The organism is Streptomyces sp. NPDC003247 (assembly GCF_042888135.1).
Lineage (GTDB): Bacteria > Actinomycetota > Actinomycetes > Streptomycetales > Streptomycetaceae > Streptomyces.
In genome coordinates this window covers 57,672-171,620 of the sequence record NZ_JBIAPF010000015.1, presented here as the reverse complement: position 1 = coordinate 171,620, position 113,949 = coordinate 57,672, and the positions used below count along the sequence as shown (strand labels likewise).

Below are 113,949 nucleotides of genomic sequence, written 5' to 3'. Positions count from 1 at the left end.
TGGAGGCGGTGGCGCGCCCGCGGGTCCGGGCGCGCTTGACCGCGGCGCCGGGCCCGGAGGCGTCCCCGGCGCGCTCCCCGGCGCACTCCCCGGCGGTCCCGGTACCCGTCACCGGGGCTCTTTCAGCCATCTCCACGCGCAGCCCCCACCTCTCCGTCACCGCGGGTTCCACGGGTGCCCCGAGGACCCTTGACCGTGGTCATCGGGGCAGTGTAGACATGCCGCCATCAGATGTTTACGTAAACATAACAGCTCGCCACCCTGCCGCGGTGGCCGATGTTTACGTAAACATCATGGCGGTGCGGCCCGGTACGCCGGCCCCCGTCCGCCGGTTCCGGGACTGGACGAGCGAGGAACGACATGACGACGCTGCAATCGCCGGCGGCCGCCGAGCCGCGGCCGGCGCCCCCTCCGTCGAGGAGGGACCGCCGCTCCTGGACGGGGTGGGGTTTCATCGGCCCGTTCGTGGCCGTGTTCGCCCTGGTGTTCCTGGCGCCGATCGTGTATTCGATCTACCTCAGCCTCTTCCGTGACCAGCTCATCGGCGGCACCACCTTCGTCGGCCTCGACAACTACACCGAGGCGCTGAAGGACGACCGGTTCTGGGCCTCGCTCGCCCGGGTGTCGCTGTTCCTCGCCGTCCAGGTTCCGGTCATGCTGGGCCTCGCCCTGCTGATCGCCCTGGTCCTGGACAGCGGACGGCTCTACGGCAAGAGCTTCTTCCGCATCACGATCTTCCTGCCGTACGCCGTGCCCGCCGTGGTCGCCACCCTGATGTGGGGCTTCATGTACGGCACGAAGTACGGGCTGGTGGGCGACATCGACGAGGCGTTCGGCGTCTCCCTGCCCGACCCGCTCTCGCCCGACCTGGTGCTGGCGTCGATCGGCAACATCGTCACCTGGGAGTTCGTCGGCTACAACATGCTGATCTTCTACTCGGCGCTGCGGGTCGTCCCGCACTCGCTGTACGAGGCGGCCGAGATCGACGGCGCCGGACAGCTCCGCGTGATCACCGCCATCAAGCTGCCCGCGATCCGCGGCGCCCTCGTCATCGCGACGATCTTCTCCATCATCGGCAGCTTCCAGCTCTTCAACGAGCCGAACATCCTGCGGCCCCTGGCGCGCAACGCCCTCACGACCGACTACACCCCGAACTTCTACACGTACTCGCTGTCCTTCAACGGCCAGCAGCACAACTACTCCGCGACGGTGGCCATCATCATGGGCCTGATCACGATGGTGATCGCCTACGTCGTGCAGCTGCGCGGCATGCGCAAGGGAGCGTGACCCGATGAGCAGCCCTCTCACCACCGACTCCCCCGCCACGCCGGCCAAGGCTCCCGGCCCCGCCGGGACCGCGCCCCGGCTGCGCGGCCCGCGCCGGCACACCCCCGGCAAGCCCCGGCGCAGCGTGCTGCTGACCGTGCTGACCTCCCTGGTCGTCCTCTACACCGTGGTGCCGCTGATCTGGCTGGCCGTCAACGCCACCAAGACCCAGGCCGGGCTCGCCGATTCGAGCGGGCTGTGGTTCAGCGACGACTTCGCCCTCTGGGACAACCTCCGTGACACGTTCACCTACGACGACGGCGTGTTCACCCGCTGGCTGCTGAACACCCTGCTGTACGTGGTGCTCGGCGCCGGCGGCGCCACCCTCCTCGCGGTCCTGGGCGGGTACGCGCTGGCGAAGTTCGACTTCCCCGGCCGGCGCGGCGTCTTCGCCGTCGTCATCGGCGCCGTGGCCGTTCCCGGTACGGCCCTCGCGGTGCCCACCTTCCTGATGTTCAGCAAGATGGGCCTCACCGACACCCCGTGGGCGGTGATCATCCCCTCGCTGGTCTCGCCGTTCGGCCTCTACCTGATGTGGGTGTTCGCCACCGAGGCCATCCCCACCGAGCTCCTCGAGGCCGCCCGCATCGACGGGGCCGGCGAGGCGCGCACCTTCTTCCGGGTCGCGCTGCCCCTGCTCGCCCCCGGCCTCGTGACCGTGCTGCTGTTCACCACGGTCGCCACCTGGAACAACTACTTCCTGCCGCTGATCATGCTGAAGGATCCGGACTGGTACCCCCTGACGCTGGGCCTGAGCGCGTGGAACTCGCAGGCGGAGACGGTCGGTGGCGATGTCATCTTCAACCTGGTGATCACCGGTTCGCTGCTCACCATCCTGCCGCTGATCGCCGCGTTCCTGCTGCTCCAGAAGTACTGGCAGTCCGGTCTCGCCGCCGGAAGCGTCAAGGAGTGACCCCGCGGCCCTCCGGCCGCCCCCTCAGCCCCACACCGCGCACGACCACCCTCACCCCGTCCCGCCCACGAAGAAGTGGAAGCACCTCCATGCGCAGAAAGACCGGCCGCCTGCTGCGCGGCCTCGCCCTCCTCTCGGCCCTCGCCCTGGGCGCCACCGCCTGCGGCGGCTCCGACGACGACTCCGCCCAGAAGGCGGTCTCCGCCGCGGACATCCAGGCGGCCCTGAAGAAGGGCGGCACGGTCACGGTGTGGGCCTGGGAACCCACGCTGAAGACGGTCGCCGCCGACTTCGAGAAGAAGTACCCCAAGGTCAAGATCAACCTGGTCAGCGAGCGGTCCGGCGACAAGCACTACACCGCCCTGTCGAACGCGATATCGGCCGAGAAGGGCGTGCCCGACGTCGCCCAGGTCGAGTACTTCGCGGTGAGCCAGTACGCCCTGACCAAGGGCCTCACCGACCTGAAGTCCTTCGGCGCCGACAAGCTCGCCGACAAGTACACCGCGGGTCCGTGGAACGCGGTGAGCGAGGGTGACGCCGTCTACGGCCTGCCGATGGACTCCGGTCCGATGGCGCTGTTCTACAACAAGGCGGTCTTCGACAAGTACAAGATCGCCGTCCCCACCACCTGGGACGAGTACCTCGACGCGGCGCGCAAGCTGCACAAGGCCGACCCCAAGGTCTACATCGCCAACGACGCCGGTGACGCGGGCTTCACCACCAGCCTGCTGTGGCAGGCCGGTTCGCGTCCCTACACGGTCGACGGCACCAACGTGAAGATCGACTTCTCGGACGCGGGGGCCACGAAGTTCACCGAGACCTGGCAGAAGCTGATCGACGAGAAGCTCCTCGCGCCCATCAACGGCTGGACCGACGACTGGTACAAGGGCCTCGGCGACGGCAGCATCGCCACCCTGGCGATCGGCGCCTGGATGCCCGCCAACTTCGTCACGGGCGTGCCGAACGCCGCCGGTGACTGGCGCGCGGCCCCGCTGCCGGCCTGGACCGCGGGCGACAAGGCGAGCGCGGAGAACGGCGGCAGCTCCCTGACCCTGCCGGCCCTGGGCAAGAACAAGGAACTCGCCTACGCCTTCGTCGAGTACGCCAACGCCGGGGCCGGCGTGCAGTCCCGTGTCAAGGAGGGCGCCTTCCCCGCGACCACCGCGGAGCTTCAGTCCACCGAGTTCCAGAGCACCAAGTTCGACTACTTCGGCGGCCAGGAGGCGAACAAGATCTTCGCCGAGTCCGCCGCCAACGTCGCCGACGACTGGTCGTACCTGCCCTTCCAGCAGTACGCCAACTCGATCTTCAACGACACCGTCGGCAAGGCCTACGTCTCCGGCACGAAGCTCGCGGACGGTCTGAAGGCCTGGCAGGACGCCTCCGTGAAGTACGGCGAGGAGCAGGGCTTCACGGTCGAGAACTGATCACGCGACACACCCCGGGCGGCGCGGACGACTCCGCGCCGCCCTCGTGCACCACACCGGAAGGACCGCCATGATCTCCACCCTCCACTCCCGCCGCAGCGGGGCGGACGGTGACCCCGCCCCGCGCCTCGCCTACGGCGCCGACTACAACCCCGAGCAGTGGCCCCGGGACGTGTGGGAGGAGGACGTCCGGCTGATGCGGGAGGCCGGCGTCACCGTCGTCTCCGTGGGGATCTTCTCCTGGGCGCGGCTCCAGCCCGGCCCCGACACCTGGGACTTCGGCTGGCTCGACGAGGTCATGGACCTGCTGCACGCGGGCGGCATCGGCGTCGACCTGGCCACCGCGACCGCCTCCCCGCCGCCCTGGCTGACCACCGCCCACCCGGAGATCCTCCCGGTGACCGCGAACGGCGAGACCCTCTGGCCGGGGGCCCGGCAGCACTGGCGCCCCACCTCGCCCGTGTTCCGTGAGCACGCCCTGCGGCTGGTCCGGGAGATCGCCACCCGCTACCGGGACCACCCGGCGCTCGTCGCCTGGCACGTCAACAACGAGCTGGGCTGCCACAACGTGTACGACCACTCCGACGACGCGGCACGCGCCTTCCGCGGCTGGCTGCGCGCCCGCCACGGCTCGCTCGACGCGCTCAACCACGCCTGGGGAACGGCGTTCTGGTCGCAGCGCTACACCGACTGGGAGCAGATCCTGCCGCCGCGGCTCGCCGCCTCGCACCCCAACCCGACGCAGCAGCTGGACTTCAAGCGCTTCTCCTCGGACGCCCTGAAGGACCATCTGCGCGCGGAGCGGGAGATCCTGCGGGAGATCACCCCCGACGTGCCCGTCACCACGAACTTCATGGTGATGGGCGGCACCAGGGGCATGAACTACCCGGACTGGGCCGACGAGATCGACTTCGTCTCCAACGACCACTACGTCCACCCCGGCCCGCAGGACCGCGACGAGCTGTCCTTCTCCGCCAGCCTCACCAGCGGCATCGCGGGCGGGCGGCCCTGGTTCCTGATGGAGCACTCCACCAGCGCCGTCAACTGGCAGCCCGTCAACGTGGCCAAACGGCCCGGCGACCTGGCCCGCGACGCGCTGCTGCACGTCGCGCACGGCGCCGACGCGGTCTGCTTCTTCCAGTGGCGGCAGTCGGCGGCCGGCGCCGAGAAGTACCACTCGGCGATGGTGCCGCACGCGGGCGCCGACAGCGACCTCTTCCGCGCGGTGGCCGCCCTCGGCGCCACCCTGAAGACGCTCGCGCCGGTCGCCGGCAGCGAGCGGGAGCCCGCCCCGGTCGGCATCCTCTACGACTGGGAGTCGTGGTGGGCCAGTGAGCAGGACTCCCACCCCACCTCCCTGCTGGACTACCGGCAGGAGGCGCTCGACTGGTACTCCGCGCTGCTGGCCCTCGGCGTCCGGGCCGACCTCGTCACCTCCCGGGCCGACCTCTCCCGCCACCGGGTGCTGATCGCGCCGGTGCTGCACGTCGTCCCCGCCGAGCTCGCCAAGGAGCTGACCCGGTACGCCGAGCAGGGCGGCCACCTCGTCACCACCTACTTCTCCGGGATCGTCGACGAGAACGACCACGTCTGGCTCGGCGGCTACCCGGGCGCGCTGCGTGAGCTGCTCGGCATCCGCATCGAGGAGTTCGGGCCGCTCCTGCCCGGGGAGAGCGTGGAGCTGGACGACACGGCCACGGGCACCCTGTGGACCGACCGGATCACCCTCGCCGACCCCGACACCCAGGTCCTGGCCCACTACCGCACGGGCGTCCACGCCGGCCGTCCGGCGGTCACCCGGCGGCCCACGGGCGGCGGGTCGGCCTCCTACGTCTCCACGCGGCTCGGCGTCGACGGGCTCGCCGCGCTGCTGCCGCGGCTGCTGGAGCCGGCCGGGGTGCACGGCGAACTCCCCGCCGACGTGCGCGGCAAGGTCGAGCTGACCGTCCGGCGCGCCGCCGGCGCCCGCTTCCTGTTCCTGGTCAACCGGACCGACGACACGGTGGAGGTGTCCGGCCCGGCCGGAGACGTCCTGGTCGGCACCGGCACCGGCACCGGCACCGCGGCCGGCGGCGTCGTCCTCGGCCCGCGGGAGGTCGCCGTACTCCGGCAGCCGGCCGGCTGAGAGGAACACCCCCACGACTCCTCGGCACGGCACGGCACGCGCCCGTGCCGGGGGCCATCCCCTCCCGCCCGCGCGGCCGGAGGGGCCCACCACAGCGACCGCACCGCAGTTGGGAGCATCGATGGCACGCCGTACCCGCAGCAGACGAACCCTCACCGCCGCCGCGCTGACCGCTCTTGCCACCGGCGCCGCCCTGCTGGGCGTCCCCGTCCAGGCACACGCCGAGACCGCCGTCACCGTGACGCCGGACCCGTCGTACCAGCAGCAGGAGTTCGAGGGCTGGGGCACCAGTCTGGTCTGGTTCGCCAACGCCACCGGCGACTATCCGCCCGCGATCCGGGAGAAGCTCGCGCGGCTCCTCTTCGACGACGACGGACTGGCGCTGAACATCGCCCGGTACGACATCGGCGGTGGCAACGCCCCGGACGTCACGGACTACCTGCGGGCCGGCGGTGCGGTCGAAGGCTGGTGGAAGGCGCCCGAGGGCACCACCCGCACGGACACCGGCTGGTGGAGCGCCGACGACCCGGCCGACTGGAACGAGGACGCCGACGCCACCCAGCGGTGGTGGGTGGAGCGCATCAAGAACGACATCGACCACTGGGAGACGTTCAGCAACTCCCCGCCGTGGTTCATGACCGAGAGCGGATACGTCTCCGGCGGGTTCGACGCCACCACCGACCAGCTGAAGGCCGACTCGGTCGACGACTTCGCCGCCTACCTCGCGGGCGCGACCAAGCGCCTGGAGAAGGCCGAGGGGATCGAGGTCGACACGGTCGACCCGTTCAACGAGCCCAACACCGGCTACTGGAGCACCCGTCTGGGCAGCGACGGCGAGCCGGTCGGAGGCCGCCAGGAGGGCGCCCACATCGGGCCCGAGCTCCAGCAGAAGGTGCTCGCCGCGCTGGCGCCCGCGCTGAAGGAGGCGAAGGTCAAGGCGGAGATCTCCGCGATGGACGAGACCAACCCCGGCATCTTCGCCACCAACTGGAACTCCTACTCCCAGGCCTCCAAGGACCTCGTCGGCCAGATGAACGTCCACACCTACGGCACCGGGCAGCGCACCACCGTCCGCGACCTGGCCAAGGCCGCGGACAAGCCGCTGTGGATGAGCGAGGTCGAGGGCGACTGGGGCGACGGGCAGAGCTTCACCGACATGCGTCCCGGGCTCGGGCTGGCCCAGCAGATCGTCAACGACCTGCGCGAACTGGAGCCCACCGCCTGGGTGTTCTGGCAGCCGGTCGAGGACTACGACAACATGAAGCCCGGCGGCGAGTCCGCCAAGGGCGGCAACTGGGGCTCCATCCAGATACCGTTCGGCTGCACCTCCACGGACACGCTCCAGTCGTGCCCGATCCACACGAACACCAAGTTCGACACGGCACGCAACTTCACGCACTTCATCAAGCCCGGCGACAAGCTGATCACGGTGGACGACACCTCCAGCGCCGCCGCCGTGACCGAGGACGGCAAGGGCGCCTCGCTCGTCCACGTCAACAGCACCACCGCGGCCCGTACGGTCACCATCGACCTGACCAGGTTTCGCACGATCAAGGGCAACGCGACCGTCACCCCGACCGTGACCAGCGCCGACGGCAAGCTCCAGCAGCAGGCGCCCGTCGAGGTCGTCGACGGCCGGGCCACCTTCACCGTGCCGGCCCAGTCCGTGACGTCGTTCTCCGTCAAGGGTGTCTCCGGCGTCGCGAAGGACGCCGGCCTGTTCAGCAAGGGGCACTCGTACACGCTGACCGGCGTCCAGAGCGGCAAGGCCGTCACCGTCGCCGCCGACGGCACGCACCTGGTCATCGGCACGGGCGACGGCACCACCGCGCAGCAGTGGCGGCTGGACGCCCGGTACGGGAAGACCGGCGCCCGTCAGCGGTACGTGTTCGCCAACCCGGCGGAGGGGAAGCGGCTGGCCGTGCGGGACGACGTGCCCGTGGTCGAGCCGGACACCGGCGAACGGGACCCGGCCACCGAGTGGATCCTGTCGACCACCGGTGACGGCACCTGGACCCTGGTGAACGCCGCCACCGGCCGCCTCCTCGAGGTCGGCGGCCAGGCGACGAACGAGGGGGCCGCCGTCACGACGTGGCCGCCCAACTCCGGCTCCAACCAGCGCTGGAAGGTGACGGACGTGACCGCCGCGGCGGCCGTCCAGGACACCGCCTGACCCGTCCGGCAGTACCCGCACGCCGCCGCCCGCACCGGCTCGTCCCGGTGCGGGCGGCGGCACGCGTGCCGCCCGTCAGGAGCGCAGTGCCTTGCGCAGGCGGGGCCGGGAGGCCCGTCGCCAGAGATCCGGCAGCTCCCGTTCCCGATCGGTGGCGACGGCCTGTTCGCGGCCGTGCAGCAGGCCCCAGGTGAAGCCGGGTTCGCCGGCGGCGTGGGCGGCCACCGCCTGCCGGCGCAGGGTGTCGCGGGCGACGACGCTGTCGTGGTGGTCACCGAGCGCCTTCTGCACCGCCTTGGCGCGCTTGGCCATGCGCCGTGCGGGCTTGCCGAGGGCGGGACGGGCCGCCTCGGCCGCGTACCGGAGGCGTTTGGCGCCCTTGCGGGCGTCGTGGAGGGCGGCGTCGCGGTCCGGGCCCGGGGACGTCCGGCCGGCGCGTGCGACGCGTCGGGCGAGCCGGTCGTGCTCCTTCCCGATCGCCCCGGGCAGGACCTTCGCCGCCTTGCGGGAGCCCTGGGCGCGCAGGGGCGGGTGGGTGGCCAGCCGGTCCAGTGACTCCAGGAGGGCCAGGTGGCGGGCGGAGTCGAGCGCCGCGAGGGTGCGTGCGCGGGCCTCGGCCGACCGGTGGGCGTCCCAGGCCTGGAGGCGGGCGGAGACCGGGCCGAGGACCAGTTCGGGGGGCAGGTCGCCCACGTGTCCGCGCAACCGCTCCAGCAGTACCTCCTGGTCGCGTTCGGCACCGAGTTCGCCGCCGAGCCACTTCAGCTCCTCCCGGAGCGGATCGGTGACCCCGCGGTCGAACAGGGAGCGGTAGGAGCGCAGGCAGCTGCGCAGGCGCCGGCAGGCGACCCGCATCCGGTGCACCGAGTCCGGCAGTCCGCGCCGGACCGCCGGGTCGAGGTCCACGAGGGTGCGGACCTGGTCGTGGACGTAGGCGAGCACCTGTGCCCCGGCCGACCCCGGGGGCAGCTCGGCGGGCCGGTCGGGTGCGGGCTCGGCGTCCGCCGGCGTCCGCGTGTCCGCGCCGCCGCGCGGAGCGGTCTCCGCGAGGGCGCGGCTCAGCTTGGACGGGGTCTTCAGCAGGGTGAAGCCCTCCTTGCCGAGTGCCTTGTCGACGCGCTTGAGGACGGCCGGGTCGGTGGTCTCGGCGAGTTCGACCTCCAGCTCCGTCCACGCCGTGTGCCCGCCGCCGGGGCGCAGCGAGTCGGCCTCGACCCGGTCGAGGACGACCTCGGCGACGCGGGTGCCGTCGGCGTCCAGGAGGTCGCGCGCGGTCCGGTGGGAGCGGATGCGGACCACCGGGGCGAGGGGGGCGCCACGGGTCCGGGAGAGCGTCAGGTCCCGCAGCCGGCCGGGGACCTCCTCCTGGAGGGGCGCGCGGATCTCGTCGCGGGTGTCGTCCCCCAGCGGCAGCTTGAGGTGCCAGCCGGCGTCCGGTCCGCCCGTGCGGCGGCGCAGGGTGGCGGAGCCCCGGGTGAGCCGCAGGTCGGCGGTGTCGTAGTACACCGCGTCCAGGTCGTGGGTGCCCGCGTCGACCAGTGAGGTGCCGTTGCCCGCGCCGGTCAGCGCCGAGAGCCGGGGGAAGCCGCCCGACGCCGGCACGTCGTACTTGTGTTCCGTCTCCTGTGTCGACTGGGTCATGTCCTTCCGGTTGACAGGTTGCGCAAAATCAAACCTCCCCGGCGCCCGCCCGTGCGGGGAACGGCAGGTCGACGGGCCCGCCGCGGGGGCCGGCCGCGGGGACGCGCTCCAGGACGCCGCCCGCGAAGACGTCGTACAGGGGCAGCGTCTCGAGGTGGACGTAGCCGATGTGGCAGTCGCAGACAGCCTGGGGACAGGGGCGGGGGCGCAGGGCGGCGCGGTAGGAGCCGTCGTAGAGGTTGCCGAGGGCGGTGGGGACGAAGTGGCAGCGGCGTACGGTGCCGTCGCCGTCGACGGAGATCACGGACTCGCCGGTGCGGCAGGGCAGGCCGGCGCTGCGGTGCGGGTGGCGGCTGTAGGGGAACAGCGGGTCGAGGGCGGTCCACGCGGCGGCGTCGGCGTCCGGGTAGGTGTGGCCCTCGGCGGCGTTCACCCACAGGTAGACGTGGTCGGGGAGGTCGGCGCGCAGTCGGCGGGCGGCTTCCAGGTGCTCGGGGAGGCCGACGACGCCGACGCTGAAGCGGATGCCGCGTGCGGTGAGGTCGCGGCACTTGGTGAGGAACCGCTCGTAGGGGGTCTGGCCGGGGTGGTAGGTGCACCACAGGGCGACGGTGCCGGGGTCGGCGTCCGCGAGCCAGTCGGTGCGGCAGCTGAGGTTGGTCTGGATCGCCACCCGGCGGACGTGCGGCAGGTGGGACAGCTCGGTCAGGGCGCGCCGGTACCAGGAGCGGACCAGGCCCTCGCCCCAGGGGGTGAACAGGATCGACAGGCGGTCGTCGGTGCGGTCGGCGGCCCAGGCGGTGAACCGTTCGAGGGCGGCGCGGTCGGCGCGGAGCCGGGCACCGCTGTCGCGCCGCTTGGCGAACGGGCAGTAGGGGCAGTCGTAGTCGCAGGAGGCGAGGGGGCCGCGGTAGAGGAGGGTCAGGTCCATGCGGGCCGTCACTTCCTCTCGTAGGCGGCCATGGCGGCCCGGACGGCCGGGGAGAACAGCTCGGGGCCGACGGCGTCGGAGTGGGCGAGGCCTTCGGGGGTGAGCCGGAGGGTGCCGGGGTCGTCGTCCGTCAGCCAGCCCCGGTCGGCGAGCCGGGCGAGTTCGGGGGCGAAGTCGTCGGCGGGGGTACCGCCGAAGCGGGCGCGGTAGTCCGCCAGGGGCAGGCCGTCGGCCTGGAGGAGGGACTGGAGGAGGTGGCGGCGGCGGGCCTCGTCGGCGTCGATGCGGCGGCCGTACTCGGCGTGGGCGAAGTCGGCGGCCGGGCGGGAGACGTAGTCGTCGACGATCCCGCGGATCTCGTGCATGCCGACGGCGTAGTCGAAGGAGTAGTGCAGGGCGGCGGTGTAGGAGCGGGCGCCGCAGCCGAGGCCGATCATTCCGTCGGTCTGGCAGGCGTAGTCGTCCGCGCCCTGCGGCGGGGCGTCGGCGCGCCGGAACATGCGCATGGACTGCTGGGTGTAGCCGTGGGCGAGGAGGTGGTCCCGGCCGGTGCGGTACAGGCGCAGCCGCTGCTCGTCCCAGGCGGGGTCGGGGCCGGGGCGGCGGCGGTCGAGGCCGGTCAGGGGGCGGACGTAGAGGGGGTAGAGGTAGAGCTCCTCGGGGCGCCAGGCGAGGGCGGCGTCCAGCGAGCGCCGCCAGGTCTCCTCCGTCTGGCCGTCGATGCCGTAGATGAGGTCGATGTTGAGGACCGGGATGCGGGCGTCGCGGACGCGGGCGAGGGCCGCCTCCACGTCGGCGCGGCGCTGCGGGCGTACGGCGGCGCGGGCCTCCGAGTCGACGAAGCTCTGCACGCCGAGGCTGAGCCGGGTGGCGCCGCGGTCGGCGAGGACGGCGAGCCGGTCGGCGGTGGCGGTGGCCGGGGAGGCTTCGACCGACAGGGGGACGGCCCGCAGGTCGGCGCCCATGCGGTGTTCGGCGATGTCGCAGAGGCGCTCCAGCTCCGTGGCGGCGAGGAAGGTCGGGGTGCCGCCGCCGAAGGCGGCCGTGGCGAACCTGACCTCGTCGCCCTCCCCGAGGGCCTCGCGTACGGCGGCCGCCTGGCGTTCGAGGGCGTCCAGGTAGGCGCCGGTGAGGCCGTCGGGGGCGCCGATGCGGGTGAAGAGGTTGCAGAAGCCGCAGCGGACCTCGCAGAACGGTATGTGCAGGTAGAGGGAGAGGGCGTCCTTGGGTTCGGCGGCCCACAGGTCCGTCAGGGCGGGGCGGTCCGCCAGGCGGCGGTAGGCGGTCTTGTGGGGGTAGGCGTAGACGTAGCTCTGGTACGGGCTGGTGCGGGTGGGCCCGGGGGCGATGGTCATCGGGCGGCCTCGGCGGGGTCGAGGAGGAAGTGGGCGTAGGGCACGGTCCAGACGGACGCGTGGCCGAGGCGGTGGCCGGTGTAGCCGTCGTCGCCGTAGGCGGTGCCGTGGTCGGAGCAGACGACGGCGAAGCAGGGGCGGCGGCTGCTCGCGGCGGCGAAGAGGCGTCCGATGTGCCGGTCGACGTACTCCAGGGCGGCGGCGTGGGTCTCCCGGGTGTCGCCGGCCTCGCGGGTGGCGCCGGGCAGGTGGAACCAGTTCGGCTGGTGCAGGGCGGACACGTTGACGAAGAGGAACAGCCGCTGCTCGGCGGGGAGCCGGCGGACGACGCGTTCGGCGCAGGCCACCTGGTTCTCGAAGGAGTGCGGCGAGGTGACGCCGAACTCCGGTGCCCAGTGGGACTCCTGGAAGAGGCCGGGCAGCACCGAGCCGAGGGGGCCCTGCCGGTTGAAGAAGCCGACTCCCCCGACGCACACCGTGCGGTAGCCCGCCCGGGCGAGGCCGGAGACGAGGTCGGGGGTGTCGTAGACGAAGGTGCGGTCGGCGGTGGTCTCGCTGCCCGCGAAGCTCGCCGCGAACAGGCGCGGGTGGGGGCCGGGGGTGGCCGGCGTCGGCAGGAAGCCCGCGAAGATCGCCTGGTGGGAGGCGTAGGTGAAGCTGCCGGGAGCGTGTCGCTCCTCCCAGCGGCCGCCCGGCAGATGGCGGGCGAGGTGGGGGATGCGGCCCGCCTCGGCCAGTTCGGCGGCGACGTCGAAGCGCAGGGTGTCGAGGGTGACGAGGAGGATGTCGTGGCTGCCGACGATCTCGTTCATGTCCGGCCCGCCCCCCGGTGCCGTCACGGGGTCGGTGACGGCGGAGGGCGGGGTGTCGGGGACGGTGGCGGCGGGCGGCGGGGTGTCGGGGACGGTGACGGTGGAGGGCGGGCTGTCGGGGACGGTGGCGGCGGGCGGCGAGGTGTCGGGCACGGGGTCGGCACCTGGCCGGGAAGCGCCGGGTGTGCGGCCGGCGCGGGGCCGGGGGGAGCCGGGCGTGCGGCCGGCAGCGGGCAGCGGGGGCTCGGGCACGGCGCCGGGCGGCGGCGAGTCGGGCGTGTCGCGGGTGGCAGGGGGCGGTGGGGGCTCAGGTGTGGGGGAGGGCGAGGGCATGCGGGCTTCCTGTTCTGTGTCCGTGCCGGTGGTGCGCGGGGGCGTGGGCGCGCAGGGCGGCGGCGACCTGGGCGGCGTAGGTGTCGAGGCCCTCGGCGCCGCTGCCGGGCAGGCCGGTGAGCCGGGGCAGCAGGTCGCCGAAGGCGTTGACCTCGCCGACGGCGCCGCTGCGCCAGCCGACGGCCGGCAGCAGGTCGACGCCGACGCACAGGGTGCGGGGGAAGCAGGCCGCGGCCTGTTCGCACACCCCGAGCAGGTCGGCCCAGCGCGCGCCCGCCGCCTCGACGGCCTGCCGGGCCGTGTCGAGGTCGCCGCGGCGGCCGCCGAGGTGGAGGTTGGTCAGCGGGGTGCGGCTGGTGCGGACGACGGCGTGGGTGGCCCGGCCGGCCACGACGACGACCCTCAGGTCGGCGGCGCGGCCCTGCTGGGAGGCCTTGGGCACCCAGCGTTCCAGGTGCAGCCCGTCCGGGGCGAGCGCGTCGACGACGGCCGCGATGTCGCGTTCGTCCTCGTAGCGGCGCACCTTGAGGGAGTTGAACAGGCGGCCGTCCGGGGTGAGTTCGACGGAGGTGGTGGCCCGGATCCGCCCGGGCCCGCCCGCTTCCACGGCGAGCACGCCCGACCCGGACGAGCCGTGCGCGGGTTTGACGAACAGCCTCGGCATCCGGTGCTCCCGCATCACCGCCCGTACGTCGTCCCAGCCGCGCACCGGTGCGGCCCCCGGGCCCGAGGTGGGCGAGGCCGGGACCGGGACGCCGGCCGTGTCGAGGACGGCGTGGCAGCGCCGTTTGTCGAACAGCACGGCGATGTCGTCCGGGTCGGCGAGGCGGATGCCGCCGCGCAGGCCCCGCAGCGCGGCGGTGAATCCGGCGTACCAGCGGGCCGAGCCCTCGACCCGGGTGGGGTCGTGGACGCCGCGCAGCAGCCGGTCGACGTCCGCGTTCTCCCCGGGGGAGTCGACGCGGACGAGTTCGTCCGCGTCGAACCGGGCGCCGCCGGCGCGCAGTACGTCCGTCCAGGGGACGACGCGCGGGGCGGGCAGCCCGGCGGCGCGCACCGCGTCCGTGAAGAGGGCGACCCGGCGGTTCTCGGGGTTGCCCACGAGCGCGAAACGCGGCCCGGGGTCAGGGACCGGTCGGGGCATGGCGTCTCCTCGGCGGGCGGGCGCCGCGGGGGCGCGGGGGTGGGAACGGGTCTGCGCATGGGGGGCGTGGTGGGGTGGTCACTCCCCCACGGCCACGTACCGCCACACCGTGCCGTCCTCGTCCTCGTCCTCGTCGGCGTCGTCGCGGTCGAGGTCCACGTCCACGCCGGCGGGCTCCAGGGCCTGGCGGACGCGTTCCTCGAGGTCCTCGCTGAGGAAGTGGTGGTGGAGGTCGAGCTTCTTGAGGTGGGTCAGGGGCTGGCCGGCCAGGAGGGCGGCGGCGCCCTCGTCGGTCAGGACGCCCATGGACAGGTCCAGCACCTCCAGGCGGGCGACCACGGGGGCCGAGGCCATGGCGGTCGCGACGGCGTCCTGTATCTCGCTGTTGTGCAGGGCCAGGTGGCGCAGGCGCGGCAGACGGGCGCCGGACAGGATCGGCTCCAGGTCGGCGACCTCGGCGTCCCCGCCGTAGTCGGGGGTGCCGAGCCACAGGTCGAGGTGGAGCAGCGCGGGCAGGTCGCTCGCGGCGATGCCGCGGACGACCTCCGCGGGAAGGCCTCCGGTCTCCATCGTCAGCCGGCGCAGGCCGGTGTGGCGCAGGGCGGGGAAGCGCAGGCCGGATCCGCCGCGGACGCCGAACTCCGCCAGGTCGGGGAAGCCGGCCAGCAGGGGGGTGACGTCGGTCTGCCTGATCCAGGAGATCTCGCACTCCTCCATGACGATGTCGCCGAGGAACAGCGCCCGCAGGGCGGGGAAGCGGTCCCGGGCGGCCACCAGCGCCTCGATGACGGTGACGGGGGCGGATTCGTACGCCCCCTGCCAGGCGCCGACGATCAGGGCGCGCACGCGGGTGGTGTCGACGGCGGCGCAGAACCGGGCGAGGGCCCGCGGCCACGCCTCGTCGGCGTTGCGCACGTCGCTGGTGATCCGCCAGGCGACGGCGTCCGGATCGGGCAGGTCGTCCGTCTGCTCGTCGGGGCCGGGGAAGGTGTACGCGGGCAGCCGGTACAGCTCGTGGAGGTGGTCACCGATGGTCATGCGGCTGCTCCTGTGGAGAGATGCGGGTGCGTCGTGCGACGACGGCAGTTCTACCAACAGGCACTGACAACGCGGCGGGCCGGGGCCGCCGTTCGGGGCGTTGTCAGTGGCGGCCCCTACGGTCGTCGTCATGGGGTCGGCGCACGGTGTGCCGGCCGGAGGGGAGGACGTCGTGTACCGGCAGGGAGACGTGCTGATCGTGCCCGTGGCCGAGGAGGCGGTGCCGCCGCACGTGGGCACCGCTCCCCGGGAGCCGCGCGACGGGCGGGGGCGGCTGGTGCTGGCGCTGGGCGAGGTCACCGGCCATGCCCACGCGGTGGTCGGGCCGGGGGAACTGGTGCGGGAGCCGGGTCCGTTCGGGCCGCTGCTGCTGCACCTGCCGCAGGGCGGCCGGGTGGTCCACGAGGAGCACGCGGCGATCCCCCTTCCCCGGGGCTGGTACCGGGTGGTGCGGCAGCGGGAGTACGTGCCCGGTTCCGTGCGGATCGTGGCGGACTGAGGGGACGGGGCAGAGGGTGACGGAGGAACGGATGACCATGACGGACGTGCCGGCCGCCGGACCGGACGCGGGGACCGCCGGCGACGGTGTGGGGTTCTGGCGGGCGTGTGCCGCGGCGACGGGGCCCGCCGACCGGGCGCGGGCCGAGGCGGGTGTCCGCCGGGCCTACCGGCAGGCCGGTCTGACGGAGCCGGAGCGGGTGGTGTGGGCCGGATCGCCGCGGGAGGCGGTCACGCTGATACGGGGCCTGGCGGACCGGGGTCCCAGCGTGCGCGAGGCGGTGCGGACAGCCCCGTGGGCGCTGGAACGGCAGCGGCTGCACGACGCGTTGGGTGCCGTCGGCTGGTCGGCGCACTGGGCTGCGACCGGTGGCCGGCTGTGGGAGTCCACGCAGGCGCTCGTGGAGCGGATCCGCCGGGGTGTGCTGGAGGATCCGGCCGCCAGCCGCGCGGACGAGGCCGGGATCCGGCTGCTGCTGCTGGACGCCGTACTGGGGCAGCACGACGCGCCGTGGCTCGCCGCGTTCCCCACGCGGGACGGCCCGCTGTCCGGCCTGGCCGAGGTGTGCCGCAGCGCCGGCTGGTGGTGGCCCTTCGCCGGGGTGGCCGTGGTGTGCGAGCGGCCCGTGGCGCTGCACCGTGACGAGGCGGGCCGACTGGACCGCGGGGACGGCCCGGCGCTCGCCTACCCGGACGGTTTCGCCCTGCATGCCTGGCGCGGCATGCCGGTGCCGGCCGCCTTCCTCGCGGAGCTGCGCACGCTGACCCCGGAGCGGATCCGCGCCGAGGAGAACGCGGAGCTGCGCCGCGTGATGCTCGAGCACTACGGCTACGAGCGCTACCTCGCCGACTCCGGGGCGCGCCCGTTGCACCGGGACGGGACGGGCACGCTGTGGCGGATCGACCTCGACGGCGACGAACCGGTCGTGATGGTGGAGGTCCTCAACTCCACGCCGGAGCCGGACGGCAGCCGGCGCACGTACTGGCTGAGGGTCCCGCCGTCGACGCGGACGGCCCGGGAGGGGGTCGCCTGGACCTTCGGACTCGGGCCGGAGGTGTACACGCCGCTGCGGGAGACGTGATCCCGGGGGCCGTGCGGCCGCCGCTCACGGGCCCGGCGTGTCACGGGCCGGCCGTGCGGGCCGGCCGCGCGGCGCGGTCCGCGACACGCCGGACGGCGGGCGGGACGTCACAGGAACCGCCGGACGGGCGTCACCGCGGCCTCCCGTACCCGCTGGGCCAGCGGACGCCGGCGCCAGCGCACGGGGTCCACGGCCTCCCCGCGCGCCCAGTCCCGGTCGAAGTCGTCGTCCAGCTCCGCGGTGAAGTGCTCGTCCAGCACGGCGAGCATCACCTCCTCGTCGTGCTCCATCGACCGCCGGTTGAAGTTCGTCGAACCGATCAGCGAGGCAACGCCGTCCACCGTCATGATCTTGGTGTGCAGCATGGTCGGCTGGTACTCCCTGATCTCCACCCCCGCGTCCAGCAGCGTCTGGTAGTGGCGCTGTCCGGCGAGCCGGCAGGCCCGCTGGTCGGTGTGCGGGCCGGGGATCAGGATCTGCACCGCGACGCCGCGCCGCGCGGTCGCGGCGAGCAGGTCGACGAAGTAGGCGTCGGGAGCGAAGTAGGCCGTGGACAGCCGGAAGCGTTCCTCGACGGAGGTGAGCACGACGCGGACGAGCGTCTGCATGTCCTGCCAGCCGAAGCTCGCCGAGCCGCGGACCACCTGGACCGTGGCGCGGCCCGGCTGTTCGTGCTCGGTGAACAGGTCGCGCTCGTCGTAGAGCGTGTCGTGGCACTCGGCCCAGTTCTGGGCGAAGGCGGCGGCGATGCCGTCGACGGCCGGTCCGCGCACCCGCACGTGGGTGTCCCGCCACTCGGCGGGGGTGCGGGCGTCCCCGCACCACTCCTCGGCGATGCCGACACCGCCCGTGAAGGCGGTGTCCTCGTCCACGACGAGCGCCTTGCGGTGGCAGCGGTGGTTCTGCTTCAGCGGGGACAGCCGCGCCGGACGGCGGAACCAGGCGACCTGGACCCCGGCGTCCTGCATGGCGTCGAGGAGCCGCTGTTCGATCTCCTTGGCGCCGAAGCCGTCCAGCAGCAGGCGCACCCGCACGCCGGCGCGGGCGCGTTCGGCGAGCGCGTCCGCGAACTCGCGGGCTATGTCGCCGCGCCAGTACACGAAGGTCATCATGTCGACGGTGTGGCGCGCGGACCGGATGGCCGACAGCATCGCGGGGAAGATGGCGTCGCCGTTGCGCAGCGGGACGAGTTCGTTGCCCTCCGTCGCCGCGATGCCGAGGAGCCGCTCCAGGCGTCTTCGCAGCCGCTGCTTGCGGGCCTCGACGGCGTCCGTCCCGCCGCCGGTCACCCCGCCCTCGGTCACCCCGCCCTCGGTCACCTTGCCGTCCGCCACCGGTCCGTGCAGCACGTCCGCCTCCTCGTCACGCGTCCATGAGGGTCATGGCGGGTCCCCGACCCGCCGGCGGCGTACGTATACCCGGCGCGTCCCCGGCGACGCAGAGCCCTGGGGGGCGCGCGTCCCGCGAGGGAGCGGGCGTCCGGCGGCGAGGCGGCGGGAGCAAGCCGGCGAGGCGGAGGCGGTCGGTCGGCCAGGCGGAGGGGCTCAGTCGGCCAGGCAACGGCGGCCGGTCGGCCAGGCCGAGGGGGGCAGTCGGCCAGGCGGAGGGGCTCAGTCGGCCAGGCGGTCCAGGACTTCCTTGGCCTGGTCACGCACCGTCGCCCGGGCGGTGGGGTCCAGCGCGCCGAGGTCCGTGCCCTCCAGGGCGTCGAGGACCTCGTCGCCGCCGGCGTCGCAGGGGACGGTCGCGCTGAGCACCTCGTAGCCGTCACGGGCGGCCACCCGCAGGCGCCTGTGTCCGTCGGCGTCGGCGTGGACCGCGGCGGCCACTACGAAGGGCGGCTCCCCGCCCGGGTCGGCGGCCAGCTTGCGGTAACCGGTGACCAGGGGCTCGTCCCAGCTGATCGAGAGCAGCAGCTGACGCTTGGCCACGACTTCGGCGAGGTCGGTCTCGTGGACCCGGTCGGCCTCCAGGACCGTGGCGCGGGCTTCGAGGACGAGAGCGGGGGGCAGCAGACAGCGCAGGGTGCTGCCGACGATGTTGCCGCCGACCGTGGCCGCACGGCGTACGGCACCCGTGCCGATCGTGCCGGCCGCCCGCCGCAGCACCTCCGGCACGGTGTCGTCGACGCGGCTCAGCAGGACGGCCGAGCCCAGGGTCCCGCGGGCGACGACGGTGGCCTCGGGCAGATGGCGCAGGGACATGGCCAGTTCGGGGAAGCCGTCCCGTTGCCAGGTCGCCCAGACCAGAGTGGCACCGCCCACCGGGACGGCCCCTTCCGCGAGGCACTCCTGCGCTTCCGATATGGAGGTGGGAAGACGCACCAACACGACAACCGACCTGCCTTCCCGGGACGGTGACGGAACGGAACCGATTCCTCCGCCAAGTGATCACTGGCAGACCGGATTGTGCCCACAGTCGCGGGGGCGCGTACAGGGCACACGACGGCCAACTCTGCGCCCCTCATGTCGAGGGCGACTCCCCCGAGCGCCGGAGCCGCCCGGGAAATTCCGTCGCGGGCGGGCTCACCGCCCCGGAATCTGACGCCATGTCCTACGTCCTGCGTCCCGCCACGCTCGCCGACGCGCCCGCCGTCACCGACCTGCTCACTGCGGTAGACGTGATCGAAATCGGCCGGCCCGAGACGGACCTGCACACCGTCGAGGCCGACCTGAAACACCCGGAGACCGACCTGGCGCAGGACTCCTGGCTCGCCTTCGACGGGGACCGGCTGGTCGCCTACGGGCTGCTGTGGGACGAGTCGGGCGGCGAGCGCATCGACGTCGACCACTACGTCCTGCCCGACCACCAACGGGCCGGACGGCTCGTCCTGGAGTCGATGGAGGCTCGCGCGCTGCGCAAGGCGCGCGAGAACGGCGTCGCGCGGGCCGTGGTGCACCTGCACCTCAACACGAGGCCCACGCTCGACACCGGCCTGATCCTCGACCGGGGCTGGTCCGTCGTACGGCGCTACCACGTCCTGCGCCGGCCTCTCGACCCGGCGGCCGACGCGGCGCCGGCCCTCCCCCCGGGCGTCCGGGTGCGGCCCTGTACCACCGAGGCCGACCGGCTGCGCGTGCACGGGCTGTACCAGTCGAGCTTCGCCGAGCACTTCGACTTCCAGCCCCGCGCGTACGAGCAGTGGCTGCACGACATCGACGCCGGCGGGCTCGACTGGTCGCTGGTGTGGATCGCCGGCACCGACGACCTCGGTGACGCCAGGTTCCTGCTCGCGCGGGACGACCGCGAGGCCATGGGCTGGATCCGCGGCATCGGCGTCCTGCGCGAGGCCCGGGGGCGCGGCCTGGCCGGGCTGCTGCTGCGGCAGGCCTTCGCGGCGTTCGCCGCCCGCGGGCGGGACACGGTCGGGCTGGGCGTCGACACCTCCAACGCCACCGGGGCCCCCGAGTTGTACGCGCGGAGCGGGATGAGCGTCCACTACGCCGTCGACACCTGGGAGGCGGTGCTGCGCTGACGCGGGGACGCGGCGGATCGCCGGCGCCCCGCGGCAGCCGCCCGGCCGGTCCGCCGGTTCAGCCGTCTCAGCCGTCTCAGCCGTCCGAGGCCAGCCAGGGCTGCGGATCGGTGTAGTAGCCGTCGTAGATCACCTCGAAGTGCAGGTGCGGGCCGGTGGACAGGCCGGTGGAGCCCGCCCGGCCGAGGAGGGTCCCGGTCTGCACGCTCTGCCCGACGCTGACGTCGAGGGCGGAGAGGTGGCTGTACGTCGTCTCCAGGCGTTTGCCGTCGATGCTGCCGTGGTCGACGACGACGCGGTTGCCGTACGCCTTGGTCATGGCCGCGAAGACGACCTGGCCGTCGCGGGCGGCGAGGACCGCGGCCCCCTGGGCGGCGGCGAAGTCGATACCGGTGTGGAGTTTGGTGACGCCGGTGAGGGGGTGCTCGCGGGAGCCGTACGGAGAGGTGACGGTGAGGGCGGTGCCGAGGGGGGCGGCCAGGATGGCGTCCGCCGTGCCGCCGCCGGTCGAGGTCTCCTGGTCGAACGCCTCGTAGCGCGGCAGGAGTTCCTTCACCTCGGCGAGGTAGGTCTTCGCTCCGGCGGGCACGCCCGCGGCCTCGGTCACGGCGTCGGTGCCCACCGCGTACGCCGCGAGGGTCAGGTCGACGAGGTCGCCGGTGACGGTGCCCTCGGTGCGCAGGTCGGTGACCTCGCCCGCGAGGGAGCAGTCCTGTCGGCCCAGGGCCATGACGGCGTCGGCCGGATCGCGGGGCGAGGAGCGGCCGTTGCCGTCGTCGTCCTTCCCCCAGGTCCGCCACTCGGCGTCCGTGAAACCGGCGATGCCCTGCTCGCCGGAGGCGCCGCCGGTGTCGTTCTGCCAGCCGGAGAGCTGGTCGATCTGGGCGGCGAGCACGGACGGGGTGACGACCGTGCAGCTCGCGGCGGCCTTGCGCAGCCAGGGCAGATAGCTCTCGTTGACGCCGTTCACGGTGCTCGTCCCCGGCTCCTCCCCCTCGGTCCAGTCCGAGGGGAGGCCGCCCGTCAGGGCGAGGAAACCGGCGATCGCCGACAGGGTCAGGAGGCCCGGCAGCACCAGCAGGGTGAAGGGGCCCGGGCCCTTTCGGGCGGTGCGGGCCGCGGCCGGCTCCGGGTCGGCGGGGCCGGGCGCGGGGGCCGGGCCTGGAGTCGGATCTGCGAGGGCCGGATCTGCGGGGGCCGGGTCCGCGGGATGTAGACCTGCGGAATTCGGGTCCGCGGGCGTCGCGTCCGCGGGAGTCGGGTCTGCGGGGGTCGGGTCGACCGGGTCCGGCGCCGGGTCCGCCGCGTCGGACGGCGCCTCCACGGTGTCCACCTGGCGGAGTCGCGTCCCGTGGTGCGGTCGTGTCCCGACGGTGTCCTCGTCGTTCACGTCGTCGGCCGCCGCGGGGAGATGCTGTTGTTCACGGGCGGACGGTAGCGCGGAACGCACGGGCCGTCATCGGACGGACGGGCAGAGGGAGTTGTCCCCGGGGGCAGATCTGGCGTGTACGGAAGGCCGGGTGCCCGGGCGGGGGTGCGGGCGCGGCGCCGGACGCCGCTGTACGGGTGCGGGCCGGGCGGGTCGCGCCCGCTCCCCCGGCGCGAGGGCGGCGGCGGTGGCTGTCGGTGGCCCTTGGTAGAAAGGCCGCCCACGGGCCGACGCCGGGGCGTCCGGGGTCGGCCGCCGTACCGACCCGGAAGGCTCACGGCCTTGGACCACATAGGGGAACTGCACGGCCTGCCCGTATACGACTTCCCGCTGCTCGGCGAGGAGACGAGCGCCCTGCCGGCGGCCGAGACGGTCGCCTGGCGGCTGTCCATGGACGAGGACCGGGGCGGGGAGACCTTCGAGGACGGCCTGCGGCGCTTCCTGGACACCGTGGATCCGGCACGGGTGCGGGCGCTGGTGCTGGGGGTCGGCGCCTACGGCACCGAACTGGACGCCGCCCATCCGCAGAAGACGGCGGCCCTGCTCACCGCCGCCGCCGACCGCCTCACCGGGCTCAAGGCCCTGTACCTCGCCGACCTCACCCACGAGGAGTCCGAGCTCTCCTGGATCGTCCAGGACGACGTGGCCCCGTTCCTGACCGCCTACCCGCGGCTGGAGGAACTCGCGGTGCGCGGCTCCAACGGCGGGTTCGGCGGCCAACCGGGCCTCGCGTTCACGCCGCTGCGTCATGAGCACCTGCGCGTGCTGCGGCTGGAGAACGGCGGTCTGCCCGCCGGGGCGGTCCTCGGCATCGGCGCCTCGGAGCTGCCCCGGCTGGAGCATCTCGACCTGTGGCTGGGTGAGGAGGACTACGGCCGCGACACCACCGTCGCCGACCTCGCGCCCGTCCTCGACGGCGGCCGGCTGCCCGCGCTGCGTCACCTGGGGCTGCAGAACGCCGACATCCAGGACGAGGTCGCCGCCGCCGTCGCCGCCGCTCCCGTCGTCGCCCGGCTGGAGACCCTGCGCCTGTGCCGCGGCACCCTCTCGGACACCGGAGCCGAAGCCCTGCTGGGCGGGCAGCCCCTCACCCACCTCCAGGAGCTGGACCTGCACCACCACTACCTGTCGGAGGCGATGGCGCTGCGTCTGCGGGAGGCCCTGGAGCCGTTCGGCGTGCGGGTGAACCTCGACGGGCGGGAAGAGGAGGAGGACGAGGCCATGCGGTTCGTCGCCGCCGGGGAGTGAGCCCCGTCCTCCGCCGGCTCAGCCCACCTCGACGAGCAGGTCACCGCCCTCCACCTGCTGGATCCGGTTGATGGCCAGCCGGCTGACCCGGCCGGCCCGCGGGGCGGTGATGGTGGCCTCCATCTTCATGGCCTCGATGGTGGCGACCGTGGCGCCGGCCTCCACCCGGTCGCCCTCGGCGACCGCCAGCGTCACCACGCCCGCGAACGGGGCGGCCACGTGACCGGGGTCGGAGCGGTCGGCCTTCTCGGTCACCGGGACGTCCGAGGCGGCCGCCTTGTCACGGACCTGGATGGGCCGCAGCTGGCCGTTGAGCGACGACATCACGGTGCGCATGCCGCGCTCGTCGGCCTCGCCGATCGCCTGGAGCTCGATCAGCAGCCGCACACCGGGCTCGAGATCGACGGCGTACTCCTTCCCCGGGCGCAGTCCGTAGAAGAAGTCCTTGCTGTCCAGGACGCTGGTGTCGCCGAACGCCTGGCGGTGGGTGTCGAAGTCGCGGGTCGGGCCGGGGAACAGCAGCCGGTTGAGGGTGGCGCGGCGGGTCTTCTCCAGTCCCTCGCGGTCCTCCGTGGACAGCTCCGTCACGGGCTTGGGCCCGGCGCGGCCCTGGAGGGCCTTGGTGCGGAACGGCTCGGGCCAGCCGCCGGGCGGGGTGCCGAGTTCGCCGCGCAGGAAGCCGATGACGGAGTCCGGGATGTCGTAGCGGTCCGGTGCCGTCTCGAAGTCCTCGGGGCTCACCCCGGCGCCCACGAGGTGCAGGGCGAGGTCGCCGACCACCTTGGAGGACGGCGTGACCTTGACCAGGCGGCCGAGGATGCGGTCGGCGGCGGCGTACATCGCCTCGATGTCCTCGAAGCGGTCGCCGAGGCCGAGCGCGACGGCCTGGGTGCGCAGGTTGGAGAGCTGGCCGCCGGGGATCTCGTGGTGGTAGACGCGGCCGGTGGGCGAGGCGAGGCCCGCCTCGAACGGGGCGTAGATCCGCCGGACGCCCTCCCAGTACGGCTCCAGGTCGCCGACGGCCTGGAGGTCGAGGCCGGTGGGGCGCTCGGAGTGGTCGGTGGCGGCGACCAGCGCCGACAGCGACGGCTGCGAGGTCGTCCCGGCCATGGACGCCACGGCGCCGTCGACGGCGTCCACGCCGGCCTGGATCGCGGCGAGGTAGGTGGCGAGCTGGCCGCCCGCGGTGTCGTGGGTGTGCAGGTGCACCGGCAGGTCGAACTCGCGGCGCAGGGCGGAGACCAGCGTGGCGGCGGCGGGGGCGCGCAGCAGGCCGGCCATGTCCTTGACGGCCAGGACGTGGGCGCCCGCCTCGACGATCTGCTCGGCCAGGCGGAGGTAGTAGTCGAGGGTGTAGAGGCGTTCGTTCGGGTCGGACAGGTCGGAGGTGTAGCAGAGGGCGACCTCGGCGACCGCCGTGCCGGTCTCGCGTACGGCGTCGATGGCGGGCCGCATCCGGCCGACGTCGTTGAGCGCGTCGAAGATGCGGAAGATGTCGACGCCGGTGGCGGCGGCCTCCTCGACAAAGGCGTCGGTGACCTCGGTCGGGTACGGGGTGTAGCCGACGGTGTTGCGGCCGCGCAGCAGCATCTGGAGGCAGATGTTGGGGACGGCCTCGCGCAGGGCGGCCAGCCGCTCCCACGGGTCCTCGGCGAGGAAGCGCAGGGCGACGTCGTAGGTGGCGCCGCCCCAGCACTCCAGGGAGAGCAGTCCGGGCAGGGTGCGGGCGACGACGGGGGCGGCGGCCAGCAGGTCCTTGGTGCGCACCCGGGTGGCGAGCAGCGACTGGTGGGCGTCGCGGAAGGTGGTGTCGGTGACGCCGGTGGTGGGCGACTCGCGCAGCCACCGGGCGAAGCCCTCGGGACCGAGGCCGACCAGCCGCTGCCGGGAGCCCGCGGGCGGCTCGGTGCCGGGCAGCGGGGGCAGCTTGGTGACGGGGTCGACGAGCTCGGGCCGCTCGCCGTGCGGCTTGTTCACCGTGACGTCGGCGAGGTAGGTGAGCAGCTTGGTGCCGCGGTCGGCGGAGTGGCGGGCGGTGAGCAGGTGCGGGCGCTGTTCGATGAACGACGTGGTGACGCGCCCGGCCTGGAAGTCGGGGTCGTCCAGGACGGCCTGGAGGAACGGGATGTTCGTGGCGACGCCGCGGATGCGGAACTCGGCCACGGCACGCCGGGCCCGGCCGATCGCGGCCTGGAAGTCACGGCCCCGGCAGGTGAGTTTGACCAGCATCGAGTCGAAGTGCGCGCTGATCTCCGTACCCGCGTGGGTGGTGCCGCCGTCCAGGCGGATGCCGGAGCCGCCGGGGGAACGGTAGGCGCTGATGCGTCCGGTGTCGGGGCGGAAGCCGTTGGCGGGGTCCTCGGTGGTGATCCGGCACTGGAGGGCCGCGCCGCGCAGGGTGACGGTGTCCTGTGCCAGGCCGAGGTCGGCGAGGGTCTCGCCGGCGGCGATGCGCAGCTGGGCCTGGACCAGGTCGACGTCGGTGACCTCCTCGGTGACCGTGTGCTCGACCTGGATGCGCGGGTTCATCTCGATGAAGACGTGCCGGCCGTCGCGGTCGAGGAGGAACTCCACCGTGCCGGCGTTGCGGTAGCCGATCCGGCGGGCGAAGGCGACGGCGTCGGCGCAGATCCGGTCGCGCAGCTCCGGGTCGAGGCCGGGGGCGGGCGCCAGCTCGATGACCTTCTGGTGGCGGCGCTGGAGCGAGCAGTCCCGTTCGAACAGGTGGATGACCTCGCCCTGGCCGTCGGCGAGGATCTGCACCTCGATGTGGCGGGGGTCGACGACGGCCTTCTCCAGGAAGACGGTGGGGTCGCCGAACGCGGACGCCGCCTCCCGGGACGCCGCCTCGATCGCCTCGCGCAGGTGCGCCGGGTCCTCCACGCGCCGCATGCCGCGTCCGCCGCCGCCCGCGACGGCCTTGACGAACACGGGGAAGCCGATCCCGTCGGCCGCGCGGACCAGCTCGTCGACGTCGGTGGACGGCTCCGACGAGCCCAGCACGGGTACGCCCGCCTCACGGGCGGCGGCGACCGCGCGGGCCTTGTTCCCGGTCAGCTCAAGGGTGCGGGCGTCGGGGCCGACGAAGGTGATGCCCGCCTCCTCGCAGGCGCGGGCCAGTTCGGGGTTCTCGGAGAGGAACCCGTACCCCGGGTAGACGGCGTCCGCGCCGGCCCGGCGCGCCGCCCGCACGATCTCCTCGACCGAGAGGTACGCCCGCACGGGATGCCCCGGCTCGCCGATCTCGTAGGCTTCGTCGGCCTTCAGCCGGTGCAGCGAGTTGCGGTCCTCGTGCGGGAAGACGGCGACCGTGCGCGCGCCCAGCTCGTAGCCGGCGCGGAACGCCCGGATCGCGATCTCACCACGGTTGGCGACCAGCACCTTGCGGAACATCCTGGATCCCTTCAGCCTGCCCGGTGACGGGACCATCGTGTCCGTGCCGTCCCGGGAGTGCCATGTGAGTCGGGCCACTCCATGGTCGTTCCCCGCCCGGGCGGAGCCGCGCAGGACGCTCCCGGCGCGGGGGGGTGAGGGCGCCCCGGCCGGCCGGGTCGGGGTGTCGGTGCGAGCAACTATGCTCCGGCGCATGAGTGAGGCGGACAGCGACAGACGGGTCGTCGACGGACGGTTCGAGCTCCGGGCGCGGCTCGGTGGTGGCGGCATGGGGACGGTGTGGCGGGCCACGGATCTGGTGCTGCACCGGAGCGTGGCCGTCAAGGAGGTCAGGCCGCCCGATCCGGGGCTGGCCGAGTACGACCCCGAGGCGGCCCGGATGCTGCGGGAACGGGTGCTGCGGGAGGCCAGGGCGCTGGCCCGGATCGACCACCCCAACGTCGTGACGATCCATCACGTGGTCGACGGCGGCGAGGGGAGCTACCCGTGGATCGTGATGGAGCTGGTCGACGGCGGTTCGCTGGCCGACCGTCTCGCCCGTGGGCCGATGGACCCCGTCGAGGCGGCGCGCATCGGCCTGGACGTGCTCGCCGCGCTGCGCGCCGCGCACGACGCCGGGATCCAGCACCGCGACGTCAAACCCGCCAACGTGCTGCTGCGCCCCGACGGGCGGCCCGTCCTCACCGACTTCGGCATCGCGGCGATCCGCGAGGCGACCGCCCTGACGGCGACCGGTTCGGTCATCGGCACGCCGGACTACATGGCGCCGGAGCGGGTGTCCGGCCAGGACGGCGGGCCCGCCTCCGACCTGTGGTCGCTGGCGATGATGCTGTACGCGGCCGTGGAGGGCCGCCACCCCCTGCGCCGCGGCACGACACTGGCGACGCTCGCGGCCGTCCTCAGCGAGGACGTGCCGCCACCGGAGCGGGCCGGACCGCTGACGGACGCGCTGATGCGGGTCCTCGTCCGGGATCCCTCGGCCCGGCCGGACGCGGCCGCGTTCGAGCGGATGCTGGCGGACGTGGCGCGGGAGCGGGTGCCGGAGGGCGCCGAGGCGGAGGGACGGGGCCGGGCGGAGGCGCGGGGGCGGGCGCGACGGGAGCCGGGGCCGCAGACCCGGACCTCCTATCCTCTGGCCCCGCCGCAGGGGGTGCCGGGAGGGGAGCCGGTGACGGCGGCAGGCGCGTCCGGGCCTCCGCAAGCGACCCCGGCGGCGTGGAACGGGCCCGCCCCGTCCGGGGCGGCGGCTGCCTGGACCGGTCCGACGCCGCCCGTGGGCGTGCCCGTACGACGCTCCGGGCGGCGACCGCGCCTGCTGCTCCTCGGTCTGCCGGGGACGGGACTGCTGCTCGCCGGTGTCCTGGTGTGGGCGCTGTCCGGGCAGGACGCCGATTCCGGGAGCGGCAACGGGAGTGGGAGCGGCTCCGGGTCGGGGAGCCGGGCGACTGCGTCGGCCACGGCGACCACGGAGGCGGCCACCGGTGCCACGGCCGGGACCGGCACGGGCGGGACCGGCACGGGCGACCTGCTGACCCCCGACGGCATCCGTGCCGCGATCAAGGCCTTCGAGGAGGAGACCGGCCGCGACCGCTACGGCTCCTTCTCCGTGTATCCCGAGTACATCTCGGCGTATCTCATGGTCGAGGGCAGCGACACCAAGTACGACTCGTACACGTACCGTCCCGGCGAGGGCGTGCAGAAGGGGATCATCAAGGGCACGCTGCCCAGCAGCCAGCAGCCCGTCAGTCTGGACGGCTTCGCCTGGGACCGGGTGCCCGCGCTGCTCGCGGAGGCGGAGGAGAAGCTGAACGTGGCCGCCCCGGCGAGCCGCTACCTGCTGGTGACGCAGCCGAACACGATCTTCGACACCCCCGCGGGCATGGCCGTCTACCTCAGCGACGCCTACAACGACAGCGGTTATCTGGAGGCCGACACCAAGGGCCGGGTGACCAAGGTGATGCCGGCCGACGGCTGACGCCCGGCGACGGCCGTTCGGCCGACGGGCGAGGTCCGACACCGCTGCCCGACGACCGGTGTCCGACGGCCGGTGTCCGACGGCCGGTGTCCGATGTCGGACGGCCGATGTGCCACGACCGGACGCGGCCGTCGTCGGCCGACCGCTTTCAGCACGGCCGGCCGACGACGGCCACGTCCGGTCGGTGGTCGGTGGTCGGGGTCGGTGGTTGTGGTCTCTCCGTGGGTACTGGTCAGGCGGTGCTCGTCAGTCCCGCGCAGCGTCCATCAGTTGCTGCAACCGGACCATGCAGGGGGCGCAGTGGCGGTCGGTTTCCTGTGTGGCCGTCGCTCCTGCGGCCAGGAGAGCGGTTCCGCACAGGCTGCTGTCGTGGTGCCGGGACACCACGTGCCACACCAGCTCGCCGCCGCCCGACGCCAGACCCACCTTCATCTCGTACACGGCTTTTCCCTTCTGCCGGGCATGTCTCCAGCAGACCGCGTACGCCGCCCCGCGTCCCGTCGGGTTGGGCCGTTCGGGGGACTCCGCGGGCGATCCGCCACCGAACGGCCCAGTCCGTGTGGCGGGAACGCCCGCGCCGTGGCAGGCCCGGGTCCTTCGCCCGCTCAGGAGCGGGCCGGACGGCGCACGGTGAGGGCGGACACCTCGAAGGACATCTCCGTCACCTCCGGGTCGGGCGCCGGGTGGTAGCGGCCGGCGCACACGGACAGGTTCACGATCAGATAGGCGTGCCAGTCGCGCCCCACGCCCCGGTGGTCGGCGAAGACGCGTCTGCCGTTGAGGCTCCACACGACGGTGCGGGAGCCGAACTCCACCCTGAGGTCGATCCAGCCGCCGGGGCGCACGGCCTCGTCGCGGTGGTACCGGTGCGCGTCGCGCACATGGTTGGAGAGTTCCAGCAGGTCGGGGTTGTCCGGGTGGTACTCGAACACGTCGATCTCCTGGTCGCCGTCCCGCCAGGTCCAGATGGCGGGCCAGGCGCCGATCTCGACGGGCAGCCGGACCCGGGCGTCGAGGCGGTCTCCCGTGCGGACCATGAAGCCGTCGTCGCTGCCCTCCGTGGTGAGCAGCCCGGCGTCCCACAGTCCGTCGTCGCGGCGGGTGGCGCGGAAGGTGCCGCCCCGCGAGTACGCGGGGTCGGACACCAGGTGGTCGAGTTTGTTGTCGTTGCGGTTGGTCGGCCCGCCGTCGGGATAGGCCCATGAACGGCCCGCGACCCACTGACTGGACGAAGCGAAATCGGCTCTGAAGCAGACGTCGGTCACTGGCGTCCTCCTCGTCCTCGCACGCTGTGCGCTGTGCGCCATGCGCTGTCCGAGGCATCCCCGTCACCGCGGCCGACATGCGGCGGCGGGGACGGCGCGCCGTAAGACCACCCGGACGTGTGACGTGCCGTACGGGCGTACATCCCCCGTCGGCATGATCCGCCCCGGTCGGCCGTTGACGACCGCTCTCCGTCCGGCCGCTCTCCGTCCGGCCGCCCTCTGCCCGACCGCCCTCGGTGCGGCTCAGGCTCCTGCCAGCAGGGCCTCCAGGGCGGTCGCGGTGTGCGGGTGGTGGGTGAGGAGGGCGGTGCCCTGCGGGTCGGGGGCGGAGGTCTCCCAGGGCAAGTTGCGGTACGCGCTCTCGGCGTCCCGCAGGGACTGCTGGAGCACCACCGAGGAGACCTCGCCGAGCCAGGACCGCTCGGCTGTCCGCTTCGCCTCGGTGATCAGCTTCCGGGACAGCTGACCGGCCGTCGGGAACGGCTGCTCGGCCTTTCGGGCGCCTTCACGGGCGCGGACCGCGTCGTTGAACACGACACGGGCACACCCGAACGCCTTCGCCAACGCAGTCTGCTGACCGGTGTCCGGGTACAGACGGAAGCTGTACCTGAGCTGCATGACCGTCACCCTACATACCTGGGTTATGGGTGAGATGCAGGAGATCAGAACTGGTCGCCACCGTACTTTCGTGATGCATGTTCACTTGGTCTTCGTGACCAAGTTCCGGCACAAGCTGTTCACCGACGCCCCCTTGAGGCGGATGGAGGAGATCATGCGGTCGGTGTGTACGGACTTCGAGTGCGACCTGGTGGAATTCAACGGCGAGGGCAACCACGTCCACCTGCTGGTGAACTTCCCGCCCAAGGTCGCCGTGACCAAGCTGGTCAACTCCCTAAAGGGCGTCTCCTCCCGCCGCCTCCGTCAGGAGTTCCCCGACCTGGTGCGCCACTACTGGCGGGCCAACAAGCTCTGGTCCGGGTCTTACTTCGCCGGAACCGTCGGCGGCGCCCCGCTCTCCGTGGTCAGGCAGTACATCGAACAGCAGAACCGGCCCATGTGAACACCGCCCGGCTCCGCCGGGAGAGGCCCTCGCGACGAACCGCGCCGCAGGCGACGAACCGCGGTGTCCGGCACCGCCGGACCTGAGTCCGCGACGCTCCGCGTCACCACTGTCAGATTCGCTTCACCACCGGCCTGAAGACCGATGCACTGCGAATGAATTCCGGTAGCGGCGACCACTGACAACGCCCCTCGCCCACCGCCGCGGACGCCCCCGGCCCCCGTGCCTGTAGGCACCTGGGGACGTGGGGGCGTGCGGACGTGCGGACGTGGGCCGCAAGCCCGTCGCGGGCCGTCGGCCGGCCGACGGGGCGGGCGACCGGTTCGGTTCACCTAAGTTTGCAGGTCCCACGGCATCTCGGCGGCGGGTCGGCCGGTATACGGTCCGAAGCGCGAATTCCCTGATCAGAAATGGCTTACGTCAATGAAGATTCGAGCCGAGCGCGCCCTGTGCCCGATAGGCGCCCGCACGACGTCGTGAGGTGCCATGTCGACCACCCTTTCCGCAACCCCGTCCCCGTTCCCGTCCCCGACGTCCTCCCGTCATGTGCCGGCCACGATCGTGCTGGCCTGCCTCGGGGTGTTCGTCTCCTATCTGCCGGTCGTCGGCGTCTCGGTCGCGCTGCCGGTGATGCAGCAGGCGCTGGACGCCTCCACGGTCGGCCTGCAGTGGATCACCGACGCCTTCATCCTGCCGACCGCCGCCCTCCTGCTGACCTGCGGAATGATCGGTGACCTGTACGGGCGCAAGAAGACCTATGTGGCCGGCGTGTCCCTGGTCGCCCTCGGTTCCCTGGTCTGTCTCACCGCCGACGGCGTCGCCCAGGTCTGCGTCGGGCAGGCGCTGACCGGTGTGGGCACGGCCGCGCTGCTGCCGTCGACGCTCGCGCTGATCGGCCATGTCTGTCCCGACCCGCGCAGGCGGGCACGGGCGATCGCCCTGTGGACGGCGTCCCTGGGCCTCGGCCTCACGCTCGGTCCGCTGTTCAACGGGCTGATCGTGGAGCAGGCGAGCTGGCGCTGGATCTTCCTGCCGTCGCTGGTCGTCGGCGCGGCCACGGCCGTCGTCGGAACGCTCCTGCTCCAGGACTCGCGGGCGACCCGCGAGCGACACCTGGACATCCCCGGCCAGATCCTGGCGATCGTCGCGATCACGGGCCTGGTCTACGGCGTGATCGAGGGCGGCAGCGTCGGTTGGTCCTCGCCGGAGGCGGTGATCGCCTTCCTGGTGACGGCGGCCGCGCTCCCGGCGTTCGTCGTGGTGGAGCTGCGCTCACCGTGCCCGATGCTCGACATGCGGCTGTTCCGTTCCCCCGCGTTCTCCGGTACCGCGCTGGTCATGGCGGTCACCCTGTTCGCGCAGGTCGGTCTGGTGTTCGCGCTGAGCGAGTACTTCGGTCTGGTCCACCACGCGTCGACGTGGGACATCGCGGTGCGGCTCATCGCCCTCAACGGCTTCACCGTCGTCCTCGGGCCGCTGGTCGGCCGGCTGATGAACCGGTTCTCGCCCCGGCTGCTGCTGGTCACCGGTCTCGTGGTCGGCGGCATCGGGGCGCTGTGCGTGACGTCGTTCCAGGCGTCCACGGACACCGGCACGGCGGCCCTGGTCATCGCGGTCCTGGGGGTCGGCATCGCCCTGGCCATGGCCCCGATCACCACGATCGCCATGGACAGCCTGCCGCACCGGCTGGCGGGCACGGCGGGCGCGGCCAACAGCGCCCTGCGGCAGATCGGCAGCGCGCTGGGCCCGGCGATCTTCGGTGTGGTGCTCACCCACCGAACCCTGGACACGCTCCCCGCCCACCTGGCCGGCTCCGGTCTGAGCCCGGCCGATCAGGGCGAGGTCCTCGGCGTGGTGTCCCACGCCGGCATCCAGGCCGGCGCCTTCCTGCACCTGGACTCCGCGGAGACCACCTTGCGGGCGCACACCGCCTACGGTGCGGGCTTCACGGACGCGCTGCACACCTGCGCCCTCGTCGGAGGCGTCGGCATGCTGGTCGCGGCGGTCGTGGCGTTCGTCCTGACCGGCCGTCACGGGAAGGCGGCCGACGGCGCGGACTGAGCGTCCCCGGCACGGCGGCGCCGGTGAGCGCCCCCATGACACGACGGCCCGGTGGGGGGCGCACCCCCACCGGGCCGTCGCACGGAACGGCCAGGACGGCGACGAGAACACCCATGCCACCGTCCTGTCCTCCGTCGTCCGCCGTCAGGTCGCGAACTCCCCGCACCACGAGCGCGCGACGAGGTGCTTGGGCAGGTGGCGGGAGCTCGTGTCGACGGTGAACCCCGAGTCGTGGGCGAGGCAGGCCAGCGCCAGGGGGCCCAGGGCGACGTGGCCGCGCGGGTCGGTGAGGCCGTGGTAGTACGTGGTGTGGTAGCGGAGGGCGTCGGCGAGCTCCTCCGTGAAGTGGTCCGCCTGGTGCCTGAAGACACGGTGGAAGAGGGCGACGGGTTGGTAGTCGACGAGTTCGAGCCACTCCTTCTCGGTACGGGTCGCCACGTGCGGGGCGGAGGTGTCCATGGTGGTGATGAGCTTGGGCACGATGTCGTTCGCGGGAACGTTCCCGAAGTAGCTCTGAAGCGTGTCGATCCAGTGGAAGACGTAGTCGTCGGTCTGCGGACTCACGCGGCGCAGCTCCTCCACCGGGACCCGGCAGAGCATCCTCAGCCGCTCGGTCTCACGGCAGACGAGGACGAGCCAGAGGGCGTCGACCCAGGCGCGGGCGTCGGCGTGCGGGGCCGGACCGGTGGCGGGCAGGGTGTGCACCCGGTCGCCGATGCGGCAGTCGACCGTGCCCTCGTGGGCGAGGGCGGTGGCGAACAGGGCGCTGCCGATCTGCATCGCGGTGACCCAGGCCTCCCAGGTCTCCAGCTTCGCCGCGTCGGGGTCGTCGGCGCAGCGGACGTGCGCCAGGGTGAGCGCGGCCTCGAGAGCGGGCGTGAAGGCGGCCGGGTCCTGGGCGAGCCGCCCGGTCAGTTCGGCGACGGTCCGCGCGAGCCGGTCCGCGTCGGGCTCCTCCGGGGTCGGGGAGGCGGCGCCGCTCAGGTTCCTCAGCACGTCCAACAGCTCCGGCGGCGGCGCCACGGACAGGACCCGCGTGTCGTGGTCGAAGACCGTGAGGCAGGTCAGCCGCCCCTGGTGCCACCAGTACAGACGCGGGCTGAGCGCGCCGGGGCCGTCCTGGTGGGCGCCGAGGGCGTAGGCGCCCAGGTCGTTGACCGCGTCCACGGCGGTGCCGTCCTCGATCGGGTGGAAGGCCAGCAGGTGCCGGGTCGGTACGGCGACGAGGGCGCCGGCCGCCGGCAGGTCCCGTCCGGTGACGTCGCGGACCAGTTCCTCCAGGACCAGTGCCCTGCTCGCCACGGAGTGGGAGTCCCCGTAGACGGAGTGCAGCAGTGCCCCCGACGGGCACGGCACCTGCGTGTACTCCACCGGGTCGGCCAGCAGGTTGGCGCGTCCGGCGGCCCACAGGGCGTCGAGGCCGGCCCGCGCCACATCGGTGTCGTCGAGGATCCGCACGAAGTCGGGGGTGTCCAGGGCGAGGGCGGCGACGAGGCCCTCGGCCACCGGGCGCACGTGGCGGAAGCTCTGCGCGGCGTCGGCGGGCAGGGCGTCGGACGGCAGCAGGCGCAGGTGGATGCGGCGCAACAGCTCCTGCGGGTCCTCGTCGCCGCGGGAGACGGACCCCAGCCGCGTGAAGTGCTCCCGGACGAGACCGGGCCAGGCCTCCTCGGCGGTGTCCCGGCACCGCCGGGCGAGGTTGGCGAGCGGGTACCGGTGTCCCTCGTGCTCGGCGGTGTCCCCCGCGACGTCCGGGCGTATACCGTGCCGGGCGGCGAAGTGGTCGGCCACCAGGCCGCGCAGGCGGTCCGCCCGGGCGACGGTGAGAGCGGGCAAGTGGGCGTCGGTAGCGTCGTGTTGCGTCACGTGATCACTCTACGGAGTGGACGGCGCACCCCCCGCCGGGCCCCGCGCCCCCGCTCGCCCGGTCAGGTCCGCGACCAGTCCCGGTAGGCGATGCGGGCCCGTTCCCGGAGGTCGCCGACGGTGCTCCACTCGTCGCCGCCGAGCCGGGCCAGCGGCCGGAGCCTGCGGATGTCGGGGTGTCCGTCGACGACGACGTCCTCGTCGACGGCGGCGTGCACGACCTGCCCGAGGACGAGGGTGGAGTTGCCGATGCCCAGGGTGGAGTGGAGCCGGCACTCCAGGGCCACCGGTGAGGCGGCCACGCGGGGCGGTCCGACGCGCACCGAGGGCTCCCGTTCGATGCCGACGGCGTCGAACTCGTCCGTCTCGGCGGGGAAGTCGACGGCACTGGCGTTGATCTGCTCGAGGAGCGGTTCGGGGGCGAGGTTCACGACGAACTCGCCGGTGGCCTCGATGTTGCGCAGCGAGTCCTTGCGGCCGACGGAGGTGAACTGGACGATCGGCGGGTCGGTGCAGGCGACGGTGAAGAACGAGTGCGGGGCGAGGTTGGCGGTCCTGCCGTCGGCCGAGAGGGTCGACACCCAGGCGATCGGCCGGGGCACGACGACGGCGGTGAGCAGCCGGTAGAAGGCTCCCGCGCCCAGGGACTCGGGGGTGTGGTCGATGCGCATGGCAGCCATTTTCCACCGGAGGGGACGGGCCGGGCCCGGACACGGCGGGCGGGGTGTGGTGGGGTGAGGCGGGATGGTGGGCAGAGGGTTTCGAGCGTCGGATCCGGGCCACGGCCGCCGCACCCAGCCCCCACCGCCGTCGACCGCGGCGCGTATCGGCCAAGTCGGTTCTTCTCACGTCTCGTTGCCGCCGCACGAGATGAAGGTCACGAAAACGTATCGGACATTTGACACGGCAATCTTCACACCAGCCACACAAGTTGGCTAGGTTGACGCCCGGGCCGCACGACCGACTCCGGCGAACCCCGCCGGGCCGCGCGGCTCCCGCCGACGCAGGACTCCGGTGGCACATCCGGAGCCGGGACCGACCGGCCCGGGGCCGGGCGCCCGGCCGCCCGGCCGCGCAGCGGGCGCGGGCCTCCCGGCACCGGCCCGCCCACGCCCACCGCCCACCGCCCACCCCTCGGCCGGCGGAGCACGGAAGGAGTACGTCTTCCATGGCGACGGATCGCACCACGCTCCCCACGGGCCAGGGTTCCGCACGCTTCGAAGGCGCGGGGGAACCGAGCCGCGCGGAGATCCAGCAGCGGGTCAGCGCCCTCTACGACCGGGCCGAGAGCGACACCGGCACGTTCAACGCCACCCGCGCCATGCGGAACGGCAACCGGCGGACCGTCACCTCCGTCGCCGCCGGCGGGCGCCCCGGCGGTGATCCGTCGCTGGAGGCCATCGCCCGGCAGTGGTTCGACGTGGCACGCAACCGGCTCGGGCCGACCACGCCCGCCGCACTCCCGGCGGACCGCCTGCCCTCGCTCCCGCCGCCGCCCGCGCGCCCCCAGGCGCCGGCCGGCTCCGACGCCGTACGGGAACTGGAGGCGTCCGGTGTCCGGCTCGCACTGGAAGCGGGCGGGCGACAGGCGCCGGAACCGGCCGTTCCGGCCGTGACCGCGCTGCCGGCCCTGCCCGCGCCCCGCCGGGAGGACCCCCGGGCCCTTCCCCCGGCCCCCGCCTCCTCCGCCGCCCCGGCGGTGGCACCGGCTGGCCTCACGGCCACCGGAACCGGCCCCACGGCCACCGCGGACGGCTTCACCGCCACCGGAGACGGCGGCCTCCCCGTCGCCGCGTCCGGCTTCGCCGTACCGCAACCCGCCCTCCCGGCGCCCGTGTCCCGGTTCCCGGAACCCGAAACCGGCCTGCTCGCGGCGAGTTACGGCCTCGTGGGCACGGACGCCGGACCCAGGACGCCGGACGCCCCGCTCCCCGCACCCGAGTTCACCGCGCCGCCGGCCTCCGAACTCCCGTGGCCCGCAGCCGACACCGCCTCCCCGGCCCCCTCCCCCACCACATCGGCGCCCGCCCCCGCTTACGCACCGGCACCGGCCCCCGTCCCCGCTTACGCACCGGCGCCGGCACCGGTCTCCCCCGCCCCCGCCCCGGTCCCCACCGGCGTCACCGCCTACGCCTCCGGGCCGGCCTACCTCGGCAAGGGGGACAAGGCCCTCGCCTTCGCCCGGGCCCAGATCGGGCGGCCGTGCGTGTGGGGGGCGACGGGACCGGAGTCCTACGACTGCTCCAGCCTCACCCAGGCCGCGTGGAAGGCCGCCGGGGTGACGCTGCCGCGGGCGGCCGTCGACCAGGCGCGGGCGTTCACCCGGGTCGGCCTGGACGACCTGCGCCCCGGCGACCTCGTCTTCTTCTTCGACGATCTCAGCCACACCGGCCTGTGCACGGGCGAGGGCACGATGATCCACGCGCCGGGCCCCGGCTCGTACCTCCGCGAGGAGTCGGTGCACGGCCTCGGGGAGGGCGCCCTGCGCGGCGCGGTGCGGCCCGCCTGAGGGTGCGCCCCGGGGCAGGGTCCTCGCGAGGGACTCGAGCGTCGCGGGTCGGCCGCACCGCGTAGCTGAGCATGCGCGTACCCGAGCATGCGCGTACCCGAGCATGCGCGTACCTGAGCATGTACCCGACCCGCCCGCAGCCGGTTCCGCCACAGCACACGACGTCGACCGATTCCGCCGCAAACGTGGCTGTGGCCGGTAAAAGCGCGCCCCACGACCGGCCGCGCGGTCACACTGGCCTCCGGCCGGTGAAGGAGGGGGTGGTCCGATGGCGGACGCGCAGAAGACCGTGCGGAAGGCCGACCGGGGGCACGAGCGGCCCCGCTGCCCGGTGAGCCGTACGGCGGACGGGGCCTGGCAGGTGCACGGGTACGCGGCCGCCCGGGAGGTGCTGCGCGCTACGGACACCGTGCAGGCCGGTCTGGGCATCGAGACGGTGGAGAAGCTGCCGTCCCGGATCCGTCGCCCCGTGCTGTACCAGGACGGGGCCGAGCACCGCGAGCAACGGCGGCGGACCGCCCGCTTCTTCACACCGCGCCGCGTGGACGGGCACTACCGCGAGCTGATGGCGCGGGTCGCCGAGGAGCAGGTGGCGGCGGTGCGGGCGGCCGGTACGGCGCAGTTGTCCGATCTGAGCTTCACGATGGCGATCGAGGTGGTGCGCGACATCATCGGGCTGCGCCACAGCCGTCCGGGCCTGAAGGCCAGGCTGGAGCGCTTCTTCCCCGAGAAGTTCGGCAGCCCCGGGCTGACCAGTGCCCGGGGCCTGTACTGGCTGGTGCGGCAGAACGCGAACTGGCTGCGCATCCATCTCGCCGACGTGCGTCCCGCGATCCGCGCCCACCGCCGCGAGGAGCGGGACGACCTCATCTCCCACCTGCTGTCCGACGGGTGCTCGGACGCGGAGATCCTCGGCGAGTGCCTCACCTACGCGGCGGCCGGGATGGTCACCACCCGCGCGTTCATCTGCGTCGCCGCCTGGCACCTCTTCGACGATCCCGGGCTGCTCGCCCGGTACCGGGCGGCGGCGGAGGCGGAGCGGCTCGGACTGCTCCAGGAGATCCTGCGGCTCGAGCCCGTCGTGGCGCGGCTCTCCCGCCGGGCCACCGCGGCCCTGGAACTGCCCACGCCGGACGGCGGTGCACGGGTCCGCCCCGGCGAGCTGATCACCGTCTTCGTCGACGAGGCGAACACCGATCCGGAGGCCGTCGGTCAGGATCCGCACCTGCTGCGTCCCGGCCGGGTGCTGGGACAGGGCCCGGGTGCGGCCGGGCTCGCCTTCGGGGACGGCCCCCACCGCTGTCCGGGCGCCGCCGTCGCCGTACTGGAGGCGGACGTCCTGCTGAGCCGGCTCTTCGCGCTCGACGGACTGCGCATGACCGGCGCGCCGCGGGTGTCGTTCAAGGACGACATCGGCGGCTACGAGATCAGGGACCTGACCGTGACGGTGTCCGGGGGGCCGTGAGGCGGCCTGTGCCGCGGCGCCCGGTGCGGGCCCGTCCGAGGGGGACCGCACCGGGGCGGTGGGGTCCTCAGCGGGCCGCCGAGTTCGCGCGGATCTGCTCTCTCCGCGCGTTGTTGTAGGCGCGCAGGAGCAGTTTCGAGACCGCGCACGGCATCGTGTCGGCGTGACACTGGCGGCAGGTGCGGACGTGCTCCTCGTAGGTGGCACGGGTCTGGTGCAGGGCATCCTCGGGAGAGGTCATGGGGGGTCCTCCAAGACGACGGTCGCGGGGGCCGTACCTACTCGCCAGTACGCGCCACCCGACCAGAGTTGATCATGTTACTGACGGTAGCGGAAACTCTGATTCCGGCCGCTTCCGGGAACCGCCGCCGCACCCATGGCGTGAATTGATCCGTGCCGGACCAACTGACGTGCCAGGGAGGCACGATGCGCCGGAGAGCCAGGCGACGGGGGGACGGACCGATGGCCCCTGCGGTCCGTGAGGCGGTGGTCGACCGGTTGCGCTCCGTAGCGGCCGTCGCCGAGGCCAGCGGCCGGGCCGGCCGGTTCTCGGAGGTGGTGAGCCGGTACCGTGCCGTGCTCGCCGAGGCCACCGATCGGCGTGTGCGTCGACGCGCCGGGCAGCGGCGGGGCGGCCCTCCAGGCGTACGCCTTCGGGTCCGGTGCGCCGGCACGAGACGCCGGCCCACACCCGGCGGGAGGAGGAGCAGCCGTTGTGACCCGCCCTCAGGGGTGCGAGGATGCGCGGATCCGGCCGGCGTGACGGCCGGCCGGCACGAGGGGAGGCCCGGCTTGGGCGGCACGGACGACGGGCGGCGGGCGGCGGCGGTCTTCGATGCGCTGGGAGGGGTCTACGAGAAGGCGTTCGCGCACTCCGAGGCCCACCACCGGTCCCTGGAGTGGCTGCTCGGGCGGCTCGCCCCGGGCAGCAGGGTGCTGGACGTCGGCAGCGGCACGGGCCGGCCGACGGCCGCCGTCCTGGCGGGGGCGGGGCACGACGTGCTGGGGGTCGACGTCTCCCCCGTGATGGTGGACCTCGCCTCCCGGCAGGTGCCGGAGGCGGCGTTCCGGTGCGTGGACGTGCGGGACCTGCCGCTCGACGACGGCTCGTTCCACGCGGTGTGCGTGTACTTCTCCCTGCTCCAGCTGGACCGCGAGGACCAGTCCGCGCTGATCGGCCGGCTGGCCCGGGCGCTGGTGCCGGGCGGCAGTCTCGTGCTCGCCACCGTGCCGCTGGACGTCGAGGGCGTCGACGCCGTCTTCATGGGGCAGCCGGTGCGGGTCACCAGCTTCGCCGGCGCCGACCTGGTGGAGGTGGTGACCGGGGCGGGCCTGACGGTGCTGGCCGAGGAGAACACGCTGTTCACCCCCGACCATCCGGAGGCCGTACCCGAGCCCCACCTGTTCCTGCACTGCGTACGGCGGTAGCGGCTTCCTGCACTGCGTACGACGGTAGCGGCCGGGCCCCGCCCGCTCGCCCGCGCCCTCGGACGTCGTGACGGGGCGGGACCCGTCCCCGCGCCCCCGCGCCTCCCTCCTCAGCCCTCGTAGCGGGACACGGCCGCCAGGACCAGCGCCGCCGAGCCGGTGCCGAGGAGTGCGCCGGCCACCACGTCGCCCGGGTAGTGCACGCCGGTGTGGACCCGGGAGTAGCCCACCGCGCAGGCGAGCAGGCCCAGGGGGACCGCGGCGGCCGGGAGGGCCGGGCCGACGGCCGCCGCGAAGGCGACCGCCGACGCGGTGTGCCCGGACGGGAAGGACGCCGAGTCCGGCATCGGCACGTGCCGGCCCGGGAACGGCGAGTCCACGGCGCGGTGCGGGCGCGGGCGCCGGACGAGCTTCTTGCCGAGGATGTTGGCGCTCGCCGACGCCACGCCGATGGCGGCGACGCCCAGGGCGGCGGCGCGGCGCGACCGGCCGCCGCACAGGGCCAGGCCCGCGGCGACGGCGAACGAGAGCTTGGAGTGGTCGGCGGCCGCGGACAGCCGGCGCAGCGCGGTGTCCAGCGTGGGCGTCCTGGTGACGGCGACCGCTTCGTACAGCGCTTGGTCCAGGGTGGCGAGGTCGCCCACCAGGCGCAGGGCGGAGGGCTTCGGTCGGCGGTCAGACATCGTACGCATCCTTGATCGAGCGGGGGTCGGGGTGGCCGAGCGCGAGGCGGACGATACGCCGCCAGTCGACCGTCGGTGGCGCGTAGGCGGCGCCGGGGCGGTGCCGGGGCACCCGCACCCGGAGCACGCTGGGCCGTACGGTGCACACCACCGGCGTGGGCAGTTCGAGTGCCTCGCCGTCGACGGCCACCGGGATGCGGTCCCGGTCGGCCTCGACGACGACGCGCCGGGGGGTGAGGGAGGTGATGCCACTGGCCCGTTCACCGAGCAGGGCCAGTTCGGCGGCCTGGGCGGCGCCCTCCACCCGGATGCCGATCACGCCGAGCAGACCGGCGTCCAGGCGGGGGCGGCGGCCTCCGCCGAGCGGATCGGCGCGGGCGTAGGCGTTGTTGCTGACCAGCACGGCCTGCGGCGCGTGGAGGCGGGCGTCGTCCGCGCGGACGTCCAGGGTCGCGCCGCCGTCGCCGGCCAGCAGGTCGGGCAGGTGCTCGAGGAAGGTGGCGGCCTTGGCGTCGCGGTACTCCGGGCTCTGCACGACCTCCGCGTACGCCCCGAAGGACACGGTGTTGACGAAGGGCCGCCCGTCGACGTCGCCGAGGTCGACGCGGAGTTCGACACCGTGGGTGAGGGCGTCGAGGCTGCGCACGGGGTCGGTGCGGTCCAGGCCGAGGTCCATGGCGAAGTGGTTGCGGGTGCCCGCGGCGATCACCAGGAAGGGCAGTCCGTGCTCCGCCGCCACCCCCGCGACGAGCGCCTGGGTACCATCGCCGCCGGCGACGCCGAGCAGGTCCGCGCCGTCGGCCACGGCCTGCCGGGCCACCTCCACGGGGTCGGCCCAGGTGTCCGGGCCGAGCAGGATCACCCGGGCGCCCAGTTCCTGGGCGCGCTGGACGAGGCCGTACCGCTCGACCTTGCCGCCGCCCGACCGCACGTTCATGATCAGCACCGGTTGCCGGGGCGGCGGCGTCCGGCGGGTGTGCGGGCCGCGCGGCCGGCGCAGGCCGCGCAGCGCGGTCCGGGCGGAGGCGAGGGCGGCCGCCCACAGCGAGACCGCGCCGACGGCCACCACCCACAGCCCCGACGCCGCGTACAGCACCAGGACGCCGACGGGCGCGACCACGGCCAGCAGGCCGCCGAGGAGGCGGGCCCAGCCCCGGTGGGCGAGCATCCACCACACGCCGGCCCCGGCCAGCCCGAGCCCGGCGAGTCCGCCGAGCAGGACCAGCCAGCCGCCGGATCCGGCCCCCGCTCCCACGACGGCGGCGCAGCCCGCGACCAGCAGCAGGGCGAGCCGCGCCCAGCCCCGCGCGCGGCCGATCCCGCCGTACGGCCGGTCCCGGCCGCCGGGTCTCGTCGTGGTCGTCCCCGTCTCGTTCACCCTGCGCCCGCCCTCGTGCACTTCGTGCCCGCCATCGTGCGACATCCCCCTGTTCCGCGTGGACAGCGCCGTCGTGCCGACGCCTCCGGGGGCCCGTGCGGGCCCGCTGCGTCCATGGTCGTGACGGCGTGGCCGCTCGGCATCCCGGGCGGCCGGTAGGTCAATTGTCCATGCCGCAGCAGCCGGGTGCGCCGGGGGTCCCGGGGGTGGTGTCGGCGGTGGTGTCGAGGCGGCAGAAGCAGGACGCCGTGACGGGTACGTCCGCCAGCGCGGCCGCCAACTTCAGCTGCTGGGCGACGATCCGGGCCTCGCCGTCCTTCCCGAGCCGCAGGAGGCACTCGTGCAGTCCGTGCAGCGACCAGACGTTGCCGGGGTGCTGGGAGGGACGCGACAGGGTGTCGTCGAGGCCGAGGTCGGCGCGGTAGACCGCCTCGGCCTCCTCGACGCGGCCCTGCTCCAGCAGGAGGGCGCCGTAGGCGTGCCGGGTGGGCTGCATCCAGCCCCACGGTTCGTCGTAGGGCAGGCCGTCGTCCAGGGCGATGGACCGTTCCAGGGCGGCGAAGGCGGCGTCGTACCGGCCCGTGCGGTACTCCAGTTCGCCGTCGAGCATCGCGGAGGCGATGGCGAGGATGTCGGCGCAGGTGTTGTTGAACAGCATCCGGGTCTCGGGGACCCGGGCGACGGCCTCGTGGAACAGGCGGCGTTCGGCCTCGGCCTCGGGGATCCGGCCGGTCGCGGAGAGCGCGACGCCGCGGGCGTAGTGCCGCATGGCGGTCGTCATGCTGTACAGCTCGGGGTCGGCGGGCGCGGGCAGGTCCAGGATGTCGGCCCAGCGGCCGAAGCGGATCAGCACGTGCACCCGCATGGCGAGGAACGCCTCCAGCCAGTCCGCCATGGGCGGGCTCTCCACCCGCAGCAGTTCCTCCGGCAGCGACTCCTCCAGCCGGTCGGCGGCCTCCAGGGCCACCTGTGCCTGGCCGAGGAACATCGCGCCGTAGATCTTGAAGTGGTGGTTGTGGGACCGGTAGAGGGTGTAGAAGTTCATCGCCCCGGCCCGTGCCCGGTACTTCTCGTCGGCGGCGATCGCCCGCGTGTTGTCGGACACCACGGCCCGGTAGTCGCCGCACAGCACCTCCAGGTGGGAGGGCATGTGCTGGAGGTGCCCGGCGTCGGGCACCAGGTCGCGCAGCCGGTCGGCGACCGGCAGGGCCCGCTCGGGGGCCGGTGACATCTCCATCAGGTGGATGTAGAAGTGCAGGACGCCGGGGTGGCCGGCGCCGGCCGCGGTGGCGAGCGCGCGGTCGAGCACCGCCTCGGCCTCCCGGGTGCGGGCGCCCTCGGCGGGTTCGCCCGTGCGCAGGTCCCACAGCTGCCAGGGTGTCAGGTTCATCAGGGCGTCGGCGTACAGGGCGGCGACGTCGAGGTCGTCGGGGGCCAGTGCGTGGACGGCGCGCATGGCGTCGGCATAGGGGGCGTTCCACACCGAGCAGTCCGGCGCGGGCCGCTCCTGCGGGTAGCGGGCGCGCAGGGATCCGATCAGGGCCTGTTCGACGGGGGTGGCGCGGGCTGCCTTCTCGTGGGCGCGTTCGACCGCCTCGTGGGCGCGCGCCACGGTCCTGACCAGGTCCCGCTCGTCGAAGAACTCCCAGGGTTTGTTGTAGTTGGGTCCGAGGGCGTACGCGATGCCCCAGTACGCCATCGCACAGTCGGGGTCGGCGCGGACGGCGTTCTCGAAGCAGGCGACGGCCTCCTCGTGGTGGAAGCCGTACGACCACACCAGACCGCGGTCGAACCAGGTCTGCGCCTCGGGGGACGAGGTGGTGACGGGCCGGCCGTGGGTGCCGAGGTCGTAGCCGTACTCCGTGTGGTCCATGGCGCTCCCCTGGTCGCGTGGCGGCGGCCCGGCTCCCGGGGCCGGTGCCGCCCGGAGCGGCCCGGGCGGTCGCTCCGAGCGAGATATACCGCGCGGTCCGGTGGCGGTGCGGCGCATGACGCCCGGGAGCACCCGAACGTGCCCGCCGCCGCGCGAGGAGACCTTGGCGGGAGGGCGGTGCCGGGGAGGTGGTACCGGGGCCGGCCCCCAAGGGTCTCCCGGGGGTCGGCTCCGGCACGGTCAGTACGGACGCCTGGCGGTACGGCGCAGGAGGACGAAGCCGCCGATCACCAGCAGGCCTCCGGCGGCCGCGGGCCACAGGTCGGCGCCGGTGTCGGCTAGGCCGCCCTGGGCCTGGGGTGCGGGAACGACGGGGGTGTCGCCCGCGTCGGCCGGGGGCGTGGTCCGCGCCGGGGCCGTCACATCGGCACCCGCGTCACCCTGCGAGCCGGTGTCCGAGCCGTCGTCGGACCCGCTGTCAGACCCGCTGCCGGACCCGCTGTCCTGGGCGGGTGTGGTCGCCGCTCGGGTCGACTTGGTGGTCGGCGCGGTGTCTGCGCGGGGTTCCGTGGCGCGGGGGGTGGCGACGGAACCCGTGTCGCCGGCGGCGGGCTCGTCCTGGTCCTGGCCGCCCTGGTCCTGGCCCTGGTCTCCGTCCTGGTCCTGGCCCTGGCCCTCGTCGCCGCTGCCGTCGTTGCCGTTGCCGTTGTCACCCCCGGTGTCACCTTCGTCGCCGGTCCCGTCGTCGCCGTCGTCGCTGCCGCCGGAACCGGCGCCACAGGTGCGGCCCTCGTTGATGCAGTCGACCATCTGGCCCATCAGGTCCTCGTCGAAGACGTTGATGAAGTCGCCGTGGTCCGTGACCGGCTTGTGCAGCTGCTCGGGGAAGGAGTCCACCGCGAACAGCGGAGTGGTGCGACCGCCGTCCTGGAGGCTGGGCGCGTCGACGTCGTAGACGATGCGCTGCACGAGCTGCGGGATGGCCCGGAAGCCGGCCGGGCAGCCCCCGTCGGCGGCCGCGAAGGCCACATGGGTACGGTGGTTGGCGCTGTCGATGTTGGCGCCGTCCCAGCAGCTCTGGAAGCGGAAGCTGCGCACGACGTCGCTGCCTTCGGGGCAGAGCGGGTACTTGTCCTGGAGCTGCCGGTCCTCGAAGCCGGTGCAGCTCCAGGAGGCGTTGGCGTTGGCCGTGCCGTTGACGAACGCCTTGGCGTCGCCGGTGATGATCCGCAGCAGCCGCGGCATGGCGGTGACCTCGGCGCGCGGGTTCCCGACGAAGGTCATGGTGACCTCCTTGGGCGTGACGATCTCACCGGCGTTGCCCTCGATGCCGCCGCCGGGAGCGTCCGCGTCCTGCTCCTCGGTGCCGTTCTGCCGACGCAGGACGGGCCAGAAGTACGAGGACCTGTCGCCCTGGTCGACACAGCTGGTCTCGGCGTTCGCGAGGTCCTCGTCGGAGGCGAAGGCGTCGTTGGACTGGTTGCCGACGTAGTCGTGGAAGTGGTGGGCGCCGTTGGTGACGCCCGGGGCGACGATCACGTTGTCGGAGTTGAACAGTCCGTTGGAGTTGACTCCGCAGCTGGTGGTGAAGGTGCCGCGGGACGCGTCGGCGGTCGCCGGCGGAGTCCGACGCGCGGGCTGGACGGTGGTGATGTCCACGTAATCGGCGGCCACGGGTCCGTTTCCGGCCTGGCCACCGTTGCCCTCCTGACCGCCCTCGTCCTGCTCCGCCTGACCGCCCTCCTCATCCGTCTGACCGTCGTCCTGGCCGTCGTCCTGGCCGCCGTCCTGGCCGCCGTCCTGGCCCTGGCCGCTCTCGCCCGCCTGGTCGTCGGCGGTGCGAAGGCTGCACGCGGCGAGGTCCGCCAGTCCCTCCGGGCGGTCGCCGACGCGGTCGATGGCGACCGCGATGCGCTCGATCGTGGCGCCGCGCTTCTCCTCCAGCGGGTTCATCACCGCCTCGTCGGCGAAGCCGACGTCCTCGCGCACGGCCTGTGCCGACTCCTGGAGCCGTCGGTAGGCGGCGGCGATCTGCTCGTCCAGCGCGGCGAGTTCGCGGTCGGCCTCCGCCGCGGCCTCGTCCGGCACACCGGTCAGCCGGCTGCCGACGTCGGGGCAGTCGATGGTGACCGAGCCCGACGTCCAGGGCCCGTCGGCGCCGTCCTCGGTGGCGGAGGCGTAGACGTTCGCCGCCATCAGCCCTCCGCCGCCCAGCATCAACGCGACCGCGGCGAAGGTCGCGCGCCGGCCGCCCGTCGGGCGTCTGCGCCTGTTGTGTCCCACGGAGTGCTCCAAAACCTCTCGGCGGTCGGACCTGAGAATCCCCCGTCCCTGTACGCAGCCCGTCCGGGGAGTGTTCAACCGCACCGGAAACTCACAGAGAACTCTCAGGGCAACCGCCGCGAGGCCGGCCCCCGGACCGGTCGCCACCGGGGCACGGCGCCCCCCTGACGGCCCGTCACCACCCCGTCATACCGGTCGGATAATCTCACCACCGTGCAGCGCATCGAAGGACAGACCAAGACACCGGCCCCGTTACCGAGGCGGTCCTCGTGAGCGGACCGTCGCCCGTGGCGGCCGCGCCCGCCGCCGACCCCGTACCGGCCCTGCTGGCCGACGGCCTGCTCACCGAGCGGCTCGCGCTCTCCGTGCCGGAGCGCACCCGGGTCGTCGTGGCGCGGTACGAGATCCCGCCGGGCGGTGAGCTGCCGTGGCACTACCACGAGGGACGGGTCGTCGCCGTGGTGACCGCCGGGACGCTCACCCGGACCCTGGCGGACGGCTCCGAGTGCGTCACCCGCACGGGAGAGGCCGTCGTGGAGCCGGTGGGCCCGCGGGGCGTGCACAGGGCGGAGAACCGTGAGGCGGGGACACTGGCCCTCTGCGCCCTGTTCTTCCTGCCGGTCGGCAGTCCGCTGTCCACACGCGCCGAGGCGCCGGTGCGGGAGGGCTAGGGGTCCCGGCCGGATCGGACGATGGGGGAAGTCGGCGCCGGCCGGGAGCGGACGGGTTCTCGGGGGAGCCCGGCCGCTCCCCCACCGTAGGTCGGCAGCGGCCGGTCCGCCCGCTGGGCGTGGAGGACGGGTGACGGCATGCCGGTGGGCCCGGCCTTCGCGGGGGGGGGGGCCGGGCCCAGCGGGCCAACCGGGCCGGTCAGCCCTGGCGGGCCGGTCTGGCCGGTCTGGCCGGTCTGGCCGGTCAGCCCTGGCGGGCCTTGAAGCGGGGCTCCTTCTTGTTGATGACGAAGGTCACCCCCTTGCGGCGCACCACCTGGGCGCCGGGCCTGGACTTCAGTGAGCGCAGGGATCCGCGCACCTTCATGACTGCCTCCTGGGGTCGTACGCCGGGGTCATCGCTCCTCGCGGAAGTCGACGTGCCGCCCGGCCACTGCGTCGTACTTGCGCAGGACCATCCGGTCCGGGTCGTGGAGACGGTTCTTGCGCGTCACGTAGGTGACACCGGTGCCCGCCGTGGACCTGAGGGTGACGACGGGGCGCGCCGTGCTGCGTGCCATGGGGATCTCCTTCCACCGGCATCGCACCCTGCCTCGTCGAGTGGTTCCTCATTGAGTGGTGCATGCCAGACACGCCCTACAACCGCGGACGGTGCCGGGGCATTCCCGGTAGCGGGTCGTTCCCGGCACCGGGCGCGCAGGTGTGCGACGCCGGCCTCGGTTACAGTGCTCCGCCGGTACCGCGACGGGTGCCGGAGACGCGAGGAGGGACAGCGGTGCGCTTCGGGGTGGGGAACGTGGGGCGAGGTCTGGCGGCGGCGGCTCTGCTGACGGCTGTGGCGACGGGGTGCGGGGAGACGGGACGCGGCGCGGAGGCGTCGCCGGGGAAGGCCACGGCGGAGACGGCGGAAACGGCGAAGACGGCCGGCGTCGCGGCCCGCGGAGGCAGCATCGGCGCCGACGGGTCCGTGTGCGAGCTGCCGGTCACCTTCGACATCGCCGAGTCCTGGACGGCCGAGGCCGTCGACGCGGCCGCGCAGCAGAGCGACACCGGCGACGAACTGACCGACGAGCTGGCCGACGAACTCGCCGACGCGCTGCTGCGCCAGGGCCCCGTCACCATGGCCTGCGAGGTCGACGCCAAGCCCGCGGGGAACATCGGCTTCCTGCGCGTGTGGACCGGTGAGCCGGGCGACGCCGACGCGCGTGCCGTGCTGGAGCAGTTCGTCGCCGCGGAGAGCGGGGCGAGCGGCGCGGAGTACCGCTCCTTCGAGGCGGGCGGCCTCGACGGCGCGGAGGTGGAGTACGTCACCACGAGCGAGGTGCTGGAGGAGACGAAGAAGGAGCGCGCTCTCGCGGTGACCACGGCCGACGGCCCGGTCGTGCTGCACCTCGGCGGCATGGACACCGAGGAGCACGAGGAGATGCTGCCGGCGTTCGAGCTGGCCAAGAGCACCCTGAAGGCGACCGCCTGACACGCCGCCGCACCCCGGCCACCGGACCGCCGGACCGCCGGACCGCCGAGACGCCGACGCGGCACACCGCCGGGCCGCCGCACTGCCGGGCCGACACACCGCCAGGCCGCCGCCCCGCCGAGCCCCGGGCCCCTGGCCGCTTTCAGCAGTCGAGGAGGGCACGCATCCTCGTGGCGGCCCGGACGGCGGCGTCGGCGCAGCAGTTGTTGAACAGCACATGCACCCGTTCGGTCCGCCCGGCCAGCGCGCGCACCCGGGGCAGCCACTCGCGCAGTTCGCCGTCGGTGTACTCGTGGCGGAAGCGGTCCTCCTTGCTGCCGGTTCCCCAGGCCGGGCTGCGGCCGTGGAGGCGCACGACCGCCAGCCGTGGCGAGGTGACGGGCGTGACCGGGGGGACCGCGGACGGCAGCGACGGCTCCATGTCCACGGCGACGGCGGCGAATCCGTACGACCGCAGCGCCTCGGCGGTCGTACGCTCCTGCGGGCCGCGCCACCAGTCGGGGTGCCGGAACTCCACGCAGACCGGCCACCCGGCGGTGCGCTCGGCGCAGTCCGCGAGGACGGCGCGGGCCCGCGCCCCCGGTCGCAGCCACGGCGGGAACTGGAAGAGGACCGCGCCCAGCCGCCCCGCCTCGCGCAGCGGCCCGACGCCGTCCGTGAACCGGCGCCACACCTCGTCCAGCGCCTTCGGGGAGCGGACGTCCCCGGGCAGCCCGGGCGGCAGGGCGGCGGGCCGGGTGGGGTGGCCGGTGAGCAGGGAGAAGGCCTTCACGTCGAACACGAAGTCCTCGGGTGTGCGCTCGGCCCAGAGCCGGCTGGTGCGCTCGTCCGGCAGGCCGTAGTACGTCGAGTCCGCCTCGACGACGGGGAAGCGCTCGGCGTAGTGCCGCAACCGGCCCTCCGCGCCCCGCCGTCCCGGTGGGTACCAGCCGCTGCCGACGAGCGCCCGGTCCGTCCACGAGCAGGTGCCGATCAGTATCTCGCCCATGACGGGCGGTTACCCCGCCGCCGGGAAGGTCCTCCTCGGTCCCGGCGGGCCGGTCTGACCGCCCGTCACCTCAGGCCCACCGGTGCCCCTCGGTCCTCCCGGTGCGCCCTGAGCCCGCCTATGCACCTCAGGCCCGCCTATGCGCCTCAGGCCCACCGGTGCGCCTCAGGCCCGCCGGTGCACCCTGAGCCCGCCGGTGCGCCTCAGACCCGCCGCTGCACCTCAGGCCTCCCGGTGCACCACGTGACCACCGGTCACCGTCAGCCGGACCGGGGCCTCGGCCAGTTCGTCCGCGGGGGCCTCGACCGGGTCCAGGGCGAAGGCCGTGAGGTCGGCACGGTAACCGGGTGCGATCCGGCCCGCGACGTCCTCCTCGCCCGCCGCGCGGGCCGCGTGCGAGGTGCACCCCTCCAGCGCTTCGAGGCCGGTCAGGCCCGGCCGCCGGGAGGCCGCGCCCCGGGGGCTGCGGGCCGTCGCCAGGACCGCGCGGACGTCGTGGTGGGCGATGGGCCAGTCCGAGCCGAGGGCGAGGGTGGCGCCCGCGTCGCGCAGGTCGCGCAGGCGCCAGGCGTGCGCGGCCCGTGCGGCGCCGAGCCGGCGGGACCACTCGTCGCTGCCGTCGGGGCGGGTGTAGGCGGTGTGCGGGGGCTGCATCGAGGCGGCCACCCCGGCCTGCGCGAACCGGGGCAGCAGATCGTCCGGCGCCGTCTCGATGTGCTCGATGCGGTGCCGGCCCCGGGCGCCCGGTCCGAGGGCGGTCACGGTGTCCAGGACGTGGCGGACGGCCGCGTCCCCGATGGCGTGCGTGGCGGTCCGTACGCCGGCCGCGTCGAGCGTGCGCACGGCGGCGGCGTAGCCCTCCGGGTCCGGCCAGAAGGCGTCCGTGCCCTGGCCGTGGCAGTCGGCGTGCTCCAGCCAGGCGGTGCCGCCCTCGACGGTGCCGTCCATGAAGAACTTCACCCCGCCGACCCTCCAGTGCCGGCCGTTCAGGTCCTGGGCCGCGACGAGTTCGGCGAGGTCGTCGGCGTCCGCGCCCGGCATGCACCAGGGCGCGAACCGCAGCCGCAGCGGCAGGACCGTCTCCTCGGCCACGGAGGTCACCAGGTCGATGTCGCCGCCGTCCATCACATGGGCCCCGGTGAGCCCGGTCGCCGCCATCTCCGCCAGCAGGTCGAGCAGCCGGGCGCGGCGGGCCGCGTGCGACGGGCGGGGCGCGACGGCCGCGACCAGGTCCATCGCCGCGTGCTCGACGAGGTGCCCGGTGGGCCGTCCCCCGGCGTCGCACACCACCTCCGAGCGCTGGTCGAAGTGGCGCGGCCCGGTGACACCGGCGGCGGCGAGCGCCTTGCCGTCGACGAGGGCGGAGTGGCCGTCGTACAGGCGCAGGAAGGCGGGTGACCCGGCGAGCACGTCCTCCACGAGGGCACGGTCGACGGGCCGGCCCTCGAAGGCGTTGTGGTCCAGGCCGTACCCGAGCACCCAGCCGTCGACGCGCTCGGCCGACGCCAGCGCGGCGCGCAGTCCGGCCAGGTCCGTCACGGCCGACAGGTCGGTGCCGGTCGCCATCTCCAGGCCCCAGACGGGGTGGCTGTGGCCGTCCACCAGCCCGGGCACGAGGTGCGCGCCGTCGAGCCGTACGACCTCGGTGCCGGGTCCGCGCCAGTCGCGTACGTCGTCCTCCTCGCCCACGGCGGCGACGATCCCGTCGCGTACGGCGACGGCGGTGGCCGACGGGCGGGCGGGGTCGAGGGTGCGGACCCGGGCTCCGGTCACGATCAGGTCGGCGGTGGGCATGAGGGGGACTCCCTTGGTGGGGCGGTTACTGGGGCGGGTCGGGTGCGGTCACGCGGGGGGCGCGGCGGACGGGTCCGGTGCGGTGAGCGGGTCGGGTGCGGTGAGCGGGTCGGGTGCGGTGGGGTCGGGTGCGGTGGGCTCGGCCCGGTCCGAGCCGAAGCGGGCGTACACCTCCGGTCGTGCGCGGCGCAGCCACCGGGCGAGGAGGAGGCCGGCGGCGAAGACGACCGGCGCCATGGCGACCAGCACGGTGTTCACCGTCGAGGACGCGCCGGTGAACAGGTCGATGTGGCCGATGACCAGGGCAATCGCGGCGGCCAGCAGGAGGCTCGCGGTGATCGGCGCGACGAGGGTGCGCAGCGCGCCCTCCTGGTGGCGGACCCGGCGGAAGTAGCAGGGCACGGCGATCGCGGCGAGCAGCTGCAACAGCAGCAGGCCGATCATCCCGGGTGTGTTGACGTAGAGCAGGAGCTGCCCGTACGGGTCGGCTCCGGCCGCCCAGAAGGCGAGGACGACCACGGCGCCGAGGACGGTCTGGGCGAGACCGGCGACGTACGGGGAGCGGTGGCGGGGGTGGACGCGGCCCAGGCCACGGGGCAGCACGCCCTCCTCCGCGAGGGCGAGGCCGTAGCGGTTGATGGCGTTGTGGAAGGCGAGGAGGGAGGCGAGGACGCTGGTGACGATGAGGACGTGCATCAGGTCGGCCGCCCAGTCGCCGACGTAGGTGCTGATGGCGGTGAAGAACAGGCCGGCCGGGTCGTCGGCGGCGGCCGCGAGGACCTTGTCGTCGCCGAAGGCCTGGATGGCGATCCAGACGACGAACGCGTAGAACAGGCCGAGGAAGGCGACGGCGCAGTAGGTGGCGCGCGGCACGGTGCGCTGCGGGTCGCGGGCCTCGCGGCGGTAGATGACGGTCGACTCGAAGCCGGTGAACGCGGCGAACGCGAAGGCGAGGACGGCGGCGGTGCCGGGCACGAGGACGTGGTCGGGAGCCAGGGAGGTGACCGACAGCCCCTCTGCCCCGCCCTTGATCAGGACGCCCGCCGCGAGCAGCACGAGGATGCCGGTCTCGGCGACGAGCAGGACGCCGAGGACCTTGGCGCCGAAGTCGATGGAGCGGTAGCCGCCCCAGCCGATGAGCAGCAGGCCGGCCAGGGAGACGGGCAGCCAGGGCACGTCGGCGCCGAAGAGGGCGTGCACGGTGTCCTGGGTGGCGGTGCCGAGGAGACCGTAGACGCCGATCTCCATGCCGTTGTAGCCGATCAGGGCGAGGAGGGCGGCGCCGACGCCGGCGGGGCGGCCGAGGCCGCGGGTGATGTAGGCGTAGAAGGCGCCGCCGCTGGTGACGTGCCGGCTCATCGTGGTGAAGCCGACGGCGAAGACGGCGAGGGTGAGGCCCGCGAGGAGGTAGCCGACGGGTGCGCCGACACCGCCGAGGAGGATCGCGAGCGGGGCCACACCGGCCATGACGGTCAGCGGGGCGGCGGCGGAGACGACGAAGAAGGCGATGTCGGCGGTGCCGAGGGTGCCGGTGCGCAGGCCCGCCGGGGCGGAGTCGGCTCTCGCCTCGGCGGGGTCGGGGGTGGTCACGGACATGGGGAAGCCCTTCGAGCGGCGGACGGGAGGGGGTCCCGGGCGTGCGGGCGGCCAGGGTTCACGGTACGGGCGGGGCCCGGACCACGGCGTGCGGGATCGCGCCGGGGATCCCCGCGCACCGGGGGTGGCGTGCGCCGGGACCCGTAAACCTAAAGGCTTTCGGTTTCCGCAATGTAACCTTCCGTTGGGCATCCGGGAAGACCTGAGGGGGACCACCGACCATGGGACGGCCGCGCACACCGCTCCTCGATCGCGAACGCATCACCGCCACCGCGCTGCAACTGGTGGACGAGCAGGGCGACTTCAGCGTCCCGCAGATCGCGCGGCGGCTCGGGGCGCAGACCGGCTCGGTGTACCACCACGTCGACGGCCGGGACGGCATCGTGGAGCTGCTGCGGGAGCGGGTGGCGTCCGCGATCGACCCCGGGACGCTGGACCTGGCCCCGTGGGACGCCGCGCTGGAGGCCTGGGCGCGCTCCTACCGCGCCGCGTTCGCCGCGCACCCGCGGACCATCCCGCTGCTGATGACCTCGCCCGTCCGGGCACCCCGGGTGCTGGAGCAGTACGAGCGGGCGGTGACCCTGCTGCTGGACGCCGGATTCGGCACCGCCGAGGTGATGCCGCTGGTCATCGCCCTGGAGAACCTGGTCCTGGGCTCCGCGCTCGACCTCGCCGCCCCCGAGACGATGTGGGAGCTGACGGAACGCACCCCGACACCGCGGCTGGCCCGGGCGCTGGCCGCGGTGGGCGAGGGCCGCGCGGACCGGGCCTTCGAGGTGGGCCTGTCCGCGTTCTTCGCCCACGCGCGGGCGATGCGGGGGGCGGGGGCGGCGGACCCGGCGTAGGACGGCCCCCTGCCCGGGTCGGGCGTCGCCCTTCTGCGCCTGGCGTCGCCCTTCTTCGCCTGGCGGGGTCCTTCTTCGCCTGGCGGGGTCCCGGGGCGGCTCGGATCAGGCTCCGCCCCGCCCCGGCTCCGCCCCGCCCCGGCTCCGCCCCGGCTCCGCCCCGCCCCGCCCCGGCTCCGCCCCGCCCCGGCTCCGCTCGCACTCGTGCTCGTGCTCGCACTCGTGCTCGCTCAACCGCCGGGTGCGCCCGGCACGGCGGGCGCGACGAGCGCGACGGGCACGGCGGAGGCGACGGGCACGACGGAGGCGACGGGCACGGCGGGCACGACGGGGACATCAGGCGCCGTCCGCTCCATCAGGCACCGTCCCGCGACACCGCGCGGACACCGCGGACACCGCAGATGCGCAGGGCAGCCCGTGTGGCGCATTCTTGCTGTGTCGCCCGTCGGGCGGCGCACGGACGAGGTGGGGCCGATGACTGGGAGCGCCGAGGACGAGCGGGAGGTGGCCGGGACGCTGGCCGGGGCCACGGCGGACGCCGTGCGTGCCGTGGGTGGCCGTTCCGGGGGCGTGTACCTCCTCTCCCGTACGCCCGGGCTGTTGCGGCTCGCGGTGCTCGCGGGGCTGCCGGGGCTGCTGTTCCGGCCCTGGTGGGGGGTGCACGTGGACCGGCCGTTCCCGGTGGCCGACGCCCACCGTCTGGGCGTTCCGGTGGTGCTGGCGAACGCCGCCGAGACCATGCGCCGCTACCCCCAGTTCGCGGCCGGACTGCCCTTCCAGTTCAGCTCGTTCAGCGTGCCCGTCGTGGCCGACGGGCGGGCCTTCGGGGTGCTGACCGTGCTCGGGGCCGCGACCGCCGACGTCTGGGAGGTACTGGCGCCGCGCGAGCGGCTGACGCGGGTGGCGGGCGGCCTCGCGGCCGCGCTGCTGCGGCACGAGACGGCGGGCGGGAACGTCACCTGGGACGCCGACCCGCTGTGCGTCCGTCCCTCGCCCGCGGGGCCGCCGCCCGGGCGGTTCGGGCATCTGGCCTGGGACCCGGCGACCGGCGCCGTCACCGCCGACGACCGCGCCCGGGCCCTGCTCGGGCTCTCCCCCGGGGAACGACCGCGCACGCTGGAAGCGCTGGCCCGGGCCGTCGACGTCACGGACGCCCGCCGGCTCCCCGCCCTGCTGCGCGAGACCGCCCAGGGCAGGCCGCCGCCCCGACCGGTCCGGATCCGCACCGCGGACGGGGGACTGCGCCTGCTGGAGCTGTGGACGCCCGGTACGGCCGCGTCGGCCCCGGTCACCGGCGTCCTCCTCGACCAGGGGCCCGGTGCCCTCGCGGACGGAGCCGCCGACCTGCTGCCGCAGGGCGTGTTCTGCCTGGACCGGCTCGGGACGGTCGTCTACGTCAACCCCCGCGCGGCCCACCTGCTGGGCGTGGAGCGCTCGCGGCTGCTCGGCCGGCCGCTGTGGGAGTCGCTGCCCTGGCTGGACCGGCCCGAATACGAGGATCATCTGCGCGGCGCCCTGCTGTCACCCGAGCCCGTGCACTTCCACGTCCGCCGTCCCGGGCCCGGCGCCGGCGGCCCGGGATCCGTCCCGCGCTCCTACGAGGGCGACTGGCTGAGCCTGGCCGTCCACCCCGGCCCGGACCTCCTCACCTGCACCGCCATGCCCGCCCACCGCGTGCCCCACGCCCAGGGCCGACCCCGGCCCGGCGCGGAGGACGACCCGGCCCGCGACCCGGCGGACGTCCTGACGGCCGACCCTGCGGCCAACCCCGCGGCCGACCCCGCGGCCGACCCGGCGGACGTCGCGGCGGCCGACGCGCCGACCGGGCCCCCCGCCCCGGAGGACCCCGCCTCCACCGCCCCGCTGTACCGCCCGATCGTCCTGGCCATCGCGCTGACGGAGGCGGTGACCGCCCGACAGGTGTCGGCGGTGGTCGTGCAGGAGCTGCTGCCCGCGTTCGGCGGCCGCCTGCTGGCCATCTACCTGCTCCAGGACCGGCACCTGTACCTGGCCTGGGAGACCGGCTTCCCCGAGGGCTTCCTGGCACCGTTCGAGGGCGTCGGCCTGGACGAGCGGATGCCCGGCGTGGAGACGCTCACCACCGGCCGTCCGCTCTTCTTCGACTCGATGCAGCAGCTCGCGGCCGCCTACCCGGATCTCGCGCTCGACGCGGCCGAGGGCGCCCGCGCCTTCCTGCCCCTGATCGCCTCCGGCCGCCCGGTCGGCTCGTGCATCCTCGGCTTCGACCGCTCGCGCCGTTTCAGCTCCGAGGAGCGCACGGTGCTGACCGCGCTGGCCGGCCTGATCGCCCACGCGATGGACAAGGCCCAGCGCTACGACACCGAGGCCGCCCTCGCCCGCGGCCTCCAGCGGGCCCTCCTCCCCCGGCGGCTGTCGCGGCACGCGCGCGTGGAGACCGCCGGCCACTACCTGCCCGGCACCGAGGGCATGGAGGTGGGCGGCGACTGGTACGACGTCGTGGAGGCCGGGGACGGCCTGGCCCTGGTCATCGGAGACGTCCAGGGGCACGGTGTGCAGGCCGCGGCGACCATGGGGCAGCTGCGCAGCGCGGTACGGGCGTTCGCGCTCGGCGACCGGCCCCCCGGGGAGGTCATGGCCGGTACGAACCACCTGCTCATCGACCTCGACCCCGGTCTGTTCGCCAGCTGCTGCTACGTCCGTCTCGATCCGGCGACCGGCGTGGCGCGGGCGGTCGACGCCGGGCACCTGCCGCCACTGCTGCGTCACCCCGACGGACGTACCGAGGAGGTGGACCTGCCGGGAGGGGTCGTGCTCGGCGTCGACGCACGCGCCCGCTACCCGGTCGCGGAGCTGCGCCTGGAGCCGGGCTCGATCCTCGCCCTGTACACGGACGGGCTGGTCGAACGGCCCGGCCACGACATCGACGAGGGCATCACCGCACTGCGCACCGCCCTGGCCACGGCGGGCGCTCCGGCGGAGCGGCCCCTGGCGGACGTCGCCGGCCTGCTGACCTCGACGGCCCAACAGGCCGTGGACCGGCCCGACGACATCGCCCTGCTGCTCGCCCGCCCGCTCCCGAGGTGAACGGTCCGGCGGCGGCCGAGGCGGCGGCCCGAGCAGCCGCCGCACGATAGGCTCGACAGCTCATAAATCACGCTTATGAGCTCATAGACTGGACCCCCGTACCGAGTAAGGTTTGCCTTAGTTTAGGCTTCCCGTCGAGTCGATCTGTCGCCGCTCGAAGGGAACCCCCATCATGCCCCGCCCCCTGCGGGTAGCCATTGTCGGAGCCGGCCCCGCCGGGATCTACGCCGCCGACGCGCTGCTCAAGTCCGATGTGGCCACCGACCCCGGTGTGTCCATCGACCTCTTCGAGCGCATGCCGGCCCCGTTCGGCCTGATCCGTTACGGCGTGGCGCCCGACCACCCCCGGATCAAGGGCATCATCACCGCCCTGCACCAGGTCCTCGACAAGCCGCAGATCCGCCTGTTCGGCAACGTCGACTACCCGACCGACCTCAACCTGGACGACCTGCGCGCCTTCTACGACGCCGTCGTCTTCTCGACCGGCGCGATGGCCGACCGCGAGCTGTCGATCCCGGGCATCGAGCTGGACGGCTCCTACGGCGCCGCCGACTTCGTGTCCTGGTACGACGGCCACCCGGACGTGCCGCGCACCTGGCCGCTGGAGGCGGAGAAGGTCGCCGTCCTCGGCGTCGGCAACGTCGCCCTGGACGTGGCCCGCGTCCTCGCCAAGACCGCGGACGAGCTGCTCCCTACGGAGATCCCGCCGAACGTCTACGAGGGCCTGAAGGCCAACAAGGCACTGGAGATCCACGTCTTCGGCCGCCGTGGCCCGGCGCAGGCGAAGTTCTCCCCGATGGAGCTGCGGGAGCTGGACCACTCCCCCAACATCGAGGTCATCGTCGACCCCGAGGACATCGACTACGACGACGGCTCCATACAGACCCGGCGCGGCAACAAGCAGGCCGACATGGTCGCCAAGACGCTGGAGAACTGGGCGATCCGCGACGTCGGCGACCGCCCGCACAAACTGTTCCTGCACTTCTTCGAGTCGCCCTCGGAGATCCTCGGCGAGGACGGCAAGGTCGTCGGCCTGCGCACCGAGCGCACCGCCCTCGACGGCACCGGCAACGTCAAGGGCACCGGCGAGTTCAAGGACTGGGACGTCACCGCGATCTACCGCGCGGTCGGCTACCTGTCCGAGAAGCTGCCCAAGCTGCCCTGGGACATCGACTCGGGCACCGTCCCGGACGACGGCGGCCGCGTCATCGAGGAGAGCGGCGGCCACCTGCAGTCGACGTACGTCACGGGCTGGATCCGGCGCGGTCCGGTCGGCCTGATCGGCCACACCAAGGGCGACGCCAACGAGACGGTGTCGAACCTGCTGGACGACTACGCGAACGGCCGTCTGCACACGCCGACCTCGCCCGACCCGCAGGCCGTGGACGCGTTCCTCGCCGAGCGCGAGGTCCGCTTCACCACCTGGGAGGGCTGGTACAAGCTGGACGCCGCGGAGAAGGCGCTGGGCGAGCCGCAGGGCCGCGAGCGCGTGAAGATCGTCGAGCGTGAGGACATGCTCCGCGAGAGCGGCGCGTAAGCACGACGGCAGGAGGGCCCGGAGGCGGTGACACGCCTCCGGGCCCTCGGCCTTTCCGCGGGCGGGCCGGCAGTACGGCGGGGGAACCCCTGCGCCCCCGTGCCCTGCGGCCCCCCTGCGCCCCTGCGCCCCTGCGCCCCTGCGCGAGAGGGTGCGCGGCGCGCTCGGACCGGCTTCGGCAGTGCCGGGGGCCGACGTGCGGAGGGCGTGCGCGCCGGGAGTGTGCGGGCGCCGTTCACGCGCTGTTGTCCCCGGTGACGGCGGTCTGTCGGCCAGAGGGAGCACGGCGCGAATGGTCCGCGGGGCCACGGGCATGCTGTGAACGAGGTCACTTCCGGTGCGCGGTGCCGGAATCAGCCCGGAGTGCCCTTTCCACCCGTCCCGCCTCTCCCGAAGGACATGTGGTCTTGGCTCTCATGTACCCTGACGCCCCGTCATCCCGTCGTCCCGGGCGCTGCTGGACGATCCGCGTGGTCGGTCACCGGGACCGTACGGCATCGGTCACCTGCTCCTCGGCGTGCACGATGCCGCCGCGCTCGCGCGACCTCGCCGCCCTGCGCCGCTTCGCCGAGGCCCATGCCGCCGCTCACGCCAGGGCGGCCTCGGTACGGTCCGACGCCGCCTGCTGGTGCCGCCGCCAGCGGTGCGCGTCCCACGAGGGCATCCGGATCGCCTGCGCGGGCACGGTCGTCCTGGTGCTGCGCCACGACCCGGCCGTCGGCCAGGTGTGGACCCTCAGCGAAGTGTGCGCCGCCTGCGCCGCGTTGATGCCGCACACAAGGGTGCTGGGCCGCGCGGCGCCGCCCTCCAGGGCGGCGGACCCACCGCAGGCGCGGCAGGAGGAGGGCACCCGCCCGTCGCCCCCCGATCCCGCCACCACGCCCACCACCGCCACCACGCCCACCACCACCGCCGCCCCCGCCGTCGCACCACCGCGCCTCGTCCCCGGCGGCTTCAGCGCGCCGGGCGCGTCCGGCGCGGGCGGCGGCACCGGACCGGAACGGCCCGCCGGCCGCCGACGGGGACGCGTCGGACACGCGCAGCGGCGCGGTCGTACGGAGGCGGAGGGCGGCGGGAGATGAGAGCCCGCGCCCGCCGACGCCGACGACGTGACGCGTGTACGACGTCGTGTCAGACGTCGTCCCCCGAACCCCTGAGCGGGCGGAACTGACGGGGGATGCGCACCGGCAGGGCACCCAGGGGACGCCCCTGGGGCGAGGGCGGGGCCGGGGAGGACGGGCCGGGGCGGTGGGGCCGGGAGGCGTCGTCCGGGGCCGCCCGGTGCGCCGCCATCAGCTCGGCTATGCGGGCGCCGCTACGCCGTCCCTCCAGGTGCAGCCGGCCGACGTTGGCCCGGTCGTCGGCGAGGAGGGTGAGGACGGCGGCGGGACCGGCCGCATAGGTGGCGACGTATCCGCCCGCGCCGCGCACGAGCAGTTCGCAGAACTCCCCGCGGTCCGTGAGGTCCACCATGCGGTAGCCGACGCCGAGGGCGGCCGCGGTGAGCGCCGCGAGGCCCTCCGGCTGGACGCCGGGCATGTCCTGGGCGAGGACCAGTCCGTCGACACTGGCCGCGAGTGCCCCGGTGAGCCGGGGCATGCGCGCACGCAGCCGGTGCAGTTCGTTGAGGACCTCGGCCTCGACGGCCATGACCGGTCTCCTTTCGCCGTCATCGGGCGGGGAAGGGGACTTCAGCGCGCGCCGGACCGCTCGTCCCCGCACGGCCGCACCGGAAGCGTGATCCCGAGACTACGGAAGGTGCCGGGCCGAGGTGAGGGCTTTGGCATTTTCCTCTGGAACATTGCACGCACCGCCGGGACACCCCTGACGCCAGGCTCCCTGCCTACGTTCCTGCGGTTCAAGGGCCGTTTCCTCGCGCCGGATTTTCCAGGACTCACGCTACGGCGAACTGCGCATCTCACGACTTCCCCCTGCCTCGACTGTTGGTGCCGGTGATGCCGATGGCGACGCCGCGATACCGCACGATCCGGCTGGCAGCCGCCGAGGAACCACCTGTCCCCTCACAGAGCCGCCGTCGTGACTCCCGTGTCGGTTTCCTCGGCCCTGGTGGCCGAGCGGGCCCTGCGGCGGGCCTGCCACAGGGCCAGGGCGGTGAGCAGCAGAGCCACGGCCAGCAGGCCGAGTGGGCCACCCGTGCTGAGCAGCCACAGCAGCCGGGCGGTCGTGGTCGCGTCGTCGGTCTGGTGTCGCACCGATGCCTGGGCGCCCCGGACGTCGACATCGCTCACGGGGAAGAGCGTCACCGGCCCTTCCGCGCTCTGTGTCCGCGCGAGAACCGTCTGACGCAGCGTGCCGTCCAGTGACAGCCCGGTCTCCGCGTCGACCCAGCCTTGCCGCTTCGTGGCCGTCGTGTAGGTCAGCGGTACCGTTGCCGGAAGTGCGTCCAGTGTCTCCTGTGGCGGGCGTTGCGCCTCGGGCAGGGCGGAAGCCAGGCCCACCACCGCTTCCCGGGGCAGGGCCGGCGGTAAGGCCTTCAGTGTGGCGGGGTCGGCAAGGGGCCCGTCGGACGTGATGGCGTACACGTAGGCTTCGCGGCCGTTGACGGACCGCGCGCCCTCGTAGGTCGCCGGGAACACGCTGCGCGTGCCGGTGTCCCAGAACCGGTAGTCCCGCTTCTCGGGTTCCAGAGGCCAGGAAATGACGAGTCCCTCGTGCTTCTCGGCCCCGGAACCCGCGGGTGCGGCACGCTCGGTGAGGTCGCGCCTGTCCAGCGCCCACAGATGTGTGGAGGCGCTCAGCTCCGTGTCGTTCGGACCGCGCAGCACCGCGTCGTCGGAGACCAGGGCCGTCCGGCCGTGTGTGTCCTTCACCTCGATACTGCGGTCCAAGGTGACCGGCACGTCCTTCAGGAAGGCCTTGCTCGGATCACCCGCCTGAAGGGCTGTCGCGTTGAGCAGCGTGGCGGTGCCCTCGTACCGGAAGGTGCTCTTGGCGTCGGCCGGCACCTGGTGCAGTGCGGGATAGACCGTGAACCGTGTGACGGCCGAGGCCGCCACCAGCATCACGGCCGATCCCGTCAGTACCCAGTTGGTCCTGCGCATGAATTCTCCTCGAGGGAGCTGCAACAGACGGAAAATTACTTAGCGAGCGCTAAGAAGGTAGAGGGGGCCGAATGAGGCCGTCAACACTTCGGACCATGAGGTGCTTATTGGCTTTCATGCTGATCAGATTCAATAGAACCAGCCACTGATCGGTGGTGATCGGTGGGGACCTCATTCTCGACTTAGCGATCGATAAACAACTTCTGTTGGGTCCTGGTCGTCGCCCGCCGGCCGGCGGCTTCCCGTTCGCTCAGTCCGCCTGCGCGGCGGCGAGGGGCGGGAGCTCCAGGTGGTCGCGCAGGGTGGTGCCCCGGTATTCGGTGCGGTACACACCTCGGCTCTGGAGTTCCGGGACCAGCTTGTCGACGATGTCGGTGACCGACGACGGAAGCAGGTGCGGCACGATGTTGAAGCCGTCGACCGCGCGGGTGGTGACATAGCGGGTCCACTCGTCGGCGACGGCCGACGGCGTGCCGACGAACGACGGGTGGCCCGGCGCCACCTCCAGCACCAACTGCCGTATGGACAGTCCCCGTTCGGTCGCCAGCTCGCGCCACTTGCGGATCAGGGCCGCTTTGCCGGTGCGGTGCTCGATCGCGATCGTGCCGCGTGAGGGGTCGAGTTCCTCCTCGCTGGGCTCGATGTCCGGCAGAGGTCCGTCCGGGTCGTAGGCGGACAGGTCGGCGCCCCAGTACTGCTCCAGGAAGGCGATCGCCCGCGGGCCGTTGATCTGCTCGCCACGTACCCAGCGGGCCTTCTCCTCCGCCTCCGCCGGGGTGTCGCCGAGGACGACGCTCGTGCCCGGCAGGATGCGCAGCGAGTCGGGGGACCGGCCGTGCCGGGCCAGCCGGTCGCGCAGGTCGGCCGCGTAGGCGACGGCCTTGCCGTACTCGGTGTTGGCGGAGAAGACGACGTCGGCGTGGCGGGCGGCGAGTTCGCGGCCGCCGTCGGAGTCGCCCGCCTGGAAGAGCACCGGCCTGCCCTGCGGGCTGCCGGGCACGGTGGCGGTGGCCCGCAGCCGGACCAGGTCGGTGTCCCGCTCGACCGGACGGGCGGGGCCCCGGCCGTCCCAGGAGGACCACAGTTCCTTGGCCGCGTCGACGAACTGTTCCGCGCGGTCGTAACGGCGTTCGTGCTCCAGCCAGCCTCCGTGCCGGAAGTTGGCTCCGGTCCAGGCGTTGTCGGTGGTGACGATGTTCCATCCGGCGCGGCCCGAGGACAGCAGGTCGAGGCCGGCCAGGCGGCGCGCGAGATCGGCCGGGTGGTTGTAGGTGGTGTTCTGGGTGGCCACCAGGCCGATCCGGTCGGTGACGGCGGCCAGCGCGGACAGCTGGGTGATGGCGTCGGGGCGGCCGGCCACGTCGAGGTCGAAGATCCTTCCCCGGTTCTCCCGGACCCGCAGTCCCTCGCCGAGGAAGAAGGCGTCGAAGAGGCCCCGCTCCAACGTCCGCACGACATCGGTGAAGGTCTCGATCGCCGTGTGCGAGGGGGCGTCGGGGTCGGTCCAGATCAGCTGGGATCCCACGCCCGTGAAGAACAGGCCGAGGTGGAGTCGGGGACGGGAGGACGGTTCGGTCATGGCGGTCACCTCAGGCGTTCGTGGTCGCGGTGGCGAAGCGGCTGGCGGGGCGGGGCAGGCCGAGCGTGGTGCGCAGCGTGTCGCCGGGGCGGGGCGGGTGGTGGAGTCCGGCGGCGGCCAGGGCGGGCAGCACCCGGTCGGCCAGGACGGGCAGGTCGTCGGCGAGGACGGCGGGGTGCAGCCGCACGCCGTCGACGGACCGGGCGAGTTCGGTGAGGAGTTCGGTCAGCGCTTCGGGGGAGCCGGTGTGGCGCAGCCGTCCGGTCTCCGGCCACGCGGCTGTGCCGTTCAGCGCGGCCAGCCGGTCGGCGGCCGGGACGGCGGTGTCGAGTACCACCTCCACCTCGGCGAAGACCAGGGGGGCGCCGCTCTCCCGGGCGGCGGCCGAACGGGAGGCGATCTGGGCGGGTGTGGGGCGGGCCACCAGGACCACGTCGGCGCGCTCGTCGATCTCCAGCGTGTCCGGGGCGAGGACGACGATCTGCCCCTGCGGGGGACGGGGCGTGATCAGGGGGCCCTTGACGGTGAAGGAACCGCCCTCGAAGTCGATGTGGTGGACACGGTCCGGGTCCAGGAAGCGGCCGGTGGCGACGTCCTTGACGACCGCGTCGTCCTCCCAGGAGTCCCACAGGGCGCGGGCGGTGTCGACGACGTCCGTGATCTCCCGGTGCAGCGTGCCGGCCGGGAGCGGGGACCGTCCGACCGTGGCGAGTTCGTCCGCGCCGGCGGCCGCTCCCACCAGCCAGGCGGCCCGGCCGTGCGATGCGTGGTCCAGGGAGGCCAACTGGGTGGCGAGGTGGAAGGGCTCGGTGGTCGTGACGTGCAGCGTGGGAGCGAGCCCGATGCGGTCGGTGAGGCCCGAGACGTACGCCGCGCGGGTGCTGGCCTCGATACGGCCGACGGGCTCGGCGCCCGTGCCGGGCGGCAGCGGCGCGTCGGCGAAGGTGACGAGGGCGAAGCCGGCGTGCTCGGCGGAGACGGCCGCCTCCCGCACCGCCTGCGGGGTCGGGGTCGCCCGGGCGGCGGGGTGGGCGCCGGCTCCGTCGGCCTCGAGCACGAGGTGCAGTCCGGGCAGGCGGGTGTGGCGGTCAGTCATGGACAGTTCCTCCGGTGGACGGTTCGGATGCGGGTGTGCGGTCGGGGGAAGGGGGGCGGGCGGTCGTCACGGACCGGGAGATCGGCGGCGCGGCCGGGGCGGGCGCCGAAGGGGAGGTCCGCGCCGGCCACAGCGCCACCCCGGCCGCCACCAGGACGGCGGTCGCGGCGCCCGTGGCCAGCCCCCAGCGCACCCCGGCGTGCTGGGAGATCCAGCCGATGACGGGGGCGCCGACCGGGCTGCCGCCCATCGAGATCACCGTGTACACCGCCATCACCCGGCCCCGCATGGCATCGCTGACCTCCGACTGGACGAAGGCGCTCACGGCCGTGTTCAGCGTCATCAACGTGAAACCGGCGGGCAGCAACAGGGCGAGGAACGCCGGGTACGTCGGCATGACCGCCGCCAGCGCCTCGAAACCGCCGAACAGCAGCGCGCCGACCACGACCGTCCGGACCCGCGGCGAGACACCGCGCGTGGCGGCGATGGTCCCTGCGACGGTGCCGAGGGCCAGGGCCGTGTTCATGATGCCGAGCCCCCGGGAGCCGACGTCGAAGACCCGGTCGGCGAACAGGGTCAGCGTGGTCGGGAAGTTGACCGCGAAGGTGGCGACCAGGCCGAAGATCGTGAAGACGCCGACGAGTTCGGGCCGCGCGGCCACGTACCGCAGCCCCTCCACCCCCGCTCCCGTCCAGGGCGGCCGGGAGGCGGCGCGTGTCTGCCGCGACCGTGGACGGATCGACAGCAGCCCGACGAGGACGACGGTGAAGGAGACGGCGTTGAGGGCGAACACCCATCCGGTACCGATCGCCCCGATCAGTACACCGGCGATCGCGGGGCCGATCAGACGCGCGGCGTTCAGGGACAGGATGTTCAGGCCCGCCGCCTTCGGGATCAGGGCCCGTCCGACCAGTTCGGTGACGAACGACAGACGTGCGGGGTTCTCCACCGTGAACACGCAGCCCAGGGCGAAGGACAGGACGTACAGCAGCCACAGCGGGGCATGGCCGGAGAGCACCGTCACCGCCAGCAGCACGGCCTGCGCCGCGTACAGCGTGTGGGTCCACAGCAGCAGGGTCCGCCGGTCGTACCGGTCGGCTGTCACCCCGCCCCACAGGCCGAACAGCAGGACCGGGGCGAACTGAAGGCCCATGACCCAGCCGAGCGCGGTCCCGCTGTGCGTGAGCCTGAGAACGAACCAGTCCAGCGCGACGCCCTGCATGGCGCTGCCGACGTTGGACACCAGACCCGTGCTCCAGTAGATCCGGTAGTCACGGACCCGCAGCGCGGCGAACACCCCTGCCGGGGCGGTGCTGTTGACGTCCATACGTCTCTTTCCGGATGGGTCGGCCATGGTGGTGCGCGCGACGGACGCGTCACACCGGAAGCGCCCCGAGGAAGGCGGGAGGTGCATGGCCTGTTCGCCGCGCGGGGGCCTGCGACGCCGGTCCGCGTCCGCGCGAGGGCGCGGCGGTACGCGGGCCGGGAAGGGGCTGGAGGAGTTGAGGGGCGCGAGTGGTCAGCGACAGGTCTGGTCGAACTGATCGGCGCGGCGGCCCACCCAGAACGGGGCGAACAGCACGGTGCGTGCCTGACCTGCGGTCTCCATCGCCGGATCAAAGCACATGGCGGGAGGGGCGTCCACCACGCGTCCCGGGACTTGAGACGGCCCCGCCTCCTCCAACCGGGCGCCCGATTCCGGCATTGACGTACGACAAGACCGCTCCGTACCATCGCGACCGGCATTGAGTGTCAGCGTCAAGCCCTGGCTCGCTGACCGGCAACCCTCCCACGCGGTGGGGTGCTCCAGGTGAAAGCCCGGCGGGATCACCGACGATCCCCGCAAGCGCGTGGCCCCGGGACGGGGGCCGGAGATGGGGAGGACAGGCGTGCGACACGGCGTTGACCTGGCTGTCTCCTTCGCCGACGCCACGGCGTTCTCCCGGCTCTCGCGCCGACGCCACATCGATCTGAAGCGCTCGACCAGCTGCCTCTGTCGGCCCTGACGAGCTCGTCCGCCGCCGGCTGACGTCCGTCACCGGCCCGCGCCTGCTTCGCGCTTTCCCGGCACCGCTCCCGGTGTCGCCCCTGACCCCTGTCTGTACAGCGCTCCCCCGCCGCCGGTGTCGATCCGGCCGGGGCCGCACGCCCATGCACGGCCGTGCCCCCGACAGCACCCCGTGCCTGGTGACCCGAGTAGGAGAAGCCCTCCGTGACAGCACTCCCGGATTTCAGAACCTCCCGATGGGCGCCCCTGGCCGCCCTGCTGACCACCAGTGTCCTGCTGACCGCCTGCGGGTCGGGCGGCGACGGCTCCGGCAGTGGAAGCGGTCGGCCGACGTCCGGCGGCACCTTGACCTTCGCGGTGGGTTCCGACTCCGGCTGCGTGGATCCGCAGCAGGTCGGCAGCAACGAGAGCATCTACTCGGTGCGCCAGACCGTGGACTCCCTGACCGACCAGGACCCCGAGACCGGCAAGATCGTGCCGTGGCTGGCCGAGAGCTGGGACGTCGACTCCGAGGCGACGACGTTCACCTTCCACCTGCGGTCGGGTGTCACCTTCAGCGACGGGTCCGAGCTGACCGCGCAGGTGGTGAAGGACAATTTCGACGCGGTGCCGAAGCTAGGCGCCCTGGGGTCCCTCGCCCAGGGCTATCTGAGCGGCGTCAAGAGCACCACCGTGGTGGACCCGCTCACCGTCAGGGTGACCTTCAAGGAGCCCAACGCGCAGTTCCTCCAGGCGACGTCGACCCACTCGCTGGGCATCGAGTCGTCGGCGAGCGCGAAGAAGAGCCCGCAGCAGAAGTGCAGCGACGGCGTGATCGGGTCCGGACCGTTCGTGCTGAAGCAGTACGTGCAGAACCAGTCGATCACCCTGGCCAAGCGCACCGGGTACGACTGGGGCTCCTCGCTGTGGTCCAAGAAGGGCGAGGCCTACCTGGACAAGCTGGTGTTCAAGGTCGTGCCCGAGGCGGGTGTCCGGGCCGGCAGTCTCCAGTCCGGGCAGGTGGACGCGATCAGCGGCGTCGGCAAGGCCAACGAGGCGGCGCTCAAGGGCGGTCAGGTCACCCTCCAGCGCCGGGCCAACCCCGGTGTGGTGTTCGGGCTGGGGCTCAACAACGCGCTGCCCGTGCTGAAGGACACCAAGGTGCGCCAGGCGATCCTGGCCGCCGTCGACCGCGAGCAGATCGCCGACACCGTGTTCCCGACCGGCACCGAGCCGGCGACCAGTGTCCTGGCCCACACCACACCCGACTACACCGACCTCTCCTCGGACCTCGCGTTCGACGCGGCCAAGGCGAAGTCCCTGCTGGACGCGGCCGGTTGGAAGGCGGGCGGCGACGGTGTCCGCACCAAGGACGGCAAGAAGCTGAGCCTGACCATCACCTGGTTCCCCAACGCGACCACCAACCAGCCGGCACTGGAGCTGGTCCAGCAGCAGCTGAAGGCCGTCGGCGTCGACGTGGTGCTCAAGCAGCTCCAGGTCAGCCAGTTCGCCACCACGCTCCAGTCGGGTGACTTCGACGTGGTGTGGGGCAACGTGACCCGCTCCGACCCGGACATCCTGCGCAGCTCCTTCTCCACCCGGCTGGGCAACTTCTACCGGTTGCCCGCCAGTTCACTGGACACGGTGCTGTCCGGGCAGGCCGCGACCACGGACACCGCCCGGCGCGGGCAGCTGGTGGGCGAGGCGCAGAAGCTGCTCGTGCAGAACGCGTACAACGTGCCGGTGGTGGAGCTCCAGACCCAGCTGGGCGTGTCGAAGAAGGTGCACGACCTCGCCTTCGACTCGGGCAGCCGGATCCAGCTGCACGACACCTGGATCGGCTAGCGCATGCGCCGCTATGTGATCAAACGGCTGGCCCAGGCGGTCGGGGTGCTGTGGGCGGCCTACACGGTGTCGTTCCTGGTGCTGGACTACCTGCCCGGTGACCCGGTCACCGCGATGGCCGGTGCCGGGCTGGACTCGGGACAGGTCGATCCGGCTCAACTCGCCGCGCTGCGGCACGAGTACGGCTTCGACAAGCCGGTGCTCGTGCAGTATGCCGAGTATCTCGGACGGGCGGTGCGCGGGGACTTCGGCGACGCGGTCTCCACCGGCCGCCCGGTGACCTCCACGCTGGCCGACGCGCTGCCGCAGACACTCCAGCTGACCGGTGCCGCGCTGCTGCTCGCGGTGGTGCTCGGCGGCGGTCTCGCGGTGGTGGCGACGTACACCTCGCAGCGGTCGCTGCGGCAGCTGCTGCTGTCGCTGCCCCCGCTCGGGGTGTCGGTCCCGACGTTCTGGGTGGGCCTGCTGCTCGTCGAGGCGTTCTCCTTCCGGCTCCAGTGGTTCCCGGCGTTCGGCAACGACGGGCTGGGGGGCCTGGTGCTGCCGGCCCTGACGCTGGCGGTCCCGACCGGTGCGCAGATCGCGCAGGTGCTGGCCAAGAGCCTGCTCACCGCCCTGGACCAGGCCTATGTGGAGACCGCGCGCGCCAAGGGCGCCGGCCGGTGGCGGGTGCATCTGCGGCACGCGCTGCGCAACGCGTCACTTCCCGCGCTGACGGTCGTCGGCCTGCTGGTCGGGCAGCTGATCGCCGGCTCGGTGGTCGTCGAGACGGTCTTCTCCCGCGACGGCCTCGGGCGGGTGACCGCGGCGGCGGTCACCGCCCAGGACATCCCGCTGGTCCAGGGGGTGGTGGTGTTCGGGTCGCTGATCTTCGTGGCGACGAACCTGGTCGTCGACCTCGTCTATCCGCTGCTGGACCCGCGGATCGTGGTGGCCTCGGACAGGAGGGCGAGCTTCGCATGAGTCAGAGCCTTGTCGACGACCGAGCCGAGGCCGCCCTCGGCCCGGCCCGCCCGGTCGAGGCCGGTTCGCCCGCGGAACCGGGCCGTCGGGCCGATGTACGGCAGGTGCTGCGGTTCCTGCTGCGCCGCCCCGGTCTGCTGCTGTCGGCCGCCGTCCTCGTGCTGGTGGTGCTGGCCTCGTTCCGGCCGGACCTGTTCACCTCGCAGGACCCGCTGAAGGGGGTGCCGTCGCAGAACTTCCGCGGCCCGAGCGGCAGTCACTGGTTCGGCACCGACGAACTGGGACGCGACGTGTTCTCCCGTGTGGTGCACGGCGCCCAGCTGTCCCTCAAGGCCACGCTGATCGCGGTCCTGGTCGCGTTCGTGGTCGGCGGGCTGCTCGGCGTGGTCGCCGGGTTCGTGGGCCGCTGGGTGGACGACGTGCTGATGCGCTTCGTGGACGTCCTCCTCTCCATCCCCGCGCTGTTCCTGTCGCTGGCCCTCGTCACCGCGCTCGGGTACGGGACGGTGAAGGTGGCGGTCGCGGTCGGGGTCGCGAGCGTCGCCTCCTTCGCCCGGGTGGCGCGCGCCGAGGTCCTGCGGATACGGCAGGCGGTGTTCGTCGAGGCGTCCCGCTCCTGCGGGGCCCGCTGGTACTCGGTGCTGGGCCGGCACGTCCTGCCCAACGCCGCCGGCCCGGTGATCGTCCTGGCCACGCTGGACTTCGGCACCTCGATCCTGGCCGTGTCGGCGCTGAGCTTCCTCGGCTACGGCGCGCCGCCGCCGGCCCCGGAATGGGGGACGTTGATCTCCGACGGCCGCAACTACCTGGCCAACGCCTGGTGGCTGACCGCGCTGCCCGGTCTGGCGATCGCCGCGACCGTGCTGGCCACCAACCGCATCGCCAGGGCGCTGGACGGCGAATGGTCCCGGCAGCGATGAGCGACGAACACGAGAACGGTGAGGACGTGACCACACCACTGCTGGAGATCCGCGGACTGTCCGTGTCGTACCGCACCCGGGGCGGCACGGTACCGGCCGTGCGGGGCGTGGACCTCGACGTGTGGCCCGGGCAGGTGACCGCCGTGGTCGGTGAGTCCGGCTCCGGCAAGAGCACCACGGCACACGCCGTCACCCGGCTGCTGGCGGCGAACGGCCGGATCGACGCGGGCACGGTCCGCTTCGGCCGGCACGACCTCGCCACCCTGTCGGAGGCGGAGCTGCGCACCGTGCGGGGCGCGCGGATCGGGCTGGTCCCGCAGGATCCGACGGTCTCGCTCAACCCGGTCAAGCGGATCGGCGAGCAGGTCGCCGAGGTGCTGCGCATCCACGGTCTGGCGACCCGCCGTACGGCGGCCGTCGAGGCGGTCGCCGTGCTGGAACGGGCCGGGCTGCCCGACGCGGCCGTCCGCGCCCGGCAGTACCCGCACGAACTGTCCGGCGGCATGCGGCAACGGGTGCTGATCGCCGTGGCCATCGCCGCGAAGCCCCAGCTCATCGTCGCCGACGAGCCGACCAGCGCGCTCGACGTCACCGTGCAGCGCGTCATCCTCGACCACCTGCAGCACCTCACCGAGGAGTCGGGCACCGCGATCCTGCTCGTGACCCATGACCTCGGGGTGGCCGCCGACCGGGCCCAGCGCCTGGTGGTCATGGAGCGGGGCAGGGTGGTGGAGGCGGGTGACACCCGTGACGTCCTGGCCGACCCCCGGCACGAGTACACCCGGCGGCTGCTGGCCAGCGCCCCGAGCCTGACCACCGCCCGGCCCCGCACACCGGCCTCCGCGCCGAAGGCCGGTACGACGCCCTTGGTCGAAGTGCGCAACCTGGTCAAGGAGTTCAGGCTGCCGCGCGCCGGGGGCGAGGCCCGGACGCTGCGCGCGGTGGACGACGTCAGCCTCACCTTGCACCGCGGGCAAACGCTCGCCCTGGTCGGGGAATCGGGCTCGGGCAAGTCCACCACCGCCCGGCTGGTGCTCCGCCTCGCCGACGCGACCTCCGGGCAGATCCTGTTCGACGGCACCGACGTCACCGCCGCCAGGGGCAACCGGGTCAGGCTGCTGCGCCGCCGCGCCCAGCTCGTCTACCAGAACCCGTACGCCTCGCTCGACCCGCGCTTCTCCATCGGCGAGGTGATCACCGAGCCGTTGCGGGCCTTCAAGGTCGGCGACCGCGTCTCCCGGCTCGCCCGCGCCCGTGAACTGCTCGACCGGGTCGCGCTGCCCGCCTCGACGCTGGAGCGCCGCCCGGCGGAGCTGTCGGGCGGACAGCGCCAGCGTGTGGCCATCGCCCGCGCCCTCGCCCTCTCACCCGACCTGGTGGTGTGCGACGAGCCCGTCTCCGCGCTCGACGTGTCCGTCCAGGCCCAAGTCCTGGAACTGCTGGCCGAGTTGCAGGCGGACACCGGCGTGGCGTACCTGTTCATCTCCCACGACCTGGCCGTCGTGCGCCAGATCGCGCACCAGGTCGCCGTCCTGCGGGCCGGACGCGTCGTCGAGACCGGCCCGCCCGAGGACCTGTTCACGGAGCCCCGCCACGCGTACACCCGCGCACTGCTCGCGGCGATCCCCGGCGGCCGTCTCCCCTCCCCCGCCGCGGAAGCCACCACGAGTTGAGGACCGGCGTCGCATGAGCACCCCCACCATCACATCGCTGGCCTTCCTCACGCCCGGCAACTTCACCGACGACGACCCCCACGCGGGCCTGGAGGAGACGCTCCGGCTGTTCGAGTACGGCGAACGGCTCGGCTACGACGGCGCCTGGATCAGGCAGCGCCACCTCGAACACGGCGTCGGCTCGGCGGCCGTGTTCCTCGCCGCGGCCGGCCAGCGCACCGAGCGGATCGAACTCGGCACCGCGGTCATCCCCATCGGCTGCGAGAGCCCGTTCCGCCTGGCCGAGGACCTGGCGCTGGCCGACGTGCTGTCCCGGGACCGGCTCCAGATCGGTTTCAGCACCGGGATGCCGCACGCCGACCTGCTCGGCGACCTGGTGTACGACGGGGACTGGCGCGGCTTCGACCTGTCGTACGGCAGGATCACCCGGGTCGTCGAGAACCTGCGCGGCGACTACCTCGGCGGCCCGGACACGGTGATCCACTCGCCGGGCAACGTCCAGCGCCCCCGGCTGCAACCGCACAGCCCCGGCCTGGCCCGGCGGATCTGGTACGGCGGCGGGAGTCTGCGTTCGGTGCGCTGGGCCGCCGGGAACGGCCTCGGTCTGCTGTCCGGCAACATCGTCACCGGCGAGGACACCGACGACTTCACCACGGCCCAGATGAACCTGCTGTCCGCGTACCGGCGCACGCTGTCCGGGGACCGTCCGGCGCGCGTGGCGCTGGGCCGGGTGATCGTGCCGCTCGACAGTGCCGACGCGGCCACCCGGGCCCGCTACCGCACCTATGCGGCAAGCCGCCACGAACGCACCCTCGCGCCCCAGGGCCCGAAGCGCACCCTGTTCGCCCCGGACGTCGTGGGGACCGCCGAGCAGATCGTGGAGCGGCTGACCGCCGATCCGGTGCTCGCCGAGGTGTCCGAGCTGCGCCTGGAACTGCCCTACGAGTTCCACCGGGAGGAGTACGAGCAGATCCTGCACGACGTACGGCACCTGGTCGCACCCGAACTGGGCTGGCGTCCCGCCTCCCCGGCGGTGCGGGAGGGGGCCGGATGAGTCGTGTCGCTTCGGTGTGACGTGCACCACTCTCCGGCCGCGTCGGGCCGGCATGCGCGATCATGATGCGAATGGACGCTCGTTTTGTCGGCATCGCCGAGCTGGTCGAGGCCCCGTCCGTAGCGGTCGACGTGGACGTCATGCGGGCTTTCACCGTGGCTGCCTGGGCCTTCGCCCAGGGGGCGGAGAAGATCGTTCTCGCTGAGTCGCTGGACGACGCCCTGGCGCTCAAGGCTCGTCACCCTGACCGGGTGGCGCTCAAGGACGGGCCGCCCGCGCCCGGGTTCGAGATGGTCAACTCACCGGGCCTGCTGCGGTCCGTCGACCTTCGCGGACGGACCGTCGTGCAGAAGACCACGGCAGGGACGGTCGGCGCCCTCGCGGTCAAGGAGGCGTCGCTGGTGCTGTGCGCCGGCTTCGTGGTGGCGGAGGCGACGGCCAGGCTCCTGCGGACACGCAAGAGTGACCGTGTCACGTTCGTGGTCACCGGCGAGGACGGACGGGCCGAAGAAGACCTGGCGTGCGCTCAGTACATCGCTCGGCGAACCACCGCAGCCGGGGCCACCGAGGCCGGGGCGGATGCCGCCGGGTTCCTCCGCCGCGCCGCCGGGTCGCGCGCCGCGGCCGAGCTGGCGGAGGGGGTGCGTCAAGGAGCCCATCCCGATGACGTCGCACTCTGTCTCGAGCTCGACCGGTTCCCCTTCGCCATGGTGGCGGCCTTGGAGGACTCGCTCATGGTCCTGCGTCCGTGCGCCGTGCCCGACGTGTGACGCGCCTTCCTCCCGCAAGCACAGACGCTCCCGCGCTCCGCCCAGCGGGCAGCGGGCAGCGGGCAGCGGGCAGCGGCGCGTCCTACGCGACCGGGAGTGCCCGTCCCAGGCGGGCGAGCGGGGACGAGGCCATCAGCACGGGGGAGAGCATCATGCCTGCGGCCGTCACCAGGAGGCCGGTGCGCAATCCCCACTCCTCCGCGAGGAATCCGCCGAGCAGCGAGCCGAGTGGGGTCATCCCCATGCCGGCGAAAGTGATCGTCGCGGCCACGCGGCCCTGCATCCCGTCCGGGGTGACGCCCTGCCGGACAGCCATGACCGTGACGTTCACCAACTGGCCGCACGTACCGAACACGAAGTTGATCGCCAGCAGCGCGGGAACGGTCACCGCGGAGGAGCCGTGCACCGCGGGCACGCACAGGAACACGCCGTCGCCCAGTGCCGCCGCGGACACGAGCACCGCGCCGTGGCCGAACCGGTGCGGCAGGCGGGCGGCCAGCACCGAGCCCAGGAGCGCGCCCGGTCCCGTCGCCGCGAGCGCCAGCCCGACGGCGGTGCCCGACAGGTGCAGTTCCCGCGGCAGGAAGAGCAGGTAGACGGTCATCATGGCCGCGGAGGAGAACTGGAAGGCGGCCGAGGCGAGGCACACCGTCCGCAGCGAGGCATCGCTGACGACGAAACGCAGGCCCTCATGGATCCGCCGCCAGACCCGAGGGGGACGTTTCGAGCGCGTCGGGAGCGATTCGATCCGTCGGATCCGTCGGATCGACAGGAACGACAGTGCGAAGAACAGCGCGCCGGCAGCGGCGGCGATCGGCGCCGACAGCAGTGACACCAACGCACCACCGAGGGCAGGGCCGCCGATCTGCGCCACGGACCGGCTGCCCTCGAGCGCGCTGTTGCCCCACACCAACTGATCGCGTCTCACCAGCCGTACGAGGGACGCCTGGTACGCCACGTCGAAGAACACCGACAGGGTCCCGACGGCGAAGGCGACCACGAACAGCGCCGGCAGTCCGAGCCCACCGAGGAGGCCGGCCACGGCGGCGGCGCCCAGGGCCAGCGTCCGGCCGACGTCCGTCAGCACCATCACCGTGCGGGCCCGCCACCTGTCCACCCACGCGCCGGCGAAGAGCGAGAGCATCAGGATCGGCACCTGCCCCACCGCGCGCAGGAGGCCCAGCCGGCCGGCACCGGCGTCGAGCGTCAGGACGGCGAAGAGCGGCAGAACCACCAGACTTGTGTGTTCGCCGAGCTGGGAGGCCGTCTGCCCCACCCAGAGTCTGCGGAAGTCGCCGTCCCGCCACAGGCGTGACGGAACAGGACCACCGGCATCGGACACGGCGGAGGAAGAGGAAACGGACGGCACGAGGATCCCTTGGACTGCCGACGAGGAGGCCCGTCACGCGGCGCACGGAAGGCGCACCGACGGTTCGGGCGGGGGGGGAAGGCTCGCTGTGCCGCGGCATCAAGGGCAGCACGCGATGACGGGCCGCTCACGGCCCACGACGTCAACGCGCGCTCGGACGACCGATCATCTCTACGCTCCTCATGGGTCACTCACTGCACTCGAACACTAGCGCTCGGCGGTACGGCGCGAAAGGCGGCTGACGTCCGCGGCGGACAGCCAGGCCGCCCGCCACGGACCGCCGCCGCGCGAGGCGGCGGGCCTCCGTCGCCTCGCGCGCGGCCACTCACCCCGGGCCCGCACCCGCGCGGCCGCTCCCCGACAATCTCGTGCATGACTCCTCCTCACCCCCTCGTCACCCGCGCCCGCCGCCTGGCCGACGAACTGCTGGCGCCTCACGCCGAACGCGTCGACCAGGAGGGCGTGCCGGTGAGCCATCTCGCGGCGATCCGGGACTCGGGCCTGCTGGGTGTGAACGCGCCGGAGGAGTACGGCGGGTCGGCGGCCCCCGCCGCGGTCGTGCGCGAGACGGCGGAGATCCTGGCCGGGGCGTGCTGCTCGACGTGGTTCGTGCAGACGCAGCACCACACGCCGGTGCTGACCCTGGCCAGGAGCGAGGGGCCGGCGCGCGAGCGGCTGCTCGGCTCGCTGGCGCGCGGCGAGCTGCTGTCCGGGGTGGCCTACGCCCATCTGCGGGCCCATCCGCGCCTCCCCGTGCGGGTGACGCGGGAGCGGGGCGGCCGGCGCTTCGACGGGACGGTGCCCTGGTACACGGGCTGGGGGCTGAACGACGTGATGCTGCTCGCCGGAGTCACCGACTCCGGCGAGGCGCTCTTCGCGTTCACGGAGGCCCGCGAGCAGCCGGGCCTGCGCGCGTCGGAGCCGTTGCGCCTGGCGGCCCTCACCGCGGCGCGGACGGTCTCCCTGGAGCTGGACGGCCTGTGGCTGCCGGAGGAGGCGGTGGTCCTGCGGACGCCGTACGAGCGGTGGGCGGCGGCCGACCGCCCGAAGACGGTGGCCGCGAACCCGGCCGTCTTCGGGGTCACGGAGACGGCGCTCACCCTGCTGGACGAGGGCACGGCCGCTCCCCTGCGCCACCGTCTGGACGAGGTGCGCCGGCGGGCCTACGCCCTGGCCGACCATCCGGTGCCCCACGAGCACCTGGAGGAGAAGCTGGCCCTCAGGACGGCGGCGTACGAGGTGCTGCGGGCGGCCACCACGGCGGCCGTGGTGGCCGGCGGCGGCCGTTCGATGCTGCTGACGAACCGGGCGCAACGCCTGGCGCGGGAGGCCCTGTTTCTCATGGTCCAGGGCCAGACCTCGCCGTCACGGACGGCACATCTCGCCGCGCTCGCCGCCCTCGGAGGGTGACGCGGCGGGCGGCGGTGCCGCCGCCGCCCTGTGCGCTCCGGCGCGGGCCACGCCGACCCCGGCCGTCCCGGCCGTCCCGGCCCTCTCGGCCCTCTCGGCCCTCTCGGCCCTCTCGGCCCTCTCGGCCGTCTCGGCCGTCTCGGCGGCAGCCGCCATGGCCCGGCGTGGGCGCGGCTCGTGTCGCAGGCGGCCCGGAGTGGGTGCGGCCCGCATCACCGGTGACCCGGCACGGGCGCGGCCCGCGCCGCTTGCGGCCCGGAGTGGGTACGGCAGTGCCACCGGTGGCCCGGCGCGTGTGCGGCCCCCGCCACCGGCAGCCCGGCATGGGCGCGGCCCGTGCCCGTGGCGGCCGGCCGGTGGGTCATTCCTCGTCGCCGGTCGGCACGACGACGAGGAAGGCGTCCGACTTCAGGTCCATGACGACGGTGGCGGGCTCGCCCTCCGCCCGCCGTCGCGCCGCGTACTCCTCCGCCGGCCACGATCCGCGCGGAGCCCCCGCAGGAAAACGCTCCAACACCTTCGCGCCCATAGCGGCAGACACCTCCCGATCCGTAACGGACAACTCCCTCGTACTGCGCCTGCCCGCGATCGGCGTGAGCATGTTCACGCCCGCGTGACCGGCTCCTCACCGGACGTGGCGCCGCCGCGCGCCAGCCGTCCCGGCCACCAGGCGCGCCCCCCGATGTCCCGCACCAGCGCGGGCACCAGCAGCGAGCGCACGACGAGCGTGTCGAGCAGCACGCCGAAGGCGACGATGAACGCGATCTGTGCGAGGAAGGCCAGCGGGATCACACCGAGCGCGGCGAAGGTGGCGGCGAGCACCACGCCGGCGGAGGTGATGACACCGCCCGTGGTGACCAGGCCGCGCAGGACGCCCTCGCGCACGCCGTGCAGCAGGGACTCCTCGCGGACCCGGGACATGAGGAAGATGTTGTAGTCGACGCCCAGCGCCACGAGGAACACGAAGCCGTACAGCGGCACGGACGGGTCGGTGCCGGTGAAGCCGAGCACGTGCTGGAAGACCAGGCTCGACACGCCGAGGGTGGCGAGGAAGTTCAGCGCCACCGTCGCCACGAGCAGGGCGGGCATCAGGAGCGAGCGCAGCAGCGCGGTCAGGATGAGGAAGATGATCGCGAGGACGACGGGGACGATGAGGGTGCGGTCCCGTTCGGCCGTGTGCAGGGTGTCGTACTGCTGGGCGGTGTAGCCGCCGACGAGGGCGTCGGCGCCGGGCACCGCGTGGAGGGCGGTGCGCAGCCGCGCCACGGTGTCCTTGGCCGCGTCGCTGTCGGCCGCCGCGCTCAGGGTGACGTCGACACGGACCCGGCCGTCGACGACGAGCGGCTCGCCGCCGGACCGTCCCGAGGCACCGACCGGTGCGGCCGAGGCGACGCCGTCGGTGCGTTCGGCGGTGGCGACCACCCGTTCGACGCGGTCCGCGTCGGCGATCACGACCGTGGGGTTGCCCGAGCCGCCGGGGAAGTGCCGGGCGAGGGTCTGCTGCGCCGTCACGGAGGGCGCGTCGTTCACGAAGGTCTCGTCGAGCGGGACACCCCGGGAGGCGAGGGTCGGCGCGAACGCGGCGCAGGCGATCAGGCCGGCCAGCGACACCGCCCACACCTTGCGGGGCGCGCGGTCGACGAGGGCGGCGACCCGCTGCCAGAGGCCGGCACCGCCGGTGCGGCCGTCCGTCGGACGGGGCTTGGCGGGCCAGTAGGCGGCGCGGCCGAGGAGGACCAGGACGGCGGGCAGGAAGGTCAGGGTGCTGACGACGGCGGCGGCGATGCCGATGGCGCCGACCGGGCCCAGGGCACGATTGTTGGTGAGGTCGCTGATCAGCAGGGCGAGGAGCCCGAGGGCGACGGTGGCGGCGCTGGCCACGATGGCGCCCCAGGACTGCCGCAGCGCGGCCCACGCGGCCCCGAACCGGTCGGTGCGGGAGGCGAGTTCCTCGCGGTAGCGGGCGGTGAGCAGCAGGGCGTAGTCGGTGGCGGCGCCGATCACGAGGATGGAGAGGATGCCCTGGACCTGGCCGTCGACCCGCACCACGTCGTGGTCGGCGAGGGCGTAGACGACGGCGCAGGCGAGCCCGAGGGCGAAGACCGCGCCAAGGATGATCACCAGCGGGAGCAGCAGACTGCGGTAGACGAGCAGCAGGATGACGAGGACGGTGACCAGGGCGACGGCGAGCAGCAGGCCGTCGATGCCGGCGAAGGCGTCGGACAGGTCGGCCTGGGTCGCGGCCGGTCCGGCCAGCTGGACCGTGGTGTTGGGGACGCGTTCGGCGGCGGCGCGGATGCGGTCCAGGGCCGGGGCGAGGTCGTCGCCGAGGTCGGGGCGGAGCGGGATGACGGCCTCGATGGCCTCGCCGTCCTCCGAGAGCAGCGCGGGTGAGAGCTGTCCGGCGACGCCGGGGGCGTCGGTGAGGGTGGCGAGGGCGCTGTCGGCGGCCTGCTTGCGGTCCTCGATCCCGGTGCCGCCGCTCGCGGAGCCGGACCCGGAGCCGGACCCGGACCCGGACCCGGAGCCGGTCGAGGACGCGGTCCACACGACGATCGCCGGGAGCGTCTCGTCCTGCTTGAAGGCCCGTTGCGCGTCGATGACCTCGGTGGACTCGGCGCTGCGCGGCAGGAAGGCGGCCTGGTCGTTGGTGGCGACCTCGCCCAGGCGCCCGGCGTAGGGGCCGAGGGCGCCGCCCAGGCCGAGCCATACGGCGACGAGGAGGACGGGGACGAGCCAGCGGGCGCGTCGAGGGGTGGTGGACATCGTTCTCCCAGCGGGGATGGATCTTCTTGGCCTGGCCGAGGTGTCTCGGCACCGGCAACTATCTCAATGACAAACAATCTCAATCATTGAGTTAACTTGCCGCCGATGATCGTAGACGGTGTCCGTTCTTCTGCCCGCGCCCGGCCCCCGGATGCACCGGGGCGGAAGCGATCACGGGCCGGGGGCGATCAGCGGGCCCGAAGCGCTCAACGGCCGCGAACGGTCAAGGGCCGGGAGCGGTCGACGGCCGGGAGCGGACAACGGCCGGGAGCGGTCAACGGCCGTGCGGTGTGATCTGCGACAGCTCCTCGCCCATCGCGGTGAGGAAGCGCATCACCACCGCCAGCTCGTCCTCGGTGAAGCGGGCGCGGGCGGCCTCGGTCGCCTCGGCCAGCGGCCGGAAGTAGGTGCGGGCGGCCGAGCGGGCGTCGGCCGCGTAGTAGAGGTGGACCACCCTGCGGTCGGCGCTCTCCCGGACCCGCCGGATGTGTCCCGCGCGCTCCAGCCGGTCCACGCACGCGGTGACCGCCCCGGAGGTCAGACCGAGGTGTTCGCGCAGCCGCCCCGGGGTCATCGGCTCGTCGGCGTCGAGGATCGCGGCGAGCGCCTGGACATCCGTCGCGTGCAGTCCGTGGTCCCCGGCGAACCCGTGCACCAGCCGGTTGATCTCGCCGTTCATCCTCCGCAACCGGACGGCGAAGGCGGGCAGGTCGGTCGGTGTTCCGGGAGCGTCCGGCCGGTCTTCCCGCGCGCGGCGCTCACCGTCGTTCGCTGTGGCCACGCGGTCAGCGTAGCCGCTGCCCGCGATCACCCGGTCGTGTGCATGGTCGTGGACCGGCGCATCCGCGCACGGCCACCCGGTGGAAGCCATACCCGAGGGGCCCGTCGACACGGAGGACCGAGGACTCATGACCGCACACGGCGACGACTCCGGCGCGCCGCTCTCTCTGGTGACCGGAGCCACCGGGTACATCGGCGGCCGGCTCGTCCCGGAACTGCTGGCCGCGGGCCACCGGGTGCGCTGCCTGGCCCGCTCCCCCGGGCGGCTGCGCGACCACCCGTGGGCCGGGCGGGCGGAGGTGGTGCGCGGGGACGTCACGGACGCCGCGTCGGTCGCGGACGCCATGCGGGGTGTGGACGTCGCCTACTACCTGGTGCACGCGCTGGGCACGGGCGACGACTTCGAGGCGACCGACCGCCGCGCGGCGCGCATCTTCGGGGAACGGGCGCGGGCCGCCGGGGTGCGGCGCGTCGTCTACCTCGGCGGCCTCACCCCGGCCGACGTGCCCGAACGGGAGCTGTCCCCGCACCTGCGCTCACGCGCGGAGGTCGGGCGCATCCTGCTCGCCTCCGGCGTCCCCACGACCGTGCTGCGGGCGGCCGTCGTCATCGGCTCCGGCTCGGCCTCCTTCGAGATGCTGCGCTACCTGACCGAGCGGCTGCCCGTGATGGTGACCCCGAGCTGGGTGCGCACCCGGATCCAGCCGGTGGCGGTCCGGGACGTGCTGCGGGCCCTCGTCGGCAGCGCCCGGATGCCCGCGGACGTCAACCGGGCCTTCGACGTCGGCGGTCCGGACGTCCTGACGTACCGCGACATGATGGTCCGCTACGCCGCCGTGGCGGAGCTGCCGCGCCGGCTGATCCTCCCGGTGCCGATGCTCAGCCCCGGTCTGTCCAGCCACTGGGTCGGCCTGGTCACCCCGGTGCCGGCGTCGATCGCCCGGCCGCTGACCGAGTCGCTGCGGCACGAGGTGGTCTGCCGCGAGCACGACATCGCACGGTACGTGCCGGATCCGCCGGGCCACCCCGTGGGGTTCGACGAGGCGGTCCGGCTGGCCCTCCAGCGGGTGCGCGACGCGCGGGTCACCACCCGCTGGTCCTCCGCCTCCCTGCCCGGCGCCCCGAGCGACCCGCTGCCGACCGATCCCGACTGGGCGGGCGGGAGCCTGTACACCGACCACCGGGAACTGACCGTGAACGCCTCGCGCGAGGCCCTGTGGCGGGTGATCGAGGGCATCGGCGGCGAGAACGGCTGGTACTCCTTCCCGCTCGCCTGGGCGGTGCGCGGCGGGCTGGACCGGCTGGCCGGCGGGGTGGGCCTGCGCCGGGGACGGCGGGACGCGGCGCGGCTGCGGGTCGGCGACTCGCTGGACTTCTGGCGGGTCGAGGAGATCGAACCCGGCCGTCTGCTGCGGCTGCGGGCCGAGATGCGGCTGCCGGGCCTGGCCTGGCTGGAGATGTACGCGGAACCGGACGGGGACGGCCGTGCCCGCTACCGCCAGCGCGCCCTGTTCCACCCGCACGGGCTGCTCGGCCAGGCGTACTGGTGGGGCGTCTCGCCGTTCCACGCGGTCGTGTTCGGCGGCATGGCCCGCAACATCGCCCGCACCGCGGCGGCGTCCGACACGACGGCACCCGTCGCCTGAGCGCGCCCCCGGCGGGCGCACCGCCGGGGAAGCGGCCGTGGTCCTCTCACCTCATCCGGAGTCACCGCAATGAACGTCTCGGTCGTCCTGTTCACCTCCGACCTGCGCCTGCACGACCATCCGCCGTTGCGGGCCGCCCTGGACGGCGCCCGCGAGGCGGTGCCGCTGTTCGTGCGCGACCGGGCCGTCGACGGCGCCGGGTTCGCCACGCCCAACCGGCTGGCGTTCCTCTCCGACTGCCTGCGCGATCTCGACGCGGGGCTGCGGGAGCGGGGCGGGCGGCTCGTCGTCCGCTCCGGGGACCTGGTCGCGCAGGTGTGCCGGGTGGCCGCCGAGGCGGGTGCCGACGAGGTGCACCTGTCGGCGGACGCCAGCGCGTACGCGCACCGCCGGGAGGAGCGGCTGCGGCGCGCGCTGGAGGCCGAGGGGGTACGCCTGCACGTCCACGACGCGGTGACGTCGGCCGTGGCGCCCGGCGCGGTCACCCCGTCCGCCTCCGACCACTTCGCCGTCTTCACGCCGTACTTCCGGCACTGGTCGGACCAGCGGCTGCGGGAGCCGCTCGCGGCGCCCCGGGTCGTGCGGGTGCCCCACGGCGTCGGTTCGGAGGACCTGCCCGTCTACCGGGGCGTGTCGGAGGGCCTGGCGGCGGGCGGGGAGACGGAGGGCCGCCGGCGGCTCGCCTCCTGGCTGGAGCACGGGATCGACGCCTACGAGGACCGGCACGACGACCTGGCGGGCGACGCGACCTCCCGGCTCTCGCCCCACCTGCACTTCGGCACTCTCTCCCCCGTCGACCTCGTGCAGCGGGCCCGCGCGGCGGGCGGCCGGGGCGCCGACGCGTTCGTCCGGCAGGTCGCCTGGCGCGACTTCCACCGCCAGCTGCTGGCGGCCCGCCCGGCCGCGTCCGGCGCCGACTACCGGACCCGGCACGACCGGTGGCGTACGGAGCGGACGGCGCGGGAGGACATCGAGGCGTGGCGGGAGGGCCGGACGGGCTATCCGGTCGTGGACGCGGCGATGCGGCAGCTGCGCCACGAGGGCTGGATGCACAACCGGGGCCGGCTGCTGACCGCGAGCTTCCTCGCCAAGACGCTCTACGTCGACTGGCGGATCGGCGCCCGGCACTTCCTGGACCTGCTGGTCGACGGGGACGTGGCCAACAACCAGCTCAACTGGCAGTGGGTCGCGGGGACCGGCACCGACAACCGGCCCAACCGGGTCCTCAACCCCGTCACCCAGGCCAAGCGCTTCGACCCGGACGGGGCCTACGTCCGGCGCTGGGTGCCGGAACTGGCGGGGATCGAGGGCCCGGCGGTGCACGAGCCGTGGAAACTGCCGGGCCGGGACCGGGCGGCCGTCGACTACCCGGACCCCCTCGTCGAACTGTCGGAGGGGCTCGCCCGGTTCAAACGGGCGCGCTCGCACGGCTGAGGAGACACCCGTGGCCACCCCGCACTGGCTCTTCGGCGACCAGCTCGGACCGCACTTCCTCGCCCCCGGTGACGACGGCCCCGGCCGGGAGGCGCCCGTGGTGATGATCGAGGCCCGGTCGGTGTTCCGCCGTCGGCGCTTCCACCGGGCCAAGGCCCACCTGGTGCTGTCCGCGATGCGCCACCGGGCGGCCGAACTCGGCGACCGGGTGCGCTACGTCCGGGCCGACACCTACCGGGAGGGGCTGCGCGCGGCGGCCGGCGGCGGGCCGGTCACCGTGTGCCATCCGACCTCGCGCGCCGCGCTGCGGTTCGTGCGGTCGCTGGAGAACGTCACGGTCCTGCCCCCGCGCGGCTTCCTGGTGGCGCGGGACGACTTCCGCGCGTGGGCCGACGGGCACGGCGGCCGGCGGTTGCGGCAGGAGGACTTCTACCGGTGGGTGCGCCGTACGCACGACCTGCTCATGGACGGCGACGAGCCCGCCGGCGGCCGCTGGAACCACGACCACGACAACCGCGAGCCGCCCCCGAAGGGCGCCCGTGCCCTGGACGTTCCCCCGCCCTACCGGCCCCGGGAGGACGCCGTCGACGACGAGGTCCGGGCCGACCTCGACCGCTGGCAGGAGCGGGACGGCATCACCTTCGTGGGGCGCGACGGGCCGCGGCTCTTCCCGGCCTCGCGCCGGGAGGCGCTGGCCGCGCTGCGCCGGTTCGTCGCCCACCGGCTGGCCGGCTTCGGCCCGTACGAGGACGCCCTGCTGGCGGCCGATCCGGTGATGAGCCACAGCCTGCTGTCGTCGTCGCTCAACCTGGGCCTGCTGGACCCCGCCGAGTGCGTGGAGCGCGCGGAAGCCGCCTGGCGGTCCGGCAACGTGCCCGTCAACAGCGCGGAGGGGTACGTGCGTCAGATCGCGGGCTGGCGCGAGTACGTGTGGCACCTGTACTGGTACTTCGGCGAGGACTACCGGCACAGCAACGCCCTCGGGCACCGGGCACCGCTGCCGGGCTGGTTCCTGGAGCTGGACGCCGACGCCGTCACGGCCCGCTGCCTGGCCACGGTCCTGGCGCAGGTGCGGGACACCGGCTGGACCCATCACATCCCGCGGCTGATGGTGCTGGGCAGTCACGCCCTCCAGCGCGGCTGGCACCCGGCCGCCGTGACCGACTGGTTCCACCGCTGCTTCGTCGACGGCTACGACTGGGTGATGCTGCCGAACGTCGTCGGCATGTCCCAGTACGCCGACGGCGGGCAGATGACCACCAAGCCGTACACCTCCGGCGGGGCGTACCTGCACCGGATGAGCGACCTGTGCGGGCCCTGCGCCTACCGGCCGACACGCCGGGTCGGTGAGGGGGCGTGCCCGTACACGGCCGGCTACTGGGCCTTCCTGCACCGGCACCGGAGCCGTTTCGCGGCCGACACCCGGATGGCGCGGCCCGTGGCGGGCCTGGACCGGTTGACCGACCTGGACGAGCTGCTGCGGGAGGAGGCGGGACGGGACGACGGACCGCCCTGAGCCACGGCGCCCCGCGCGCGGCTTCCTCACCCGGCCCCGGGGTGCGAAGCCAGGGTGGAGGCCGGGTGCGGGGTCCGCAGCCCCGGGTGCGGGCTGCGGAGACCCGGTGCAGGGCGCGGAGGTGCGGGTGCGGGAGCGTCGCACCGCGCGGGCGCGGGGTCAGGCCCGCAGGTCCTGGAGCACCTCGCGGGCGGCACGGGCCCCCGACGCGAGCGCGCCCTGGACCGAGCCCGTGGCGCGGTGGTCGCCGCAGACGTACCGCCCCGGGGCCACCCGGGTCGTGCGGCTCAGCGGCTGCGGGGGCGTCATGGCGGGCAGCGCGTCGGGGACGGTCCGTACGGTCAGCAGGTCCCAGCCGGCCGGGTCGGCGCCGTACGCGTCCCCCAGGGCCTCGCGCACCGCGCTCTCGCGCCCGGTGCCGTCGCGCCCGAGGACCGACGTGGCGATCAGGGCGTGGCCGGCCGGGGCGTAGCCGGGCACCACCTCGGACAGGACGCAGGTGTTGAGGAACCGGCGCCGGTCGTCGACCACGAGCGTGGGCTCGCGCAGCGGCGGGCGCGGTGCCACGTGGTAGTACGTCGTCACCGTCCGGCAGGCGGGCACGTCCAGGCCGGGCAGCAGTGCGGCGGCGGGGCCCGGACCGGTCGCGACCACCACCCGGCGCGCCGTCACCTCGGCGCCGTCGGCCGTCACCGCGCCCGTGGCGGTCAGGTGCCGTACGGCGGTCCCGAGGCGGACGGTGCCCTGGGGCAGGGCGGCCGCCAGGGCGCGGGGCACCGCGCCGATGCCGTCGGAGGGCAGGCACAGGGTGCCGCGGAGCATGCTGCGCCAGACGAGGTGGAAGACGCGGCCGGACGTCTCCAGCCGGTCCTCCAGGAACACTCCGGAGAGGAACGGGCGGAAGAAGGTCTCCACGAACGCGTCCGAGAAGCCCGCAGCGGCCAGCACGGACCGGGTGCTGCCGGCCTCCCGGCGCTTCAGGAGCCGTACCGGGGTGAGCATGTCCCCGGCCGACAGGACCCCGAGGGCGAGGAGGTCGCGCGGGCCGGCCAGGCGTCCCGGCAGCAGGTCAGGGAGGGCGCGGGGCCGGCGGGTCGGGTCGGTGAAGCGCAGCATGCCCCGGTCGGTGCGCACGGCGACGCCGGGGGTGAACGGGCGCAGCCGCAGCTCCCGCAGCGTCAGACGGCGCCGGAGCTGCGGGTAGGAGGTGTTGAGGACCTGGAAGCCTCGGTCGACGACGAATCCGTCGACACGGTCGGAGCGCATGCGTCCGCCCACGCCGTCGGAGGCTTCGAGCACGCGGACGTCGAGCCCCGCCGCCAGCAGGTCCCGGGCGCAGGCCAGTCCGGCGACGCCCGCTCCGATCACGAGGACGTCCGGGGGGTCGCTGTCCATGGTCACGTGCGTGCCTTTCGTCGTACGGCCGGTGGGGGCCACCGGCCGTCCGGGTACCCCCGGCACGGGTACCCCCGTCGGGGCTTCCCGTGCCGGGTGGGACGTGGATGCGGGGGCGGACGCGGGGGGTGGCGCGGGTCGGCCGGACGTGGACGCGGGGGGGCCGACGCGGGTCGGCCGGACGTGGACGCAGCCGGGGCGCGGGTCGGCCGGACCCCGATGCGGCCGGAAAGCGGATACGGCCCGGACGTCGGCCGGGCGCCGCGGCCGCGGTGGGCCGCTCGTGGTCGAGCCGCCGTGGGTGGTCGAGGTGATCAGGGTGATCGGCAGGGTCGGGGTGGTCGAGGCCCGGCCCGGGTGGGCGTCTTCCTCTCCACCGGCGCGCGGGCCGGGCGTCTCACCAGGTGCGGCCCGCGCCCAGCAGCAGCTCGCGGACGCGGGTGATGTCCGGGTTCTCCACCGCGCCGGGCCGCTGGACGAGGAAGCCGGTGTTGATGGGCGGGTCGTCCGGCTCGTACAGGGCGACGAGCGCCCCCGACGCCAGCTCGTCCTGGCACAGGTAGCGGGGCAGCACGGTGAATCCGGCGCCGGCGGCGACCGCGGCCAGCACTCCTCGCAGGTCGGGCACCGTCACCGCGGCGGGGCCGGACAGCCGCCGCCCGAAGACGTGCCGCCAGTACCGGCGGGCGATCGGGAGATCCTCCGCGTACGCGACCATCGGCACGGAGTGGAGCGCCGCGGGCAGCTCGGCGGCCGGCCGGTCCCCGATCCGCTTCGCCCACACGGGGGCGGCCACCAGGACGAACTCCTCGTCGGTCAGGGGTGACGAGGTCAGGGTGCGGCCGCGCGGGCGGATCGTGGAGATGACGAGGTCGTGGCGTCCGGCCCGCAGTTCGTCGAGCAGCGGGTCGGTCAGCCCGGTCGCCACCCGCAGCCGGACGCAGTCGGCGACCAGCGGCGCGAGAGCGGGCAGGACACGGGTGCACAGCAGCTCGGCCGGGCCGGCGAGGTGCACGGGCCCGGGCCGGCCGGCCGCCGCCGGGTCCGGGCCCGACACCGCGGCGAGTTCGTCGAGCGGGACGGCGATCCGGGCCGCCAACTGGTCGGCGACGGCCGTGGGGGCGACCCCGCGCGGAAGTCGCTCGAACAGTTCGCGCCCGGCCTGCCGTTCGAGCGTGCGCATCTGGGTCGTCACCGTCGGCTGGGACAGGCCGAGCAGATGCGCGGCGCCGGTGAACGATCCCGACCGGTAGACCGCCAGGAAGGTGCGCAGCAGGTTCAGGTCCAGGTGCTGGGGGTACTCCACCGAGCTGAGTATTCCCGGCGTGCCATTGCTTTTCCAATGCCGGACATTGGAAGACCCATTGGAGCCCTGTGCCTCGAACGGCTTACGTTCGACGACGTCGACAGGCCGCTCCTCGCCCCGTGCGCGCACGCCGCGAGACCGCGTCCTGGCGACGGTCACCCTCCCCCCGGAACCTGAACCCCCTCGGAGACACATCATGGCCACGATCCTTTTCGTGATGACCGGCGCCGACCACTGGACGCTGAACGACGGCACCCGGCACGCCACCGGCTTCTGGGCCGAGGAGGCCGTCACGCCCTACGAGGCGTTCCGGGCGGCGGGCCACCAGGTCGTCGTCGCCACGCCCGGCGGTGTCGTCCCGCCCGTCGACAAGGGCAGCCTGGCCGCCGAGGCCAACGGCGGCCAGGAGGGCGCCGACCGGATCGCCGCCGGGCTGGACGCCATGGCCGAACTGCGCCGCCCGGTCCGTCTGGAGGACGTGGACCTCGGCGACTACGCGGCCGTCTTCTACCCGGGGGGCCATGGCCCGATGGAGGACCTCGCCGTGGACGCCGCCTCCGGCAGGGTGCTGGTCGAGACCCTGGAGTCGGGCAAGCCGCTCGGAGTGGTCTGCCACGGCCCCGCCGCCCTGCTGGCCGCGGTGCGCGAGGACGGCTCCAACGCCTTCGCGGGCTACCGGATCGCCGCCTTCACCAACGCCGAGGAACTCCAGGCAGGCCTGGGCCAGAAGGCCAGGTGGCTGCTCCAGGACCGGCTGACCGAGGCGGGTGTCGACGTGCGGGTCGGCGAGCCGTGGGCACCGAACGTGGTCGTCGACCGCAACCTGGTCACCGGCCAGAACCCCGCCTCCTCCGGGCCGCTCGCGGCCGAGCTGCTGAAGCAGCTGGGCTGACCGCCGAGAGAGGGAGGCAGCACCCCGGCGCCGAGCGGGCGGGCGCATCGCCACCCCGCCCCGGCGCCGAACGAGCGGGAACAGGCGTCGCCGCCCCCACCACCGCCCGGCAGACGAGCATCGGCATCCCGGCACCGCGCGAGCGGAAGCAGGCATCGGCACCCAGCCCCCGGCGCCGAGCGGGCGGAAGCATCGGCACCCCGCCGCAGCGCCGGCGAGCAGGAACAGGCGTCGGCACCCCACCGCCCGGCAGACGAGCATCGGCACCCCGTCCCGGCGCCGGGCGGGCCGGGGGGCAGGGCATCGCCCCCGGCGTCAGCCGAGCGGGAGCGGGGCGTCGGCCGCCGGTTCGCGCGCGTGCGCGCCGGCCAGCACCTCCAGGGCCTCGCGCAGCCCGGCGGGCCGTGGCATCCCGTGCGTCGCGCGCCCCGCCCAGCCGGGGCCGCCCAGGACGACCGTGGGCCGGCGCCGCGCCCCGTGCACGCCCCACCGTGTGTCGGCGACGTGGCGGGCGAGCGCCACGCTCGCCGCCGAGCGCGCCTGGGCCCACAGGACGACCGCCGACGGCCCCAGGCGCCGGACCGCGGTCGTCAGCGCCTCCGCGGGCACGGCGGCGCCGAACATGCGGGTGCGCAGCCCCAGGTGGCTCAGGCCCGCGTTGAGCGCCTCCAGCGGCAGGGTGTGCTGCTCCCCGGGCACACAGGCCAGCAGCACCGGCGCGGCCGTGCCGGCCCCGTCCCCGGGCGCGGGCGGCCTGGTGGCGCGTCGCAGGGTGGTGGAGACGTGCCAGGACAGCAGGTGCTCGACCTCTACGTACCGGTCGCCGGACGACGCCCACTTGCGTCCCACGGCGTGCAGCGTCGGCACCATCACCTCCTGCCAGGCGACGGTCAGGCCGTGCCGCTCGACGGCGGCGGCCAGTTGCTCCTCGACGGCCGGCGCGTCGAGCCGTACGGCGGCGCGGCCCAGGCCGCGGCACTCCTGGCGCACGTCACCGCCGAAGGGCAGCGCGCCGGCCGCGCGGGACCTGCCGCCGGCCGGCTCCGGCTCGGCCGGTGCGCCGCCGCCCGCCTCGGCCCGAGCCGACGCGGTCCCGGCCGCGGGCACGTCGGCGGACCCGGCCCCGCCCGGCGGCACCGGCTCCGCCTCGCCCCCCTCCGGCACACGTCGCGGCTCGCCCCCTCCTTCCCGCGCCGCCCGCACCGTTTCCCGTGCGGCCCGCGCGGCCTCGGCGGGCGGTACTCCCGCGGCCGTCAGCCGGCACATCGCCTCCAGTACGGCCACGTCGGCGGGCCGCCAGCGGCGGTGCCGGCCGTCGGCGCGGACGGCGGGGCCGATGCCGTACCGGCGGTCCCAGGAGCGCAGCGTGGTGGGCGCCACGCCCAGGCGTCGCGCCAGGGCGCCGGTGGTCAGGCCGGCGTCCTCGGGACTCGGGAACTCGCTCATACGACGACGATACGACGCGCTATCGACGCACGTTGAGGCGCCGCCGAGGCGGCTCGCACGATGACGGCACCGGGACGCCCCGGACGAACGTCCGCACCGGCCCGGTGACAGGCCGCCCGACGTGAGGAGCCGCCGCCATGAGCCCGCCGACCATCGCCCCGGCCCCGCCCGCCCCCACGGCCCCGGCACAGTTCGTCGACGCGGACCACCTCCCCGACGAGGAGCTGGCGCGCGGCCTGGTCACGGGCGACGAGGCGTGCCTCGCCGCCGCGTACCGGCGCTGGTCCGCCCTGGTGCACACGCTCGCCTGGCGCTCGCTGGGCGACGCGAAGGAGGCCGAGGACGTCACCCAGCAGGTGTTCCTCGGCGTATGGCGCGGTCGCGCGGGCTACCGGCCCGAGCGCGGCGCGGTCGGCGGCTGGATCGTCGGCATCACCCGGCGCAAGATCGCCGACGCCCTCGCGGCCCGCACCCGCCGGGGGAACCTGGTCGCCTCGGCCGGTTCCGTCCTCGCCCTCGCCGATCCCGGACGCGACCGCCCGGAGACGGTCCTGGACCGCGTCGTGCTGCGCAGCGAGCTCGCCAGGCTGCCCGCGCCCCAGCGGCGGGTGCTGCGGCTGGCCTTCTACGAGGACCTGAGCCAGACCCAGATCGCGGCGCTCACCGGCTGGCCGTTGGGCACGGTCAAGAGCCACGCCCGGCGCGGCATGCACCAGCTGCGACGCCGCCTGGAGAACGAGACGTACGGCTGACGCGCGAGCCCCGCACGGCCGAGGACTCCCCGGCCGCCGGGCCGCCGGGCCGTCCGCGGGCGTTTTCGACGCACGAACGCTGCGCCGGAGGACCGCCACCCGGGTGGAACTCCGCGTACGGCGCATCCGGAGGACGTCCGGCACCGGAAGCCCTTCGCGCGGCAGCCCCTCTCCCCTTCGGGCGCCGCGGGCGGGAGCGCGGCCCCGCTCCCCCCTCGCCCCCGGAGAGTGTCGGTGCCCTCCGGGGGCGAGCCCCCGCGCAGCACACCCCGCGGGCACCCCGGGCGCGCGCCCGTCTCACGACATCCGCCACCCCCACCCTGACCTCTACACATAAAGGAAAAATAAGCGCAGAATGAACCTGCGCGGCGCTTACCGCACACCGCACCAGACGCGGTCAGGCCTGCAAGTCAAAGGAGACGAGTCATGGCCAACGTCTCGCCCACCCGAGGCGACATGTCGACTCACCCCGATGTTTCCGAGATGCGCGCACGGTACGAACGCATGCTCGGTGGTCGTGATGTGGCGCTCGTGGACGGACCGGTGTTCCTGCTCGGTCTGTACTGCGCCGTATCCCCGTGGATACTGCACTACACCGCCAGCCAGCCCGCGCTCGTGGCGCACAACCTGATCATCGGCATAGCCATCGGTCTGCTGGCGCTCGGGTTCACCGCGGCTCCGGCCCGCATGTACGGCCTCAGCTGGGCCATGTGCGCTCTGGGCATCTGGATGATCATCGCCCCGTGGGTCGTCGGCGACAGCCCTGACACGGGTGTCATCGTGAACAACATCGTCATCGGCGCCCTGGCCCTGGTCCTGGGGCTGATGTGCGCCGGTACGGCGGCGAAGAGCGCCCCGAAGCGGTGACCCGACAGGACGGGAGGCGAGCCGGCCGGCCCACGTGCGGGCCGGCCGGCTCGCGTCGGCGTCCGTGGGCGGCACGGAGCCCGCCGGTCAGGGCACGTACACGTACGGCGTCGTCGTGCTCACGGCCACGAAACCCAGCCGTCACCGGCGCCACAGCGCACTGTCGGATCCCTGCGACCTGACCCGAACGACGGACCCTAGGCTGGTCGGCGAAGATCGGCAATCGACGGCCAGGAGGTCCGTGGACGATGGTGAAGGACGACGAACTCCCGCACGTGCGCCGCTGTGTCGAGCTGGCCGCCGAGGCGCTGCGGTGCGGGGACGAGCCGTTCGGCTCGGTGCTGGTCGGCGCCGACGGCACGGTGCTCGCCGAGGACCGCAACCGGGTGGCGTCGGGCGACCGCACCCGCCACCCCGAGTTCGAGCTGGCCCGCTGGTCCGCGGCCCGGCTCTCGCCCGAGGAGCGGGCGGCGGCCACCGTCTACACCTCCGGGGAGCACTGCCCGATGTGCGCGGCCGCCCACGCCTGGGTGGGCCTCGGCCGCATCGTGTACGTCGCCTCCTCCGCGCAGCTCGCCGCCTGGCTGGCCGAGTGGGGCGTACCGGCGGCCCCGGTACGGGCCCTGCCGGTCCAGGAGGTCGCGCCCGGGGTGGCCGTGGAGGGACCGGTCCCCGAGCTGGCGGAGGAGGTACGGGGGCTCCACCGGCGGTTCCACGGCGCCTGAGGGCGGGGGCGTGACGGTCGCCGCCCGCCCGGAGCGCGCCGGTGGACGCCCCCGGTGGAGAGCCGGGTCAGCGCCGCGCGCCCGGCCGGCACCGGCGGTACAGGAGTGCTCCGCCGAGCACCAGGGCCGCGCCGCCCACGGCGGCGGGGACGGTGGCGTCCGCGCCGGTCCGGGCGAGTGACCCGCCGACCGCTTCGGGCACCTCGGGTGCCTGTGCCTGGGGTGCCGGGGCCTGGGGCGCCGGGGCCGCCGGGACCGTCTTCGGGCCGGTCGGGCCCGGCCGGGACGCGGCGGGCGGCGTGTTCCGCGGCGGCTCCGGCGCCGGCTCCGCCTGGGGCGCGGGCTCCTCGCCCGAGGTGTTCACGGACTCGTTGCCGAACACCGGGTTCAGGATGCCGACCACGTCCACGCTGTTGCCGGTGGCGTTGACGGGGAGGTCGACCGGCGCCTGGACGCCGTTGCCGGAGACGACGCCCGGGGAATGCGCCGTGCTGCTGGTCGCCGTCGCGCCGCCGCCCGGCTTCGTGCTGTGGCCCGGCCTCGTGCCGCCGCCCGGTTTCGCGCCGTGGCCCGGTTTCGCGCCGGAGGGGCCGGAGCCCTTGTTGACGCAGGTGTTGCCCGCGGCGGGGTTCAGCACACCCACCACGTTCACGGTGTTCCCGCACAGATTCACCGGGATGTGCACCGGCACCTGAACGGCGTTGCCGGCGATCACCCCCGGCGAGCCTGCCGCCGAGCCGTTCGCGGCGGAGTCGGCGAACGCGGGCATCGTCACGGCCATCGCGCCCGATGCGGCGGCGACGGCGATCACACCGTTTCGGGTAACCCGTCTCATGGGTCCCTGCCTTCCAGACATGTCGCGGGCGCTCGCCCGCACCCCGTAGAACGCGGACGAACCGTCCGAGTTATGCCTAATCGGTCTTTCACCCCATTGGGTGTCACCTCGTCGAACACACGACACCCTCCCCCGACGGCCCGTACGCCCCCTCCCCGGCAGCCCTCACACTCCCCTCCCCGGCGGCCGCACGCCCCCTCCCCCGCCGGCCCCGCGACGAGCGCGGGACGGCCACCGCGCGGGCCGCCACCCGTCCGGAGGCGGCCCCCGCGGGGCCCGCCTATCGTGGGCGGGGGCGTCGGCGCACGGTCCGCCGTGGGGCGTCCCTGGAGGCACTGATGCTGGCCAAGCTGTCGAGGCGGCCCGTGCCGCGGCGCCGCGCGCTCGCCGTCGCCGCCGCAGCCGTCACCCTGCTGGGCACGGGCCCGCCCACCGCGATCGCGGACACGGACGGTGACCGCCACCCGGGTCTGTCACGGTTCTACGACCAGAAGGTCACCTGGCGGTCGTGCGAGGGCGAGGGCATGCCCGACGATCTTCAGTGCGGCAAGGTGACCGTCCCGCTGGACTACGCGCACCCCGCGTCCGGTTCCCTGGACCTGGCGCTCGCCCGCTACCGGGCCACCGGCGACAAGCGGGGCTCGGTGCTGCTGAACTTCGGCGGGCCGGGCGGCCCGGGCGTCGCCGGACTCGCCTACGGCGGGAAGGAGTTCATGGGCCTCACCGACGGCTACGACGTGGTCTCCTTCGATCCCCGGGGCGTCGGCCGGTCCGCGCCGGTCAGCTGCGGGGAGGGCGAGGAGGACGCGCTCGCCGCCCTCGACAACACCCCGGCCGACGCCTCCGACCCGCGGGTGCTGCTGGAGCGGCTGGAGGACGCCGCCGCCGCGTGCGCCGAGCACTCCGGGCCCGTCCTGGCGCACATAGGCACCGTGAACGCGGCCCGGGACATGGACGTGATGCGGGCGGCGCTCGGCGACGACAAGCTGAACTACCTGGGGTTCTCCTACGGCAGCCGGCTCGGCGCGGTGTACGCCGCCCAGTTCCCCGGCCGGGTGGGCCGGCTCGTCATGGACGGCGTGGACACGCTCACCGAGCCGCTCGCGGAGCAGGGCGTCGTGGGCGCCCGGGGCCAGCAGAGGGCGCTGGAGGACTTCGTCGGCTGGTGCGCCGACGACATCGCGTGCCCGTTCGGCCAGGATCCGCGCAGGGCCCGCGAGGAGGTCGTACGGCTCGTCCGCTCGCTGGACGAGGACCCGGTGGCGACCGACTTCGGCGACTGGTTCACCGGGCAGGACCTGGTGGGCGCCATCGGGCAGGGGCTGTACAGCAGGGAGCTGTGGCCGTCCCTGGAGCGAGCGCTGGCCCAGCTCGTCGAGCACGGGGACACCAGCGGCGTCATGGCGTTCGCGACCGGCGGCCTGGGGCTGCCGTACCGCGGCCCGGACGGCGGCGCCGGACCCGCCGGGAAGCCGGAGAACGCAGGGAAGCCGGAGAACGCCGGAAGGCCGGACAACGCCGGGAAGCCGGCGGCCGTCGAGGACGTCCCCCTCGACAACCTGCCGGCGGCGCTGATGGCGATCAACTGCGCGGACGACCCCGACCGCCCCACCGCCGCCCAGGTCACCGCCGACCTGAAGCGGCTGCGCGCCGTCTACGAGAAGGCGTCGCCGGTCTTCGGCCGGTACCGGCTCACCCAGGTCCTGATGTGCTATGGCCGCCCCAAGGGCACCGACTACATCCGCGACGAGGTCAAGGACCTCGACACGCCGAGGATGCTGCTCGTGGGGACCCGCGGCGACCCCGCGACGCCGTACCGCTGGACCGTGGAGACGGCGGAGCGCCTCGGGTCGTCGGCCGTGGTGCTGGACAACCGGGCCGAGGGACACACGGGGTACGGCTCGTCGAAGTGCGTCCACCGCAAGGTCGACGACTTCCTGCTGTACGGCTCCCTCCCGCCGAGCGGCAGTTCCTGCGGGGACGAGGACGGCTGAGTGCTCCGGTACCTGCCGCTGCTGCTCGTCGCGGCCGGCGCGGCCGGGACGGCCACGGCCGCGGCCGTCCTGTCGGCGGGCTGGTGGTGGGCGGCCGGTCCGCTGCTGGCGCTGACCGGGCTGGGCTGCCGGGACCTGGCGCAGCGCCGGGACGCGGTGCTGCGCGGGCGGCCCCTGACCGGACGGCTGCGGCGGGGGCGGGGGCGGGCCGTCGTCCGGGAGCGCTCCGGGGACGTGGACGTGTACGCGGAGGGCCATGAGTTCCTCGTGCCGTCCCTGCGCCCGGTGGAGCCGCCCGAGGAGGCGCCGGTGGTGCGGGTGGGCGGGCCCGACTGCCGCCAGCCGTACGACATGGCGCTGCTGAACGTGTCAGCGATGAGCTTCGGGGCGCTGTCGCCCCGGGCGGTCCTCGCGCTCAACGAGGGTGCGCGGCTGGGGCGGTTCGCGCAGGACACCGGTGAGGGCGGGCTGTCGGAGCACCATCTGCGCGGGGGCGGGGACCTGATCTGGGAGATCGGGACGGGGTACTTCGGCTGCCGGACCGGCGACGGGGGCTTCGACGCGCGGGAGTTCGCGGACAAGGCGGCGCTCCCGGAGGTGAAGTGCGTCTGCCTGAAGCTCTCGCAGGGGGCCGCGCCCGGGGGTGGCGGGGTCCTGCCGGGAGTGAAGGTGAGCGCCGGGGTCGCCCGGGAGCGGGGGGTGCCGGTGGGCGGGACGGTGGTGTCACCGCCGTGCCACCGGGTGTTCTCGACCCCGCGGGAACTGGTGCTGTTCCTGGCGCGGCTGCGGGAGCTGGCGGGCGGCAAGCCGGTCGGGTTCAAGCTGTGCGTCGGCTCGCGCCGGGACGTCCTCGCGGTGTGCAGGGCGATGCTGGCGGAGGGCGTGGCGCCGGACTTCGTGGTGGTGGACGGGGCGGAGGGCGGGACGGGCGCGGCGCCGGTGGAGTCCGCCGGGCGGCTGGGCATGCCGCTCACCGAGGGGCTGATCACGGTCCACAACGCGCTGGTCGGGTCCGGTCTGAGGGACCGGGTCCGGATCGGGGCGAGCGGGCGGGTGGCCACCGGCCCGGACATCGTCCGGCGTCTCGTCCAGGGTGCCGACTACACCAACGCGGCCCGCGCGATGATGCTCGCCCTCGGCTGCGCCGAGGCCCGGCGCTGTCACACGGGCGCCTGCCCGGCGGGCATCACCACCCAGGACCCGCTGCGGGCGCGCGCCCTGCACGTGGGCGAGGGGTCCCTCCGGGTCCAGCGCTACCAGCGGGCCACGGTCCGCAGCGCCGTCCGCGTCATGGCGTCGATGGGCGTACCGGACCCGGCCGGCCTCACCCCCGCCCACCTGGTGCGGCGGACGGGGCCGGCCACGCTCCGGTCGTACGCGGAGCTGTACGCGTGGCTGGAGCCGGGCGAGCTCCTCGCCGGGCCGCCGGCGTCGTGGGCGCGGGACTGGGATGCGGCGGACCCGGACGCCTTCGGCCGGCCCGCTCCGCGCGGGGACGCGGAGGTCTTCGGCCGGGGCCGGTGACCGGCCGCCGTCAGCACCGTCGCCGTCGCCCGCGGCGGAGAGCCCGCGGCGGAGCGCAGGGGCGCGGAGAGCGAGGCACGGAGAGCGGGACACGGGAAGGAGGGAGCACACGCGCCGGAAGGCGTCGGGGCGGCGCCGAGGGCACCCGACGGCCTGGTCACGCGCCGCCCGACAGATCCCCCATTGCCCCGAATGCCCGTCACGCGAATCCGCCCTATCGTGCTGCTATGGAGCACGCACTCAGCCCAGCGACCCTCTCCGAACTGCGCCATCCGCGCCCCTACCCCGCGGTGTCCGTGCTGACCCCGACGCACCGCCGTGAACCGGACAACGCCCAGGACCGGGTGCGGCTGCGCAATGTCGTGGCCGAGGCCAAGAAGCAGTTGGAGGCCGATCCGTCGGTCACCCGCGACCGGCGCGCCGATGTCGCCGGACAGCTCGACCGGGCCCTCGCCGAGGTCGACCTGACGCACGCCGAGGACGGTCTGGTGATCTTCGCCGCGCCGGGTGAGCACCAGGTGTGGTCCCTGGGCCGCCCCGTGCCCGAGCGCGTCGTCCTCTCCGACACCTTCCTCACCCGCAACCTGGTCTCCGCCCAGGCGGCCGAGCGGCCGTTCTGGGTGCTGTCGCTCTCCCCCGACCGCGTCACGCTGTGGAACGGCGGCGCCGACCGGGTCGCCGAGGTCCGCACCGGCGGCTTCCCGCTGGTGCGCAGCCGGGAGAACTTCGACGCCGAGCGCATGGAGCGCATCGGCGACCTGCCGAGCACCTACCGCGACGAGGACACCCGCCGCTTCCTGCGGGACGCCGACGCCGCCATGGCCCGGCTGCTGCGCCAGGACCCGCGGCCGCTGTACCTCACCGGCGAGGAGGCCGCGCTCTCGCTCCTGGACGAGTCGGGGGGCGTCGCCCGCGAGGCGCTGCACGTGCGGCACGGCGGTCTCGCGCACGGCTCCGCAGAGGCCGTGTGGCAGGCCGTGCGGCCGCTGCACGACGCGCAGGCCCGCCGGGACACCGCCGCGGTGGGCCGGGAGCTGGACACGGCGCGCGGCCAGCGCACCTACGCGGCGGGCGTCGACGAGGTCTGGCGGAGCGCCCGGGAGGGCCGGGTCCGGCTGCTCGCGGTCGAGGAGAACTACCGCGTCACGGTCCGCGACGACGGCGACCACCTGATCCCGGCGGGCGGCGGCGACCTGGACTCCCGGGAGGACATCGTCGACGAGATCGTCGAGCAGTGCCTGGAGACGGGCGCCGAGGTGCACTTCGTCCCGGACGGCGCCCTGGGCGACGCGCACGGCATCGCGGGGGTGCTGCGCTACTGAGGCGCCGCTGAGGCGCCCCTCCCCCTCGCCCGAGGCAGCCGCCTCGGCGTTCTCCCCGGCGGCGTACGCTACGGCGTGATCACCGTCGGGGAGGGAGAACGCACGTGGGTGACCTGCTGGGCGTGGCGGTCCTGGGCGCCGGACACATGGGCGCCGACCATATACGCCGCCTCGACCGGGTGGTGAGCGGCGCCAGGGTCGCCGCGGTGGCCGATGTCGACCCCGCCCGCGCCGCGGAGGCCGTCGCCGGGATCGCGGGCGTCTTCACGCACACGGAGGCGGAGGCCGCGCTGGACGCCCCGGGCGTCGAGGCCGTCCTGATCGCCTCTCCCGGTCCCGCGCACGAGGAGGCGCTGCTCGCGGCCTTCGCCCGCGGTCTGCCGGTGCTGTGCGAGAAGCCCATGGTGCCGGACTCGGCCGGCGCGCTGCGCGTCCTGGAAGCGGAGGCGGGGCTCGGCCGGCGGCTGGCCCAGATCGGCTTCATGCGGCGTTACGACGCCGAGTACCGCAGGCTCAAGGCGCTGCTGGACGACGGGCGGCTGGGCCGGCCGCTGATGCTGCACTGCACCCACCGCAACGTCTCCTCCCCGCCCGGCTTCACCAGCGCCATGCTCATCGACAGCTCCGTGTCGCACGAGATCGACGCGGCCCGCTGGCTGCTGGGCCAGGAGCTGACGGCGGTCACGGTGCTGCGGCCGCGCCCCTCGTCCGGCGCCCCGGAAGGGCTGGCCGACCCGCAGTTCGTGCTCTTCGAGACCGACGGCGGCGCCCTGGTCGACGTGGAGGTCTTCGTCAACTCCGGCTTCGGCTACCAGGTGCGCTGCGAGGCGGTGTGCGAGGCGGGCAGCGCCCGCATCGGGGACGACCACGGCATGGTCGTGGCGGCGGGCGGCACGGCCGGCACGGACGTACCGCAGGACTACCTGGTCCGGTTCGTCGACGCCTACGACCGCGAGGTGCAGGCCTGGGTCGACGCCGTGCGGCGGGGCACGGTCACCGGTCCGAGCGCCTGGGACGGATACGCGGCCGCCGTGGTCGCCGAGGCCGGGGTCCGGGCGTCGGAGACGGGCACCCGGGTGGACGTCGCCCTCGCCCCGCGTCCGGCCCTGTACGGCTGACGGCCGGGGACCGGGGCCGGGTGGCTCGCGCGTCTCAGACGTTGCCGAGGAGGGTTTCGAGCCCCCGGTCGACCGCGGTGCCGACGTCCTCCCGCCCCGCCGCGACCACGGCGTGGCTGCGCAGCAGGAACCGGCGCAGGGCGGCCGTGTCGAACTGGAGCAGGGCCAGTCCGAGCGGCGAGTGCAGTTCCAGCACCGTACGGGCCCGGCCGCAGGGCCAGATCTGCACGTCCCCCCTGCCGGCCGGCCCGTCCAGTCCCTCCTCCAGCAGGGCGCGCCCGAAGGTCCAGGTGACGGCCTCGTCCTTCAGGCACGCCTCGGGCGGGAAGTCGAGGTGCACGGCGAGCGGGTCGTCGGAGGAGTAGCGCAGGGTGACGGGAACCGGCAGTTCCCGCTCCTGCGAGGTGATGAGCTCGGCGCGGGCGGGCTGCTGGACGGTGACGGTGGCGAAATCCATGGGCGGTCTCCGCGACGGTGAGGGGTCGGCCGGTCGGGCGTGCTGCTTGTAGGACCCCGCAGGGGCGCTTCGCATTACGCGGAAGCGATGATGAATTGATGTGAGCTGCGTCACGTCCGCGCGCGTCGGCTTCACGAGGCCCCGCAGCATGGAACACACGACCGTCGAACACCCGGATGACCTCCGCCACGTGATGCGACAGGTCCCCCCAAGTCACTTACCGCGCCTACGACTTGGACCTGAGATCCGTCTACTTCAATCGCACCGGGACATGTCTCCGTGAAGACTGTGGCATATGTCAGACGCATCACCGGATCGTGTCTTGCCGAATCCCTTACACGGCGTCGCGGGCTGTGCAAGAGTCGTAACGGCCCCTTCCGTCCCCCTTGGTCGTCCCGTCCGTCCCCCTTGGTCGTCCCGCCCCCGCATCGGAGTGCGTCATGCCGCCCCCTCTCTCTGCGGACCGCCCCGCCGCCCAGCCGCCGGGTCGCGGCCCGGTCGACGCGCTGATCACGCAGACGCGACGGCTCAGGGGCGAGGTCGACGCCGTACGGAGGGACGCGCACAGCGACGGAACGGGCCCGCAGGGACGCTGGCAGCGCGCCCTCTACGACCTGGCACTGCATCAGCTCAACGACCTCGACGCGCACCTGGCCGAGCTCCGGGACGGCCCGCCCTCGGCGGCGGAGGCCCCGGCGCCGCCGCCTCCCCGACGCGGCGCGCCGCGCAGCCGGGTCGGCAGCGCGGAGTGGAACCTGCTGACGGACGACGCCGTCTGGTCCCCGGAGCTGTACCGGCTCGTCGGCCGCGACCCGGCCGCCCCCGCGCTCACCCTCGACGAACTGCCCTCGCTCGTCCTGGAGGAGGACCGCCCCCGGCTCACCGCGATGGTCACCGGCTGCCTCGTCGACGCCCGGCCCATCGACGGCGAGTTCCGGATCGTCCGGCCCGACGGCGAGGTCCGGTCCGTGCACATGATGGGCGAGCCCGTCCTCGACGCCGACGGCGGCACCGCCGCCATGTGGGCCGTGCTGCGGGACGTCGGCGAACTGCGCCGCGGCCAGCGGGCGGTGCGCGAGACCCGCGACTCACTGCAACGGCACCGGAGGCAGGCCCAGACCGAGCGCCGGGTCGCGGTCGAACTGCAGCAAGCCGCGCTGCCGCCCTGGCGCGGACTCCTGCGGCTCGCGCACCAGGGCCCCCGCCGTCTCGACATCGCCGCCCACCACCTGGCCGCCCACACCGGCTCACCGATCGGAGACGCCTGGTACGACGCGCTCGAACTCCCCGACGACGAGACGCTGTTGAGCGTCGGTGACCTCACCGGCCAGAGCCCGGACGTCGCTTCCACGCTGGCGATGACGCTGGGCGCCCTGCGCGGCATGGCGATGGCGGGCACCCGCCCGGCCCAGCTGATGTCCTGGCTCAACCAGTTGCTCGACGCGGGCGCCCGACCCGCCCTCGCCGGCGCCGTCTGCTGCCGCTACCGGCCGCAGACCCGCACCCTCACCTGGGCGCGGGCCGGACACCCCGCCCCGCTGCTCCTCCGCGACGGGACGGGACGCCGGCTCGACGCACCGGCCGGCGCCCTCCTCGGTGCCGCCTCCGGCGCCGTCTACGGACAGGCCGAGGAGACCCTCGAGGAGGGCGACCTCCTTCTCCTGCACACCGTCGGGCTGGTACCCGGCGACGGCCACGGGGCCGACACGGACCCCCTGCTGCTGGACCTGGCCCCGCGCCTCGCGGCGACGCCCACCGCACAGGACTGCGTACGGATGGTCGTGGAGGAGTTCGGCACGAGCGACCGCGAGGACGACGCCTGTGTGCTCGTCGCCCGGGTGACGCCGTACGACGCCTGACGCCGTACCACGCCTGACGCACCGGGACCGCGACGACGGACCCACCGGCACCCCCGCCACCGGAGCGGGGTACGACGGGCCGGATCCCCTGCCGGCGGACTACGCCGGAGCGGTGTGGCCGCCCCGCCCTCCCCTCGCCTTCGGCAGCGCCTGCCGGATCTCCTCGCGCAGCTCGCCGATCCCCGGGGAGTCGGCGTACTGCGCGGTGAGCCGGTACATCTGACGCAGCCGGTCCCAGGTGCGGCGGGAGGAGTTCGACCCCATCGACATCAGGGCCAGCCGGGCGTACCGGTCCGCCTGCTCGGGGTCGTCCCCGATGAAACAGGCCGACGCCATGGACAGATGGTCGAAGATCTTCGACCGCTCCCGTCCGTCGATCCGCAGCGACAGCGCCTTCTCCGCGTAGTACTGGGCGTGCACGGCCGCGCCCGGCTCGAACTCCGCCAGGGTGCGGTAGGCCAGGGCCTGCATGCCGTACAGGTCCTCGTCCTTGAAGGTCTGCATCCACGACGGCGTCCTGGCGTCGTCGCGGTCGGAGACGAACAGGTCCTCCGCCCGGCCGAGGGTGCGGCGCATGGCCTGGCCCTTGCCCATCGACGCCTGCGCCCAGGCCTCCACGGTGTGGAACATGGCCCGGGTGCGGGGCAGCACCTCGTCACCGGAGCCGGACTGGGCGAGCTTCATCAGATCGAGGGCCTCGTCGGGCCGGCCGAGGTGCACCATCTGCCGGGCCGCCCGGGAGAGCGCCTCTCCGGCCCTCGGGCGGTCACCGCCCTCTCTCGCGGCATGGGCGGCGATGACGAAGTACTTCTGGGCCGTGGGCTCCAGGCCGACGTCGTGCGACATCCAGCCCGCGAGGACGGCGAGGTTGGCGGCGACGCCCCACAGGCGCCGCTGGAGATGGGGTGGGTGACGGTAGGCGAGCATGCCGCCCACTTCATTGAGCTGGCCCACCACGGCCTTGCGCTGGAGCCCGCCGCCACGGGCGGCGTCCCAGGCTCGGAACACCTCGACCGAGCGCTCCAGTTCGTCGACCTCCTCCGTCCCGATCGGGGCGGCCTCGTAGCGGTCGAATCCCGCGGAGTCGGCGTGCGCGAGGGGGTGGTCGATGACAGGGGCGTCGGCGGAGAGGGTGGGGTCGGTGTGCAGCCAGTCGTACATGGCCGTGCTGAGTGCTGAGCCCGCGGCGAGCGCGGCGCCCGCGCCCACCAGGCCGCGTCGGTTGAGCATGAGGTCCATTCCCGTGAATTCGGTGAGGACCGCGGCGGTCCGTTCGGGCGCCCACGGCACGCCGTCGGGAGGATCCGCGCTCCCGCCGCCCTGCCGTTTCCCCGTACGCCCGTGCCGTACCAGACCGAGGTCCTCGATGGTCACGACACGGCCGAGTCGCTCGGTGAACAGGGCCGCCAGCACCCGCGGCACCGGATCGCGCGGGATCTCTCCCGTGTCGATCCACCGCCGCACCCGCGAGGTGTCCGTCGCCAGCTGGGGATGGCCCATGGCCCCCGCCTGCCGGTTGACCAGCCTCGCGAGTTCGCCTTTGGACCAGCCGGCCAGGCCGAACAGGTCCGCGAGCCGGGTGTTGGGTTGTCCGCTCACGTAAGCCCCCAGGTTCTCGGCTGAGTTGACAGTAGCCCGGGGACCGTGCCGAGGGACTATTCGCCAGGGTTTCGCCAGGGTCCGCCAGATGGTGTGCCACCGGGCTACGGGTGTCAGGTAGGAACGCGCCACCCCGACCCGGTCTCCGGGGGACATTCCCCAGGGTGCACCCGGGGGACCGGGCCGGGCGGCGCTTTGACACAGCAGGCACACGAAGGGATCTGTCTCCCCCATGTACGCAGCATCGTCCTCCGTGTCCGCCCCGCCCAGGTCGCTGCTCCCCCGCCCGGGCGGCGGCGGCCCCTACCTCGACCCCGCGCGGTCGGCGGCCCCGGCACCCGGCGGGGGCCGCGGCCGGCGTCCCGCGGGTCTCGGCACCCCACCGCTCAGCGGGAGACTCGACCTGTCCGGCCCCCAGGGCGCCCAGCTGCGCACGGCGATCGCGTCGGTGCACCGCATCTGCCCGGAGTTCGCCCCGGTGCAGGTGCTGCGCCGCAGCGGCCGCTCCGTCCTCCTGGTCGGTACGACCGGACGCAGCACGGCCGTCGCGAAGTGTTTACTGGACCACTCACCCGTCTGGGCGGAACGGATCCGCCACGAGATAGCCGCATACCGCACGTTCGTCCGGCACCGCCCCCCGGTACGGGTGCCGCGACTGATCGCGGCGGACCCGGACAACTGCACGCTCGTCGTCGAACGGATGCCGGGACGGGCGGCGGCGCTCCAGCGGCACCCGGCGGAGGCACCGCCGCGCGCGGACATCAGGGCGGCGCTGGGCGCCGTCTGCCGGCTCAACGCCTGGCGTCCGCCGGCGGGCACGTTCGACGCGCCGCTGGACTACGCGGCCCGCATCTCCCGCTACCACGAGCTGGGCCTGCTCACCGACCGGGACCTGGGCGACCTCCAGAAGCTGCTGCACGGCATCGCGGCGACCGCGGGCCGTCAGGGCATGGGCCAGTTCTGCCACGGCGACGCCCTGCTGTCGAACATCCTGGTGTCACCGGCCGGCCCCGTGCTGGTGGACTGGGACCACGCGGGCTGGTACCTGCCGGGCTACGACCTGGCGACACTGTGGTCGGTCCTCGGGGACGCACCGGTGGCGCGCCGTCAGATCAGCCAGATCGCGCAGTCGGCCGGCCCGGCCTGGCGCGACGCGTTCCTGGTGAACCTGATGCTGGTCCTGACCCGGGAGATCCGCACCTACGAGACGGCCGTGCAGCGTTCGATGCACGACACGGCCCCGACGGCTCCGGGCACGGCCCATACGGCGGCCGCGCAGTCCGGCGAGGAACAGCGGCTGCTGCTGCGGCGGCTCCACGACGACTGCCAGCTGGCCCGGCGGGCCGTACGGGCGGCGGTCGGCACCCGCTGAGGGGGACAAGGCCGCGGGGGCCGCCGGAACGGCGGCGCCCCGCGGCCTTCGCATGCCCGGACGGACCGGCCCCGGGGTACCCCAGACGCCACGGGCCGCACACGGGACGCTTCCAGGTGGTACGGCCACCGCTGCGGGCGCACTTGAGCGGTGCGGCGGCCACCGGTCCCGGCGCTCGGGAGTGGTGCGGCAGCCACCCGACCGGGTGCTCGCGAATGCCGCGGCAGCAACCCGCTGCGGGCACTTTCGAGTGGTGCGACGGCCACCGGTCCCGGCGCTCGCGAATGGCGCGGCGGCCCCCAACCGGGCGCTCGCGAACGGCGCGCGGCCCTCCGCTCCACGGGCTCGCGAGTGGTGCCACCGCCCGGGTGACGTGCTCCGCCGAGGCCGCGGCCGTCCGGCGAGGCGCTCGCCCATCGGTGTACTCCACTGACGCGCCGCAGGCCCGCGGGCTGCCGCCACGAAACTCGCCGAACCCCTGTTGACATGGGAAATCGTCTCCTGATGGGCATGATTGACGGACCGTCGGCAAGCGGGTACCACTGCCTCACGCCCGGCCCCGCACGCCGCCCCGCCCCGCTCGCTCGTTCGTCCCAGGAGGCCGCATTGCGAAGATCCGTCACCCACCCCCGACCAGTGCCCGGTTCCGCAGGCGCCCGCGGGGCCACCGCCGCCGTGGCGTCGGCGGCCCTGCTGCTGCCGCTGCTCGGCGCGGCCTCCCCCGCCACGGACTCCACGGGCTCCATGGGCGCGGCGGGCGCGTCCGCGGCGCTGCTGCAACGGGCGTTCAGCACCGCGGCCGCCGAGTATCGCGTGCCGCAGAGCGTGCTGCTGGGCGTCTCCTACCTCCAGTCCCGCTGGGACGGGCACGCCGGCGCGCCGAGCGTGACCGGCGGCTACGGCCCCATGCACCTCACCGACGCCCGCACCGCCCTGACCTCGGCCCCGCACCACAGCGAGGGCACGGAGGACGCCCGCGGCGACGACGCCCGTCCGCCGCTGCGCCCCCGGACGGCCCTCCCCGAGGACGCCGAGATCCCGCCGAGGCTGAACACGCTGCTGAGCGCGGCCGAGCTGACCGGTGTGAGTCCCGAGGAGCTGCGCACCGACCCCATGGCCAACGTGGCCGGCGGCGCCGCCCTGCTCGCCGCCGCCCAGCGGGACCTGGGCGAGCCGCTGAGCGCCGACCCGGCGGACTGGTACGGCGCGGTGGCGTACTTCTCGGGCGCCGACGACACCGCGACGGGCGCCGCCTACGCGAACGACGTGTACGACGTGATCCGCACCGGCGCGGAGCGCACCACGGACGCCGGCCAGCGGGTCGTGCTGCCCGCGCAGCCGCGGGTGCGGCCGCGCACCGCCCAGTTGCGGCACATCGGTCTGCGCACGGCGTCCGCCGCGGGCACCGAGTGCCCGAGCACCGTCGCCTGCGAGTGGATCCCGGCGCCCTACGAGCAGTTCGGCGACAACGACTACGGCAACCACGACACGGGGGACCGTCCGGCGTCCCAGTCCGTCGAGTACATCGTCGTGCACGACACCGAGGGCGGCTGGGAGGGCGTCATCGACCTGGTCCAGGACCCGGCCTACGTGTCCTGGAACTACTCGCTGCGCTCCACCGACGGCCACGTCGCGCAGCACGTGAAGGCCAAGGACGTGGCCTGGCACGCGGGCAACTGGTACGTCAACGCCAAGTCGATCGGCCTGGAGCACGAGGGCTTCCTCGCCGCCCCGGACTCCTGGTACACGGAGGCCATGTACCGGTCGTCGGCGCGCCTGGTGGCGTACCTGGCCGCGCAGTACGGCATCCCCCTGGACCGCCAGCACATCCTGGGCCACGACACCGTGCCCGGCCCGACGACGGCGAGCGTCCCGGGGATGCACACGGACCCCGGCCCGTACTGGGACTGGCGGCACTACTTCGAGCTGCTGGGCCACCCGTTCAAGGCGACGGCCGGCCAGGACGGCTCGCTGGTGACGATCCTGCCGGACTACGCGGCCAACCAGCCGGTGTACACGGGCTGCACGGCCCCCGGTCAGACGTGTGCGGCACACGGCTCCAGCGAGGTCCGGCTGTACTCCGACCACTCCCTGACCGCGCCCCTGGTCAAGGACATCGGCCTGGGCACGACGCCGGGCACGGGCGTGAACGACCTCTCCTCGCGGGCGTCCACCGGCCAGCAGTACGCGGTGGCCGACCGCTGGGAGGACTGGACGGCGATCTGGTACCTCGGCCAGAAGGCCTGGTTCCGCAACCCGGCGCAGCAGCCGACGGCCGTGCCCGCCTCCGGCACGGTGGTCACCCCGAAGGACGGCGTGGACAGCGTCCCGGTCTACGGGCGGGCCTATCCGGAGGCGGCGGCCTACCCGGCGGGCGTCCCGGCGCAGGCGGTCTCCCCGCTGCCGTACCGGCTGCCGAAGGGCCAGAAGTACGTCGTCGGCGGCACGGTGCCGGGCGAGTACTACTACGCGGTCACCTTCGCGGCCGACACGCACCGGGTGGTGGTCGGCAAGGACCTGTACTACGAGATCCAGTACGGCCACCGGGTCGCGTTCGTCCGGGCGGCGGACGTGCGGGTGTCGGCCTCCTGACCGGTCAGCCCTGCTGGAAGAGCTCCGCCGGGAGCGGTTTCAGCAGGGCGTACAGGTCGTCGGTGATGGGGCGGTCCCAGGCGGCGATGGTGACGAGGACGTTGTCGCTGCGGTCGAACTGGACGCAGGAGATGCGGCTCTCGGAGAGCTTGAGGCGGCGCACGATCAGGAGGTTGTCGCCCTGCATCACCGGCATGTCCTCGGTGCCGACGACGGTCACCTCCTCGTCGTTCTCCAGCGCCAGCAGCAGCTGCGCGACCTCGAAGGGCACCTGGCCCTCCGGGACCTCGCGGGCGGGGGAGCCCGCCGGGAGGTTGCCGATGATCATCGCGGGGCCTCGGCCGCCGAAGAGGTCGTAACGCAGGAAGACGCCCTGGCAGGTGCCGTCGGGGGCGGGCAGCAGCCCGGCGCCGAGATTGCCGGGCCAGTCGCCCGGGTCCATGGCCAGTACGTCGAAGTCGGGCCCGGCGGGGGTGGCGCTGCGGCGGCGGAGGAACGACATGCGGCCATGGTACGTGGTGCAGTTCGGCGATGGGCGCGAGGTCACGGGGGCGATGGGCCGCGGAACCGCCGGGCGTGGGCGGAGGGGGAAGGCCGGTGGGTCAGCCCACGGTCTTCCGGTGGCGCTCGTGGTGGCGGGCCACACGGGCGCGGTTGCCGCAGGACGGCTTGCACCACTCCTGGCGGGGGTGGTCCTTGAGGAAGTAGCGGACGCAGCGCGGGGCGTGGCAGGCGCGCAGGCGCTCCCGGTCCGGCCCGGTCAGGAAGGAGATCGCGGCCTGGGCGAGGGCGGCCGTGAGATCGCCGTCCGGTACGGGCCGCCGGTCGGCGACGGGGCCGGTGCCCTCGGACCACCGCAGGACCGGCACGGTGGGGGTGCGGGCGGCGGCCTCGTTCAGCCGGCGCAGGGCCTCGGGCAGCGGCAGCAGGCGGGCCGCGTCGGCGGGGCTGGGCTCGGCGGGGCGGACGGCGTGGGCGAAGAGGGCGCGGACCGCGGCGCGCAGGGCGCGGACGGCGGCGAGGGCGGTCGCGTCGACGGTCCGTCCGGCGGTGTCGGGGAGGTCCTCGGCGTGGGCCGCGACCCAGGCGGTCAGTGCGGCGGGGTCGGCCAGGTCGTCGGCGACCCCGCCGTGGCCGTCGTGCCGGATGGTCAGCGCCAGGTCGAGGGCGAGGCGGGTGGCGCCGTGGGTCGCGTCCTGCATGCGGCCGATGATAGGTCCACCGGCGTCCGTCGCCCCGGCGGTCATTCCTCCCCCGGGGCCGGGGGCACGACCGCGACCGGGCTCGCCGCGTGCAGCAGGACGGCGTGGGTGACGGAGCCCAGCATGCGGGCGGGGGCCAGCAGACGGCGGCGGTGGCGGCCGACGACGACCAACTCGGCGTCGACGGAGGCGGCGACGAGGTGTCCGGCCGCGTCACCGGCGACGGGGTGGGGTTCGGCGCGCACGCCGGGGTGGCGTTCCCGGTGCGGGGTGAGGAAGCCGTCGACGAGGACGCGGGTCTCGTGCTCGACGGCGTCCTGCTCGACGACCGGAGCGATCAGCTCGACGGGGGCCGTCCAGGTCTGCACGGGCCAGGGGTAGGCGGCGATCACCTGGAGGCGTGCGCCGCGCAGGGCGGCCTCGGTGAAGGCGAAGGCGAGGGTGGCGTCGTCGGGGCCGTCCGTCTTCAGGCCGACGACCACGCGGGGCCCCGGTTCCGGCGCGGGGTGCGGGCCGTCCGCCTCGCGTCCGGGCGGGGGGACGACCACGACCGGGCACTCGGCGTCCCGCGCGGCGGTGAGGCCGTTGGAGCCGAGCAGCAGCCGGGCGAAGCCACCGCGGCCCCGGGAACCCAGGACGAGCAGTTCCGCCTCCGCGCCGAGTTCGGGCAGCAGGGCGCCCGGCGCGCCGTCCAGGCCGACGTACTCCAGGTCCGTCCCGTGCGCGGCGCCGGCCAGCCGGGCGCGGGCGTCGGCGAGGACCGGGTCCTCGTCCGGCGGCGGGGGTACCACCACCGGGGCGCCGGGCTGGGTCCAGACGGCGTACTGGCGCACGTGCACGACGCGCAGCGGAGCCCCGCGCCCGCGGGCGGAGTCCAGGGCCCAGTCGAGGGCGCGCAGGCTGTTCTCGGAGCCGTCGACCGCCGCGACGACCGGCAGAGTGCTCATGGTCCTCACCTCCGGGACACGTCCTTCGTCCTGCTGGGGCCAGCCTGGCCCAGACGGGGGCCCGGCCCGGGTCCCCGGGGTCGCGTGTCCGGAAAACGAGGGGGAACACCGCCGGTTCGGCCCGTGGCGGCGGGCCGGACCGGCCGGGGCTCAGGTCAGGTCGAACTCGCCCTCACGGGCGCCGCAGACGAAGGCGCCCCACTCCGCGGGCGTGAAGATCAGGGAAGGGCTCTCGGGGCGACCGCTGTTGCGCATCGCGACGAAGCCCTCGACGAAGGCGATCTGGACATCCCCCCGGCCCCTGCTGCTGGACTGCCACTCGGCCCTGCTGAGGTCCAGCTCCGGCTTCTCCCAGCCCGCGAGCGGCTGCTGCTGGATGGTGCTCTCGGCCACGTCCGTGCTCCTCCCGGTTCGTCGTCCGCGGCCAGCCTAGCGATCGGTCACGGACGCGGACAGAGCACACGAGGGGGACCTTGCGACTGTCCGGGGAACGTACGCCCACGAGCCGCCCCACCGCCCGCGGGCGGTGGGGCGGCAGGCGGCGGCTCAGCCCAGCCGGTCCCGCAGCTCACGCTTGAGGATCTTCCCGCTGGCGTTGCGCGGGAGCTCGTCCACGAACAGCACCCGCTTCGGCGCCTTGAAGGCGGGCAGCTTCGCGCGGGCGTGGGCGATGAGGTCGTCCTCCGTGACCTCGCCCCGGGGGACGACGACCGCGGTGACCGCCTCGATCCACTTCTCGTCGGGCAGGCCGACGACGGCCGCCTCGGCGACGGCCTCATGGGTGTAGAGGGCGTCCTCGACCTGGCGGGAGGCGACCAGCACGCCGCCGGAGTTGATGACGTCCTTCACCCGGTCGACGACGGTGAAGTAGCCGTCGGCGTCGCGCACGGCGAGGTCTCCGGAGCGGAACCAGCCGTCCCGGAAAGCCGCGGCGGTCTCCTCGGGTTTGTCCCAGTAGCCCTCGCACAACTGGGGGGAGCGGTAGACGATCTCCCCGGGGGTGCCGTCGGGCACGTCCTCGCCGTCGTCGTCGACGACCCGGGCGTCCACGAAGAGGACCGTGCGGCCGCAGGAGTCCATGCGGCCCTGGTGCTCGTCGGGGGCGAGGACGGTGGCGAGCGGGCCGATCTCGCTCTGCCCGAAGCAGTTGTAGAAGGCGAGCTTCGGGAGGCGTTCGCGCAGGCGTTCCAGGACGGGGACCGGCATGATCGACGCCCCGTAGTACACCTTGCGCAGTCCGTCGAGGTCGCGGGTGGCGAAGTCGGGGCGGTTGGCGAGGGAGATCCACACGGTCGGCGGGGCGAAGAGGCTGTCGACGCGGCCGGCCTCGATCAGGTCGAACAGCCGGTCGCCGTCCGGTGCGTCCAGGACGATGTTGGTGGCGCCGACGGCGAGGTACGGCAGCAGGAACACGTGCATCTGCGCCGAGTGGTACAGCGGCAGGGAGTGCGCGGGCCGGTCGCCGGCGCTGAGGTCGAGGGCGGTGATCGCGCTCAGGTACTCGTGCACCAGGGCGCGGTGGGTCATCATCGCGCCCTTGGGCAGGGCCGTGGTGCCCGAGGTGTACAGCAGCTGGACCAGGTCCTCGCCGCGCGGCTCGGGGCCGTCGTACGGCGGGGTGGCGGCCAGCCGGGAAAGGAGCGAGTCGTCGCTGTCGCGCAGCGGCAGGGTCCGTACGCCGGCGGGGAGCCGGTCCGCGAGGTCGGGGTCGGTGAGGACCAGTGCGCTGCCCGACTGGCCGACGATGTAGGCGAGGTCGTCGCCGGTGAGGTTCTGGTTGACGGGGACGTGCACCAGGCCGGCGCGGGCGCAGGCGAGGAAGGCGACGAGGTAGGCGTCCGAGTTGTGGCCGTAGGCGCCGACCCGGTCGCCGGGGGCGAGGCCGAGGCCGAGCAGGGCGGCCGCCGCGCGGGAGACGGCCTCGTCGAGTTCCTCGTAGGTCCAGGTGCGGTCGCGGTACTCGACCGCGACGCGTGCCGGGGTGCGTCGGGCGCTGCGCCGCAGCACCCCGTCGACCGTGCTGCCGTGTCCTGGCGTCATGACACAGGATCCTCGGGGGACGGCGGGGGCGGGTCAAGCGGGCGGCGCCCACCGGCGCCGGTGGGCCGGGGTTCCGCGGCCGGCCGAGGGCGGTCCGCCGGCCGGCCGCGGACTCCGCTCCCGTGGGCTACTGGTTGAAGACGGCCTTCTGCACCTCGTTGGGCCCGTCGAAGTGGTCCTGCTTCAGACCGTCGAGGCGGCTGACGACCTTGTCGTCGGCCTTGTTCTGACGGGCACGCTCCACCAGGTGCTGCTTGTCCGTCGGGTAGTCCATGCCGCGGAGGGCCTTCTGCAGGTCGATGGGGCTCAGGTCCGCCATGACAGCCTCCCTGTCATCCGTGCATACGTGCGGTCTTTCGTTGTGCCGGGGTACCCCTCCCCGCGCGGCGCATGCGGCTCGTCAGCCGGCCCCGCCCTCCAGCACCGCCATCGCCGCGTTGTGCCCCGGCACTCCGCTGACGCCTCCCCCGCGCACCGCGCCGGCCCCGCACAGCAGGACGTTGGCGTGCGGGGTCCCGACGCCCCAGCGGCCCGTGCTCCCGTCGGCGTAGGGCCAGCTCAGGTCACGGTGGAAGATGTGGCCGCCGGGCAGGCGGAGGTCGCGTTCCAGGTCGAGCGGGGTCTTCGCCTCGACGCAGGGGCGGCCGTCGGCGTCCGTGGCCAGGCAGTCGGCGAGGGGTTCGGCGAGGTGGGCGTCGAGCTGGGCGAGGGTGGCCCCCAGCAGCGCGTCGCGCACGGCGTCGTGGTCCCGGGCGAAGAGCCGGGCGGGCGTGTGCAGGCCGAACAGGGTCAGCGTCTGGTAGCCGCGTCCGGCGAGGTCCGGGCCGAGGATGCTCGGGTCGGTCAGGGAGTGGCAGTAGATCTCGGACGGCGGGGCGGTGGGCGGCTCACCGGCGGCGGCCTGGGCGTGGGCGCGGGCGAGCTGCTCGTAGCCCTCCGCGATGTGGAAGGTCCCGGCGAAGGCCTCGCGCGGGTCGACCGCGGTGTCCCTGAGCCGGGGCAGCCGCTTCAGCAGCATGTTCACCTTGAGCTGGGCGCCCTCGGCGGGGGCGGGCGGTTCGTCGCCGGTGAGGGCGGCGAGGGCCTGCGGGGAGGCGTTCACCAGGACGGTCCGGGCGGCGGCGACGCCCTCGCCGTCGGCGGTGCGCCAGGTGACCTCGGCGCGACGGCCGTCCGTGGCGATCCGTACGGCCTCGTGGCCGGTGGCGAGGACGGCGCCCGCGCCCCGGGCGGCGGCGGCCAGGGCGTCGGTGAGGGCGCCCATGCCGCCGACGGGCACGTCCCAGGCTCCGGTGCCGCCGCCGATGACGTGGTAGAGGAAGCAGCGGTTCTGTTTCAGGGAGGCGTCGTGGGCGTCGGCGAAGGTGCCGATGAGCGCGTCGGTCAGGACCACGCCGCGCACCAGGTCGTCCGCGAAGCGCTCCTCGATCGTGACGCCCAGGGGCTCCTCGAACAGGGCCCGCCAGGCGTCCTCGTCGTCGACGCGGCGGCGCAGTTCCCCGCGGCTGGGCAGCGGCTCGGTGAGCGTCGGGAAGACGCTCCGGGCGACGCGTCGGGTCATGCCGTAGAAGCGCTGCCAGGCCGCGTACTCCCGCTCCCCGCCGGTCAGCCGCGCGAACGCCTCCCGGGTGCGCTCCTCGCTCCCGCCCACGAGCAGGCCGGTCGGCCGCCCGCCCCGCTCCACGGGGGTGTACGACGAGATGGTCCGCCCCTGGACGCGGAACCGCAGGCCCAGGTCCCGCACGATCTTCCGCGGAAGCAGGCTGACCAGGTAGGAGTAGCGCGACAGCCTGGCATCCACCCCGGCGAACGGACGGGTGGAGACGGCCGCGCCCCCGGTGTGGTCCAGCCGCTCCAGCACCAGCACGGACCGCCCGGCCCGGCCCAGGTAGGCGGCGGCGACCAGCCCGTTGTGGCCACCGCCGACGATCACCACGTCGTAGGCGCGGTGTCCCGGGCTTCCCGGGCTTCCCGGGCGTCCCGGTCCCTCGTGTGCAGGCATGCCCCTTCGTAACACGGGGCGGTCCGGACCGGCCAGGGACGCGTGGCGCGGGCCGCGGCGCGGGCGCGGTCGGGGGCGCCCCAGCCGGACGGCCGCTCAAGTACGGTCGGGGCGCCGGGATGTCACCCCGGCGTTCCCGTGTACGGAACGAAGGGCACCGCATGGACACCGAGCCTCGCCACACCTCCGCGCTGCTGGTCAACCGGCGTGGTCAGTACCTGCTCCATCTGCGTGACGCGCACAAGCCCATCGACGATCCGGGCGCCTGGTCCCTGCCCGGCGGGGCGCGGGAGGGGGGCGAGACACCGGAGGAGGCCGTCGCGCGGGAGCTGCGGGAGGAGACGGGGCTCGTCCTGGACGGGCTGACCCGCTTCACCGTCATCGACGACATGACGGTCTTCCTCGGCCGGTGGGACGGCGATCCGTCCCGGCTGCCGGTCGGCGAGGGCATCATGTTCGCCTTCTTCGACGCCGCGACCACGGCCCACCTGACGATGGCGCCGTGGGCGGCGGAGGTCCTCGCCCGCCATCAGGCCGACGGGAACGTCCCCCCGCCCCTGCGCCACAGGAAGGACGCCGTCGCGAACGTCATCGGCGTGCACCTGTACCTGGAGCGCGACGGGAAGGTGCTCCTCGGGCTGCGCCACCCCGACTCGCCCTTCGCTCCGCTGCACCACCACTTCCTGGCCGGCCACTGCGAGCAGGAGTCCGCCGTGGCCTGTCTGATCCGGGAGGCCCGGGAGGAGGCCGGGCTGGTGATCGAGGCCGCGGACGTCGAACTGGCCCATGTCGTGCACGTCGTCGGCACGCCCGGCACCCGGCCCCGCCTCCAGCTGGTGTTCCGGGCCCGGCGGTGGGCCGGTGAGCCCCGGCTGCTGGAGCCGGACAAGTGCCTCGCCTGGGAGTGGTGGCCGCTGGACGCCCTGCCGGACCCGCTCGTCGGCTACGCCCGCACCGCCCTGGACGGTGTCCGGGCCGGTCGGCTCTACTCGGAACAGGGCTGGGAGTGAGCTGAGCCGGACGGGCCCACCCCCCGAACCGGCATCGATCCGCTGGTCGCACGACGACCAGTGGATCGGCGCATCAGCTGAGCGTCGCCATGAAGTCCGTGCAGGCCTGGGCGCAGGCACGGCACGCGGCCGCGCTCTGCTCGGCGCCGGGCTGCCGGTCGAAGACGTGCGCGCACTCCAGGCAGACCGTGCGGCACCACTCCAGCTGGAGGCGGATGCCGCTCTCGTCCGTCCGGTTGTCCTCGGACAGCATGCGGCAGGTCGCGTCGCACACCTCCGCGCACATGATGCCCTTGCGGCGTATGAGGTCCTGCAGTTCCGTCCCGTCCGGATCCACGAGGCTCGCGCGCTGCGCACAGGCCCGGGCACACTCGGTGCACGCCTGGGCGCAGGCGAAACGATCCTCCAGGAACCGGAAGAGTTCCTGTTGGGATGTCGTCGAAGTCACACCGTGCGGGTAGCCGCGCCGGCCGGACCCAAACCACCCCGGCGGCGTGCCCGTCGGCTGCCGGGAGCGCGCCCGGAGCGCGCCGGGAGCGCGGTGGGAGCGCGGAGGGAGCGTGATGGGAGCGCGGTGGGCGACGGAACGCGCACGCGCAGCGAGGGACCGAGTGAGCGGTTTGCGTCCGATTAGACGGGTATTCGCCTGATATGAGTACCGCA

General features: G+C 74.1%; 93 protein-coding genes, 1 pseudogene and 1 riboswitch (2 of these 95 running past the window's edge). Of the genes and pseudogenes, 45 read left to right on the top strand and 49 right to left on the bottom strand.

Going from position 1 to position 113,949, the window contains the following annotated elements:
• Position 1: a 1-nt sliver of a LacI family DNA-binding transcriptional regulator gene (locus ACFYWQ_RS37085; protein ID WP_389523165.1), read on the bottom strand. 992 nt of this gene lie to the left of the window's left edge; a 1-nt sliver of its 993-nt coding sequence is all that appears in the window; only part of the start codon is in view: it crosses the left edge, with 1 base visible at position 1; its stop codon lies off the left edge, out of view.
• A 359-nt stretch (positions 2–360) separates the two neighbouring features.
• On the opposite strand from ACFYWQ_RS37085, the gene ACFYWQ_RS37080 reads away from it, so the two are divergent.
• From ACFYWQ_RS37080 to ACFYWQ_RS37060, 5 genes are all read left to right on the top strand, one after another.
• Positions 361–1,287 carry a carbohydrate ABC transporter permease gene (locus ACFYWQ_RS37080; protein WP_389523023.1) on the top strand — a complete coding sequence of 309 codons (927 nt, stop codon included), beginning with the start codon at positions 361–363 and terminating at the stop codon, positions 1,285–1,287.
• Positions 1,288–1,291: 4 nt separating this feature from the next.
• Positions 1,292–2,239 (top strand): carbohydrate ABC transporter permease, encoded by a 948-nt coding sequence (locus tag ACFYWQ_RS37075; protein ID WP_389523020.1) that lies wholly within the window; start codon positions 1,292–1,294, stop codon positions 2,237–2,239.
• Positions 2,240–2,328: 89 nt separating this feature from the next.
• Complete coding sequence (locus tag ACFYWQ_RS37070) at positions 2,329–3,666, top strand: ABC transporter substrate-binding protein (RefSeq protein WP_389523017.1); 1,338 nt, start codon at positions 2,329–2,331, stop codon at positions 3,664–3,666.
• Between the two features lie 70 nt (positions 3,667–3,736).
• Positions 3,737–5,791: a beta-galactosidase gene (locus ACFYWQ_RS37065; RefSeq protein WP_389523015.1), complete on the top strand. Its 2,055-nt coding sequence runs from the start codon at positions 3,737–3,739 to the stop codon at positions 5,789–5,791.
• Positions 5,792–5,912: 121 nt separating this feature from the next.
• Positions 5,913–7,964: an RICIN domain-containing protein gene (locus ACFYWQ_RS37060; protein WP_389523012.1), complete on the top strand. Its 2,052-nt coding sequence runs from the start codon at positions 5,913–5,915 to the stop codon at positions 7,962–7,964.
• A 75-nt stretch (positions 7,965–8,039) separates the two neighbouring features.
• On the opposite strand, the gene ACFYWQ_RS37055 is transcribed toward ACFYWQ_RS37060, so the two are convergent.
• The 6 genes from ACFYWQ_RS37055 to ACFYWQ_RS37030 all read right to left on the bottom strand — a co-directional run bounded on the left by ACFYWQ_RS37055 (position 8,040) and on the right by ACFYWQ_RS37030 (position 15,218).
• Positions 8,040–9,605: a CHAD domain-containing protein gene (locus ACFYWQ_RS37055; protein ID WP_389523009.1), complete on the bottom strand. Its 1,566-nt coding sequence runs from the start codon at positions 9,603–9,605 to the stop codon at positions 8,040–8,042.
• 28 nt (positions 9,606–9,633) lie between these two features.
• Positions 9,634–10,536 (bottom strand): STM4011 family radical SAM protein, encoded by a 903-nt coding sequence (locus tag ACFYWQ_RS37050; RefSeq protein WP_389523006.1) that lies wholly within the window; start codon positions 10,534–10,536, stop codon positions 9,634–9,636.
• Between the two features lie 8 nt (positions 10,537–10,544).
• The gene (locus ACFYWQ_RS37045; protein WP_389523003.1) at positions 10,545–11,891 is read right to left on the bottom strand and encodes an STM4012 family radical SAM protein; all 1,347 of its coding nucleotides are present in this window, start codon (positions 11,889–11,891) and stop codon (positions 10,545–10,547) included.
• Entirely contained in the window at positions 11,888–12,703 is an 816-nt protein-coding gene (locus ACFYWQ_RS37040) for an STM4013/SEN3800 family hydrolase (protein ID WP_389523163.1), read from the bottom strand. The genes ACFYWQ_RS37045 and ACFYWQ_RS37040 overlap by 4 nt, the downstream gene beginning before the upstream one ends.
• Before the next feature lie 307 nt (positions 12,704–13,010).
• Positions 13,011–14,180, bottom strand: coding sequence for an STM4014 family protein (locus tag ACFYWQ_RS37035; RefSeq protein WP_389523000.1), 1,170 nt, complete (start codon positions 14,178–14,180; stop codon positions 13,011–13,013).
• A 78-nt stretch (positions 14,181–14,258) separates the two neighbouring features.
• On the bottom strand, positions 14,259–15,218 hold the full coding sequence (locus ACFYWQ_RS37030) for an STM4015 family protein (protein ID WP_389522997.1): 960 nt from the start codon (positions 15,216–15,218) through the stop codon (positions 14,259–14,261).
• 172 nt (positions 15,219–15,390) lie between these two features.
• Between ACFYWQ_RS37030 and ACFYWQ_RS37025 the strand changes: the two genes are divergently transcribed.
• Positions 15,391–15,717, top strand: a complete 327-nt coding sequence (locus tag ACFYWQ_RS37025) for a hypothetical protein (RefSeq protein ID WP_389523160.1) — start codon at positions 15,391–15,393, stop codon at positions 15,715–15,717.
• Positions 15,718–15,754: 37 nt separating this feature from the next.
• The gene (locus ACFYWQ_RS37020; RefSeq protein ID WP_389522995.1) at positions 15,755–16,798 is read left to right on the top strand and encodes a DUF6745 domain-containing protein; all 1,044 of its coding nucleotides are present in this window, start codon (positions 15,755–15,757) and stop codon (positions 16,796–16,798) included.
• A 107-nt stretch (positions 16,799–16,905) separates the two neighbouring features.
• Here the strand turns inward: ACFYWQ_RS37020 and ACFYWQ_RS37015 are convergent, their stop codons facing one another.
• Positions 16,906–18,087, bottom strand: a complete 1,182-nt coding sequence (locus ACFYWQ_RS37015; RefSeq protein ID WP_389523157.1) for a phosphatidylserine/phosphatidylglycerophosphate/cardiolipin synthase family protein — start codon at positions 18,085–18,087, stop codon at positions 16,906–16,908.
• 321 nt (positions 18,088–18,408) lie between these two features.
• Entirely contained in the window at positions 18,409–19,128 is a 720-nt protein-coding gene (locus tag ACFYWQ_RS37010) for an FAD binding domain-containing protein (protein ID WP_389522992.1), read from the bottom strand.
• Between the two features lie 218 nt (positions 19,129–19,346).
• Between ACFYWQ_RS37010 and ACFYWQ_RS37005 the strand changes: the two genes are divergently transcribed.
• Positions 19,347–20,273 carry a GNAT family N-acetyltransferase gene (locus ACFYWQ_RS37005; RefSeq protein ID WP_389522990.1) on the top strand — a complete coding sequence of 309 codons (927 nt, stop codon included), beginning with the start codon at positions 19,347–19,349 and terminating at the stop codon, positions 20,271–20,273.
• Positions 20,274–20,349: 76 nt separating this feature from the next.
• Here ACFYWQ_RS37005 and ACFYWQ_RS37000 read toward each other — a convergent pair whose 3' ends face one another.
• Positions 20,350–21,597, bottom strand: coding sequence for a M23 family metallopeptidase (locus tag ACFYWQ_RS37000; protein ID WP_389523154.1), 1,248 nt, complete (start codon positions 21,595–21,597; stop codon positions 20,350–20,352).
• Between the two features lie 387 nt (positions 21,598–21,984).
• Here ACFYWQ_RS37000 and ACFYWQ_RS36995 point away from each other — a divergent pair, with 387 nt between their 5' ends.
• Entirely contained in the window at positions 21,985–22,950 is a 966-nt protein-coding gene (locus ACFYWQ_RS36995) for an STM4015 family protein (protein WP_389522988.1), read from the top strand.
• An 18-nt stretch (positions 22,951–22,968) separates the two neighbouring features.
• Here ACFYWQ_RS36995 and ACFYWQ_RS36990 read toward each other — a convergent pair whose 3' ends face one another.
• Positions 22,969–26,343, bottom strand: a complete 3,375-nt coding sequence (locus tag ACFYWQ_RS36990; protein ID WP_389522985.1) for a pyruvate carboxylase — start codon at positions 26,341–26,343, stop codon at positions 22,969–22,971.
• A 193-nt stretch (positions 26,344–26,536) separates the two neighbouring features.
• Here ACFYWQ_RS36990 and ACFYWQ_RS36985 point away from each other — a divergent pair, with 193 nt between their 5' ends.
• Entirely contained in the window at positions 26,537–28,318 is a 1,782-nt protein-coding gene (locus ACFYWQ_RS36985; RefSeq protein ID WP_389522982.1) for a serine/threonine-protein kinase, read from the top strand.
• Positions 28,319–28,564: 246 nt separating this feature from the next.
• Here ACFYWQ_RS36985 and ACFYWQ_RS36980 read toward each other — a convergent pair whose 3' ends face one another.
• From ACFYWQ_RS36980 to ACFYWQ_RS36970, 3 genes and pseudogenes are all read right to left on the bottom strand, one after another.
• A complete protein-coding gene (locus ACFYWQ_RS36980) occupies positions 28,565–28,759 on the bottom strand; it encodes a hypothetical protein (protein ID WP_389522979.1) in 195 nt (64 codons plus the stop codon).
• A 164-nt stretch (positions 28,760–28,923) separates the two neighbouring features.
• Positions 28,924–29,625 (bottom strand): beta-glucanase, encoded by a 702-nt coding sequence (locus ACFYWQ_RS36975; protein ID WP_389522976.1) that lies wholly within the window; start codon positions 29,623–29,625, stop codon positions 28,924–28,926.
• Between the two features lie 303 nt (positions 29,626–29,928).
• Positions 29,929–30,201: pseudogene (locus ACFYWQ_RS36970) on the bottom strand (helix-turn-helix domain-containing protein); the annotation flags it as partial.
• A gap of 25 nt (positions 30,202–30,226) precedes the next feature.
• Here ACFYWQ_RS36970 and tnpA point away from each other — a divergent pair.
• Both tnpA and ACFYWQ_RS36960 read left to right on the top strand, forming a co-directional pair.
• Positions 30,227–30,643, top strand: a complete 417-nt coding sequence (tnpA, locus tag ACFYWQ_RS36965) for an IS200/IS605 family transposase (RefSeq protein ID WP_389522974.1) — start codon at positions 30,227–30,229, stop codon at positions 30,641–30,643.
• 486 nt (positions 30,644–31,129) lie between these two features.
• Positions 31,130–32,704, top strand: coding sequence for an MFS transporter (locus tag ACFYWQ_RS36960; protein WP_389522972.1), 1,575 nt, complete (start codon positions 31,130–31,132; stop codon positions 32,702–32,704).
• A 144-nt stretch (positions 32,705–32,848) separates the two neighbouring features.
• Here ACFYWQ_RS36960 and ACFYWQ_RS36955 read toward each other — a convergent pair whose 3' ends face one another.
• On the bottom strand, positions 32,849–34,570 hold the full coding sequence (locus tag ACFYWQ_RS36955) for an immunity 49 family protein (RefSeq protein ID WP_389522969.1): 1,722 nt from the start codon (positions 34,568–34,570) through the stop codon (positions 32,849–32,851).
• Positions 34,571–34,632: 62 nt separating this feature from the next.
• Positions 34,633–35,241 carry a flavin reductase family protein gene (locus ACFYWQ_RS36950; RefSeq protein ID WP_389522966.1) on the bottom strand — a complete coding sequence of 203 codons (609 nt, stop codon included), beginning with the start codon at positions 35,239–35,241 and terminating at the stop codon, positions 34,633–34,635.
• A gap of 497 nt (positions 35,242–35,738) precedes the next feature.
• Here ACFYWQ_RS36950 and ACFYWQ_RS36945 point away from each other — a divergent pair, with 497 nt between their 5' ends.
• Complete coding sequence (locus tag ACFYWQ_RS36945) at positions 35,739–37,079, top strand: NlpC/P60 family protein (RefSeq protein WP_389522963.1); 1,341 nt, start codon at positions 35,739–35,741, stop codon at positions 37,077–37,079.
• Positions 37,080–37,347: 268 nt separating this feature from the next.
• Entirely contained in the window at positions 37,348–38,544 is a 1,197-nt protein-coding gene (locus ACFYWQ_RS36940; RefSeq protein ID WP_389522960.1) for a cytochrome P450, read from the top strand.
• A 67-nt stretch (positions 38,545–38,611) separates the two neighbouring features.
• Here ACFYWQ_RS36940 and ACFYWQ_RS36935 read toward each other — a convergent pair whose 3' ends face one another.
• Positions 38,612–38,785 carry a hypothetical protein gene (locus tag ACFYWQ_RS36935; protein ID WP_389522957.1) on the bottom strand — a complete coding sequence of 58 codons (174 nt, stop codon included), beginning with the start codon at positions 38,783–38,785 and terminating at the stop codon, positions 38,612–38,614.
• Between the two features lie 551 nt (positions 38,786–39,336).
• Between ACFYWQ_RS36935 and ACFYWQ_RS36930 the strand changes: the two genes are divergently transcribed.
• Positions 39,337–39,972: a class I SAM-dependent methyltransferase gene (locus ACFYWQ_RS36930; RefSeq protein ID WP_389522954.1), complete on the top strand. Its 636-nt coding sequence runs from the start codon at positions 39,337–39,339 to the stop codon at positions 39,970–39,972.
• A gap of 110 nt (positions 39,973–40,082) precedes the next feature.
• Here ACFYWQ_RS36930 and ACFYWQ_RS36925 read toward each other — a convergent pair whose 3' ends face one another.
• The 4 genes from ACFYWQ_RS36925 to ACFYWQ_RS36910 all read right to left on the bottom strand — a co-directional run bounded on the left by ACFYWQ_RS36925 (position 40,083) and on the right by ACFYWQ_RS36910 (position 46,102).
• Positions 40,083–40,655, bottom strand: coding sequence for a phosphatase PAP2 family protein (locus ACFYWQ_RS36925; RefSeq protein WP_389522951.1), 573 nt, complete (start codon positions 40,653–40,655; stop codon positions 40,083–40,085).
• Positions 40,648–42,078, bottom strand: coding sequence for a diacylglycerol/lipid kinase family protein (locus ACFYWQ_RS36920; protein WP_389522949.1), 1,431 nt, complete (start codon positions 42,076–42,078; stop codon positions 40,648–40,650). The genes ACFYWQ_RS36925 and ACFYWQ_RS36920 overlap by 8 nt, the downstream gene beginning before the upstream one ends.
• Before the next feature lie 115 nt (positions 42,079–42,193).
• Positions 42,194–43,906: a hypothetical protein gene (locus tag ACFYWQ_RS36915; protein WP_389522946.1), complete on the bottom strand. Its 1,713-nt coding sequence runs from the start codon at positions 43,904–43,906 to the stop codon at positions 42,194–42,196.
• Positions 43,907–44,146: 240 nt separating this feature from the next.
• The gene (locus ACFYWQ_RS36910) at positions 44,147–46,102 is read right to left on the bottom strand and encodes a DUF1996 domain-containing protein (protein ID WP_389523151.1); all 1,956 of its coding nucleotides are present in this window, start codon (positions 46,100–46,102) and stop codon (positions 44,147–44,149) included.
• Positions 46,103–46,458: 356 nt separating this feature from the next.
• Between ACFYWQ_RS36910 and ACFYWQ_RS36905 the strand changes: the two genes are divergently transcribed.
• On the top strand, positions 46,459–46,860 hold the full coding sequence (locus ACFYWQ_RS36905) for a cupin domain-containing protein (RefSeq protein WP_389522944.1): 402 nt from the start codon (positions 46,459–46,461) through the stop codon (positions 46,858–46,860).
• A 244-nt stretch (positions 46,861–47,104) separates the two neighbouring features.
• On the opposite strand, the gene ykgO is transcribed toward ACFYWQ_RS36905, so the two are convergent.
• Both ykgO and rpmG read right to left on the bottom strand, forming a co-directional pair.
• A complete protein-coding gene (ykgO, locus tag ACFYWQ_RS36900; protein WP_389522941.1) occupies positions 47,105–47,227 on the bottom strand; it encodes a type B 50S ribosomal protein L36 in 123 nt (40 codons plus the stop codon).
• Positions 47,228–47,255: 28 nt separating this feature from the next.
• Positions 47,256–47,420 (bottom strand): 50S ribosomal protein L33, encoded by a 165-nt coding sequence (gene rpmG / locus ACFYWQ_RS36895; protein WP_385069622.1) that lies wholly within the window; start codon positions 47,418–47,420, stop codon positions 47,256–47,258.
• Positions 47,421–47,647: 227 nt separating this feature from the next.
• Between rpmG and ACFYWQ_RS36890 the strand changes: the two genes are divergently transcribed.
• Positions 47,648–48,334, top strand: coding sequence for a lipoprotein (locus tag ACFYWQ_RS36890; RefSeq protein WP_389523148.1), 687 nt, complete (start codon positions 47,648–47,650; stop codon positions 48,332–48,334).
• A 142-nt stretch (positions 48,335–48,476) separates the two neighbouring features.
• On the opposite strand, the gene ACFYWQ_RS36885 is transcribed toward ACFYWQ_RS36890, so the two are convergent.
• From ACFYWQ_RS36885 to ACFYWQ_RS36875, 3 genes are all read right to left on the bottom strand, one after another.
• Complete coding sequence (locus ACFYWQ_RS36885; RefSeq protein ID WP_389522938.1) at positions 48,477–49,322, bottom strand: DUF72 domain-containing protein; 846 nt, start codon at positions 49,320–49,322, stop codon at positions 48,477–48,479.
• A gap of 222 nt (positions 49,323–49,544) precedes the next feature.
• On the bottom strand, positions 49,545–51,116 hold the full coding sequence (locus tag ACFYWQ_RS36880) for an amidohydrolase (protein ID WP_389522935.1): 1,572 nt from the start codon (positions 51,114–51,116) through the stop codon (positions 49,545–49,547).
• Positions 51,117–51,164: 48 nt separating this feature from the next.
• Positions 51,165–52,712 carry an APC family permease gene (locus ACFYWQ_RS36875; protein WP_389522932.1) on the bottom strand — a complete coding sequence of 516 codons (1,548 nt, stop codon included), beginning with the start codon at positions 52,710–52,712 and terminating at the stop codon, positions 51,165–51,167.
• Positions 52,713–52,933: 221 nt separating this feature from the next.
• Here ACFYWQ_RS36875 and ACFYWQ_RS36870 point away from each other — a divergent pair, with 221 nt between their 5' ends.
• The 4 genes from ACFYWQ_RS36870 (at position 52,934) to ACFYWQ_RS36855 (ending at position 59,242) form a co-directional block, all read left to right on the top strand.
• Positions 52,934–53,557, top strand: a complete 624-nt coding sequence (locus tag ACFYWQ_RS36870; protein ID WP_389522929.1) for a TetR/AcrR family transcriptional regulator — start codon at positions 52,934–52,936, stop codon at positions 53,555–53,557.
• A 474-nt stretch (positions 53,558–54,031) separates the two neighbouring features.
• Positions 54,032–56,623, top strand: a complete 2,592-nt coding sequence (locus ACFYWQ_RS36865; protein WP_389522925.1) for a SpoIIE family protein phosphatase — start codon at positions 54,032–54,034, stop codon at positions 56,621–56,623.
• A 172-nt stretch (positions 56,624–56,795) separates the two neighbouring features.
• Positions 56,796–58,160 carry an FAD-dependent oxidoreductase gene (locus ACFYWQ_RS36860; RefSeq protein WP_389522922.1) on the top strand — a complete coding sequence of 455 codons (1,365 nt, stop codon included), beginning with the start codon at positions 56,796–56,798 and terminating at the stop codon, positions 58,158–58,160.
• Between the two features lie 470 nt (positions 58,161–58,630).
• Positions 58,631–59,242 (top strand): hypothetical protein, encoded by a 612-nt coding sequence (locus tag ACFYWQ_RS36855; RefSeq protein WP_389522919.1) that lies wholly within the window; start codon positions 58,631–58,633, stop codon positions 59,240–59,242.
• Between the two features lie 49 nt (positions 59,243–59,291).
• Here the strand turns inward: ACFYWQ_RS36855 and ACFYWQ_RS36850 are convergent, their stop codons facing one another.
• The 5 genes from ACFYWQ_RS36850 to ACFYWQ_RS36830 form a co-directional block, all read right to left on the bottom strand.
• Positions 59,292–59,810 (bottom strand): roadblock/LC7 domain-containing protein, encoded by a 519-nt coding sequence (locus ACFYWQ_RS36850; protein WP_389522917.1) that lies wholly within the window; start codon positions 59,808–59,810, stop codon positions 59,292–59,294.
• A 371-nt stretch (positions 59,811–60,181) separates the two neighbouring features.
• On the bottom strand, positions 60,182–61,222 hold the full coding sequence (locus ACFYWQ_RS36845; protein ID WP_389522914.1) for a porin PorA family protein: 1,041 nt from the start codon (positions 61,220–61,222) through the stop codon (positions 60,182–60,184).
• A 250-nt stretch (positions 61,223–61,472) separates the two neighbouring features.
• Positions 61,473–62,801, bottom strand: a complete 1,329-nt coding sequence (locus ACFYWQ_RS36840) for an NtaA/DmoA family FMN-dependent monooxygenase (RefSeq protein ID WP_389522911.1) — start codon at positions 62,799–62,801, stop codon at positions 61,473–61,475.
• Positions 62,802–62,811: 10 nt separating this feature from the next.
• Positions 62,812–63,897 carry an LLM class flavin-dependent oxidoreductase gene (locus ACFYWQ_RS36835; RefSeq protein ID WP_389522909.1) on the bottom strand — a complete coding sequence of 362 codons (1,086 nt, stop codon included), beginning with the start codon at positions 63,895–63,897 and terminating at the stop codon, positions 62,812–62,814.
• The gene (locus ACFYWQ_RS36830) at positions 63,890–65,224 is read right to left on the bottom strand and encodes an MFS transporter (protein WP_389522906.1); all 1,335 of its coding nucleotides are present in this window, start codon (positions 65,222–65,224) and stop codon (positions 63,890–63,892) included. Before ACFYWQ_RS36830 ends, ACFYWQ_RS36835 begins: the two co-directional genes overlap by 8 nt.
• A gap of 414 nt (positions 65,225–65,638) precedes the next feature.
• Positions 65,639–65,752: riboswitch (SAM riboswitch) on the top strand.
• A 19-nt stretch (positions 65,753–65,771) separates the two neighbouring features.
• Between ACFYWQ_RS36830 and ACFYWQ_RS36825 the strand changes: the two genes are divergently transcribed.
• From ACFYWQ_RS36825 to ACFYWQ_RS36795, 7 genes are all read left to right on the top strand, one after another.
• The gene (locus tag ACFYWQ_RS36825; RefSeq protein WP_389522903.1) at positions 65,772–65,903 is read left to right on the top strand and encodes a putative leader peptide; all 132 of its coding nucleotides are present in this window, start codon (positions 65,772–65,774) and stop codon (positions 65,901–65,903) included.
• A 206-nt stretch (positions 65,904–66,109) separates the two neighbouring features.
• Positions 66,110–67,729, top strand: coding sequence for an ABC transporter substrate-binding protein (locus tag ACFYWQ_RS36820; protein WP_389522901.1), 1,620 nt, complete (start codon positions 66,110–66,112; stop codon positions 67,727–67,729).
• Positions 67,730–67,732: 3 nt separating this feature from the next.
• Positions 67,733–68,692: an ABC transporter permease gene (locus tag ACFYWQ_RS36815; protein ID WP_389522898.1), complete on the top strand. Its 960-nt coding sequence runs from the start codon at positions 67,733–67,735 to the stop codon at positions 68,690–68,692.
• Positions 68,689–69,612, top strand: a complete 924-nt coding sequence (locus ACFYWQ_RS36810; RefSeq protein WP_389522896.1) for an ABC transporter permease — start codon at positions 68,689–68,691, stop codon at positions 69,610–69,612. Before ACFYWQ_RS36815 ends, ACFYWQ_RS36810 begins: the two co-directional genes overlap by 4 nt.
• Entirely contained in the window at positions 69,609–71,285 is a 1,677-nt protein-coding gene (locus ACFYWQ_RS36805; protein WP_389522893.1) for a dipeptide ABC transporter ATP-binding protein, read from the top strand. Before ACFYWQ_RS36810 ends, ACFYWQ_RS36805 begins: the two co-directional genes overlap by 4 nt.
• A gap of 13 nt (positions 71,286–71,298) precedes the next feature.
• Positions 71,299–72,339 carry an LLM class flavin-dependent oxidoreductase gene (locus ACFYWQ_RS36800; protein ID WP_389522890.1) on the top strand — a complete coding sequence of 347 codons (1,041 nt, stop codon included), beginning with the start codon at positions 71,299–71,301 and terminating at the stop codon, positions 72,337–72,339.
• Between the two features lie 71 nt (positions 72,340–72,410).
• Positions 72,411–73,109, top strand: coding sequence for a 2-phosphosulfolactate phosphatase (locus ACFYWQ_RS36795; RefSeq protein WP_389522887.1), 699 nt, complete (start codon positions 72,411–72,413; stop codon positions 73,107–73,109).
• A gap of 82 nt (positions 73,110–73,191) precedes the next feature.
• Here ACFYWQ_RS36795 and ACFYWQ_RS36790 read toward each other — a convergent pair whose 3' ends face one another.
• Positions 73,192–74,478: an MFS transporter gene (locus ACFYWQ_RS36790; RefSeq protein ID WP_389522884.1), complete on the bottom strand. Its 1,287-nt coding sequence runs from the start codon at positions 74,476–74,478 to the stop codon at positions 73,192–73,194.
• Between the two features lie 372 nt (positions 74,479–74,850).
• On the opposite strand from ACFYWQ_RS36790, the gene ACFYWQ_RS36785 reads away from it, so the two are divergent.
• A complete protein-coding gene (locus ACFYWQ_RS36785) occupies positions 74,851–75,888 on the top strand; it encodes an acyl-CoA dehydrogenase family protein (RefSeq protein ID WP_389522882.1) in 1,038 nt (345 codons plus the stop codon).
• A gap of 361 nt (positions 75,889–76,249) precedes the next feature.
• Here ACFYWQ_RS36785 and ACFYWQ_RS36780 read toward each other — a convergent pair whose 3' ends face one another.
• The 3 genes from ACFYWQ_RS36780 to ACFYWQ_RS36770 form a co-directional block, all read right to left on the bottom strand.
• A complete protein-coding gene (locus tag ACFYWQ_RS36780; protein WP_389522879.1) occupies positions 76,250–76,417 on the bottom strand; it encodes a hypothetical protein in 168 nt (55 codons plus the stop codon).
• Between the two features lie 74 nt (positions 76,418–76,491).
• The gene (locus ACFYWQ_RS36775) at positions 76,492–78,654 is read right to left on the bottom strand and encodes an MMPL family transporter (RefSeq protein WP_389522877.1); all 2,163 of its coding nucleotides are present in this window, start codon (positions 78,652–78,654) and stop codon (positions 76,492–76,494) included.
• Positions 78,655–78,928: 274 nt separating this feature from the next.
• The gene (locus ACFYWQ_RS36770; protein ID WP_389522874.1) at positions 78,929–79,435 is read right to left on the bottom strand and encodes a MarR family winged helix-turn-helix transcriptional regulator; all 507 of its coding nucleotides are present in this window, start codon (positions 79,433–79,435) and stop codon (positions 78,929–78,931) included.
• A 127-nt stretch (positions 79,436–79,562) separates the two neighbouring features.
• Between ACFYWQ_RS36770 and ACFYWQ_RS36765 the strand changes: the two genes are divergently transcribed.
• From ACFYWQ_RS36765 to ACFYWQ_RS36755, 3 genes are all read left to right on the top strand, one after another.
• A complete protein-coding gene (locus ACFYWQ_RS36765; RefSeq protein ID WP_389522871.1) occupies positions 79,563–81,080 on the top strand; it encodes an SDR family oxidoreductase in 1,518 nt (505 codons plus the stop codon).
• A gap of 69 nt (positions 81,081–81,149) precedes the next feature.
• Entirely contained in the window at positions 81,150–82,514 is a 1,365-nt protein-coding gene (locus ACFYWQ_RS36760; protein WP_389522868.1) for a cryptochrome/photolyase family protein, read from the top strand.
• Between the two features lie 10 nt (positions 82,515–82,524).
• Entirely contained in the window at positions 82,525–84,030 is a 1,506-nt protein-coding gene (locus ACFYWQ_RS36755; RefSeq protein WP_389522865.1) for a cryptochrome/photolyase family protein, read from the top strand.
• A gap of 159 nt (positions 84,031–84,189) precedes the next feature.
• On the opposite strand, the gene ACFYWQ_RS36750 is transcribed toward ACFYWQ_RS36755, so the two are convergent.
• On the bottom strand, positions 84,190–85,425 hold the full coding sequence (locus ACFYWQ_RS36750; RefSeq protein WP_389522862.1) for an NAD(P)/FAD-dependent oxidoreductase: 1,236 nt from the start codon (positions 85,423–85,425) through the stop codon (positions 84,190–84,192).
• Positions 85,426–85,822: 397 nt separating this feature from the next.
• Positions 85,823–86,731: a LysR family transcriptional regulator gene (locus tag ACFYWQ_RS36745; protein WP_389522860.1), complete on the bottom strand. Its 909-nt coding sequence runs from the start codon at positions 86,729–86,731 to the stop codon at positions 85,823–85,825.
• A 196-nt stretch (positions 86,732–86,927) separates the two neighbouring features.
• Here ACFYWQ_RS36745 and ACFYWQ_RS36740 point away from each other — a divergent pair, with 196 nt between their 5' ends.
• Positions 86,928–87,623, top strand: a complete 696-nt coding sequence (locus ACFYWQ_RS36740) for a type 1 glutamine amidotransferase domain-containing protein (protein ID WP_389522857.1) — start codon at positions 86,928–86,930, stop codon at positions 87,621–87,623.
• A gap of 315 nt (positions 87,624–87,938) precedes the next feature.
• On the opposite strand, the gene ACFYWQ_RS36735 is transcribed toward ACFYWQ_RS36740, so the two are convergent.
• Complete coding sequence (locus ACFYWQ_RS36735; protein WP_389522855.1) at positions 87,939–89,069, bottom strand: MerR family transcriptional regulator; 1,131 nt, start codon at positions 89,067–89,069, stop codon at positions 87,939–87,941.
• A 137-nt stretch (positions 89,070–89,206) separates the two neighbouring features.
• On the opposite strand from ACFYWQ_RS36735, the gene ACFYWQ_RS36730 reads away from it, so the two are divergent.
• The 3 genes from ACFYWQ_RS36730 to ACFYWQ_RS36720 all read left to right on the top strand — a co-directional run bounded on the left by ACFYWQ_RS36730 (position 89,207) and on the right by ACFYWQ_RS36720 (position 91,413).
• A complete protein-coding gene (locus tag ACFYWQ_RS36730; protein ID WP_389522852.1) occupies positions 89,207–89,821 on the top strand; it encodes a sigma-70 family RNA polymerase sigma factor in 615 nt (204 codons plus the stop codon).
• Between the two features lie 426 nt (positions 89,822–90,247).
• Entirely contained in the window at positions 90,248–90,688 is a 441-nt protein-coding gene (locus ACFYWQ_RS36725) for an SPW repeat protein (RefSeq protein WP_389522849.1), read from the top strand.
• Positions 90,689–90,936: 248 nt separating this feature from the next.
• Positions 90,937–91,413 (top strand): nucleoside deaminase, encoded by a 477-nt coding sequence (locus ACFYWQ_RS36720; protein WP_389522847.1) that lies wholly within the window; start codon positions 90,937–90,939, stop codon positions 91,411–91,413.
• Positions 91,414–91,480: 67 nt separating this feature from the next.
• Here the strand turns inward: ACFYWQ_RS36720 and ACFYWQ_RS36715 are convergent, their stop codons facing one another.
• On the bottom strand, positions 91,481–92,248 hold the full coding sequence (locus tag ACFYWQ_RS36715) for a chaplin (RefSeq protein ID WP_389522844.1): 768 nt from the start codon (positions 92,246–92,248) through the stop codon (positions 91,481–91,483).
• Between the two features lie 338 nt (positions 92,249–92,586).
• Between ACFYWQ_RS36715 and ACFYWQ_RS36710 the strand changes: the two genes are divergently transcribed.
• From ACFYWQ_RS36710 to ACFYWQ_RS36695, 4 genes are all read left to right on the top strand, one after another.
• Positions 92,587–94,242, top strand: a complete 1,656-nt coding sequence (locus ACFYWQ_RS36710; RefSeq protein WP_389522841.1) for an alpha/beta fold hydrolase — start codon at positions 92,587–92,589, stop codon at positions 94,240–94,242.
• Positions 94,243–95,766 (top strand): glutamate synthase-related protein, encoded by a 1,524-nt coding sequence (locus ACFYWQ_RS36705; RefSeq protein ID WP_389522838.1) that lies wholly within the window; start codon positions 94,243–94,245, stop codon positions 95,764–95,766.
• A 227-nt stretch (positions 95,767–95,993) separates the two neighbouring features.
• A complete protein-coding gene (locus ACFYWQ_RS36700) occupies positions 95,994–97,088 on the top strand; it encodes a chemotaxis protein (protein ID WP_389522835.1) in 1,095 nt (364 codons plus the stop codon).
• 104 nt (positions 97,089–97,192) lie between these two features.
• The gene (locus ACFYWQ_RS36695) at positions 97,193–98,206 is read left to right on the top strand and encodes a Gfo/Idh/MocA family protein (protein ID WP_389522832.1); all 1,014 of its coding nucleotides are present in this window, start codon (positions 97,193–97,195) and stop codon (positions 98,204–98,206) included.
• A gap of 34 nt (positions 98,207–98,240) precedes the next feature.
• Here the strand turns inward: ACFYWQ_RS36695 and ACFYWQ_RS36690 are convergent, their stop codons facing one another.
• A complete protein-coding gene (locus ACFYWQ_RS36690; protein WP_389522830.1) occupies positions 98,241–98,663 on the bottom strand; it encodes an SsgA family sporulation/cell division regulator in 423 nt (140 codons plus the stop codon).
• Positions 98,664–99,103: 440 nt separating this feature from the next.
• Here ACFYWQ_RS36690 and ACFYWQ_RS36685 point away from each other — a divergent pair, with 440 nt between their 5' ends.
• Positions 99,104–100,522, top strand: a complete 1,419-nt coding sequence (locus tag ACFYWQ_RS36685; protein ID WP_389522827.1) for a PP2C family protein-serine/threonine phosphatase — start codon at positions 99,104–99,106, stop codon at positions 100,520–100,522.
• 99 nt (positions 100,523–100,621) lie between these two features.
• Here the strand turns inward: ACFYWQ_RS36685 and ACFYWQ_RS36680 are convergent, their stop codons facing one another.
• Positions 100,622–102,121, bottom strand: coding sequence for a hypothetical protein (locus tag ACFYWQ_RS36680; RefSeq protein ID WP_389522824.1), 1,500 nt, complete (start codon positions 102,119–102,121; stop codon positions 100,622–100,624).
• 232 nt (positions 102,122–102,353) lie between these two features.
• Between ACFYWQ_RS36680 and ACFYWQ_RS36675 the strand changes: the two genes are divergently transcribed.
• On the top strand, positions 102,354–103,493 hold the full coding sequence (locus tag ACFYWQ_RS36675; RefSeq protein WP_389522821.1) for an aminoglycoside phosphotransferase family protein: 1,140 nt from the start codon (positions 102,354–102,356) through the stop codon (positions 103,491–103,493).
• A gap of 606 nt (positions 103,494–104,099) precedes the next feature.
• The gene (locus ACFYWQ_RS36670; protein WP_389522819.1) at positions 104,100–106,085 is read left to right on the top strand and encodes an N-acetylmuramoyl-L-alanine amidase; all 1,986 of its coding nucleotides are present in this window, start codon (positions 104,100–104,102) and stop codon (positions 106,083–106,085) included.
• 4 nt (positions 106,086–106,089) lie between these two features.
• On the opposite strand, the gene ACFYWQ_RS36665 is transcribed toward ACFYWQ_RS36670, so the two are convergent.
• From ACFYWQ_RS36665 to ACFYWQ_RS36635, 7 genes are all read right to left on the bottom strand, one after another.
• Positions 106,090–106,587 carry a hypothetical protein gene (locus ACFYWQ_RS36665; protein WP_389522817.1) on the bottom strand — a complete coding sequence of 166 codons (498 nt, stop codon included), beginning with the start codon at positions 106,585–106,587 and terminating at the stop codon, positions 106,090–106,092.
• A gap of 100 nt (positions 106,588–106,687) precedes the next feature.
• Positions 106,688–107,287, bottom strand: a complete 600-nt coding sequence (locus ACFYWQ_RS36660; RefSeq protein ID WP_389522815.1) for a CGNR zinc finger domain-containing protein — start codon at positions 107,285–107,287, stop codon at positions 106,688–106,690.
• A gap of 41 nt (positions 107,288–107,328) precedes the next feature.
• Entirely contained in the window at positions 107,329–108,234 is a 906-nt protein-coding gene (locus ACFYWQ_RS36655; RefSeq protein WP_389522812.1) for a universal stress protein, read from the bottom strand.
• Positions 108,235–108,384: 150 nt separating this feature from the next.
• Positions 108,385–108,627, bottom strand: coding sequence for a DUF397 domain-containing protein (locus ACFYWQ_RS36650; protein ID WP_385077596.1), 243 nt, complete (start codon positions 108,625–108,627; stop codon positions 108,385–108,387).
• A 153-nt stretch (positions 108,628–108,780) separates the two neighbouring features.
• Positions 108,781–110,274: an acyl-CoA synthetase gene (locus ACFYWQ_RS36645; protein ID WP_389522809.1), complete on the bottom strand. Its 1,494-nt coding sequence runs from the start codon at positions 110,272–110,274 to the stop codon at positions 108,781–108,783.
• Positions 110,275–110,401: 127 nt separating this feature from the next.
• Positions 110,402–110,593, bottom strand: a complete 192-nt coding sequence (locus ACFYWQ_RS36640) for a DUF2795 domain-containing protein (protein ID WP_389522807.1) — start codon at positions 110,591–110,593, stop codon at positions 110,402–110,404.
• A gap of 81 nt (positions 110,594–110,674) precedes the next feature.
• The gene (locus ACFYWQ_RS36635; protein ID WP_389522804.1) at positions 110,675–112,276 is read right to left on the bottom strand and encodes a phytoene desaturase family protein; all 1,602 of its coding nucleotides are present in this window, start codon (positions 112,274–112,276) and stop codon (positions 110,675–110,677) included.
• Positions 112,277–112,437: 161 nt separating this feature from the next.
• Between ACFYWQ_RS36635 and ACFYWQ_RS36630 the strand changes: the two genes are divergently transcribed.
• Positions 112,438–113,286 (top strand): NUDIX domain-containing protein, encoded by an 849-nt coding sequence (locus ACFYWQ_RS36630; RefSeq protein ID WP_389522802.1) that lies wholly within the window; start codon positions 112,438–112,440, stop codon positions 113,284–113,286.
• A 73-nt stretch (positions 113,287–113,359) separates the two neighbouring features.
• On the opposite strand, the gene ACFYWQ_RS36625 is transcribed toward ACFYWQ_RS36630, so the two are convergent.
• Positions 113,360–113,734: a ferredoxin gene (locus ACFYWQ_RS36625; RefSeq protein ID WP_389522801.1), complete on the bottom strand. Its 375-nt coding sequence runs from the start codon at positions 113,732–113,734 to the stop codon at positions 113,360–113,362.
• A gap of 203 nt (positions 113,735–113,937) precedes the next feature.
• On the opposite strand from ACFYWQ_RS36625, the gene ACFYWQ_RS36620 reads away from it, so the two are divergent.
• A protein-coding gene (locus ACFYWQ_RS36620; protein ID WP_389522799.1) for a DUF6479 family protein crosses the window boundary here: on the top strand, positions 113,938–113,949 show its 5' portion. 354 nt of this gene lie beyond the right edge of the window; the window shows 12 of its 366 coding nt (coding positions 1–12); its start codon is at positions 113,938–113,940; its stop codon lies beyond the right edge, outside the window.

Coding starts and splice junctions, on each gene's coding strand:
- ACFYWQ_RS36715 (WP_389522844.1), bottom strand. CDS start 92,248: ATGAGACGGGTTACCCGAAACGGTGTGATCGCCGTCGCCGCCGCATCG.
- ACFYWQ_RS36990 (WP_389522985.1), bottom strand. CDS start 26,343: ATGTTCCGCAAGGTGCTGGTCGCCAACCGTGGTGAGATCGCGATCCGG.
- ACFYWQ_RS37040 (WP_389523163.1), bottom strand. CDS start 12,703: ATGAACGAGATCGTCGGCAGCCACGACATCCTCCTCGTCACCCTCGAC.
- ACFYWQ_RS37065 (WP_389523015.1), top strand. CDS start 3,737: ATGATCTCCACCCTCCACTCCCGCCGCAGCGGGGCGGACGGTGACCCC.
- ACFYWQ_RS37080 (WP_389523023.1), top strand. CDS start 361: ATGACGACGCTGCAATCGCCGGCGGCCGCCGAGCCGCGGCCGGCGCCC.
- ACFYWQ_RS36975 (WP_389522976.1), bottom strand. CDS start 29,625: ATGGCGCACAGCGCACAGCGTGCGAGGACGAGGAGGACGCCAGTGACC.
- ACFYWQ_RS36920 (WP_389522949.1), bottom strand. CDS start 42,078: ATGTCGCACGATGGCGGGCACGAAGTGCACGAGGGCGGGCGCAGGGTG.
- ACFYWQ_RS37045 (WP_389523003.1), bottom strand. CDS start 11,891: ATGACCATCGCCCCCGGGCCCACCCGCACCAGCCCGTACCAGAGCTAC.
- ACFYWQ_RS36805 (WP_389522893.1), top strand. CDS start 69,609: ATGAGCGACGAACACGAGAACGGTGAGGACGTGACCACACCACTGCTG.
- ACFYWQ_RS36635 (WP_389522804.1), bottom strand. CDS start 112,276: ATGCCTGCACACGAGGGACCGGGACGCCCGGGAAGCCCGGGAAGCCCG.
- ACFYWQ_RS37030 (WP_389522997.1), bottom strand. CDS start 15,218: ATGACCATCGGTGACCACCTCCACGAGCTGTACCGGCTGCCCGCGTAC.
- ACFYWQ_RS36645 (WP_389522809.1), bottom strand. CDS start 110,274: ATGACGCCAGGACACGGCAGCACGGTCGACGGGGTGCTGCGGCGCAGC.
- ACFYWQ_RS36720 (WP_389522847.1), top strand. CDS start 90,937: ATGGTGAAGGACGACGAACTCCCGCACGTGCGCCGCTGTGTCGAGCTG.
- ACFYWQ_RS37005 (WP_389522990.1), top strand. CDS start 19,347: ATGTCCTACGTCCTGCGTCCCGCCACGCTCGCCGACGCGCCCGCCGTC.
- ACFYWQ_RS36835 (WP_389522909.1), bottom strand. CDS start 63,897: ATGACTGACCGCCACACCCGCCTGCCCGGACTGCACCTCGTGCTCGAG.
- ACFYWQ_RS37075 (WP_389523020.1), top strand. CDS start 1,292: ATGAGCAGCCCTCTCACCACCGACTCCCCCGCCACGCCGGCCAAGGCT.
- ACFYWQ_RS36865 (WP_389522925.1), top strand. CDS start 54,032: ATGACTGGGAGCGCCGAGGACGAGCGGGAGGTGGCCGGGACGCTGGCC.
- ACFYWQ_RS36950 (WP_389522966.1), bottom strand. CDS start 35,241: ATGCGCATCGACCACACCCCCGAGTCCCTGGGCGCGGGAGCCTTCTAC.
- ACFYWQ_RS36850 (WP_389522917.1), bottom strand. CDS start 59,810: ATGGCCGTCGAGGCCGAGGTCCTCAACGAACTGCACCGGCTGCGTGCG.
- ACFYWQ_RS36785 (WP_389522882.1), top strand. CDS start 74,851: ATGACTCCTCCTCACCCCCTCGTCACCCGCGCCCGCCGCCTGGCCGAC.
- ACFYWQ_RS36700 (WP_389522835.1), top strand. CDS start 95,994: ATGGAGCACGCACTCAGCCCAGCGACCCTCTCCGAACTGCGCCATCCG.
- ACFYWQ_RS36870 (WP_389522929.1), top strand. CDS start 52,934: ATGGGACGGCCGCGCACACCGCTCCTCGATCGCGAACGCATCACCGCC.
- ykgO (WP_389522941.1), bottom strand. CDS start 47,227: ATGAAGGTGCGCGGATCCCTGCGCTCACTGAAGTCCAGGCCCGGCGCC.
- ACFYWQ_RS36710 (WP_389522841.1), top strand. CDS start 92,587: ATGCTGGCCAAGCTGTCGAGGCGGCCCGTGCCGCGGCGCCGCGCGCTC.
- ACFYWQ_RS36740 (WP_389522857.1), top strand. CDS start 86,928: ATGGCCACGATCCTTTTCGTGATGACCGGCGCCGACCACTGGACGCTG.
- ACFYWQ_RS36860 (WP_389522922.1), top strand. CDS start 56,796: ATGCCCCGCCCCCTGCGGGTAGCCATTGTCGGAGCCGGCCCCGCCGGG.
- ACFYWQ_RS36640 (WP_389522807.1), bottom strand. CDS start 110,593: ATGGCGGACCTGAGCCCCATCGACCTGCAGAAGGCCCTCCGCGGCATG.
- ACFYWQ_RS36630 (WP_389522802.1), top strand. CDS start 112,438: ATGGACACCGAGCCTCGCCACACCTCCGCGCTGCTGGTCAACCGGCGT.
- ACFYWQ_RS36800 (WP_389522890.1), top strand. CDS start 71,299: ATGAGCACCCCCACCATCACATCGCTGGCCTTCCTCACGCCCGGCAAC.
- ACFYWQ_RS37055 (WP_389523009.1), bottom strand. CDS start 9,605: ATGACCCAGTCGACACAGGAGACGGAACACAAGTACGACGTGCCGGCG.
- ACFYWQ_RS36760 (WP_389522868.1), top strand. CDS start 81,150: ATGAACGTCTCGGTCGTCCTGTTCACCTCCGACCTGCGCCTGCACGAC.
- ACFYWQ_RS36660 (WP_389522815.1), bottom strand. CDS start 107,287: ATGCAGGACGCGACCCACGGCGCCACCCGCCTCGCCCTCGACCTGGCG.
- ACFYWQ_RS36885 (WP_389522938.1), bottom strand. CDS start 49,322: ATGGGCGAGATACTGATCGGCACCTGCTCGTGGACGGACCGGGCGCTC.
- ACFYWQ_RS36875 (WP_389522932.1), bottom strand. CDS start 52,712: ATGTCCGTGACCACCCCCGACCCCGCCGAGGCGAGAGCCGACTCCGCC.
- ACFYWQ_RS37035 (WP_389523000.1), bottom strand. CDS start 14,180: ATGCCCCGACCGGTCCCTGACCCCGGGCCGCGTTTCGCGCTCGTGGGC.
- ACFYWQ_RS36775 (WP_389522877.1), bottom strand. CDS start 78,654: ATGTCCACCACCCCTCGACGCGCCCGCTGGCTCGTCCCCGTCCTCCTC.
- tnpA (WP_389522974.1), top strand. CDS start 30,227: ATGGGTGAGATGCAGGAGATCAGAACTGGTCGCCACCGTACTTTCGTG.
- ACFYWQ_RS36730 (WP_389522852.1), top strand. CDS start 89,207: ATGAGCCCGCCGACCATCGCCCCGGCCCCGCCCGCCCCCACGGCCCCG.
- ACFYWQ_RS36985 (WP_389522982.1), top strand. CDS start 26,537: ATGAGTGAGGCGGACAGCGACAGACGGGTCGTCGACGGACGGTTCGAG.
- ACFYWQ_RS36665 (WP_389522817.1), bottom strand. CDS start 106,587: ATGTCGTTCCTCCGCCGCCGCAGCGCCACCCCCGCCGGGCCCGACTTC.
- ACFYWQ_RS36725 (WP_389522849.1), top strand. CDS start 90,248: ATGGCCAACGTCTCGCCCACCCGAGGCGACATGTCGACTCACCCCGAT.
- ACFYWQ_RS36840 (WP_389522911.1), bottom strand. CDS start 62,801: ATGACCGAACCGTCCTCCCGTCCCCGACTCCACCTCGGCCTGTTCTTC.
- ACFYWQ_RS36655 (WP_389522812.1), bottom strand. CDS start 108,234: ATGAGCACTCTGCCGGTCGTCGCGGCGGTCGACGGCTCCGAGAACAGC.
- ACFYWQ_RS36945 (WP_389522963.1), top strand. CDS start 35,739: ATGGCGACGGATCGCACCACGCTCCCCACGGGCCAGGGTTCCGCACGC.
- ACFYWQ_RS36935 (WP_389522957.1), bottom strand. CDS start 38,785: ATGACCTCTCCCGAGGATGCCCTGCACCAGACCCGTGCCACCTACGAG.
- ACFYWQ_RS36675 (WP_389522821.1), top strand. CDS start 102,354: ATGTACGCAGCATCGTCCTCCGTGTCCGCCCCGCCCAGGTCGCTGCTC.
- ACFYWQ_RS36815 (WP_389522898.1), top strand. CDS start 67,733: ATGCGCCGCTATGTGATCAAACGGCTGGCCCAGGCGGTCGGGGTGCTG.
- ACFYWQ_RS36690 (WP_389522830.1), bottom strand. CDS start 98,663: ATGGATTTCGCCACCGTCACCGTCCAGCAGCCCGCCCGCGCCGAGCTC.
- ACFYWQ_RS36845 (WP_389522914.1), bottom strand. CDS start 61,222: ATGCGCAGGACCAACTGGGTACTGACGGGATCGGCCGTGATGCTGGTG.
- ACFYWQ_RS36780 (WP_389522879.1), bottom strand. CDS start 76,417: ATGGGCGCGAAGGTGTTGGAGCGTTTTCCTGCGGGGGCTCCGCGCGGA.
- ACFYWQ_RS36825 (WP_389522903.1), top strand. CDS start 65,772: ATGGGGAGGACAGGCGTGCGACACGGCGTTGACCTGGCTGTCTCCTTC.
- ACFYWQ_RS36910 (WP_389523151.1), bottom strand. CDS start 46,102: ATGGCGGCGAACGTCTACGCCTCCGCCACCGAGGACGGCGCCGACGGG.
- ACFYWQ_RS36795 (WP_389522887.1), top strand. CDS start 72,411: ATGGACGCTCGTTTTGTCGGCATCGCCGAGCTGGTCGAGGCCCCGTCC.
- rpmG (WP_385069622.1), bottom strand. CDS start 47,420: ATGGCACGCAGCACGGCGCGCCCCGTCGTCACCCTCAGGTCCACGGCG.
- ACFYWQ_RS37060 (WP_389523012.1), top strand. CDS start 5,913: ATGGCACGCCGTACCCGCAGCAGACGAACCCTCACCGCCGCCGCGCTG.
- ACFYWQ_RS36880 (WP_389522935.1), bottom strand. CDS start 51,116: ATGCCCACCGCCGACCTGATCGTGACCGGAGCCCGGGTCCGCACCCTC.
- ACFYWQ_RS36810 (WP_389522896.1), top strand. CDS start 68,689: ATGAGTCAGAGCCTTGTCGACGACCGAGCCGAGGCCGCCCTCGGCCCG.
- ACFYWQ_RS36750 (WP_389522862.1), bottom strand. CDS start 85,425: ATGGACAGCGACCCCCCGGACGTCCTCGTGATCGGAGCGGGCGTCGCC.
- ACFYWQ_RS37050 (WP_389523006.1), bottom strand. CDS start 10,536: ATGGACCTGACCCTCCTCTACCGCGGCCCCCTCGCCTCCTGCGACTAC.
- ACFYWQ_RS37070 (WP_389523017.1), top strand. CDS start 2,329: ATGCGCAGAAAGACCGGCCGCCTGCTGCGCGGCCTCGCCCTCCTCTCG.
- ACFYWQ_RS36915 (WP_389522946.1), bottom strand. CDS start 43,906: ATGGACCACACGGAGTACGGCTACGACCTCGGCACCCACGGCCGGCCC.
- ACFYWQ_RS36830 (WP_389522906.1), bottom strand. CDS start 65,224: ATGGACGTCAACAGCACCGCCCCGGCAGGGGTGTTCGCCGCGCTGCGG.
- ACFYWQ_RS37020 (WP_389522995.1), top strand. CDS start 15,755: ATGACGGACGTGCCGGCCGCCGGACCGGACGCGGGGACCGCCGGCGAC.
- ACFYWQ_RS36960 (WP_389522972.1), top strand. CDS start 31,130: ATGTCGACCACCCTTTCCGCAACCCCGTCCCCGTTCCCGTCCCCGACG.
- ACFYWQ_RS36765 (WP_389522871.1), top strand. CDS start 79,563: ATGACCGCACACGGCGACGACTCCGGCGCGCCGCTCTCTCTGGTGACC.
- ACFYWQ_RS36685 (WP_389522827.1), top strand. CDS start 99,104: ATGCCGCCCCCTCTCTCTGCGGACCGCCCCGCCGCCCAGCCGCCGGGT.
- ACFYWQ_RS36940 (WP_389522960.1), top strand. CDS start 37,348: ATGGCGGACGCGCAGAAGACCGTGCGGAAGGCCGACCGGGGGCACGAG.
- ACFYWQ_RS36735 (WP_389522855.1), bottom strand. CDS start 89,069: ATGAGCGAGTTCCCGAGTCCCGAGGACGCCGGCCTGACCACCGGCGCC.
- ACFYWQ_RS36925 (WP_389522951.1), bottom strand. CDS start 40,655: ATGTCTGACCGCCGACCGAAGCCCTCCGCCCTGCGCCTGGTGGGCGAC.